The sequence below is a fragment of the Staphylococcus coagulans genome (assembly GCF_002901995.1).
Classification (GTDB): Bacteria; Bacillota; Bacilli; order Staphylococcales; family Staphylococcaceae; genus Staphylococcus; species Staphylococcus coagulans.
This window is the reverse complement of the sequence record NZ_PPQN01000004.1, coordinates 1-95013: the sequence shown is the minus strand read 5'-3', so window position 1 is coordinate 95013 and position 95013 is coordinate 1. Positions and strand designations below refer to the sequence as shown.

Sequence of the window (95013 nt, the reverse complement as noted above, 5' to 3'; positions counted from 1 at the left end):
GTTTATAATAACCCTACATTAGAGATTAATAATACCTTAATAGTTACAGAATTTTCGAAAATAAACACACATTTAATAAAATATGTTGATAATTTTAAGGGGCAAAATACCTTAACAAAATAAAATGTTAAGGTTTTGTAAATTTAATTGTAGCGCTTTAAAATATATGCTATTTTCAAATAGGAATTGTGAAAAAGGTTGAAAGCATGTAACAACAATGAAATAAGAAAATCAAAAGGTGATATGACCCTATCAAGCATCTTATGAGTTAACAAAGGTTTAACATTATCTTATAATTAAAGTAATAAAACTTTTACAAAAGTGATTGGGTAATCGCTGAATGGAGGATTTTAAGATGATTAGGAAGAAAAAGGATAAGTTCATGGAACGCCTAGAGGATATGATTTTCAATTTAGACCGTGCAGCAATTGAGTTCGGTAAAATGGATTTCAATACACACCTAGACTTACGAGCTTATGCTGATAATATCAAGACGTATGAATCACATGGTGACGACTTAATGCACCAAGTCATAACAGATTTAAACCAAACATTCATTACGCCAATCGAACGTGAAGATATTATGTCATTGTGTAATGCGATTGATGATGTCTTGGATGCAATGGAAGAAACATCGGGTATGTTTGAAATGTATTCGATTGAATATACAGATGAGTATATGCTTGAGTTTGTGGATAATATTCAAAAAGCAATTGGCGAGATGAAATTGGCCATTGGTTTAATGACAGAGAAAAAACTTTCACATATGCGTGTACACTCTATCAATATTAAAGAATATGAGACAAATTGTGATGGCATTTTACGTCAGTCTATTAAACATATTTTTAATAGTGAAACAGACCCTGTTACTTTAATTAAAATTAAAGACATCTATGAAAGTTTAGAAAATATTGCCGACCGCTGTCAGGCTGTTGCAAATAATTTTGAAACAATCATAATGAAAAATAGCTAAGGGAGTCCTTATTTATGGAGTTTTTGTTGCTTATTACGGTAGCTATCATTATCTTTTCGTTATTATTTGATTTTATCAACGGGTTTCATGATACAGCCAATGCAGTTGCGACGGCAGTATCAACGCGTGCGTTATCACCGAGACAAGCCATTTTGTTGGCAGCATTTATGAACTTTATCGGGGCACTGACTTTTACGGGTGTAGCCTCAACAATTACAAAAGAAATAGTCGATCCATTTACATTAGAAAATGGGCTTGTTGTTGTGTTAGCAGCGATTTTGGCGGCTATTGTATGGAATTTAGTGACTTGGTATTACGGGATACCGAGCTCATCTTCACACGCGTTAATCGGTGCAATTGCAGGTGCGGCAATTGCTTCTGCGGGTTCTTTTAATGTGTTACACTATCAAGGCTTTACGAAAATTGTGTTAGTGTTACTGTTATCACCCGTGATTGCATTTATCGTTGGTTTTATTATTTATACGATTGTCAAAACGATTTTTAGAAATGCGAATTTAACAAAAACCAATCGTAATTTTCGTATCTTTCAAATATTCACAGCGTCTTTACAATCTTTTTCTCACGGTACAAACGATGCCCAGAAATCAATGGGGATTATTACATTAGCGTTAATTGTTGCGAATTTACAAACAAGTGTTGAGCCTGCATTATGGGTTAAGGTCTCTTGTGCAACGGCAATGGGATTAGGAACAGCCATTGGGGGCTGGAAGATTATTAAAACAGTGGGCGGTAACATTATGAAAATTCGTCCAGCAAATGGTGCGTCAGCTGATTTAGCTTCAGCATTGACAATATTTGTCGCATCATCACTTCATTTTCCATTATCAACAACACATGTCGTATCTTCATCTATCTTAGGGGTAGGTTCTTCAAATCGAATTAAAGGTGTGCATTGGAATACAGCGAAACGTATGATCGTCACTTGGGTCATTACATTACCAATTTCAGCTGTTATTGCTGCAGTTTTTTATTTGATTTTAAACTTATTCTTATAATAGAGAAGCATCTATAGCTTAAGTGCCTCTGTCTATTGCAAGATGAATGTGCAATAGCAATATGTAAAAGGATAAGCATGACTTTATTACTACAGCGCGCTATAAAATTGATAATTTTAAACAACAAAAAAGCCATTAGAAGTTTTTTTCGCTTCTAATGGCTTTTTTATGACATATGCTTCAAAATGAATTAGTGAATATAATTATATTGAGACGCAACTGAAGCAGGAATTGTACGATAATCAACAACACCTGGAGGCGTATTGTAGTTCATTTCTGAAATAAGAATGCTACCATCTGGATTTGTACGTTCAACATAGGCTACGTGACCGACTGGACCTTCAAAGTTTTGTAAAATAGAACCAACAGTAGGATTGTGATCTACTCTGTAACCATCAGTTGCTGCATTGCTAGCCCAATGATCGGCATTCCACCAATATGTACTGATGGGTTGGCCTGTTTCAGCACGACGGTTGAAAACATGCCATGTACATTGACCCCAGTCGTATAAATTTTGATGATTAAATGTAGGAGATGTATAGCCTCCGTTACCTGTTGATGAACCATTTGAGCCCCCGATTTGAGGCGCTTGTGCACCACCAGCACCACCAGGGATTTTTAAAGTTTGTTGTGGATGGATCAAATAACTATTTAAGCCATTTGCACGCATCAAATCTTGGACACTGACACCATATTGTGCGGCAATAACATTTAAAGATTCGCCTGCTTGTACAACGTGTGAACCATTATTGGATGATTGTGCTGTTGCAGCACCGCCAGCACCGCTACCTCCACCGATTGAGAGGACTTGACCAGGGAATACCATGTTATTGTCTAACTGATTCGCTTGTTTAATTTGATCAACAGATGTGCCGTATTGTTGTGCGATTGACCATAATGACTCTCCAGATTGAACTGTATGTTGCGTTGAAGCTTCAGCATCTTGATGCGTTAATAATGCAGCTGCGCCAGATGCCATCGTAAATGCAAATGCGAATTTTTTCAATGTATTTCCTCCTTAGTGACACTTAGATTTTTAATCTCTATCATTTATGAGTGTTCTAATTTGTTATGAATACACTACCCATGATAACAAAGAATAAATCATATAGGGCACATGTTACGAATTTGTAATGTTGCGGAAAATTTTATTTAATTTGACGGATGGCTTTAAACATTGTAGTGCTCGAATTGGTGCATTCATTTTAACGGACAGAAAATTTTGTTTTGTAAGATGATTTTAATATAACGACACCTCATTTACCTGTTAATAAAGATGAACAGCTTATGAAGAAATGTGGGTGGTAATTAATGAGTAAGGAGGTGGGCAATTAGATGGATGATAAGGGCATAATGATAAAATGCAGTGGCTAGCTGGATTGCACAGGGGCTGTTGTAAGCTTTGTGCAATCCGAGTAGTCATCTCCATGCCTTAAACGGAAGACAGATACGAATTGACGGTAAAAAAGGTGAGGGAACCGTCATAAAACGGAAGGCTATTAATTAACGATCTCGATTGAGTAATTTGTAAATGAAATACCAGTTTTTCTTAATAGGCTTAACGAAATCACCGATATATTCTTCAACGTGTGCATTAAATCCTTTTTTAAATTGTTGAACACCGTAGTCTTCAGCATCTTTTGAAAAATCGCCTGTTACGCCATAAAAATTGTAACGATCAATATGATGGTCTAGGCTAAATTTAATCATTTCCCATTGTAATTTATAAGCACCCATAAATTCATTATATTTCGGATTGGATCCGCTAGATAAATAGTACATTTCATGATTGTTATAGATGTATAAAGCAGCGGCTAAATCAAGCACTTCACCATCACTTTCGATGAGCGATTGAATTCTTTCAATTTTTTTATTTGAGCTTTGAAGTCGTTGACGTAAATCTTGGACTTTTGATTTCTGTTTTTTAGAATTAGGATTTTCTTCTAATTTTTCTTCTGCTAAAGTCAACGTTTCTGTGATGGACTGTTGTTGCGTTGTTAATGTGCTCAAATAATCTTTCAAATTAATGGTCGCAATTTTTAAAGCAGAATTTTTATAGATTTTTTGCATTTCTTTAAAATAGTCTAAATCTCTAAATGAAAATCCATGTTTTTCTTCAGCCATTTTAAAAAGTTTGAAGAAGCGTTCTGTTTCATCAATACTTAATTCTTCAACTTGTACATGCATTTCTTCGGTCTTTTTAATATTTCTACGTGTTTGGTATTGCATTGCTTTTAATAAGTCTGCTTCTGTTTTATCTTTTAAATCAAGGACTGACAGCCATCTAATTTGGCTCAAAGGATGATAGCCAATCGAATAGCCTTGATGTTTATAGCCAAGCCCTTCAAGTGTTGTTTTAAATGTTTCATAATGATGCGACGCAATGATTTCACCATCTGCATTATATTCATTGATGACCATATAAGGATCAACTAATGTAAATAAGCAGTTTTGTTTTTTTAAATATTGTGTGAGATTTTCAAAGAAAAATGTTACTAACTCAGTGTTATGAAAATCCATCACTGGCCCTCTATGTGAGTAAAAGTATTTAAAGAATTTCATAACACGAGCTTCTGTAAATAAACAACCTGCAATTACTTTACCCTTATCGTTTTTAACCCCGACAATATGAACGTCTTGGCTTTTATTATCTCTATATTCGAAGAGATCTTTACTTTGCGTGTAATGCGAAAAATTCTCTTGAGTAAATGAATCAAATTCTTGTTCGGTTAAATTTAAAAATTGCATAATTTCGTCCTTTCAGTAAGCAAGATATATTCGTGATATTAAAATTTGGGGCTAATAAGCGAGTTTCAATAAATAAGCGCTGCGCTCTCATCCTATTTCATTAAATCCACATCAACCTACATATCATGTAAGCGATAACAAAAAATGGTATCATATTAATATGTAAGGGGCGCGCCGTCTCACATAAAGTTGATGCGTAGCAACTATTTTGATACACTTAATGATTTTAAAATCATCATTGCGTTCACAATGCATTTCCCCACCACAATGCTGATGTTGCATTTGTTACATAAAAGTGTAACTGCATCAATGACGATGATATGGAAAGTTTCAGTACTAATAAGCTTAATTAGAGCGTGCAAATATGAATTGTTTAAAGGTTTAGAAACGAACAGATACGGGCTATTTAAAATAAAAAGTAATTTAATCGTAGGTGTTATAGCTATGTTTTTTATTGGATATGCTGATTACTTTAATTGCACTTACTTGTTAAGAATATAACAATATTTTGCGGTTTTCAAGCGAGGTTGACAACAAGAATATAGACCACAATATATAATGAAACAGCGTATCTAGTGGGAAAAAGAATGTTTAAGTTCAACTTATTTATTAATTGATGTTAAGTTACACATATTAATGAAAGAATGAGGCTTATATTTGTTTGAGTTCCTTTTCGAGAATGTTAATTTGTTTCGTTAGCGATGCTTTCTTTGTATTAAGGACCTCTAAATGTAACGTTAAAATTGTTTTAACGTCTGTTTTCTTTTCATAGAGCATATTGGTGTTTTTCTTAATTTCTTTTAAAGTCATATTTAACGTACTTAAGCATTTGATAAACTTAATCATTTCAATATCATCTTTTGAATATAATCGTTTGTTATTCGAATCTCTTTCTATAAATTTTAAAATCTCTTTTTTTTCATAAAATCTTAATCTACTTTTGGATATATTGCATATTTCTGCAACATAATCGATATAATATTTTTCCAATGTGAGCATATCCCTTCTCTTAAAGTAAGGTTTAACTGTTATCTTATTATATATAATCATTTCGGAGGAGGAATTACAATGAAAAAAGCTTTAATTGTAATGACAAATGTATCTAAATATGAAAATTTAAAAAGAGCAACAGGTGCTTGGTTTTCTGAAGTAACGCATTTTGCGAAAGACTTTTACGATGCGGGTTACGAAGTAGATTACATGAGTCCAAAAGGTGGCTATGTACCACTTGATCCTGTAAGTCTTACACCAGATATGATGTCTGATGATGATTGGGCATACTATACGGATGATAACTATATGAAGAACTTTGGCCATACATTATCTCCAGATGAAGTAAACCCGGAAGATTACAGTATTATTTATTTTGCGGGTGGTCACGGTGTAATTTGGGATTTAAGAAATAATGAAGCAATCAATAACATTGCGGTTAAAATCTATGAAAATAACGGAATCGTTTCTTCTGTATGTCACGGGGCAGTTGGCCTGTTAGACATTCCATTTGAAAATGGCTTCTTAGTGAATGGTAAAGAAGTGACAGGTTTTACAAATAGTGAAGAAGAAGCAAATGGGACAACTCAAAGTATCCCTTACTTATTAGAAGATGAGTTTGTAAGCAAAGGGGCAAAATTTAAAAAAGATGCAGATTGGCACCCATTTGCGGTCGTAGATGGTCGTATTATTACAGGTCAAAACCCACAATCAGGCCATGCTGTAGCTGAAAAAGCATTAGCGTTATTAAAAAAATAAAGGAGTGAATGACATTGTCTCAATTAATTATTGGTGCAAATGGTGGCGTAGGTAAACATCTCGTCAATAAACTGAAAGCGCAAAACGTTGAATTTACTGCAGGTGTAAGAAAAGAATCGCAAGTTGATGCATTAAAAAATGATAATGTCTCAGCGATTTATGTAGATGTTGAAAATCAATCTATAGATGAATTGAGTGAAACATTTAAAAATTTTGATCAAGTTCTTTTTTCAGTCGGCTCAGGGCCTAATACTGGCGATGATAAAACAATCATTGTTGATTTAGACGGGGCAGTTAAAGCGATTAAAGCGAGTGAGCAAGCTGGCGTTAAGCATTTCATTATGGTATCTACGTTTGATTCACGTAGAGAAGCATTTGATGAATCAGGAGACTTAAAACCATATACGATTGCAAAACATTATGCTGACGACTATTTACGTCGTACGAACCTTAAATATACAATTGTACATCCAGGTGGTTTAACAAATGACAAAGGGACATCAAAATTTACCATTGCTTCTAATGTAAGAGGTAAAGGTCCTATTAAAATCACAAGAGAAGACGTTGCTGAAGTATTAGCAGAAGTGGTTGTTAATGATACGCTTCATGGTAAAGAGTTCCAAATCATTAATGGTGATGCACCACTTTCAGATGCAGTTGCAAAATTTCTAGAAGAAAAATAAAGCGAATGTGAGCCTATAATAATGGTTCACGTCACGCGATTGATAGGGCATCATATCGTTTTTAAAAGCGAGCATCTCAAGTTGTTGAATTCAATACGACGAGATGTGTCTCAATCTATTAAGAACGGAGGCTAATTATGCAAAATGAACAAATTGTTTTAGCAAAAAGACCTAAAGGTGTACCAAAAGATGATACTTTTAGATATGAAGAGATAGAAACTGTTGAGCCAAAGCAAGGTGAAGTTCAACTAGAAGCAGTTTATATTTCAGTTGATCCGTACATGCGTGGCAGAATGAATGATTCGAAAAGTTATGTTAAACCTTATGAAATTGATGCGCCTATTCACGGCCATATCGTGGCGAAGGTTATTAAATCTGAAGCGGATAATTTTAATGTAGGTGATTATGTTACAGGTGTCTTACCTTGGCAAAAAATCATTACCGTAGATGCACAAAAAGTAGATCCGATTCCTTCAAAAGAAGTTCCACTGTATTTGTATTTAAGTGTTCTCGGCATGCCTGGTATGACGGCTTATACAGGTTTATTAGAAATTGGAAAACCAAAACAAGGTGAAACCGTCGTTGTATCAGCAGCTTCTGGTGCTGTAGGTTCTGTTGTAGGACAAATCGCTAAAATTAAAGGCGCTAGAGTTGTTGGTATTGCGGGTGGCGACGAGAAAACATCATATTTAACAGATACACTTGGCTTCGATGTTGCAGTTGACTATAAACGTGATGACTTTGCAGAGAAACTTGAACAAGCTGTTCCAGACGGTATTGATGTTTATTATGAAAATGTGGGCGGCGCACTATCAGATGAAGTATTCAAACATCTCAATCAGTTTGCGCGTGTCCCGGTGTGTGGCGCCATCTCAACATATAATAATACAGAGGCTGAACTGGGACCAAGAATTCAAGAAACTTTAGTGAAGAGCCAAGCATTAATGCAAGGCTTTGTGGTAGCTCAATTTTCTGATCATTTTAAAGAAGCAAGCGAACAACTTGCAAAATGGGTCTCTGAGAGTAAAATAAAATCAGAAGTAACAATTGATAACGGTTTTAATCAATTGCCTACAGCTTTTAGAAAATTATTCTCAGGTGATAACTTTGGTAAGCAAGTCGTGCAAGTATCTGAAGAATAATTGAAACTAAACACAAACTTTAAAGTCAGCAAAGGAGAAAATATGAAACAACTTATCGCAAAATTATTATTTAGCACTATGTTTTTCCGAAGTGGACAAGCCCATTTTAAAAACAAAGAAATGTTTTTAAGAATTGTCCCATCTTATTTGCCTTTTAAAGAAGCAATTGTGAAATACTCAGGTATCGCAGAATTTGTACTTTCTGCCTACATTTTATTAGGCAAAAACAGAAATCGTGTAAGAAAAATTGTAAGTGGCTTTTTATGGCTCGTCTTTCCAGCAAACATTTACGCTGCAAGAAAGAAAATTTCATATGCAGACAGTGAACGTAAGACAGTGAAAGAGCATGTGATTCGCTTACCATTGCAATTTGTGTTTGCATTCCTAACTAAATTTTTATAAAATCGTCGCAAAAAATTGAATGAAGCCGGCGCCAAAACTAAGTTGTTATTTCTTAGTTTTGGCGCCGGCTTTTTGATGATTTAAGTTGAAATCAATGCCAATATTGCATTTGATAACCAATACGAGGGCGGGTAATAATGAGTTGTTTAGATGAAGGATGCGCTTGGTTAAGCTTGTTGCGCAATGATGTCATATGGACTCGTAGGCTCGGCATCTCTGATTTATTCACATAACCATAAATAGATTTGAGTATCGTATCGTACGTGAGTACTTTTCCTACGTGACGGCATAATAATTCTAATAAAGCAAACTCATTAGGGGTTAAACTTAACGTCTCGTTATTAATACATGCTGTTTTAGACTGATAAGACACGACTAAAGGCCCATTTTCGAAGACGATATCTTTATGATCTTGCATATTTTTCAACCGTTGTACGACTCTAATGCGTGCGCGTAATTCATCAACATTAAAAGGCTTTGTCATGTAATCGTTCGCGCCGTTATCCAATGCCTCAACAATCGTTTGTTCATCTAATCGTGCACTAATCACAATAATAGGGATATCAAAAGTTTGACGTATCATTTTAATGAGGTCCAAACCATCCATATCGGGCAATCCTAAATCCAACAAAATAATATCGGGTGCTTTTGAACGAATTTGAAAATTAGCGTCTTTGCCATTAGTCGCAGTGAGCACTTCATAATAATCAAGGGTTAACGAGACGTCGAGTAAGTGTGTAATCGCATCATCATCTTCTACAACGAGTATTTTAACATTCACTGCACTTCCTCCTTAATTTTTTTAATATTCATAAGGTAGGTTGAAATAAAATATACTACCATGTGGCTCGTTTTGTCGATATTTTAACTGACTGTCATGTTTCTCTAAAATAGACTGAACAAGATAAAGACCGAGCCCCATACTGTCTTTTTTATTATCTTTGAAAAGTTGATGTTTATGAAAAGGTTGGAAAATTGTATGTTGCTCTTCATCAGTCAAGCCAGGACCATGATCAATGACCTCAAACAAAATCTGCTGTTCATTTTTACTGATGACTAGCGTGATTTTAGTTTCAGGAGGCGTATGTTTTAAAGCATTTTCTATCAAATTGAAAATGGCTTGTAAAATGAGTTTGCTATCAATATTAACAAAACAAATATCATGAAATGCCATGACCTTAACTTGATGATTTAATCTTCTACGCTCTAATACTGATTCTATTTCTTCAACTAATTCTTCAATGAGGTAAAGTTGACGATTTAATTTCACATTTGAATGTTCGAGTTTCGTAAGTGATAAAATATTTGAAACTAACATGTGTAAATATTGAGCTTCATCGAAAGAGCGTGAAACCAACTGATGTTGTTCTTGTTGAGACATCTCTTTGCCGTAAAGTAATAATACATCTAAATTACCGATAATTGATGTTAAAGGTGTTCGGATATCATGAGAGATCGAACGTAGAAAGTTTGAACGTGTCATTTCTCGCTCAGCACGCAACATCGATTCACGGGTTTGACGTAATAAGCTCAAGTTTTCTACCGCAAGTGAAATTTCATTAAGCATAGACTCTAAAATAGAATTATCATAGGAATCAATGACTTGTGTTTCTGAAAAATGTATAGACACAATCGCTTTGACAGGATTTGTGCCTATTGGAATTAATAAATATTGAATCCCTGGAAAAGTATCCGTCGTGGCACCAGCACGTTTTTGGTTTTTGATAATCCAACTCAATGCTTGCTGATGTCGTGAATAGTTGGCATGCGGACCCTCGATAGGAATCGTTTTTGAAATCTTTTCATCTTCAACTAAGTAAATCGTAACTTCTTGATTTAAAAGATGTTGGATTTGATGTCTTGCATTAACTAATAAATCAGGAATGGTATACGTTTGTTTGATTGAATCATTAAATTGTAACAGGATATCTGTACGATAGAGTTGATGTTTCGTTACGATGTACTGATGCTTAATTTGTTTTAATAGTCCACTTGTCACGATGCTGACGATAATACTAATGGTGAATGTAATAGGATAATCAAAACGATAAACTTCGAAAGTAAATCTTGGCACGGTAAAAAAGAAATTAAAGACAAATACGTTTAAAATTGCTGCGAAAAAACCGATGAGGTACGACTGCGTCCACATACTTAAAACAATAATCCCTAATAAAAATAATAGAAGAATGATGGTGTCTTGCTCAGCATGGTCTGCACTATAAACCCACAGACCCAAAAGTACACATATGGCTTGAATGGTGATCATTTTAAAAATATCCACGGTCCAACGTTTCTGCTCTACCTTTTGACTGTGTCGTTCATGCTTCGCTTTCATTTGAATATGCTTGATTGGCACGATTTCAATTTTATAATGATGCTTTAAATCCAGTAATTGGTCAATCAGCGGGCGTTTGAAAATATCGTTCCATCTGTCACTAATATGTTGTCCAATAACAAGTTTAGTGACTTTTTGGGATTTACACCAATCGTCGAGACCCGATGCAATTTGATTATCATAAATCACTTTTACGGATGCCCCTAATGATTGTGCAAGCATTAAATTTTGATGGACTTGACTTTCATTAGCGTAGTGTCTGCCTTCATGATCAAAAACGTCAATATAAACAGCTGTAAATTGAGCGTGTTCACGATTGGCGATACGCCGCGCTTCTCGAATAACCGTCTCATTGCTGATGCTCCCACTAATTGCGACGGCAATATGAGGTGTAATATCAATATTTTTCTTATAGAGGTGCTCTTTTTGGCTCATAATATCTGCGGCTGTTCTGAGTGTTAATTCCCTTAGTTCTGAAAGGTTCTCGTAAGTGAAAAAATGAGTAAATGCCGTATCGAGTCGTTCTTTTTTATATACTTTTCCTGCTTTAAGACGATTGATGAGCTGTTTAGGTGAAATATCAATCACTTCTATGGCATCACTCGACATAATAAATTGATCTGGCACCCGTTCTTTAACTTTGACACCTGTCATTAATGATACTTGCTCGCTCAAACTTTCGATATGTTGAATATTTAACGTGGTATGTACATCAATTCCGTGGGAAAGAATTTCTTCAATGTCCATATATCTTTTTTCATGACGCTCTTTTGAAATATTCGTGTGCGCTAATTCATCTATAAGAATGATATCAGGCGCATCATCAATGATTTGATCAACATCTAAATACTGGAATGTATGACTCCCATGATTTTTAGATTTAGGTTGTATGACGGGTAGTTTTTCAGCTAGCGCTTGGGTTTCTTTACGTTGATGTGGCTCTATGTAACCAATTTTAATATCAGCGCCTTCTTGATATGCATCTATAGCATTAGATAACATTTCATAAGTTTTACCCACACCCGGAGAATAACCAAGGTATATTGTCAGGGACCCTCTTTTTATCTTTGGATTACGCTCCATATTTTTCACCTCTTTTAATTCATCATAAACTTCAAATCTTATATTTTCTATAAAAAAATACGTTTTTCTTTATCTTAATAACTTCTTAATAAAACGATGCAAATATTAATAATCTCCTTATAGAAATTTTTATATAATGATTCCTGCAATAAGGAGGAGGTCAAGGGATGATCATCGTATTAGGTCTCATTGTCATCGTATTAATTGGCTATTTAGTATACGCCTTAATTTACAGTGAAAAGTTTTAAATTCAATTATTGATGGAGGGAAAACATGGAAGTCGTTATCTTTTTAATTATCTTTCTTTTATGCGCATTTTTATTAAGTCGATACTTATATAGTGTTGCATTATTAATCCCTACACCGGCAGATAAGGTGTTTTTAGGTGTGGAAGAAGGGATTTACAAAGTGTTAGGGACAAAGTTAGAGCACATGTCGGGTAAGACATATCTGAAACATTTTCTACTATTTAATGGACTAATGGGAATCGTGTCATTCCTATTGTTACTGATTCAACAATGGCTCTTTTTAAACCCGAATCATAGTTTAAATCAATCGTTTTCATTGGCGTTTAATACGGTCGCTTCATTCTTAACGAATACGAACTTGCAGCATTACGCTGGAGAATCTGGACTCACTTATTTAACACAGATGATTGTCATCACTTATTTGATGTTTACGTCTAGTGCTTCAGGTTATGCGGTTTGTATTGCAATGTTGCGTCGACTAACGGGGATGACAGATGTCATTGGCAACTTTTATCAAGATGTTGTACGGTTTATCGTTCGCGTTTTAATACCGCTATCATTTCTTGTGAGTATTCTTTTGACGAGTCAAGGCACACCACAAAATTTAAAAGGTAACCTAACGTTGCATACGATCACGGGAAAAACTCAACAAATCGCATATGGTCCTATCGCATCATTAGAGTCCATTAAACATATCGGTACAAACGGGGGCGGCTTTTTAGGCGCCAATTCATCAACACCATTTGAAAATCCGACTGTATGGTCGAACTATATTGAAATGTTGAGTATGATGTTGATTCCTGGTGCGCTTGTCTTCCTATTTGGAAGAATGTTAACAAAAAGTGGTAAACAAATTCATGCGCATGCTTATGTCATATTTGGAACAATGTTGTTATTTTTCTTAGTTTTCTTTGCGATTGCCATTATTTCAGAGTACAAAGGTAACGTTGTGTTATCGCATTTAGGTGTAGTTGGACCGAATATGGAAGGAAAAGAAGTAAGATTTGGCCCAGGCCTTTCAGCGCTCTTCACGACGATTACAACAGCATTTACGACAGGTACAGTTAATAATATGCATGATACGCTTACACCGTTTGGTGGTTTTGTACCTTTAGTATTAATGATGCTTAACGCCATTTTCGGTGGTGAAGGTGTTGGATTAATGAATATGTTGATTTTCGTCTTATTAACAGTATTTATTTGTAGTTTGATGGTAGGGAAAACACCAAACTATTTAGGAATGAAAATAGAAGGACGAGAAATGAAGCTCATCGCATTGACATTTTTAATTCATCCGATATTGATTTTAGTTGCGACTGCATTCGCTTTTATTATTCCTGGTGCGAGTGACGCATTAACGAATCCTTCATTTCATGGTATCTCACAAGCGCTTTACGAAATGACATCATCATCAGCCAATAATGGTTCTGGGTTTGAAGGACTCGCAGATGATACGACGTTCTGGAATGTCTCAACCGGTATCGTCATGTTGATTGCGCGTTATATACCTATCATTTTACAAATTATGATTGCTTCAAGCTTAGTTAATAAAAAAGCATATCAAAAAGATGATCAGACCGTGGCTATCGACAAACCTTTCTTTGGTGTATCACTCACAATTTTTATTATTTTATTGAGTGGTTTGACATTTTTACCAGTGTTATTACTTGGACCTATTGGAGAATTTTTATCATTAAAATAAAGGAGGATATGTTGAATGAATCAATCATCTCATGTCTTGAATGGCGCGATAGTCAAACAAGCCGTCAAAGAGAGTTTTATAAAATTAAACCCTGCATATCTCATTAAAAATCCAATTATGTTTGTTGTAGAGGTAGGGATGGTTTTAACTTTAATTATGACGATTGTCCCACAAATTTTTACAGATGATGCGATGTCACGGCTTTATTTATTTACAATTTTTGTGATTTTATTATTGACGATTCTATTCTCTAATTTTTCAGAAGCCATTGCTGAAGGACGTGGTAAAGCACAGGCGAATAGTCTTCGTGAAACAAAATCAAATATGGTTGCACGTCGAATTATAGGCGATGAAAAATACGAAACGATTGATGGTTCTGCATTAAAACGTGGGGATCGCATCCTTGTTAAAGCCGGGGAAACCATCCCATCAGACGGAACGATTATTGAAGGGATTGCAACGGTTGATGAATCTGCAATTACAGGGGAATCAGCACCAGTGATTAAAGAATCAGGTGGTGATTTTTCAGGTGTTATTGGTGGCACAACGGTAACATCGGATTGGCTCGTTATTGAAGTTGATAGTGAGGAAGGGGCTACGTTTTTAGATAAAATGATTGCCTTAGTCGAAGGTGCACAACGTAAAAAAACGCCGAATGAAATTGCACTTTTCACCTTACTTATTACTTTAACGATTATCTTTTTAGTTGTTATCTTAACGTTTTATCCTATTGCACAGTACTTAAAACTGAATGTGCCCATTGCAACGTTGATCGCATTAACAGTATGTTTAATACCGACAACGATTGGGGGATTACTTTCAGCTATTGGTATTGCTGGGATGGACCGCGTTACACAATTTAATATTTTAGCTAAAAGTGGACGCTCTGTAGAAACATGCGGAGACGTAGACGTATTAATTTTGGATAAAACCGGCACAATTACTTATGGTAACCGTTTAGCGGAATCATTGATGCCCGTGCATGAAGAATGGTATGACAGATTGCTCGTCGCAGCTTATGAAACTTCTGTTTATGATGATACACCTGAAGGTAAAAGTATTGTTGCTTTGGCGCAAGCTTCATCGGTTCAATTACCGGACGAAGTCAAAGGTGACTACCAACCATTTAAAGCAGAAACGCGTATGAGCGGTATTATCATAGGAGATCGCACAGTCTTTAAAGGGGCGCCTAATAGTATGATTAAATATGTTAAACAAAAAGGTGGCATGGTACCTTCTAATATTGAATCGCTGGTTACTGAAGTCTCTAGTAAAGGCGGAACACCTTTAATCGTCGTTGAAGATCAAACAATTTTAGGCGTCATTTACTTAAAAGATGTCATTAAAGAAGGATTGGTCGAACGTTTTCAAGAGTTACGTCAAATGGGCATTGAGACAGTCATGTGCACAGGTGATAACGAATTAACTGCCGCGACTATTGCGAAAGAAGCAGGTGTGGATCGTTTTATCGCAGAATGTAAACCAGAAGATAAAATAAAAGTCATTAAAGAAGAACAAGAAAAAGGGCATATCGTCGCGATGACAGGAGACGGAACAAACGACGCGCCTGCATTAGCACAAGCCAACGTTGGCCTAGCTATGAACTCGGGTACATTGAGTGCAAAAGAAGCAGCAAATTTAATTGATTTGGATTCAAATCCAACTAAACTGATGGAAGTTGTTAAAATCGGTAAACAATTATTGATGACAAGAGGTGCGTTGACAACATTTAGTATTGCGAATGATATCGCCAAATATTTTGCGATTTTACCTGCAATGATGATGGTCACTGTACCGGAAATGAGTATTTTAAATATTATGCGTTTGCATTCTCCTGAATCTGCAATTGTTTCAGCGTTAATATTTAATGCACTGATTATTGCATTATTAATTCCAATTGCGATGAAAGGTGTGCGCATTAAAGGTGCTTCAACCGAGACCATCCTCATGAAAAATATGTTGGTCTATGGATTGGGTGGTATGATTGTTCCGTTTATTGGAATTAAACTCATCGATCTCATTGTTCAATGGTGGATATAGGAGGGTGTATATGAAAGCGATAAGAAGTAGCATAGGACTCGTTGTAATGACAATGGTTTTGTGTGGTGTCCTCTTTCCATTGGCTGTAACGGCAGTTGGACAGACGTTGTTTCACCACCAAGCTAACGGAAGTCTTGTGACACAGAATGGTAAGGTAGTAGGTTCGAATCTCATTGGACAGCAGTGGAATGAACCGCAATATTTTCACGGAAGAACGAGTGCTGTCAAATATAATATGGATAAAGCGACATTGAAAGAAAAAGGGGTGGCTTCTGGTAGTGATAACTATTCAAATGGCAATCCTGAACTTAAAAAGAGAGTGGAAGATTTAAAACAAGACGATGGACACCATACACCGATTGATGCAGTGACAGAATCTGGATCAGGTTTAGATCCCGATATTACGGTGGATAATGCAAAACAACAGGTGGCACGTATTGCAAAACAACGAAATCTCTCACCACAACAAATTGATCAATTAATTACTAAGCAAGCACATAAAGGAACGATGTATGATGACTATGTGAATGTGTTGGCGTTAAATATGGCTTTAGATCATCTGTCAGCACATTGATTATTGATTGTACAATGGCTGTTGTAGGGTCTATGATGATATGATAGAAGAGATGAGGCTGGGGTTATTTCCTCAATTCAAACGCTCTAAGATTGTTTTTAATGAAACTGTCTTAGAGCGTTTTTGATGTTGGATTACTTGTATGGATGGCTTCGCTTTCCGAGGGGACAGCCTCAGCCTGTAGTCTTCGGCTTGTCCTGTTCCCTCAGGAGTCTTGCCATCCATCTGTCGTTAAAAATAGAAGACGATTCATTGTTTTAATTAAAAAGAGCTTGATTGTCCTGTATTGAGTCACAACAAGCTGAAGCTTTTTTGATGTTGGATTACTTGTATGGATGGCTTCGCTTTCCGAGGGGACAGCCTCAGCCTGTAGTCTTCGGCTTGTCCTGTTCCCTCAGGAGTCTTGCCATCCATCTGTCGTTAAAAATAGAAGACGATTCATTGTTTTAATTAAAAAGAGCTTGATTGTCCTGTATTGAGTCACAACAAGCTGAAGCTTTTTTGATGTTGGGTTACTTGTATGGATGGCTTTGCTTTCCAAGGGGACAGCCTCAGCCTGTAGTCTTCGGCTTGTCCTGTTCCCTCAGTAGTCTTGCCATCCATCTGTCGTTAAAAATAAAAGAAGATGCATTGTAACAATGAGTTATTGAACAAGGTCCAACGGCTAATGGCTTCATAAGTCAGTGGAAAGTATTCTATAGATTGATGGCTAATTTGTGCAACTGAATATAACATAAAGAAACGCCACAATGATAGTGAACATAAGATGTGGATTACACGGCGTGAAAACTAAGATGAATGAGGTCTAAAAAGTGCATTTTCGGGTACAAGCCAAGAGACTTTATTTTATTCGTGACACAATCTATCGTAAAATATAACAACCAAAAAGAAAGGAGAGAAAAGATGTCATCATCAACACATCAAGCCGCTAGTAAGGCTTATGGAAAAGTTTGGCTCTTTTTTGTTTATTATTGGCTTATTTTTGGCATTTCAACTTATTTAGGTCAATTTTTACCAGAAGCATGGCGCCAACCGTTATCGATAGGATTACTTATCCTTATCCTTACTTCGATGGTTGTACAACGTGTACGTTTTAGTGGTCCTATCATTTCACATATTTATACCATTGTTGCAGGCTTATTATCCTATGCCACATTTATGTATACGTTAGAAGATTTGGGGCCGAGTGTATTTTTTAACACTGTTTTATTAGCGATTGCAGCGTTTCTTATTTTTGGATTTTTAGGTTACTTTTTGATAAAAGATGCTTCAAGTATCGGAAAATATTTATTCGTAACACTTATCGCTTTAATTTTAGCAAGTCTACTCGGGTGGTTTATCCATAATCCGATTTACCATACGCTTATTGCTGTGGTAGGTTTGTTATTATTCTTATTGTATACCCTTTATGACTTTAATCGAATGAAACGAGGACAATTTTCACCTAGAGAGATGGGTTTCAATTTGTTCTTAAACCTTTTCCGTATTATTCGTTATGTGTTAGAATTAACACGTATGGTAAAACGTTAACGCAATTGAATAGATAAAACGATTCCACTGGAAGTGCCATTGCGAATGGCTGAGATTGAAATGCGATTTCAAAATTCCTGAACCTGATCCAGTTCGTACTGGCGTAGGAAAGTGGCTGAATTCGTGGAAAAAACACGCTACTTTTCTTAATTTGATTTATGAAAAGTAGCTTTTTTGGTGCGTTAAGGAGGATGAATACGATGATTGTTGTGGTTACACCTTATCAAAAGCTTGATCATACGCATATTCAGCGCTTGTGTGCAATTGAACCTGAGATTGATGGTGTCATTTTCAGGACACCTATGAGAAAGCCTGAACTAGAAAAATGGATTTTAAAGTTGCGTGATGAAGGTTTTCCAAAATCTAAAATGATTGTACATACAGATGTGCAACTTGCCGATCGCTTGGGCATTTATCGACTTCATTTCAGAGAAGGTGATGTTGAAGCTGAACATATCAAACAGAAATCGCCTGATTATCGCATTAGTATGTCTACACATTCTGAAAACAGTATTCGCTATGCGCAAGCTCAACGTTTTGATTTTGTGTTGTTTGGTCATCTCTTTCCCACACCCTCTAAGCCCAATCAGCCACCGCGATCCTCTAGTGAAATTGCATCAGTGTTGTCTATTGACTTTCCTATTATTGCAATTGGAGGCATTCGTCTTGAGACAATCCAAAACGTTCCTACAGGTTTTTCGGGGATCGCATGTATCGGAAGTGCGTTTTCAAACGAAATCCATCAGTTTAAACAAATGGTCACTTATTGGCGTGCAAAGGAGTGAAGGTAATGCAAGTATATGTGAATGGTGAAAGGCAACTTTTCGATGAAGGTACTACGATTCGTGATATATTGAATCACTTTGGTATTGAGTCAAAACGCATGGCAGTCGAACGTAACGAAGGAGTTGTAAAACGCTCAGAGTGGGATACAACTGAAGTGCGTGAAGATGATCAGTTAGAACTTTTAGAATTTGTTGGAGGCGGTTAATAATGTTTAAAATTGGTAATTTAAGTTTCAATTCAAGATTATTTTTAGGAACAGGTAAATTCGAAAATGAAGAGATTCAATCTCGTGCAATTGACGCATCTGAAACAGAAGTACTTACATTTGCGGTACGCCGAATGAGTTTGTATGATGAAAAGTTGCCTAATCCTTTAGCCAATGTGGACTTATCTAAATTTACGACATTTCCAAATACCGCAGGTGCGAAAACGGCTGAAGAAGCAGTACGTATTGCTGAATTGGCAAATGAGGCGGGTGTATGTGACATGATTAAAGTAGAGGTGATTGGTGACGATGAAACTTTATTACCTGATCCCCTCGAAACTTATAAAGCATGTGAAATTTTATTAGAAAAAGGCTACATTGTCTGTCCATATATTTCAGATGATGTTGTGTTAGCGAAACGTTTGGAAGCGCTTGGTGTACATGCCGTGATGCCACTTGCTTCGCCAATTGGTACAGGAAGAGGTATTAGCAATCCTTTAAACTTGCGATACATTATAGAAAAAAGTCAAGTTCCTGTTATTATCGATGCGGGCATAGGTTCGGCAAAAGACTGTGCGGAAGCGATGGAGCTTGGGGCAGATGCGATATTATTAAATTCTGCGGTATCACGTGCTAAAGATCCTGTGAAAATGGCAGAAGCAATGAAAAAAGGAATTGAAGCGGGTCGCTTGAGCTATGAAGCCGGGCGTATTCCTATTCGCTATAATGCTGTTCAATCAAGTCCATCAGAGGGGTTAGGGTTCTTATAATGACCCGCTATAACAGACAAGAGAAATTTAAACCTTTTGGTCAACAAGGACAACTCCAACTGCAGCAATTACATGTGATGGTTATCGGTGTTGGTGCGCTAGGAAGTGGTATCGCAGAACAATTGACGCGAAGTGGTGTCGGCCGTTTAACAATTGTTGATAAAGATGTGGTGTCCTTATCTAATTTACATCGTCAAAGTGGCTATACTGAAGCGGATGCACAAGCCATGACACCGAAAGTATTTGCATTACAACAACATCTATCAGCAATGAACCATGAGGTGACGATAGAACCATTGAATGAGGAAATCACCGCAAGAAACATATTGGGTATCCTCAATGAAACGCAACCCGACATGATTTTAGATGGACTTGATCGATTTGAAACACGTTATTTAGTTAATGAAGCCTCTAGAAAGTTAAATATTCCTTATATTTATGGGGCTGTAGTGGGCAGCCAAGTGAGTGTTTTTCCAATTCATCAAGATGGTCCATGCTTACATTGTGTAATGCCAGATGTACCAGATACAATGGAAAGTTGTGATATTAATGGTGTTCTTCCACCCGCTGTTCATATGGCGAGTAGTCTGGTTGTAGCAGAAGTCTTTCATTATTTGATGCATGGTGATTTTTCTTATCGTATGACGACAATGGATATTTATCGTGGCAAAATGAAAACATTGTCTATCACAGCATTGAAAGAAGAAGATTGTAAAGTTTGTGCTCAACATCAATATGATCGATTAAATCATAAGCAACTCGAACAAACACAATTACTGTGTGGTGGCGTTTATCAATATAGACTCTCTCCAGAGCAGTTTTCAGCAAAAATCCATCCAAGTGTGACATGCCTAATCGAAAATCATTTTATTAAACGATTACAATATAAAGACTATGAAATGACATTATATCAAGATGGCCGATTGTTGATTTATCATGCGTCAGATCAGCAAACGGCGCATGAATTAGTACAACGATTATTCGTACGACCTGTTCATATTGAGTAGAATTTGCCATACTGTAAAATTTCCATGTATAATAAAGAGTATTCAAAAAAGCATGTGAAAGCGAGATGGAAGTAATGGGACGTAAATGGAATAACATTAAAGAAAAGAAAGCACAAAAAGATAAGAATACAAGTCGTATTTATGCAAAATTTGGTAAAGAAATCTATGTGGCTGCAAAATCAGGAGAGCCAGATCCAGAGTCAAACCAAGCGTTAAAACTTGTACTTGAACGTGCTAAAACTTATTCTGTACCCAACCATATTATTGAAAGAGCAATCGACAAAGCTAAAGGTGGCGGCGAAGAAAATTTCGATGCGTTACGTTATGAAGGTTTTGGTCCAAGTGGCTCCATGGTCATCGTTGACGCTTTAACAAACAATGTTAATCGTACGGCATCTGATGTAAGAGCCGCATTTGGTAAAAATGGAGGAAATATGGGCGTTTCTGGTTCAGTTGCTTATATGTTCGATCACACAGCGACATTTGCCTTTGAAGGTTTTGATGCAGATACTGTACTTGAAGCATTAATGGAAAACGATGTAGATGTTCGTGACGTGGTTGAAGAAAGTGATTTGACAATCGTCTATGCTGAACCTGACCAGTTTGCTACAGTTCAACAAGCTTTACGTGACATGGGCGTTGCTGACTTTGAAGTTGCAGAATTTGAAATGTTACCGCAAACAGAAGTGCAACTTTCTGGTGAAGACCAAGCGACTTTTGAAAAACTGATTGACGTATTAGAAGACCTTGAAGATGTACAACGTGTCTTCCATAATGTTGAACTATAATAAATCATTGGGAGGCATTTATTATGAATGTTCAAGAATGGATACAGCATCTTAATTTAACCCCTCATCCTGAAGGGGGATATTATCGTGAAACGATATTAAGTCCAGATCAGACAGAAAGCCGTCCAAATTATTCAAGTATTTATTTTTTATTAGAAGACGCAAACATTTCTCATTTTCATCGCATTGATGCTGATGAAATATGGTACTTTCATGCTGGGCATACACTCACGATTCATATGATACACCCTGATCACACATATGAAACTGTGCAACTCGGTCCGGATGTAGCAAATGGTGATGTATTACAATTTGTTGTGCCTAAAAATACCATTTTTGCATCTTCTATTGAACAAGAAAATAGTTTTGCGGTAGTGGGTTGTATGGTACAACCGGCATTTCAATTTGAACATTTTGAATTATTCACACAAGATGAGCTTATAAAAACTTATCCTGAGCATAAAACAATCATTCAAAAATATGCGAAAAAGAATGTGTAAATGAAAGGGAATGAGGAATGACCTCATTACGTCAATCCCATAACATATAGGGCGATGATGGGAGACAGTGGTTGTGATTTTAAACATACTAAGGTGGATGTTAAGGTGATGAGAACCTAACGATTGTATACACTTTAGTATGTTTTTTGTTTCATATTAAGATGTATGAAATCGTACGATGTTCTCACCTTTCAGAAAATCAACGTCTACGCTTAATTTGACGTATAAAAAATATTGCACATCACATAGCTTTAGACAGACTGACATCTATCATCGAGGCGTAGATGAGCAAAGTTCAAATGGGTTAGAAACTGAGAGAAGTGACATATAACGCTGATTTATATATAATGTACGAAAGGGGGTTGGTGGCTGTGAAAGTGAAATATATTGATAAACGTCACTGGCGTCGCCTCTTAGACCATGATTATATCGAAGTTAAAGTGAACAATAACAAATTTAAAGGCATCATAGGTTTAATTACAATTAAAAAGGTGAGAGAGCCTTTAGAGGTGACCGTTGTAGGTAAAAAGATAGTCGTGGCTGATGATAACTATCAGTGGTTGCAAATATTACCAGAAAAAAAGCGTTACAGTATGACTGTCATGTTTAATGATAAAGGACAACCATTGCAATATTATTTTGATATTAATTTAAAAAATATAACGCAAAAAGGTAAGGCACGTACGTTAGATTTGTGCTTAGATGTGCTCGCACTACCCAATGGTCGATATGAACTTGTTGATCAAGATGACTTGGAATATGCACTGAAAACGAAGCAAATTACAAGAAAGCAATACCATGAAGCTTATGTGATCGCACACCAACTCATGATCCAGATTGATGAGGATTTTGAAGGTATTGAAAGACGGGCAATGTACTGTTATCAGAAAATCAAGCATAAGTATCAGAAAAAAGAAAAGCATAAACAGTATTAGTGATTAAAAGAAATGTTTTTCACACACCGTTACAACCAACCCAGCGTGTGCTGTGAAAGTATACATGCACACTGGACAATGTTCTGTTTGTCTAGTGTTCTTTTATTTTGAGGAGGCGCTACGATGAAAATTGATGATTATCGGTTGTTAATTACTTTAGATGAGACACGTACGTTGAGAAAAGCAGCTGAAAGACTATACATTTCTCAACCTGCAGTCACGCAACGTCTTAAATCTATAGAAAGACATTTTGGTGTTGAGATTTTCATCCGAACAAAAAAGCAGTTAATTACGACAACTGAAGGTGCGATGGTTATAGCGCATGCAAAATCAATGTTAAAGCAAGAGCGCTTGTTTCAAGATAAAATTAAGGCACATGTGGGTGCGATTAACGGGACACTATCGATTGGTTGTTCATCACTTGTGGGTCAAACAGTGTTACCTGAAGTGTTAAATCGTTATACAACTGAATTTCCAAATGTTGAAATTGAATTACAAGTGGGTTCAAGTGAACATATTAAAGCGAATCATAATGATTATCATATAATGATTGTTCGCGGAAATCCTTTATTAAATATGCATAATGATCATTTAATGGACGATAAACACTATTTTATTTATCCTAAAAATAAAAAAGATGAGTTGCATAAATTACCTTTCATCGAATTTCAGGCTGATCCAGTTTACATTAATCAAATTAAAACGTGGTATCAACAACATATGTCTCAAGATTATCATGCAAGAATCAAGGTGGATCAAGTTGCTACATGTAAAGCGTTACTTTTGAGTGGTGTTGGCGTGACCATATTACCAGAAATTATGGTTAAAGACTTAGATATTACACAATTCGAGATGTTAAAAGTTGACATAGAAGCACATTCGCTCGTGCGTTCTACATATTTAAGTTATGACATGAGTATGATGCAATTACCGCAAGTGAGCTCATTTATTAATGTTTTCAAAGAATATCTACATCTTGATCAGATGTGACGTATACCATTGCGCGTTTACGTCCGATGGTTTAAGGGTGTGCTTTTTTAGGTAAACAGAAGAAAAAGTAAAGGATGATGTAAAGTCATTTAAGAAAGAAGATAATTACGTATTAAGGAGAAAACAAATGTTTCGGGAATTATTAACTATTAAAAATTATAAGCTCTTTTTAGTCAACATGATGCTGATTGGCATGGGGATTGCCATTACAGTACCTTTTTTTGTGCTATTTGCAACAAACCAACTCGGGATGACTACCAATCAGTTTGGATTATTATTAGCACTTGCGGCAATTAGTCAATTCACAATGAACAGTATTGTCGCGCGTTTTTCAGACACACATGCTGTGAATCGCAAGTTATTAATTATTATTGGGTTATTTATGGGCGCTATTAGCTTTGCACTCCCCTTTTTTATTCATTCTATAACGCTATTTATTATTTTATATGCCATTTTTCAAGGGCTGTTCGCACCTGCAATGCCACAACTTTATGCATCTGCGAGAGAGTCTATTGATCAGTCAACTTCAAGCAGTCGCGCCGTTTTTGCGAATTCTGTGCTGCGGTCTATGTTTTCATTTGGTTTCTTATTTGGACCTTTAGTGGGTAACATTCTTAATCAGTCATGGGGCTATAGTGGACTTTTCGGAGGCACTGTCGCGATTATTTTGACAACACTACTCTTACAAGTCTTCTTTTTCAAAGATATCAAGACGAAACAACCCACGCGTACAGCGACACATACTGAACAAAATGCACCTTCTATGTTGAGACATCGTTATCTTATCGTGCCTTTTGTTGCTTTTGTGTTATTACATATTGGTCAATGGATGTACACACTCAATATGCCACTTTTTGTCACGAAATATCTTGGTGAAGAAGAGAAATATGTAGGTCATTTAGCAAGTTTATGTGCAGGTTTAGAAGTGCCTTTTATGATTATTTTAGGCATTGTTGCGAGTAAGGTTCAAACTCGAACGCTGTTGGCTATTGCAGCTGTTTGTGGAAGCCTCTTTTTTGGAAGTATAGGCGTGTTTGAAAGTGTGAGAATGATGTTAATTGGTCAAGTCTTACTTGCAGCATTTTTAGCTGTTTTATTAGGTATAGGGATTAGCTACTTTCAAGATATTTTGCCACAATTTCCAGGTTATGCTTCAACATTATTTGCAAATGCAATGGTTGTCGGCCAGTTGTTAGGAAACCTCCTAGGCGGTGCTATGAGTGACTGGATTGGTTTAGGTAATGTCTTCTATGTCTCTGCATTATCATTATCATTAGGTTTTGTATTAATTTTATTTACTAAAAAAAGTCCAAAAACAGTTGAAGTAAGCTAAATTCGATACAGGAAATAGACTGGACAACTGAGGAGATAAATAGGGCTTCATTTATGTAATGATTTAAATAGTAACTAAAAAACGAGGCTAGGATATGATCCTAGCCCCGTTTTTAATCATTTAAGCGCAAATTAAGGGCGCGAAGAAGTTTTATTTTTTACATGTACCTTCAAGCACCTCATTACTTTTGAAGATTCATTTATTATATAGGAAATCGTCTTCGTTTTGCTTTGGACGATGGCCGTGCTTTAACTTTAACGCCATGAAGGTCCGGTCTGTTTCTGTTTATGATTCTGTAAATAAGCACCTACAGGTACAATAATGAATGATGCGACAATAAAAGCCCAATTGCTGATATGAATATAAGGGCCAAATTGTAAAAAGTTTTGTGGGAAGAAGAAAACAATAAAAATGATCACCACTAAAGCGATTAAAACGATGTAACCTAAAAGCCAAGCAATTCGGGAATAGCTAAAAGCTTGTAACTGTACCATTTTAAAGCAAGCCCATACAAACAAAAATGTAATAAAAATACCTAAAATAAAAGTGAACGGGAAAGTATAAAGATAAATTCGGGTATCATTGATAAAGAAGCCTAAAAAACCTTTTAAAAAGCAAAAGAGGCCTAATAAAAAAATAATATGTTGGAAAATATAACGAAATATATTGATAAATGTATGGTTGGGTAACTCTTTAATCGTTTGTATCGCATGTTTTTTTGGATCATGATTAAAAAAATCCATCGCATGCATCCCTTTATTTTCAGCATTAAGCAAATGCGTCAAAATACGTTGTAGAACAATTTCTGAATCATGTGCATTGACCCGCATATCTGCGCGTACATATGTCATATAGCTTTCAAATATTTGACGGTCTGTATTATTTAAGCGCAATGACTTAACATTATTTTCTTTCATGAGTTCGTTAGTTGTCTTCATTGGTCATGCACCTCCCTTTATTCGGTTCAACATTAAACTGTCACTATTATGACGATTTTATAGAAATAAATCAATACTTAAGAGAGAGGTATCACGTATGCTTTTACTGAAACCAAAAAATCACCACTATATACATCAAGTGGCATCAATACATGTACAAATGTTGTATGAACAGCGTCATAGCAATAAAAAGGCTGTGAGTCAGATGGAAATTGCACTGTACGAAGAAATGATTGATCGCCGGTTACGCTATACACAAGACTGGCTAGGTGTGATGAGGGGTGACGACGATAGAGTTCAAGCGTATGGATGGGCGCATTTTGATAGTACTTCTCAAACAGTGACGATTGAATCTCTTTATGTAGCACCTGCTTATCGTCAACAAGGCTATGCAGAGCAACTCAAAAAAGAGATTGAGCAGTGGGCAATCAAACAAGAGGCACATCAGTTGATTGGGACAGTGGATAAAAATAATGAAGCCATGATAGCATTGAACCAAAAGTTAGGTTATCAAGTCGAAAAGTATACGATGGTTAAAAACCTTGAACATTAAGGCGATAGAGAAGTACGAATCTAGATGTTTTTCGAAGATTGTCTATATTTTTGTGATATGGAAAAGAAAGCTAAAGAGGGCACGAATGAATTCAGATTTTTTATCATGATGCGCATAGCCTTGTTATGCTAGAAGCGTAAAACCATGATAGAATAAAAGAGAAGTATTTTTTGATATGGGAGAAAGAAAAATGAAAAAATGGCTAATTATACTTGTGACACTCACATTTGTTTTGTCTGGTTGTGGGAAGAGTGAAAAAGATAAACTGCAAAATGAAATTCAATCGCTAGAAAAAGAGCAAAAAACACTCCAACAAGAAAATGAGAAGTTAAAAAAGCAAGGTGATGATTTAGATCATCAAATTAAAGATGTAGAAAAATCTATTGATGAAGGTAAATCAATGGATACAGAAAAGAAAAAAGATAAACCGCAAGAAAAAGAAAAAAACCATGAAAAAGCCAAGCATACAAAAGAACCAACAAACGCTAATGAAAAGGCGTCTACACATAAAAAGACGAATGAAGTGCATAAAGAACAAGCAACTTCAGATTCAAACGACAAGCAACATTAACCATACGCAAATTATAAAAGGCGCGCAACAGAAAGCTTTCATTCATTGACTACATCTCAAGCGTTTGATGTTAAAATGGAGAGGGTATTAAAAACACATATATGAACGTACAGAAAAGAGGGATTGCACATGTATGAAAAGGAATTTGAGTTGTTAGAAGGTCGCGACATGTCATTAATTGAACTCGGACGTGAACTTGAAAATATTACAGGTTATTCAATTATTGATGCAACAGGTGAGTTGAAACGAGTAATTGCATTAAAACCTAATTTTGATCATGATTGGGAAACGTATGTCGCAACATATCGTTTGAACCATAAAAATGATTTTGTCGATGCGACATTTACTACAAGCAAAGGTCAAAATCCAAATCGCATAAAAGAAGTACCCGTTAAAATCCAACTGATTAGCTACATTTCTAAGGCATAATGGATATGGCATCACTTTTGCAGCTCTATGGCTATTGTAGCTATAGAGTCTATTTTTTATGAGCGGTAACAATGGGGGGATCATCAATGACAGTATATATAGAGACAGCACGATTAAAGCTAAGAGATTGGCAAGAGGAAGATTTACTACCTTTGCAACGATTAAATGCAAATCGCCAAGTCAGACAATACTTTCCAAGTCTGTTAAGCTATGAAAAATCAAGACTTGATTTTGAAGCGATGAAAGCTTACCTATCTAAAAATAAAATCGGTTTATTTGCGGTTGAATTGAAAGCGACAAAAGAATGGATTGGTTTTATCGGTGTGAATTACATACCTAAAACGAGCGACTATCCTTTTGATAATTTACCTTTTTACGAAATTGGTTGGCGTTTATCACCAGAAGTGTGGGACAACGGGATTGCTACTGAAGGGGCGGAAGCGGTTTTAAATTATATTAAACAGCGAGGTGTTTCAGAGGTATATGCCATCGCTGCTCACATTAATCGTCCTTCTATTCGTGTAATGGAGAAAATTGGAATGTCTTTTTATGATAAATTTGAAAAAAGAGAGCTAAGCCCGCATCATGTCTTAAAGCAACAAGTCAGATATCATAAAACGCTTTATGATGACGTGGCAGAGACACATAAAAAGTCGTCGTAATTAAATAAAAGAAATGTCCGATAACGATAAATTGAAAAAGGGAGTGGCATCAATCCCTAACATGGGCTTTCTCATACCAGCTCCCTTGTATTATATGGTGTAACACGCTATCTCGAACAATTGTGATTAATCATATGTTCGTGTCGAGATAGGTTTTGCATTTTTAAGACCTTCTAGTAAGCTTTCGGGCGTTTCATAGAGGTGTGCGAGGTGCGTATATTTTTCATCAATAAATCCTTCTTTGATCATATGTTCAATTAAATTTTGAAGTGGATTAAAAAATTGTTTCGTATTATAAATACCAATTGGTTTTTGATGTAACCCAATTTGTGCCCAACTATAAATTTCAAAGAATTCTTCTAAAGATCCTGCACCGCCAGGAGCCATCACAAAAGCATCAGCTAAATCTGACATTTTTTGTTTTCGCTCATGCATCGAATCCACTAAGATTAATTCTGATACTTTTTGGCTTGTGATTTCTCGTTCATCTAGAAACTTTGGCATAACGCCTATCACGCGTCCGCCATAATCTAAGACACCTTCTTGTATGGCACCCATGATACCAACGGAACCTGCACCAAAAACTAACTCAATTTGATGTTCTGCGAGGTATTTTCCTAGAGCGTATGCTTCTTTTACATATGTATCATCGTGACCTTTACTTGCGCCACAAAAGACAGCAATTCTTTTAATCATATTGCCTCCTCCTTAATATTGACGAATCTACTTGATTATATTCTTCCAACGACCTGGTTTAGGTGACGAACGTAAAATTAAAGGCGTCTACGCAATCGGGTCACCTTTTTTAATCATTGATTTAAAAAATGATGAAATCAGGTCATATGTTACTGTTGTGTCTCAATTAATTTTAACAATTGCGATTCAAAAGATAAACGTTGATCTTGATTAAAAGCTTTTGGCCCTTTTGGATAACGCTTTGATTTTCGACGCTCTTGTTGATGATAATAACGTTGTGTGAGTAAGCGTTCTATATTTTCAAGGGTATATAAATGCCCGGTATGATGCAAAACATGCTTGACCTTATTTAAAAGTAAACTCGCTAAACCATAATCTTGTGTGACAACAATATCGTCGGGTTGAGCATATTGAAGTATCATAAAGTCAACGGCATCTCGACCACCATCGACATATTTCACTTCAACGTGTTCAGGAAATGATTGAACAGAAAAATGGTCGTATGTGCGAAAGAGATATACAAAGATGCCTGTCTCAGACGTCAAACGAATAATCGAATCTACGACTGGACAAGCATCGCCATCTATCAATATACGCATTGATTAATCCTGCTTGTGACGTGCATTTAGAGATGTGTCATTTAACTGTTCATCTTTTTGTAAGGATTTCATATTTGCTTTCAATGCTTTTTCACGTGCTTTTGTATTCTTTTCCTCTTCTTTACGCAGCGCTTCTTGATGTTTTTTTAATTTTTTATTCATTTTTTCGATTTCTTTTTTATTTTGTTGCTCGATTTTATCGCCACGTTGCTTTGTTTTCAAATCTATGTTTCCAGGTGTATGACCGACTTTTTCTTCATACTTTTGCATTTTTTCCATATTTTTAATTAAGTTTTTTTGACGTTGGGCTAACGCTTTATCTTCTTCTTTATGGCGTTTTGAAATGTGTTTGTCTAATTTCTTTGAAAGTTTATCGATTTCTTTTCGGTTTTCTTTCGCTAAGTCTTCACCACGCGCGCGTACATTTTCAGGACGCATATAGCGTTGTTTTTCCGCTTCTTTTTTCATCGCTTTATTATAATCATGACGTTGTTTTTTAGTTTGAACACGATTTTTTAAATGGCTTGAACCAGAGACGACAGAGTCTTTAACATACCCAGCAGCATGTCCCGCTTTATGCGCTACTTTTTGAGATGTATGCACGGTCGTTTGTGTCACTTTTTGGACATCTGGATGAGCCTTGAACTTTTTACGTTCAACAATGAGTGGGACGAGAAAGACAGGTAAGATGTTTATAATTGTTTTGATAGTTTTGTTCATGAACGTTGCCTCCATTTGTGAGTATACTTATGTGTTATTACCCTTTCGCGCTTGGAAATAAACGCTTAGAGGTCGAGGTGAGAAAACATATGTAAAAGAGGGCGCCTTTAATCTTTAAGTCAACTGCTAGAGATTAAAGCACGCCCTCAATTTGACCCCTCACTGAGATGCTGATTGTGCGTGAGCTTTTTTATAAGATACCGTAGTATACGACTGCGATAACGACGACGAGCACAATTCGATAAATAGCAAAAGGTAGTAACTTCACGTTTTGAATTAATTTTAAGAAAAGTTTAATTGAAATAAAACCAAAGATAAATGCAGCTAAAAAGCCTAAAATGTAAAACGGGATATGCGCAAATTGAATATAATTATAATGCTTTACGATGGATAGACCACTTGCCGCAAGCATAATAGGCACAGCCATCATAAAAGTGAAATCTGAGGCTGATTTATGGTCTAACTTCATCAAGACCCCTGTAGAAATTGTTGATCCTGAACGAGAGAAACCTGGCCACATTGCAATAGCTTGAGAAAGCCCGATAACAAATGCTTGGAAATAGTTTATCTCATCAACAGTTTTTGGATTTCGAACGTTGCGACTATATTTATCAGCTAAAATCATATAAATTGCGCCAAGGAAAAGTCCAATGAGAACAGTTGGTACACTGAATAAATACTTTTCAATTAAATCATCAAATAAAAATCCTAGTATACCAGCAGGAATCATACCGACAATAATATGTGATAATTTCAAACGTCGTGGCTTAGAACGTCGACCTTCTTGACGTTCAGGTGCATACTTACCAATATGTAACATTTCGAAATATTTATGACGGAATACCCATGCTGCAGCAAAAATGGAACCTAGCTGTATGACAACCTTAAATGTAAAAGCAGATTGTGAGCCTAAAAATTCAGTCGACTTGAGCCACATATCATCGACGAGAATCATATGCCCAGTGGAAGAAACAGGAGCAAACTCTGTAAGACCTTCCACAATACCGAGAATGATTGCTTTGATCAATTCAAAAAATAACATACAAGTACCCTCTATTCATTTTTGTTTATTTGTAAATATAATATAGCATATGATAGCACAAGAACCCCTCACATGTCTTTAGTTAACCTATATTCTAGGACCAAAGTATGAAAACAAACTGGATAAGACGATGAGGTATCTAAAAGGCTAGGTTATCCTATTCTAGTAAAAAGCATTAAGTGCAGATATCAAAAGGTTAAGGATATTCGAAAATCTGTCACATCTTCGAAAAGAGCCCAGGCGCATTGATTCAGCGTATGAATGTCATGAAAATCGTTTGAAAATGTCAATTTAATTTTTAGCTTTCTGCCTCATAAACAATGTAAAATAGAAAAAATAACGCATCCAAAATGGAGGCACGAAAAAAATGAAACAATTGCATTCATGGGCAAAGAAATTTTACTTATATCCATTATTAATGGCGGTTGTTTGCTTAGCTTTGGCAATCACAGTCGTGACACAAAATATTACGATTGGTGTGATATTAGACCGTCTACTTACAAATAAATCCACCCACTGGTTACCTTTAGTGACGCTTTTAGCAGTGGCACTTTTAATGAGGGCAAGCTTAGATTATTTGAATTCGTGGTTAGGTGAAAAACTTTCGCATCGTGTTCGGACGACGATTCGACACCGTTTATTGAAGCAAGTGAATCAACAAGCAGTTGGTGAAAGATTAACAATGGCTACTGAGACACTAGCCGATATGCTGCCGTTCTATCGAAATTATTTACCTCAAGTTTTTAAATCTACGTTTATTCCATTTGTGATTATTGTTGTCATGTTTAAAATCCATATTCCTGCAGCACTGATCATGTTAGTGACTGCACCTTTTATTCCAGTCTTTTACATCGTGTTTGGATTGAAAACACGAGATGATGCCAAAGACCAAATGACTTTTTTAAACCATTTCAGTCAACGTTTTCTCAACTTGACTAAAGGATTAGTCACTTTAAAATTATTTAATCGTTCAGAGCAAGCGGTGGAGACTGTTTCACGAGAGAGTACACAATTTCGTGACAAGACGATGGTCATTTTAAGAAGTGCTTTTCTTTCAGGATTGATGCTTGAATTTATCAGTATGCTAGGCATTGGACTGGTCGCTTTAGAAGTGGGGTTGAGTTTGATTGTCTTTAAATCTATTCATTTCTACACAGCAGCTATTGCGTTAATTATGGCACCTGAATTTTATAATGCGATTAAAGATTTGGGGCAAGCATTTCATACTGGAAAAGAGAGTGAAGGCGCAAGTGATATTATTCATGAAGCGCTCGATAATAAATTGCCGAATCATCCGTTACCTGTGATAGATACAACACAGACTTCTCTTATCCAAGTTCGAGATCTGTCATTTTGTTATGAAGGTATGGCGAAAGCGGTTCTGAGTGATATCCAATTTGATATTAATAAAGGGGACAAAATTGCGCTGGTAGGCCCTAGTGGTGCTGGTAAATCTACATTGATTCAAATCTTACTTGGAGAATTGGTGCCACAAAAAGGATATGTTTCTTATCAAAACGCACACCTAAAGATGGGTTATTTATCACAAAATCCATATATTTTCAATGCAACGATAGCGGAAAACGTGAGTGTGTTCAATACAGTTCCGCGTGAAAAAATGATGACTGTCCTGCAAGCGGTCAATTTGTGGGATAAAGTCAATGCTTTACACGATGGTATAGACACGCTTATTGGAGAGGGTGGCGAGATGATGTCAGGTGGAGAAATGCGTCGAATTGAATTGGCACGTCTTTTGTTGATGCAGCCAGACTTTGTCGTTTTAGATGAGCCTGTTGCTGGATTAGACCGAGCAACTGAACAATTGATTCAACAAACGTTGGATACCTATTTTACTGAGACGACGCGATTGACGATTGCACACAGACAACAAACGATAGCACATGCGAGCCGTCGAATTTATTTACAAGACGGGAAGATACGCTCTGATGATACCCAGATTCAAATTGATTTCAAGGCGGATCCACAGGATGGTGATGTTTAAATGAATAAATACAATCAAAAATTAAATCAAACCATTAATATTAAATGGAACAAAGATATTTTAATGGCCATCTTCATAGGTGTCGTAGGGAGTGCGGTTGCTTTAGGCATGTTTTTCTTAAGTGGTTATATGATCACACAAAGTGCGCTAGGTGCGCCTCTCTTTGCATTAATGGGGCTTATTGTTACAGTGAAATTATTCGGTTTTACTCGTGCAATTACACGTTATTATGAAAGATTACGTTCTCATCGGGCCACATTTACGATGTTACGAGATGTACGTGTACAACTCTACCGCACTTTAATTCCAATCGTACCGGATGTATTTCGTAAATTTCGTTCAAGTGATTTATTAGGCCGTATGGTGACGCAAGTGGAATCTTTGCAAAATGTGTATTTACGTGTCTATTATCCGCCTATTGTGATAGGAATAACGACTTTATTAACAGCGGGCGTCCTATTTTATTTTTCATGGACACATGCGCTATTAATCCTATTCACGATGGTGTTAACGTTGTTGGTTTTGCCTTGGCTTCAAGCACAACAAGCTAAGCAGGTTCAGACGACTGTTAATCAATCTCAACAACAATTTATGCATGTGTATCACGACAGAATTTTAGGTCACAATGAACTGCGACGCTTCAATAGTTCTGAAAAATATGATGCCAAACTTTCCGAAAGTGAAACACACTTTAATTTAGCAGAACATCATTCACAACGGGGACATTTGAAGTATGCATATGTGAGAAATATCATAAGTATGGTTGCACTATTGGTCAGTGTCATCCTAATCATTGTGATGGTCGAAAAACAATATGTTGATGTCGTTTATGCGACAAGTATTATTTTAATGATTCTGACATTACTTGAGCAAGCTGTGCCAATGAGCCAAGTGGCTTATTATAAGAGCGAGACAGAACTTGCACAAGAAAGCTTATCAGAAGTGATGCGTGAACAAGGTAGTGAAGAGGGGCACCGAAAAGTAAATATTTCAGACATTGAGCACGGCGAACCGATGTTCAATTTGAAAGAAGTGTCATTACGTTATGAACATCAACAAAGACCCATTTTATCTCATTTGAATTTAACGATTTATCAAGGCGAACATGTGGCGATTGTTGGAGAATCAGGTGCAGGAAAATCAACCCTATTGTATCTTTTAATGGGCTTGTACGATACCACAGAAGGTCAAATAATGATAAATCAGATGCCTATTGGTCAACTCGATACGTCGCATTTTCATGCGCAAATCGATACATTATTACAACAACCGCATTTTTTCGACGGTACAGTGTATGATAATTTATTGACCCACGCGTCAGAGGCGAAATGTCGTAAGGTGTTAGATCAATTGCAGTTAGCGCATATTCCATTAGAACGACCGATTACGATGATGAGAACAGCGCTTTCTGGTGGGGAATTTCAACGATTAGCCATTGCACGTATGCTACTTCGTCAACAACCAGTTTGGATCGTTGACGAACCAACCACTGCGTTAGATATAGAAAATTCAAAACTGGTCATGCAACAGCTTCACCAGCAAGCGCAAACATTGATTGTCGCGACACATGATATGGAATATTTAAAAGATTTTGATCGTGTGATTGTTATGCAAGAAGGAAAAGTGGTGGGAGATATGTCCCCAGAATCATTTTTGGCGGAATATGTTCATCGCCCCATTGAACTATAAGCCATACATGTTGATGCTATAGCCTAATGATAGATGAGATGTGCAATGCAGAGTAGGAAAAGATAAAATAAAAAAAGTGCGTGAATGCAAAGTCTTTTATGCATTCAACGCGCTTTCAGTCGTTGATAAAGTATGTATAGATAAACCAAGGTGGTCAATATCAAACACCTCATTTTTTGATATGATTTCAACCTGTTATGATTTTATGAAAAGTAACAGGTTGAAAAGTCAATACTACGATTCCCCAGTATGATTTCGTAAATATTGATTCGGTCCCCAAAAATCAAAGTCTATCTATAGCAATACACTGTCATATTTGAAACTAGAATAACTGATTTTATCACCCATTAAATAGAACACACTTCAAGAACTGTTAATTATTATTTCTTTTCTTCAAATGCAGTAATTACTTTTTCAAGTAATCGATTGAGCTCCTTAACCTCATCAGTTGTTAATGATGAAGCTTCAGTAACAAGTTGTGATGCATTTGCGAGCTCTGGTTGCATATCTTTGCTTTTTTCAGTTAAATGTACAAACACTTCACGTTGGTCAATTTCAGAACGCTCTCTTTTAATGAGATTAATTTGTTCCATACGCTTTAATAACGGTGATACTGTACCCGTATCAAGCGCTAAGTCTGTTACAACTTTCTTTACATTAACAGGAGAATGGTCCCATAAAATTTCTAATACTAAAAATTGTGGATACGTGAGATTGTATTTTTTGAAAATTTTGTTTGAATAATAACGATTAACTTGTCTTTGTGCGTTATACAAACTAAAACATACTTGCTCTTTCAAGTTTAAATGGTCAGACATAATTAGTTCTCCTCCAGACATTCTATTCGTTTTCTCTCTCTATCACGAATGGGAACCCGTCCATAATCGAGTGGATTTAAGCCGTTCTCACTTAAATCTATGCTATCCTTAAAATATAGCATGCGGTAATTTTAGAAGATAAAGCGTACTTTATCAAGTTAAAAGTCAGACATACACATATATTATAACAGATTTGTAGATTTATTAAGAGAAAGGATTAAATTTATGCTTAAAAATAAAACGCGTCTTACAATCGTTAATGGGTTTTTAGGAAGTGGCAAAACCACATTCTTAAATCATTATATGACGCAAATATTAAAAAAAGATGAGAAAGTCGCACTCATTGTAAACGAATTTGGGGATTTTGATGTGGATAGTCGAATTTTAAAGGATTACAACGTCAAACAATCCATATTACAAGGCTGCATTTGTTGTGATTTACAACATGATTTAATTGCAGTTTTATATCAACTAAGTCAACAAAAAAACAGTGTTGATCAGATTATTATCGAAGCGACAGGGATTGCAAATCCGATTGATGTTTTGATTGCTTGTCAAGACCCGCTTATTGCGCAAACCTTCGAAAATCCAGAAGCGATTTGTATTGTAGATAGTTCAAGATTTTTATCTCGGCAAAACTATTCGAAACAAACGCTTGATTTATTAGAAGACCAAGTTCGCGCGAGTCAAACGATTGTTATTAATAAAGTCGATTTATTATCAAATGACAGTGACTTAAAGGAAATTGTAGAAGCGATTGAAACCATTGCTCCCAAAAGTCGTGTGTTAATTTCAGACCATGGACAAGTTCAACAAACTGTCATTGAAAATGCAGGCGCTGAGCATACGTTACCCGAGTATGCACATCGTCACGGACATCATGCGCACCATGAACATGAACATCATCATCATGGTAATCATCATCACGACCATCATCATGCGCATTATACAAGTCTAAAATATACTTTTAGTTCAGCAATTTCACAAGCGCAGTTGGTGCAGTTTATCCTAAAATTACCAGAAAATGTGTTACGCTTAAAAGGTTACGTTAGACTTCGAGAAAGTCCGGATGAAATGTATTTAATTCAATATGCTCAAGGTTTGCCTACGATTGAAAGTGTCGGAGATGTAGATTTTCCATCATCAGTCGTTTTGATTGGGGAGCAATTAGATGAAGCTAGACTCAGTAATAATTTGGATGTGCTACAATTTAGTTAATATGGATCAATCAAGAGGTGTTATTTATGGAGAAGATTGCAATTAATCAACATGTACACTATTCAAGAATTATTCAAGGATTTTATCGCGCAGATCAGTGGGGAATGTCATCACAAGAAATGAATCGCTTTATTCATGAATTGGTTGAGCGAGGTGTCACAACCGTGGACCATGCAGATATTTATGGTCACTATACTGTAGAAGGGATGTTTGGCAAGGCGCTTGCGTTATCCCCTTCACTTAGAGATCAACTGCAGATTGTTACAAAGTGTGGGATTGTTCAGCCAAACGCAATTCATCCTCATCAAACCGCACATCGATATGATCTTAGTAAAATACATATTAAGCGTGCAGTAGAGCGATCATTAAAAGAACTTCAAGTTGATTACTTAGATAGTTTACTCATTCACCGACCTTCGCCACTAATGAAACCATGTGAAATTACAGATGCTGTGAAAGATTTGGTAGATGAAGGTAAAATTCGTTCGTTTGGTGTATCTAATTTTAAACGCGCGCAATATGAATTGCTTAATCGATGTTTGAAAGACGATAAATTTCATATTGCAGTGAACCAAATTGAAATTTCTCCATATCAATTGACCGCTTTTCAAGATGGCACGATTGATGATATGCAACGGGAAAACGTCAAATTAATGGCTTGGAGTCCTTTTGCTGGTGGTGCACTATTTCAAAGCGACGATCAAAAAGGACAACGTGTCATGACAGTACTTAAACGTATTGCACAAGCACATCACACAACTGTTGAAGCCATTGTTTCGGCTTGGTTTAAAAAGCATCCCGCTCAGATTATGCCGATTGTAGGGACGCAACAGTTAGAGCGGCTTGATCGTGTTATCCAAGGGCTTGATATTGAATTATATGACCAAGAATGGTTTGATATATTTACTGCAGCACAAGGCTATGATATTCCATAATTTGTCACAACTTGTCGGTGCATCATCGTTAAAAACATTGTAAAATCGGATTATTACGAATTGAAGTTAGGGGCAGTCTTATGACAGAAGAAGAAAAAATTAAACGTAGTCGTTTTGAACGCAACGTCATCGCCATACCTTATATTATTTTTGGACTCATCGTTGCATTTTTATTTATTTTTTCACCTGATACGGTTTGGTTAGTTACAGTTTTTGGTATTTTTATGGTTTATAACGTTATCGCGATGTTCATCGCATTCTTATTTAAATATGGTCGTACAACATTGTATTTATTAATGATGACCGTGTTAATGATTGGCGCATTTTCGTTATACTTATATATGCTTTTCAAATATCACTAATGTATAGAATGGCACTTTTATGATCAGCTTATTGAAAAAGCGTGATGTAAAAGTGCCGTTTTTATTTGATAAGGACGCATTGTTTATTCCCTAAAGTAACGAGAATTTGATAAGTATTTGAATTGCCTTTGTGCCAAACGAAGTATCGCATACGTACTTTGTGATAGGGACGTGCTTTTTGTGTCTATAGATTTGCAATGGAAGATAAAAAAAGATGCAAATGATTTTACTCTAAAAATGAAAAAAGCAACTTGAGGGTGTTATAATAAAGACGAGGATATACAAGGGGGTAGTGAACATGAAACGTAAAAAAGTTTCTATCATTGGATCAGGTCATACAGGTGCAACATTAGCATTTATTATTGCGATGCATGGTCATGCAGATGTCTTACTTGTAGACCGAGAAAAAAATGAATCGGTGATGAAAGGGAAAGCCTTGGATATGCAACAAAGTGGTGCAATTTTAGGGTTTAATGTACATGTGCATGCAACTGTGGACTATGCAGAAACTAAAGATTCTGATGTTGTGGTAATTACAGCTGGCCTGCCAAGACAACCGGGGATGAGTCGAGACGATTTAGTTCAAACGAATGAAGAAATTATGGTCGAGGTCACTCAAAAAGTAGTTAAATACTCGCCAAACTGTACAATCATTGTATTAACTAATCCTGTCGATGCGATGACTTATACCGTTTATCGCACGTCCGGCTTTCCTAGTGAAAGAGTTATGGGTCAATCAGGTGTTTTAGATACAGCGAGATTTAATACTTTTGTAGCTGAAGCGCTCGGCGTCGCAGTGAAAGATGTGACAGGGCTTGTTTTAGGTGGACATGGAGATACTATGGTCCCTTTAATTCGTCACAGCCAAGTGAACGGCGTTTTATTAACTGAGCTTATGCCACAAGAACAAATAGACGCTATTGTTGAAAGAACAAGAAAAGGTGGCGCAGAAATTGTAAAACTATTAGGCAACGGTTCTGCATATTATGCACCTGCTGCAGCAGTATATGAAATGGTTCTTGCTATTTTAGAAGATCAGAAGCGGGTACTTCCAACGATTGCATTCTGCCAAGGGGAATATCAATTAAATGATATTTATATTGGTGTACCTGCCATCTTAGGTGCGAATGGTGTAGAACGCATTATCGAATTAGAACTGAATGAAGATGAACAGCAACAATTAGCGCATTCGGTTGAAGCGGTTGAATCCGTAAAAGCCTCATTAAAAGCAACGTCATCACAATCACATTAAATCGACGTATAAAAATAGATTAAGTTTGGTCTAGCGACATTTTAGAAGATGACTCGATTTTTAAATCTGTATAGACATTTTTAAAAATTGAGTCATCTTTTATGTGAAGAATAAACGATTGAATAACACTGTGATGTTATAAAAAAAGAGGGGTGTTACTTTCGATTTGAAATCAAAGTAACACCCCTGTATCAATTACACTACGCGTGAAGTTGAATTACCATAATGATAAACGCCATAAAGTTGTTAAACATGTGCATCATAATTGAAATTGCAATATTGCATCCACTTTTAATATAAGTATAGGTAAACATGAGTCCTAAAAATAGATATGGGAAAATTTCGAATGGAGATTGTGCCGCTTGCATATGTAAAAGCGCAAAAACGACGGTGGAAATAATCCCTGTTATTACATATCCAACTTTTTTGCCGAGTTCCCCAATTAACACATGTCGAAATAGTAACTCTTCCGTAATAGGAGATAAAATAACAATGCTTAAAAACGCAAGCGGTAACCATTTTGGATCATTGAAAAAAAGCATTAAGCTTTCTTGATTCCCTGTTTCCTTAAATTGCCATTGCTCTGGTAAAAATTTAAAAAGATATGTCATGAGCCCATTGGCAAAAATATAAAGGAAATAAGCACCAATCATCGTACCAATATACTTTCGAGACGCTTTAATAGCATGGATTATTTTTTCTTTCCAATGATGTCGATGGGACCAAATTAAATATCCAATCACCGTTAATGCAGTGATAATCCCAATAATGAGAAACAATAAACTTACTGGAAAATTATGCAACGGAACTAACAATAAGCTAAAAAGTTTTGCTAAGATGACTTGAACTAAAAAATAAATCACAAATGCCCATAGGTCTCTCCAGGCAACAGGATGATTTGAAGATGCGCGCATAAGATGACCTCCATATATGAACTATGATGATACTATTAAACCACAAAAATGATTAAATACAATGCAACAAATTCTAAAAACGTCAAAATATAACTATACTTTAGTAATAATTTTGTTTTAAACGTGACATCCCAATCTTTATGAAAACGTTCGTAATAGAGTAATTGTATTAAAAACAATGCGACACCAAACGGAAATGAAAAGACAATAAGACATACATACCATGGCCAATTCATTTGAGAATAGAGTATAGCAATGATTGCTTGTATCAATACGATGGCAATGACAATAATAAAGAACATATTCATGTGTGACTGCGTACCCCTTTCACAAATATTAATAAGAGTGCTTGTAAGCCAACGATTAACGAAATGAAAATCATTGCGGGGGTATCAATGGCTTTTAACGTTGACCATATGACAGAAAATGGATGATTAATGACGTGTACACTGTGGAAGCGTAAAAAACGACCTACATAAATACCGACGCCGTTTAAAATCATCATGCCAAGCAGGACTAAAACCCTAAACCACTTCGATGTTATCATATGATAAAGTTCTAATATGATTAATACATAACAATATGCCGCAAACATGACAGAAGCTGTCAATAGAGCAAAATTGGTCCACTCTATGAGATTAAGACCTAATAGGAAATCAAAGCCGAAATGATTAAGATGTATCAAATCTGTCATCATATAAAAGGTATTAGGTAACATTAAAATAAACACTGTCAAAAACACTAAAAATAATGGCCATTCAAACCAGCGTTTTGGAAGAAAGAGTTTAAGCAAAAGTGCAAGCTCTAAAGGAATGTAGGCAAGTGTAATATTAAGTGCTATAAATTTATATTGCGTAGGTGAAAAAAGTGAGATGATGAAAAAGACAATATAAAATAAACGTGCAATATAACGTGCTTTCATTATCAAGCCTCCTTCTATGTTATGCGCAAATAAGGATAACTTGTTATGAAAAAGGATTCAAATATTTTATAAGAGCAGAACAAAAAAATATACATATGATTAAATTTGTTTCTCATTGAAACAGGGTAAATGAAGGATATGAAAGAGACTATGGATAGTCTAAATCCTGATATTATAAGGGCATAGTGTGTATATTGATTAAATATGAGCACCGTCAGTTCTAAGCCGATGAGATGGGAATTTTTGCATAGCGGGCTATCTATTTTGAAAAAGACAAAAATAAACGCTAAAATTTTATTTTAAATAGATATTTTAAATGGTTTGATTTGAGTTTTTGTTCTTTATTTTGTTAAGTCGTTGTTATATAATGTTTTAATATTTTGAATGCATTGAGGGAGGGAAGTGTATGAATAAACAGTTTATTATTTTATACTTAAATATTTTTCTAGTATTTCTAGGAATTGGACTCGTAATTCCAGTACTTCCTATCTATTTAAAGGATTTAGGGTTAACTGGATCTGATCTTGGAATACTCGTCGCTGTTTTTGCGCTTGCACAAATGATTATTTCACCTTTCGGAGGCGCATTAGCCGACCGTTTAGGTAAAAAATTAATTATTTGTATTGGGCTTGTGCTGTTTAGTGTTTCTGAATTTTTATTTGCAGCAAGCCACACATTTTCATATTTAATCCTTTCTCGCGTATTAGGTGGTTTGAGTGCAGGAATGGTAATGCCAGGTGTGACCGGTTTGATTGCAGATTTATCACCTTCAAAAGATAAAGCGCGTAACTTCGGGTATATGTCAGCGATTATATCAGCAGGCTACATTCTAGGTCCAGGCGCGGGTGGTTTCTTTGCTGAAATCTCACATCGTATGCCGTTCGTTGTGGCTGGGGCACTTGGTGCATTAGCTTTTGTCGGAACGGTCATCTACGTCCATTCTCCAAAGAAACAAACGACGCAAGGTTTTCATCAGTTTGATAACGCCGAACTTGGAAAAATTAACTATAAAGTATTTATTACGCCTGCCATACTGACGTTAATCCTTGCATTTGGTTTATCTGCATTTGAAACGTTATTCCCGCTATATACAGCAGATAAAATTAACTTCAAACCGGTAGATATTTCGATTGCCATTACAGGTGGAGGCGTCTTGGGAGCCATCTTCCAAGTGTTCTTGTTTGATAAAATGATGCGTTATTTTAGTGAATTGAAATTTATCGCCTATGCTTTGATTTATTCAATGATTATTTTAGTATTATTAATCTATGCGCATACGTATTGGCATGTCATGTTGTTATGTTTTGTTGTCTTTATTGGCTTTGATTTAATTCGTCCAGCCCTTACCAATTATTTTTCAAATATAGCAGGGCATCGTCAAGGTTTTGCTGGGGGATTGAATTCGACATTTACAAGTATGGGGAACTTTATTGGCCCATTAATTGCAGGAACGCTTTACGATATCGATATTGAATATCCGTTACTAATGTCTATCGCTTTTATGATATTAGGTTGCGTGGTCATTGTCATTGAAAGCCAGTTTAGAGGGAAATATCAAAAAAGCAAGTAATGATTTTTCACTAAAATCAAAACATACATCCATGTGGGTAAATGATGAAATGACACCTCGTTGATAGAAATATGGATTGAATGGTTTTAAAATAAGCCACCTATCTTGATTCTATGAACGAGGTTTTATTTTTGAATACATAAAATGATAGAAAAAAGTGAGAAAGTGCGGGCTAATGTTATCAGCCGAAAAGGCAAAGCTTTCGTGATATAATAGGAGAAATTGAAAAGTAAAATTAGGAGCGAATTCGATATGCATATTAAAATATTGGGTTATCATATTTTTCAAAAAGGAGGCACAACTAGAAGTAATTTAAATTTGATTCAATCGTTGTGCCAAGCAGGTCATCAAGTGACTTACGTCAACTATATGGGTGTGAGAAAACAACGATTAAAGTCATTGATAGCAGAAGAAGGTGGACAACTAAAAAATGTAAAATTCCAATCGTTTCTTGGTGCAAATTCTATTGCGTACGCAGATTTATTGATCATCACACGAGAAGACTTTTTTATATTTGCACGCGAAGTGAAACAGCTTTCACCTGAAACAGTGATACTCGGTGAAATTCACAGTCCGTTAGCTTATATTTCACCGCATATGGACTTGGCGTTAGAAGCGGTCGATGCAGTACGTGTAAGTACAGAAGCCATTGCACGAGCATTCGAACAACGCTATGATTATTCGTACGTGTTTCCGATGTATGTCAATACAAATCATCTAAAAATAGCGCAAGCACCTACAGCTACGACTCATAATTTATTAATTAAAGCACGTTTTGAAGACGAAATTAAAGATATTTCTTATGCATTAAAAATGATGCGTTATTTCATACACGAACGTCACCAATCACAAATTCATTTATATCTTCAAGGCTATGGGCCTTCACTTGAACTTTATGAGAATTTAGTGCGTTATTATCGTTTAGAAAGCAATGTTCATATCAATGAAGCAGAACCAGAATCTTATATTTATTTTTCATCTTCGCCTTATGAAACATTGGGCTATTCCATACTAGAAGCCATTGCACAAGGGCATCGTGTATGCCTTTATCCTGGAGACGATCAGGTATTAAAAGCCATCTACACACCTTTTCATGCTGTACACTGGCTTCAAAAAGATTTAAAATCAGACGCCGATACGTTGTTGCAAGCTTTTAGTGCGCAGTACACGAATCAAGAGAGACAAGAAGATATTGAGGTTTTAAAACAACAATTTGTCCGTATTAATGATACAAATGCGCTCATTGCTAAAACGTTGGAAATCGCACAACAGCATCAAGTGAAACAAGCTGATATTCAGCCTCCAAAAATAAAGGCAAGATACCAATTTGCTCAGGAAATGGCGAAAAGATTTGCAATCAAGACAAAACAAAATTTAGAGTCTTCATCTAAAGGACCCTTGCGTAAAGGTTCTCGATTTTATAATAAAGTTCGTCAAGTTATTTTTAAAGTTGAAGGACATGTGAAGCAACGCCAAATTCGTCAACGTCAAGTCGCTAAAAAACACGTCTTTATTGAATCTTTTCATGGCAAAAACTTTTCAGGGGATCCTAAGTACATTGCTTGTGCACTTAAAAGATTAAATCCAGAATTAGAAATTTACGTAAGTTCAGCAGACCCGTTAGTTGATTTGGAGATTAGAGCTTTTGGTATGACGCCGATACGATTTGGTACACGTTCATATATGCGTACTTTTGAAAAAAGTGCCTACGTTGTAATTAACGGGAATTTATGGGATCGATTGGTGAAACATCCCCAGCAATGTGTTGTTCAAACATGGCATGGTTTTCCGTTAAAACGGATGGTAAATGACTTAATGGATGAGCAAGAACGTCAAAAGCAAGCGCTGCAATTTGCACCGCGTATGAAAAAATGGAATGTTTTACTTTCATCTTCATCACGATATGAACAATATATTCAATCTGCCTTCCAATTGAAGACGCATCCAAATTTAAAAATATTGCGTGAAGGCGCACCGAGAAATAGTGATTTGATGCGCTATCAAGAAGATGTGGAGAGAAGATCAGCAATCCAAGAAAAGTATATGTTTACTAAGAATAAAGAGACGCGATATATTTTATTTTGTCCTACATGGCGAAAAGATACACGTCAATCCGTCTCGACGCTTGATATTGTGTCATTGATAGAAGGGCTGCCTGATCAGTATGAAATGATTGTTAAACTGCATCCGAACGAGGGGCATTTACGTGAAGTCTATGATCGATTGCACCCAAGAATTCATTGTTTCTTCAATGAATTGGTTGATATTCAAGAATTGTATTTAATTTCAGATGTCTTAATAACAGATTATTCGTCCGCAATTTTTGATTTTGCACACTTAAATCGACCTATACTTATCCTTGATGAAGATACGACGCGTTATCAACAAGATATCGGTTTCTACTTTGATATTGAACAATTTACAAACATTCAAAAAGTAGGTCAAAGCATCGAACAAATTCAGAACATGATTTTGCAAAATAAACATGTGGACCATCAAAAAATGACAAAGGAGCTTATGACCTATGATCAAATTGAGAGTGATAACAAAGTAGCACAGTTTATCTTAGAACAATAGTAAGACTTGAAAGAAGGGATATCATGGCAAAGCAAAAGAAAACAAATGCGATGCGCATGTTAGATCAAGCGAAAGTAGAATATGAGATACGTACTTTTCCTGTGAGTGATGCACATATTGAAGGGCATGAAGTGGCTGATTTAATTCAAGCAGAGACAGATACGGTATATAAAACACTCGTACTTGAAAATGATGACCATGACCATTTTGTGTTCGTCATTCCAGTTAATGCGCACTTAGATATGAAAGCAGCAGCGGCTGCCGTCAATGAGAAAAAGTTACATCTTATGCCTTTAGATGATTTGAAGAAAGTAACAGGTTATATACGCGGTGGCTGTTCACCTATAGGGATGAAGACACATTTTCCAACGACGATTCATACGGCTGTTTTAGCTTGTGAAACTGTATTTGTGAGTGCAGGTCAAAGAGGTGTACAAATGGGAGTTGCACCAGAAGACCTAATTCGAATGAGTCAAGCACAGACAGTTGATGTAATCCAGTAAGTGAAGTGGCACATTTTGGTTGTTTTTGATTGAAAAATGACTAAAATGTGTCTTTTTTATGCATTGTGTGATTGTTATTGGTTATTTTTGGTTGAAAACGATTGATTTTTGAAAACGGATACACTATAATGAAAGCGAATTGAGGTGGGAAGATGTTAACTGAGAAGAGACATGAAATGATACTCGACGCATTAGCACAACATAACTTTTTGTCATTACAACATCTCGTCGAATACACAGAGTCAAGTGCCTCGACGATTCGAAGGGATTTATCTCGGCTACAAGAAGAGGGCAAGTTAACACGTGTGCATGGTGGTGCCAAATTAATTAATAATCCTAAAGAGCCAGAACTTTATGAAAAAAGAACACAGCATATTGAAGAAAAAGTGGCCATTGCTAAAAAGGCGGCCCAACTCGTTAATGAGGGAGATTGCATTTATCTCGACGCAGGTTCGACGACGTTAGAGATGATTCCTTATCTGAGTGCGAAAGAGATTACCGTTGTGACAAATGGTTTATCTCATGTTGAAGGCTTACTCAAACAAGGCATCCCAACTAAATTGATTGGCGGAGATGTGAAAGGAAATACGTTGGCTGTTGTAGGCGGTCGAGCTGTTGATTTTCTAAAACATTATCGCTTTAACAAGGTGTTTCTTGGTGTGAATGGGATTGATATTGAGGCAGGCTTTACAACACCTGATGAACGAGAAGCGATTGTTAAAGAAACTGCCGTTTCACAGGCGCAACAAGCTTATGTACTCGCAGATACTTCCAAATTCAATGAACAATTTTTAGCGACGATTCATACACAAGAGCGACCCATTATCATCACTTCTGAAAAAGTGAAAAGTATCAATGGTTATACACAATATGATTCACATTTTGAAATTTTAGGAGGGCAATTATGATTTACACAGTGACGTTTAATCCATCCATTGATTATGTCATGTTTGTAGATGATTTTGAAACGGGCGGACTGAACCGTACGACAGACACTGCTAAATTTGCAGGAGGTAAAGGGATTAACGTTTCCCGTGTCTTACAAACATTAGATACGCCGTCCACGGCTCTCGGGTTTGTGGGTGGATTTCCTGGGCAATTTATCGAAAATACATTAAAAACAGCGGGCATTCAAACCGCATTTACCCACGTCAATGAAGATACACGTATAAATATCAAGTTAAAAAGTGGTGACGAGACGGAAATTAATGCTGCAGGTCCTCATATTACTGATACACAAGTCGAAGCGTTATTTGAACAGCTTCGTAAAACAACTGCAGACGATGTAATTATTGTTGCTGGAAGTGTACCGACCTGCTTGCCAGGAAGTATTTATTCCGATATCGCAAAAATCACCCAACAAACAGGAGCACAGTTGGTTGTAGATGCTGAAAAATCATTAATTGAAGGGATATTACCTTATCGCCCACATTTTATTAAGCCGAATCAACATGAACTAGAGCAGATGTTTAATGTCACAATTAAGACTGATCAAGAAGTACTTAAGTATGCACGTCAATTAGTTACAAAAGGCGCACAGGCCGTTATCGTGTCTCTAGGTGGTGCAGGTGCGATTTATGTTGATGAGAAGGAAGCTTATCGGATTCAAGCACCACAAGGTCAAGTGATTAATACAGTCGGTTCAGGTGATAGTACAGTGGCAGGCATGGTTGCAGGCTTAACTCAAAAATTAACGGTTCCAGAGGCATTGAAACTTGCGATTGCTTCGGGCTCTGCAACGGCGTTTAATCATGATCTAGCAGAATATGACAAAATTCAAGAACTGAGAGCACAAGTGACAATCCAACCATTATACGAGGAGGGGTAACATGAGAATTACAGAGTTACTCACTAAAGAAACGATTGCTATGGATCTTTCTGCGACAACAAAAGATACAGCAATTGATGAACTTGCACAGCAATTAAATCAAGCAGGAAAATTAAGCCATCTAGAAGATTTCAAAAAAGCCATCCACGCACGTGAACAACAAAGCTCAACAGGAATTGGTGAAGGGATTGCGATTCCACACGCAAAAGTAGCAGCTGTAAAACAACCTGCGATTGCATTTGGTAAATCAAAAGCAGGGATTGACTATGACAGTTTAGATATGCAACCCGCACATCTCTTCTTTATGATTGCGGCACCTGCTTCAGGGGCACAAACACACTTAGATGCATTAGCGAAACTCTCAGGTATTTTGATGGACGAAAAAGTGAGAGAAGCACTTTTACATGCAGAGACACAGGAAGATGTATTAGCAATTATTAATCGTGCAGACGATGAAGCAACAGATGAAGACAGCGTTGAAGACGCACAACCTATTGTCGATCAAGATCAACCTTATGTATTGGCAGTTACTGCTTGCCCCACAGGTATTGCACACACTTTTATGGCAAGGGATGCATTGAAAAAACAAGCTGAAGAAATGGGCGTTAATATTAAAGTAGAAACAAATGGCGCGGGTGGAATCAAAAACAAACTGACTTCAGAGGATATTGAACGCGCTAACGGAATTATTGTGGCAGCGGATGTGCATGTTGAAACAAACCGTTTTGATGGAAAAAATGTTGTTCAAGTACCCGTTGCTGATGGTATCAAGCGCCCAGAAGCTTTAATCAACAGTGCTTTAGATACATCAAGAAAACCTTTTGTAGCTGCATCTGGACAGCATACTGAAGAAAGTAATGAAAAATTAGGTGTTGGCAAAACAATCTACAAACACTTGATGAACGGGGTTTCTAACATGTTACCACTCGTTATAGCAGGTGGTATTTTAATGGCGATTGTGTTTATGATTCATCCAGACGCATTTGACCCGAATAGTAGTCATTACAATGCTTTTGCAGCAACGTTATGGCAGATTGGGAACAAAAGTGCATTTGCGTTAATTATTCCTATTTTAGCAGGTTATATTGCACGAAGTATTGCTGATAAACCTGGTTTTGCCGCAGGTCTTGTTGGTGGGATGCTCGCTATTTCAGGTGGTTCAGGATTTTTAGGTGGTATTATAGCTGGTTTCTTAGCTGGTTACATCACTGAAGGTATTAAAAAATTAACAAGAAATTTTCCTCAAATGTTAGAAGGTTTAAAACCGACATTGATTTATCCAATATTTTCTGTATTCTTGACAGGGATATTGATGATTTATGTTTTCAATACGCCGGCCGCATGGTTGAATAATGGCTTAGTCAATGGATTAGATCATTTATCAGGCAGTAATATCGTATTACTTGGTGTTGTTATCGGTGCGATGATGGCTATCGATATGGGTGGACCTTTTAATAAAGCTGCATACGTATTTAGTACTGCTGCATTAACAGCGGGTAATACAGCACCAATTTCTGCAGCAATGATCGGCGGTATGGTGCCGCCTATCGCAATCGCGCTTGCAATGCTAATTTTCCGCTCAAAATTTACAAAAGAGCAACGTGGTTCTATTATCCCGAATTTTGTAATGGGTGCAAGCTTTATCACTGAAGGTGCAATTCCGTTTGCTGCAGCTGACCCATTGCGTGTCATTCCTTCAATGATGATTGGTTCAGGCGTAGCGGGTGGACTTGCTCTATTGTTTGGTGCATCTATTAACGCGCCACATGGTGGATTGGTCGTTATTATCGGAACTGATCCAAGTCATGCATTTTTAACAATTGTTGCCATTTTGATTGGTGCCATTGTAAGTGCAGTCATTTACGGATTGTTGAAAAAGGCACCAACAAAACCTACTATTTAAAAAATAAGATGATCCTTAATAGTAAGGTGATGAGATAATTTACAAAAGCCGATAAGAATGGAAAGTAAAGTGATAGATTTAAAGCGTTTTAGATATAAATTTTTTGATAATCATGCCTCCAAGAACGCGCTTGCTTAGGGGGATGAAATCTCAACTTAATTTGGTGTAATTGTAGTAAAAACGTGATAAAGCCAAATTGGATTTTGGGTGCAACACAGAAATTTCATGTGCAACAAAGATTGCGTTGTATTGCCTCCGCAAAGCTGACTAGACTAAGCAAAAGCGACTTGTTCTTAACTATAATAGTGAATGATTATATGCATAAACGAAGGATTTATAACGAGACTCCTGAGGAAACAGGACGAGCCGAAGACTACAGGCTGAGGCTGTCCCCTCGGAAAGCGAAGTCATATAATACGAAGTTTTATCATAAAAATGAAGCGTTCAGACGGTTTTCTATTAAAAATCATCTGAGCGCTATTTATTTTGAAATCTATGTCCCGAACGCTTTGTTGTATGCAGAAATAGATTGTTTTTAAATATTGTGATGAACGAAGAATGGCTGAGTGAAAAAGATGTGCGTGGTTTATAGGAATTCCTACTAAAGTACGATAGTTTCATAGTATTATTTCACTAAAACTTATGGTATGATAAAATTAATATTTTTATGTCTGGAGGTAGCTCAATGGGAAGGATTTAGGCATGAATACGATGTTGTGTCACTTAGGTCATATACACTTATCGCCATCGCTTTCTATTGAGCGATGCAATTAACGGAGGTGAATCCCTATCTATTAGGGAACTAATTGGATAGTACGACCATATTATATTTATTTATATTTTTTGCATTAATTGCCTTAACTACTGTATTTGTCGGTTCAGAATTTGCATTAGTTAAAGTAAGAGCATCACGCATTGAACAGCTAATTGCTGAAGGGAATGGCAATGCGCGTGTTGTAAAAAAAATGATTTCAAATCTTGATTATTATTTATCAGCCTGTCAGCTAGGGATTACAGTGACATCTCTAGGTTTAGGGTGGTTAGGTGAGCCTTTATTTAAGCACTTATTAGAGCCACTGATTGGACTCATTCATATTCCTGATGCGATTGTCACAACCGTATCAATTGTGACTGCATTTATTATCGTGACTTACATTCACGTTGTCATCGGTGAGCTTGCACCTAAAAGTTTAGCAATCCAACATACAGATCGCATTGCATTATTATATGCGAGACCTTTATATTACTTCGGTTTTGTGATGAAACCGTTAATATGGTTAATGAATGGTTCTGCGCGTTTAATTATTAGAATGTTTGGCGCTGATCCAAATGCTGGTAATGAGGCGATGTCTGAAGAAGAATTGAAAATCATTATGAACAACAGTTATCATGGTGGTGAAATCAACCAAACTGAACTTGCGTATATGCAAAATATTTTTTCATTCGATGAGCGTCATGCCAAAGATATTATGGTACCACGTACGCAAATGATCACATTGAACGAACCTTTCAATGTAGATGAGTTATTAGAAACAATTAAAGAATATCAGTTCACACGTTATCCGATTACTGAAGATGGTGATAAAGACCATATTAAAGGATTTATCAACGTAAAAGAATTTCTGACAGAATATGCATCGGGTGTACCAATTAAAATTGCCAACTATATTCATGAATTACCAATGATTTCAGAATCAACACGGATTAGCGATGCGCTTGTTCGAATGCAACGTGAACATGTGCATATCAGCTTAATTATTGATGAATATGGCGGTACAGCTGGGATATTGACGATGGAAGATATTCTTGAAGAGATCGTTGGTGAAATTCGTGATGAATTTGACGATGATGAAATCAATGATATTGTCGAGCTTGATCAACAAACGTATCAAATCAACGGTCGTGTACTACTAAGCGATTTAGAAGAAAAGTTTGGTATTTACTTTGAAGACTCAGAAGATATTGATACGATTGGGGGCTGGCTTCAAGCTCAAAATACAGACTTAGAACAAGATGATTACGTCGATACAACTTATGATCGTTGGGTGATTTCAGAAATCGAAAATCACCAGATAATTCATGTATTGTTGCGCTATGAATACAACTCAGAACGTTCTCGACAGCGTGATGAAGATGATTATGAACTTCAAGAAGAAGCATAAAAAAAGTATCCTAATACGGAAAAGTGAATGATTTTAATGAGGAGTGTCCATAACAGAGAGATGTGTGGACAACTCCTCTCTTTTTTGGATTTTATATTCGATGCTATCATTTGCAGTTAATAGTTAATATTGGGTTGTCATGTAAAAATGGATTAACAGGACTGAGCCATATAATAGCAATCACAGATTGGGAAGAGGTTTTGAGATTAAAATCGAATAATCATATGCTATCCTTTAGAGGTAGGAATAGCGCCTTGCGTGAGCGCGCGCTTTTCTAATGAACGTTACTTTTATGTAGGAAATGGGTAGAAACAAAAGGACGAGATATAGAAAAAGTAGATAGAGTAGGTGCACAAATAATGAAATTACGTGTGATTGTCCCATGTTATAACGAGAAAGATGTACTACATCAAACCATACAACAATTGGTAGAAATATTAGAAAAAGACAGTGTTGCACAAGTGTATGAGTATGATTTATTGTTTATTGATGACGGGAGTCACGATAATACGATTACAATACTTCAAGAGGCAGCCAATGAAACGCAACATCTCAAATATATCTCATTTAGTCGAAATTTTGGTAAAGAAGCAGCAATGTTTGCAGGATTTGAACATAGTGTAGATTGTGATGCGGTTGTGATGATTGATGCAGACTTACAACATCCTCCAGAACTTATACCTGATATGGTAAAAGCATACCGGGAAGGCTATGACCAAATTATCGCAAAGCGTAATCGCGAAGGTGAACACGCTTCTCGGAAATGGATGACGCGCTGTTACTACAAAATAATCAACTATTTCATTGAAGATATTGAATTAGAAGATGGCATTGGTGACTTTAGACTTTTAAGCCAACGCGCGGTGCGTTCGTTAGTAAGTTTAGAAGAGTATAATCGTTTTTCTAAAGGCTTATTTTCATGGATTGGTTACCGTAGTAAAGTGATTCAATATGAAAATGTTGAGCGGGAAGCAGGACAATCAAAATGGTCTATAAAAAGTTTATTCAATTATGCTATAGATGGATTGATTTCATTTAATTATAAGCCACTACGTACAATGATTTACTTGGGATTGTTCATTTTTTTAATGAGTATGGTTTATATTATTTACTTATTTGTTGATACACTTATCCATGGTGTTGATGTACCCGGCTATTTTACGTTAATTGCGGCGATATTATTTATTGGTGGCATTCAACTCGTCTCTATTGGCGTGATGGGTGAGTATATCGGGCGGATATATTATGAGGTAAAGCGACGACCGCAATACATTGTGCAAGCCTCTAATGTAGAAACACCAAAGTTTGATAAAAAGTAACAAGTATAAATTTTATTTTTAATCTTCATAGGGGCGACTGTTTTTTTGTGGAGCGTAGGATGACGAAATCAAAACGATTTCTCTCCTACGCTTTTTTATTTCAAAATAATAATGAACTTGCTTTAAAGAGGAGCAAAGTGCAAGTTGTATAGCTTAGAATAGATTTAAAACGATGCATGAGCCACGTCGTACACAACTAATACGAAAATACGCGCAAATGATATTGAAAATGACCGGTTTTGTCGTAAGACCATTGTGTGTCTCAACCACATCATTTTAATTTTAAGATTTTTGAATAAATTTTAGCGCACAATAAACTCAACACAAAGTAAAGTAAGAAAAAAACGATTAGGTGAGGTATAGAAAGTGAATGTTCTTTTAAATTCATAATAGAGCCATTTGTCTCATAGGAATAATGACAGGCAAAGATTTGAAAGTGAGAATTATTTAATATGGTATTTGCAGAAATAACATAATATGCAACATTAAAAACACTCATTGTTAATAATGTCAATAAATTATAAGATTGTTTACTTATAAATAAAGAGAGAATATTAATCAAAACAGGAACTAAAATAATCGTAAATGCTATAATCATTAAACCAATATTAAACTTTAATATGAACATTAAAATTGAAAATAATATATTTAAAAAGAGTGCAAATAGTGCGGCTTTGTAATTCATTTTCATTAATCATCTCCCATATAATCATTATCTATTTGATAGAGACAAATCATCAAACACTGTATAAAATGTAAAGTTTAGATTGTATAAGTTGAGTTAAAAGATTCAAAATGATAGTTATAAAAAGGCCAAAACCTCACTATGAAGAGAGGCATGCCTTTAAAAGTATTATATGTAAACTAATTTTAAAAAGCAATATTATAGATAAATGAATATTAGCGAGTAAAATACATTTGTTTTATATTTAAAGTTTAAAAATTATACAATGAAAAAGAAGTTTTTTGTGGATATAATCGTGGGGGATGAAAAATGTTGTGTAGCGGTTAGCAAAGCGCATTAACGATGCGTTATGAAAGCGCGATACTTTGTTGGTCGTTTTTATACATAAAAAAATACATGAGCCAAAGCCCATGTATTTCAATATCATTTTAAATTTATTTTTTACCACGCATTTTACCTAAAACAAGTGATACAATTGCGATAACAAGAATTGCACCGATTAATGCTGGTAAAATATAAACGCCGCCTAATGATGGGCCCCAATGACCGAATAGCCAGCTACCAATCGCAGAACCGACTAAACCAGCGATAATGTTACCAATAATACCACCTGGGATATCTTTACCTAAAATTGCTCCAGCAGCCCAACCGATAAGACCACCGACGATTAACATAATTATAAAACCCATAGTGTATGCCTCCTTTTTTTCTATACCATAAGGTTCTATAAGTAAATACCACGTTTGTTGATGGTTTAATCATTTTTGGGTAAAATAAATATTTTTTCAATCGTTAATGTTGCCCAAAAGCCGACGTATACAATTACAAAAAGGTACCAAAAAGGCGTAAGGCTGACCATTGTAATCATTGATAAGAGAATCAAAGTGCCACCCATCCAAATCGGATGTTTTATTTTCAAAACTTGATAAAATTTTGAAAAACACGGTGAGTTTAACGTGGTTGAAAATTGTAATATCCCACCAAATAGGAAGATGGCAGGGGCTAAATACGGTACAGACATATAAATTGATACTTCAGATGTCCGTGCCAAAATGACAAATAAAATACTAATCATAATGGTTAAAACACCAATAAAGAATTTTTGATGTCTAATTTTAAATGTATGATGCGTGTAATCTAAATGATATTGTAAGATCAACCATGTTAAATACATTAACATCGTGGCGAGTGTGATAAAATTAAGCTTATTCAATAAGATTGGGTTCACGAAACTACTTAACGTGAGTGATAGAATTACCGAACTGAGTCGAATATATCGATAGTGATGTCGATGTAAATCAACTAATAATGTCCCAATCACGATAATAATGTTTAAGATGACAAATAAGGCCATTATGTTCTCCTAACTATTCGCAATTCATTTTTCCATTATATCAATCTCATCTCTTATTGGCATTTAATAACACTTTAAATCTTTATAAAATTTAATAGATGAAGGAAAATCGTCATACAGACAGTTCTCCTTCATCTATTTATTCCCATCATTGTGGAAGTGTAAAATGGGCGATTGGATGGCTTGAGTTAAACGCCTTTTTTATTACTCCAAACTAATGTATGCAATTGTGGCAACACGTATACTTCATTCATTTCTGCATCTTCAGTGACACGATCAATCAGTTGTTCATAACGTTCAAGTAATTTTTGGGTATGGTGTTTGACATAATCTTCAAGATAAGGATTTCCAACTTGTAAATAAAAAGGCAGATGAGGATAGCGATGATGAATCATTTTAGCGAATTGGTAATCCACATCATCAAACACAACAACCTTTAAATTAATCTGTGACACGTCACATTGCGCAATCACATGATCTAGTCGTTCCAAATCTTGTTTCATACCCGAACTTGGTGGTTTCGGTGAAATCGTTAAATCATCAATTTGACGCATCCAAGGTTGGAAATGGCTTCCTTGTGTTTCAAGTGCGGTATGGACGCCGTGAGATTGACAAACATCGACTAATGCTTGTATTCCTTTGATGAGTGCAGGATTTCCACCTGAAATCGTGACATGATTAAAGCGATCGCCACCAATCGCTTTAAGTTGGTCGAAAATGACTTCAGCGGACATCATTTGGATTTCATCTTTCATGCTGCCATCCCAAGTGAATTTGGAATCACACCAACTACAACGAAAATCACATCCAGCTGTGCGCACAAACATTGTCTTTCTACCGATAACACGACCTTCACCTTGGATTGTAGGACCAAAAATTTCGAGTACAGGTATTTTAGCCATGATTTGGCTCCTGTTTTTTCGGTCGATAGACGACATAGCTTGTAGGTGTTTCGCGTAAAAAGATTTGAAGACATTTTGGCGCATGTGGTAAATCTTTTAAATGTTCAGCCACAATTTCGTAAATCGTTTGCGCTACGATTTCAGTAGAGGGGCTTTTGCCTTGGAAATGTGTTAAATCATTCAATAAATAATGATCAAATTTATCATGGATAAGACTTTTAAGCTCACTAAAGTTAATGAGGAAACCAAGTTCATCTAAGGCATCGCCTGCTATCGTAATATTTACAAAATACGTATGCCCATGAACGCGCATGCATTTACCTGCACGTTCATCAGGGATAAAATGTGCAGCTGAAAAGTTAAAGTCTTTATTGAGTTCGTACGTATAATCATGATTTACAGATGGATAAATTTGTTGCATCATGATTTTTCACTTCCTTTCTCAGCAAGATATTGTTCGAGACCGCGTTGACGTAAGCGACAAGCTGGGCATTCGCCACAACCTTCTGCGATGATGCCGTTGTAGCAAGTAAGTGTACGATAACGCACATAATCAAGTACACCTAATTCATCACTCAATGCCCATGTTTCTTTTTTATCTAACCACATTAATGGTGTATGAATAACAAAGTCGCGTTCCATCGATAAGTTGAGTGTGACATTCATTGATTTAATAAAGACATCACGGCAATCTGGGTAACCTGAGAAATCTGTTTCACAGACACCTGTAATAATGTGTTTCGCACCAATTTGATAGGCGAGTGCACCGGCAAAAGAGAGGAAAAGTAAGTTTCGCGCAGGGACAAAAGTGTTAGGTATTTGTTCATTGGTCTTTATTTGCATGTCATGCGATGTCAGCGCATTGGGTGTAAGTTGAGATAATAAACTCATATCAAGAATATGATGTTTAAGCCCTTGATCCTCTGCGATTGCTTTTGCAACTTCTATTTCTTTCGCATGACGTTGACCGTATTCAAAAGTAACCAACTCCACCTCTTTGAAATGTTTTTTCGCATAAAAGAGACAGGTTGTACTATCTTGGCCACCGCTAAATACAACGACTGCTTTTTCATCATTGAGCACCTTAGACATAATTGTTTCGCTCCTTATTTTATGTAGAGATCCTAAAATAAGACATAAAAAAAGCCGTCTCTATAAAAAGGTAGACGGAAGGTGTCTAGTTTTTTATAGAGGGTTAGAAGCTAGGAACCTCTTTAATTCAATTACGTTCCATACTGTAATACATTTAGGCACAGAAATCAAGTCATCCTAATATTTTGAAATGATATTAGCTAGAACTTTGTCAATTATGCGCACATTTGTGATAATAGAATTATTAAATAAAAATGAGGCAAAAAAATGATAGTCATGATAGATAATAAAGATTCATTTACGTATAATATTGTTGATTATTTAGAGGTGGAGAGTCAGCAAACAGTAAAAGTCATTGATGTCGATGAGGTATCTCTTCCTATGTTGGAGCAGTTAAAACCGAGTGCCATTGTGATTTCTCCAGGGCCTGGTGCACCAGTAGATTATCCAATATTGTTTGACGTGATACGCACATTTGAGAAAGAAGTTCCAATTTTAGGCATCTGTTTAGGATTTCAACTTATCGTGACGTATTATGGCGGAAAGATTATTCACGCCCCACGTCCAGTCCACGGTCATACGACACGTTTGCATCATGACGGGTCAACGTTGTTTCATGCGTTGCCTAAATCTTTCAACGTGATGCGTTACCATTCATTAATGGCTAATCCTAACACAATCCATACGCCTTTAGTCGTTTCAGCGTTGAATGAAGATGCCATTGTGATGGCTGTGCGCCATATACAGTGGCCCATTTACGGTTTACAGTATCATCCGGAGTCCATTTTGTCAGAGTACGGACATGAACAAATGAGAAATTTTTTAAGAAAAGCAGGGATCATCGATGGTTGTGAAGTTTAATTATAAATATTATAGCGACGCAGATACAACGACATCTTATCGATATCGTTTTGAGCATCCCATTGAGAAAAGGATTGCTTATGAAATTGAAGAAGTTGGCTCCTTAGTTGATGAAGCTGAAGCCTACCAACGAGAAGGCTATTATGTCGCACTTTATTTGCCTTATGAGGCAGCGCCTTATTTCCAACGTGACTTCATCACACATACACCAGAGCACCATATTTATGCAGCCTATTATGTGTTTGATGCACCAGTGAACGCTGTTGAAGAGGGAGAAGGGCCTGAGAAGGCGGGCGGACGTTTTCATTTCGTGACACAGCCCGAAACCATCAAGCAGCACATTCGTAAAATTCAAGATGAAATCACTGCTGGGTGGACATACCAAGTCAACTATACGACGCGCCTTAAAAGCTTTGATGCGTTGTCGATTTCAGCTTTGTACCAACGCTTTACTCAGAGCGCGAATGGGGACTATACCGTATTAATAGATACTGAAGAAATTAAAGTAGCATCTATTTCACCAGAATTATTTTTTCAGTTAGGAGATTTCGAAACAAATTCTCGTACAGTGGTGAGTAAACCGATGAAAGGGACGATGCCTCGAGGGCTTACGGTTGAAGATGATCAAGCTAATGAACAAGCGTTAAGATTTTCGTCAAAAGATAGAGCCGAAAATGTAATGATCGTTGATTTATTAAGAAATGATATTGCTCGTGTAGCGAAAAAAGGGACTGTTCAAGTGAAACATCCATTTGCGATTGAACGTTATCAGACTGTTTTTCAAATGACAACGATGGTCACAGGGGAAATTTCAGATGACACAACTTATCAAGATTTACTACGCGCTTTATTTCCTTGTGGTTCGATTACCGGGGCACCTAAAATCAATACGATGCGTATCATTCATGAACTTGAAGCGACACCCCGTCATATTTATTGTGGTTCGGTAGGATTACTTCATCCGAATGGACGCGCGATTTTCAACGTACCCATTCGGACGATCGAACGGATCAATGAAGTTTTTTATTACGGTGTAGGTGCAGGCATTACAATTGATTCTGATCCCGACAAAGAATATGAAGAATTTTGTACGAAAACTAAAATATTAGAGGGGTAGTTATGAAATTATTTGAAACGATGCGGCTTGAAGCGGGGCAGATTTCTCGCCTTCAATATCATTATAAAAGAATAAAAAGTGCAAGCCAGTCATTAAACATCCCCTTTGATTTTGAACGATGGCAACACAATTTGAAGCATGTTCAAAATCAATATCCCAGTGGACTGTATCGGGTCAAGTTGATTGTGCATCAATCTGGGGAGATGCAAGTTGAAGTCGGTGCGCTTGGTGAAATTAAAAAGATGACCTCGCAGTTGATGCCATCAAAAAATCAAGTGCCTACGTGGCAAAGAATCTACAAAACGTCTGAACGTGATTATTTGGCACATGATCATACGACACAGTTAGCACTTTTTTATGATGCGGATGGAAAAATTTTAGAATTCGATATAGGGAATGTTGTCGTCGTGATTAACGGGCAATCTATCACGCCCAATTACGCCCACGATTTTTTACAAGGGTGCATGCGTCAAATGCTACTAGAGCAACATAAAATCATAGAGCAGTACTTTACCGTGGATGACTTGTTAGAAATGTTACAACAAGGTGGCCAGTTGTGGATGATTAATAGTTTACGTGAATGGGTCCCTATTTCACTTGAACTAAAGAATTAGGTGATTTTATGATGGTGGTGCATTTATTAGGATTTATGATTGTACTCTGGCTTGGCCAATGGATAGGGAATCAACTTGTTTTTCGTCAAAAGCGTATTTGGGCCTATGTATGGATGATATGTGTGCTCATAATTCAAGGGGGAATCATATACGGGTTGATAAGTGAATTGGCCCCCCGTGCCATTGAGGTTTTAAGCTTATTTTATGATAATTAATAGAGGTGGAAAAATGAAAGTATATAGTCAAGGGGATCAAGCGATAGTGGTCTCTTTAAAAGGGGCTGTCACGCCAACAGCGACACAAAGGTTACTGATGATTCGTAATTATTTAGTCGCTCAAAATTATCCATATATTACTGAAATTGTCCCAACGGAGACGGATATGCTCATTTCTTATGATGCATATATGATGATGAGACATTTAAAAATAGCGTCTCCTTTTTTACATATGAAATCGCTTATTGAACATATTGATATCAGTGATGCTGTTTTTGAAAAACAACAGCGCTGTATTAAAGTGCCAGTGGAATATGGAGGCATACACGGTTTGCATTTTGACAAAATCTTAGCGGAGTTGAATATGGATGCACAAACTTTTATTCAACTACACACGGAATCAGACTATTTCGTATCAATGATGGGTTATTCGCCAGCCTTTCCTTATTTAACGGGCGTTGATCCTCGCATTATAGTCAACCATATGGCGAATGAGCCACGCGTGATTCCTGCGGGTTCTATTATTATGGAAAATAATAAATGTGGTATTACAACTACCGAAACGTATGGCGATTGGTTAGTGATTGGGCGTACGCCATTACAATTGTTTCAACCCAATAAAAAAGATTTTGCAAGAATTTCGTTAGGAGACCAAGTGAAGTTTACAGTTGTATCGCAAGGAGGGGATGTATAATGGCCATTATCATAGAAGATAGTGGGTTGTTTTCGAGTTTTCAAGATTTTGGAAGACAAGGCTATGAACATATGGGTGTCATTCGAAGTGGGGCACTCGATGTGCTTGCTCATGAAATTGCGAATCGACTCGTTGGTAACGATCGGAATGAAGCAACGTTAGAAATGACACATAAAATGGCTAAAATTCGATTCACGGAGCCGACATTAATTGCTTTCTCAGGTGCACAAGTTTTAGCACATACAGACGAAATGCAAGTTCAAGTTAATAAACTGTATTTATTGAACAAAGGCGATGTGCTTTCTTTTGATCATTTACATCGAGGTGCACGTGTATATCTTGCGATTGCAGGTGGCTTTGAACTGGATGAATGGCTGAATTCGACTTCAACTGACATGATTTCAGGAATAGGTGGGTTTCAAGGTCGTCGTTTAAGAGATGGCGATACCGTCAACATGAAGCGTGATTATAACGAAAGGCATCATCAATTGTTTAAAAAATTGGAGGATCGAAAGACTGTGTCATGGGGTGTTGATGGTTATGCGCTCTCTTTTAATTATTTATCTGATGTTGTGCATGTCATCCCGAACAAAGGTACAGAAGACTTTGAAGAACCTATTCTCAAACGCTTTATCCAAAGTGAATACCAAATTTCGAGCAAGGCCAATCGTATGGGAATGATATTAGAAGGACCATCCATTAAAGCCTTTTACAAAGATATGCCCCCACATCGGTCAGTCAAACGAGGTACCATTCAAGTTAAGAAAGAAGGCGCACCAATTGTATTGCTTAATGATCATTATACGTTAGGCAGTTACCCACAAATCGGGACAATCGCTTCTTATCATCTATCTAAAATTGCACAAAAAAGTCAAAGTTCAAAAATTAAATTTCAGTTTATTGATGTGTTACAAGCTGAACAAAATTTAGTGAAGTATCATCAGTGGCGGAAGCAATTATTCCAAGGAATAGAGTTTAGAATGCAAAGCGAGTTGTTAAAATAAGCGTTTAAATGAGTTAAATATGGAAGATGTAGAAATACAACTATGGGCCGAGTCATTTAAAGCGTGATTTCTGTATAATCATATACGTTCTGATTGTGAACCTAGTATATTACAATTTTACATTGCATATCGTTGCATCAATTTAAAACAGTGTTTTTTAATATTGAGCTAATATAAAGTCAATATAAACCCGAAATGAAAGCCATTTTAATCTCACTCAAACAAACGGCTTTCGCTTGAATTTTTGTCTTAATGGGTATATATTGTTATATTGAACTTAATCATGTATATTACAAGAATATTACATATTAATAAAGCTTTTAGTGGAGAATTTTACAAATTTAGAGAAATTGTTAAACGATTGAATTTTAATCAACAGATAAAACGACGGGGGAACAAATATGATAAAAGGAAAAAAAAGAATAGGTATATTTACGTTTTTCCTACTGACGGTTTTAACCATCGCATTAAAAACGTATTTTGCTTATTATGTTGACTTGTCACTTGGTGTTAAAGGGTTAACACAAAACTTAATTTTGCTCATGAACCCATATAGCTTAGTTGCATTGCTATTGAGTGTGTTCTTATTTTTTAAAGGTAGAAAAGCCTATTGGTTTATATTTACAGGAGGTTTCTTATTAACTTTCTTACTTTATGCCAATGTCGTCTATTTCCGATTTTTCTCAGACTTCATTACTTTTAGTACATTGAACCAAGTTAGCAATGTGGACTCAATGGGCGGTGCTGTTGGGGCATCATTCCAATGGTATGACTTTGTTTATTTTATTGATACATTTGTGTACTTATTCATTCTTATTTTTAAACAAAAATGGTTAAGTAAAAATGTATTCCATAAAAAATTCGTGCCAGTTGTGATGGCAACAGCGATTGCTTTATTTTTCTTGAATTTAGCATTTGCAGAAACAGATCGACCAGAGTTGTTAACACGTACATTCGACCATAAATATTTAGTCAAATATTTAGGACCTTATAACTTTACGGTTTACGATGGCGTGAAAACAGTTCAAAACAATCAACAAAAAGCATTAGCTTCTGAAGATGATTTAACAAAAGTGTTGAATTACTCTAAGCAAAAAAATGTTGAACCCAACATGCAGTATTATGGTAAAGCTAAAGGTAAAAACGTCATTAAAATCCACTTAGAAAGTTTCCAAACCTTTTTAATTAATAAAAAGATTCATGGACAAGAAGTTACACCATTTTTGAACAAACTTTCTTCTGGTAATAATGACTTTAGATACTATCCGCATTTTTATCACCAAACAGGTCAAGGTAAAACATCGGATGCTGAGTTTACTATGGACAACAGTCTTTATGGTTTACCACAAGGTTCAGCTTTCTCTTTAAAAGGAGATAACACATTCCAATCATTACCAGCTATCTTACATCAAAAAGAGGGCTATACAACGAATGTTATGCATGGTGACTACAAAACGTTTTGGAATAGAGATCAAGTATATCGTCATTTTGGTATTGATAAGTTTTATGATGCGACATATTTTGATATGTCACCAGAAAATCTTGAAAACTTAGGTTTAAAAGATAAAGTCTTCTTCAAAGAGGCAGCATCATACTTAGATAAAGAAAAACAACCTTTCTATTCTCATTTAATTACGTTAACGAACCATTATCCATTTACGTTAAGCGATAAAGATGCATCGATTCCGAAAGGGGATACAGGTAACCCAACCGTCGACGGTTATATTCAAACTGCACGTTACCTAGATGAATCTTTAGAAGCATTTATTAACGATTTGAAAAAACGTGGTTTATATGATAACTCTGTGATTATGATTTATGGTGACCATTATGGTATTTCTGAAAATCATAATAAAGCGATGTCTCAATTGTTAGGTGAACCGATTACACCAGCGAAGTTTAATGATTTAAATGCGACTGGTTTTTGGTTAAAAGCACCTGGTGTTGAACCAAAAGTGGATGAAACATATGCAGGCCAAATTGATGTGATGCCTACATTACTTCACTTAATGGGCATTGATACGAAAAACTATTTAATGCTTGGTACGGATATGTTGTCTAAAGACCATAAACAAGTGGTACCATTCCGTAACGGTGATTTTGTAACAAAAGACTATAAGTATGTAAATGGTAAGGTATACAGCAATAAAGACAATCATCCAGTAGAAAAACAACCTGCTGATTTAGAGAAAAATAAAAAGCAAGTTGAAAATGACTTAGAAGTCAGCGATAAAATTTTAAATGGCGATTTATTCCGTTTCTATAAAAATCCAGACTTCAACAGAGTGGATCCATCTAAATATAAATATCCACAAGGTCCAAAAGCAGACATTAAGTAATAATTTCAGTTTGTATAAGGCTATTGTTATCAAATAATGACATTGTGTTTAAGCGTCAATGTCATTGTGGAATATAATTTTCTCATTTGAGATATTAAGGGGTTGAGACATATAAATGTCTTGACCCCTTTATTTATGGTTAGTCATCCAATGCCGTATAAAAAAACAAAAATCCGATTGTTCCAACAAAGTGAACAATCGGATTTTAATGTGCCCTATTAGCCTAGCGCAACATCGAGTATCATCATTATGGTAAAACCGAGCATCAAACTCAAAGTTGCGAGGTCTGTATTATCCCCTGATTGTGAATCAGGGATCAATTCTTCAACAACGACAAAAATCATTGCGCCTGCTGCAAAAGCTAATGCATATGGTAATATTGGCGTCACGACCAAAACTGCTGCGGCACCTATTGCTGCAAAAATTGGTTCGACGAGTGCTGAAGCTTGTCCGTAATTAAAAGCACGCCACTTTGTTTGCCCTGATGCATGTATAGGAAGTGACAATGCAGCACCCTCAGGAATGTTTTGTATGCCTATCCCTATTGCCAACCCTAAAGCGCCAAGCCATGTTGCATGCGCATTTCCAGTTGCGATACCGCCGAATGCAACCCCAATTGCAAGTCCCTCTGGTATGTTGTGCAAAGTTATCGCGAGCAATAGCAATGTGTTTTTATCTAAGTGCGTCTTGACACCCTCTTGTCTTTGTGACGCTTCTCTCGCATTGCGATGGATATGCGGGATGACCCCATCTAAAGAGCGGATAAATACGCCCCCGAGAAGAAAGCCAATCGTAGCAGGTAACCACGGCGTCGCACTGTCAGCACTGCTTTCAATAGCAGGCTGCAAAAGTGACCAAAAACTCGCAGCAATCATAATGCCGGCTGCAAAACCTTGCATTGAACTCAGTACACGTGCATTGACCTTTTTAAAAATAAATACTACTGCAGCCCCTACTGCAGTTAAAAGCCAAGTCACGATACCTGCAATGAGCGCTTGAAGAAAGGGCGGTGCATTTGAAATATATTCCACCAAGCACACCTCTCTTTATATCATTTGTTCCAAAAAAAGTGTATAATATATAGAACTGATTTAAGGTTAACAAATAAATACGAGTAAATCTATAGGAAAAAGGGTGCATGTGTTGTGGAAGCGTATAAAATTGAACACCTCAATAAATCGTATGCGGATAAAGTGATATTTGATGATCTTCATCTATCCATTTCTCATCAAGAGCGAATTGGATTAGTAGGGATTAATGGAACAGGTAAGAGTTCGTTATTAAAAGTGATTGCAGGTAAAGACGATGACTTTGATGCCGAACAGTCGCATCCTAAAAATTATCGCATTCGTTATGCTGCACAAAATCATGAATTAAATCCCGAGATGACAGTGTACGAAACAGTATATGGTGCAAACTCTAAAGAGTTGCAAGTCATTAAGCGTTATGAAGAAGCCACTGCAACTTATGCTGAAGTACAGAGTGAACAGGCTTTTGATGCAATGATGGCAGCACAAACAGAAATGGACAATTTAGGCGCATGGGATTACAGTGCCGAAATTAAAACGATACTTTCTAGATTAGGTATTCATGATACAACGCGGCAACTCGGATCTTTGTCAGGGGGCCAACAAAAACGCGTTATTTTAGCACGCACATTAATTGAAAAACCAGATTTACTGCTTTTAGATGAGCCGACAAACCATTTAGATTTTGAATCTATCCATTGGCTTATACAGTTTGTAAAATCTTACCCGAAAACAGTTGTATTTGTAACGCATGACCGCTACTTTTTAAACGAAGTGGCGACGCGCATTGTAGAACTGAAGAATGGTCAGCTAGAAACTTATCCGGGTAATTATGAGGCCTATATCGCGATGCGTGCAGAACGTGAAGAAATTGAAGTACGACAACAAACCAAGCAACGTGCCCTATACAAACAAGAACTTGCGTGGATGCGTGCGGGTGTTAAGGCGAGAACGACGAAACAACAAGCGAGACAAGATCGATTCCATGATTTAGAAAAGCAAGTCAATGCACAAAAATCCCAAGAAAAAGGGTCACTAGGTCTTGCTTATTCCCGTTTAGGTAAACAAGTTTTTGAACTTGAAAATGTAACGAAAGTGATCAATCAACGCACGTTATTTGAAAATATTACAACATTGATTCAAAAAGGGGCACAAATTGGTATTGTTGGACCGAATGGCGCCGGTAAAACAACATTGTTGAATATTTTAGCAGGAGAAGACACAGCATATGAGGGTGTCGTTAAAGTGGGCCAAACGGTTAAAATTGCTTACTTTAAACAAACAGATGAGCGTTTAAATCGAGATATTCGTATGATTGATTTTCTGCGAGAAGAGAGTGAGTTAGCCCGTCAAAAGGATGGCACAACCATTTCGATTACACAGTTGTTGGAGCGTTTTCTCTTTCCGAGTGCAACTCATGGTAAAAAAGTATATAAACTGTCTGGTGGAGAACAGAAGCGCTTATATTTACTTAAACTATTAGTTCATCAACCGAATGTTCTATTATTAGATGAACCGACGAATGACTTAGATACTGAAACATTGACGATTCTTGAAGACTATATTCAAACTTTTGGTGGAACAGTCATTACCGTAAGTCATGATCGTTACTTTTTAAATAAAGTCGTCGATTGTTATTGGTATATTCATGATGGGCAATTTGATGTGATATTAGGACAATTTGAGGACTATCTTGCTTATCAGAAACAATACGTTGAAGCATCAACCCAAGTGAAAGATTCGAAAGATACCCCAAAAGAACAACCGAAGAAAAAGAAAAAAGGATTATCATATAAAGAAAAAAGAGAATACGACATGTTAATCGTTAGAATTGATGAAACAGAAACACGTCTCAAAGCTATTGACGAAGAGATGATTGAAGCCAACGCAGATTATTCCAAAATCAAAGCATTGAGTGAAGAAAAAGAAGCGCTTGAGACGCAATATGATTTAGACATCACGAGATGGAGTGAACTAGAAGAAATTTTAGAACAGTAAGAGGGATAATATGGAGCAAACACTGTCGCATTATTTTGGATACCAAAGTTTTCGTCCTGGTCAAAAAGAAATCATTGAATTGATTTTAAATCATCATCACACATTAGGTGTTTTACCTACTGGGGGTGGTAAATCGATTTGTTATCAAGTGCCAGGACTGATGTTAGAAGGTACAACGATTGTAATCAGCCCGTTAATTTCATTAATGAAAGATCAGGTCGATCAATTGAAAGCGATGGGCATTGCAGCGGCTTATTTAAATAGTAGTTTAACTGCACAAGCCCAAAAAGAAATCGAACAACAATTAGTCGATGGTGAATTAAAATTTTTGTATGTCGCACCAGAACGATTCGAGAGTACGTATTTTGAAATGCTGTTGCGCCGTGTCAATATTGCACTTGTCGCATTTGATGAAGCACACTGTATATCGAAATGGGGCCATGATTTTCGTCCGAGTTATCAAGCGGTCATTCAACGTGTCCTAGCTATGCCTCAACATTTTGCGATTATAGCACTCACTGCGACTGCTACAACGGAAGTACAACAAGATATTATGTCGCGCTTGATGATTCATCCTAATCATGTCGTAAAAACGAGTATTAGACGTCGTAATTTAAAATTTCAAGTCAATGCAACTTATCAAAGACAAAAGTTTATTGTTGATTATGTTAAAAGTCATGCGAAGGTTTCGGGCATTATTTATTGCTCTACCCGTAAACAAGTAGAGGCGCTTTATGAAGCACTTGAGGATGTAGGTGTCGCTTCAACTTATTATCATGCAGGATTAACATCTAAGCAAAGAAATGAAGCACAAAATGATTTTTTGTACGATCGTATTCGCGTCGTTATCGCCACAAACGCCTTTGGTATGGGTATTGATAAATCGAATGTACGTTACGTTATTCATTACAATATGCCGGGTGATTTGGAATCATATTATCAAGAAGCGGGACGTGCAGGCCGAGATGGTTTAGAAAGTGATTGTATATTATTGTATAGTGATCGTGATATTAGTTTACATCAGTATTTTATTAGTAGTTCAAAAGCGGATGATGATTATAAGGAACGCATGGGTGAAAAGCTTACGAAGATGATTCAATATACTAAAACAAGTAAGTGCTTAGAAGCTACACTCGTTCATTATTTCGAGCCCAATGAAAAATTAGAAGAGTGTCAACAATGTAGTAACTGTGTTGATAAAAATAAAACGTATGACATGACAAATGAAGCTAAAATGATTGTCAGTTGTGTTGCACGTTTAAGACAAAATGAAAGTTATCAAACAGTTATTCAAGTCTTGCGTGGTGAAAAGACAGACTACATACGTCATCACGCGTATGAGGCACTTTCCACATATGGCATCATGAAACATTATACGACAGGTGAATTACATCATTTAATTGACGAATTGCGCTTTAAAGGTTTTTTAAATGAACACGATGAAATTTTGTTGTGTGATCAATCTGTCGAGACGTTATTGTATGACGAAACGAAAATTTATACGACACCTTTCAAACGAAAATCAAAAGAAACCGTTAATATTAATACTGTCGAAGGTGTAGACCGCATTTTATTTGAAAAATTAGTTGAAGTACGTCAACATATGAGCGAAAAAATGAATATTCCACCGACGAATATTTTTACGGATTATACATTAGAAGCATTTGCGAAACGAAAGCCACTTTCAAAGCAAGATATGATTCAAATTGAAGGTGTAGGTAGTTATAAATTAAAACACTACTGTCCTGAATTTTTAACAGCGATTCAAGATTATAAAATGCATAGTTCATAAATAATAGTCGGAATGCTTTTATTAAAGACGATTAAAAGAGCTAATTTAAGATAGGTCGTTATAGCAGTAGATAAATATTAAAACAGCACAGAAAATCCAGTCTGTGTTGTTTTTTTATTGCTTTTTTGAGACGATGTTTTTGTAAAGGCAATTAAAAAAATTTGATAAATGCATGCGATAAAATAGGTTAGGTGATTGATATCCATAATGGTGTTAGAAGAAACAGTTTATATAAAATTGAATGCTACTTGTAACGTATTATTTTATTGATTAAGCTCGATTAAAAATTAGAGGCAAATTGAGTTATTTTTTCAATGAATTATGATTTAATAAGTATAAGTTTCAAAGTTTGGGGTAATGAGCTATATAAATGAAAATCAATAAAATAGAGAACGAGGGATTCAATGATTAAGTTTAATAATGTAACGAAACGTTACGGTGATAAAGTCGTTGTTGATCAAGTCGATATGGAGATTCAAGAAGGCGAATTTTTCGTTTTAATTGGACCATCAGGATCGGGCAAAACGACAACGATGAAAATGATTAACCGTCTTATCCCCTTATCAGACGGCTATATTTACTTTAAAGAAAGACCTATTAGTGACTATTCTGTGTATGAGATGCGCTGGGATATGGGTTATGTGTTACAACAAATTGCTTTATTTCCACATATGACAATCCGTGACAATATTGCACAAGTGCCTTTAATGAAAGATTGGTCTAAATCAAAAATTGATACGCGTGTTGATGAATTGTTGGAAATGGTAGGTTTAGAACCTGAGCAATTTAGAAATCGCAAACCTGACGAATTGTCTGGTGGTCAACGTCAACGTGTCGGTGTCGTTCGTGCACTGGCAGCGGATCCACCTGTCATTTTAATGGATGAACCTTTTAGTGCTTTAGACCCGATTACACGTGAAAAGTTACAAGATGATCTGTTAAGCTTACAAAGTAAAATCAAGAAAACAATTGTTTTTGTGACACATGATATTGAAGAAGCTTTCAAGTTAGGCGACCGCATATGTTTACTTAATCATGGACGCGTTGAACAAATTGGGACACCTAATGACTTTATTAAAACGCCTAAAAATGATTTTGTACGCCAGTTTTTAGGAAACTTGACCGGTGTGGTATTAAATCATTTTACACTTGGAAAAGTAGCCGAACTTGCAGGAAGAAAGCTTGATACGAACGAAGCATTAGATTATCCAGTCGTCGATCATAATCAAGCGGTCAGTGACGTCTACCGCGAACTCGTATCACATGATGCAGTTATTGTTTCGGTTGATGCACAATCTTGGTTATTGTCGCGACAAGATATTTTTAGCTTCTTATCAAAAAACCAGGCAGGTGAATCTGTATGAATACCATCCTCAATACTTTAAGTGATCGCAAAGGGGAATTATTAGCCCGATTACTTGAACATATTCAACTGTCTTTTGTTGCATTACTGATTGCAGTGCTTATTGGTGTGCCACTTGGAATCCTTTTGACAAAAACAAAGAAACTGTCAGAAATTGTGATTAATATCGCTGCTGTATTACAAACGATTCCATCGCTAGCGCTACTGGGCTTGATGATTCCATTGTTTGGTATTGGAACAGTGCCGGCTGTCATCGCTTTAGTTGTGTATGCCTTATTGCCTATTTTACGTAATACATATACGGGGATAACAGGTGTTGACGATTCATTAGTTGAAGCAGCTAAAGGGATTGGTATGAAGCCTATGAGACGACTCACTAAAGTAGAGTTGCCTTTAGCGATGCCTGTCATTATGGCCGGCATTCGAACAGCAATGGTATTAATTATTGGTACTGCGACACTTGCTGCTTTGATTGGTGCTGGCGGACTTGGGGACTTAATTTTATTAGGGATCGATCGTAACAATACGTCTTTAATTTTAATTGGTGCGATACCAGCTGCGATTTTAGCTATTTTATTTGATGTCGGTTTAAGAATACTGAGCCACATTTCTTATCGCAAAATGTTAATCACATTGGGTGTGATTTTACTTGCGATGTTCCTTGTTACTGTGGCGCCGTTGTTGTCTCACAAAGGTGAAAAGATTACCATCGCCGGTAAACTCGGAACAGAACCTTCTATTATCACAAATATGTATAAAATATTGATTGAAGATCAAACAGATTACACGGTCGATGTTAAAGATGGTATGGGTAAAACGAGCTTTTTATTCAATGCTCTTAAATCTGATAAAATAGATGGCTATCTTGAATTCACAGGTACGGTGTTAGGTGAATTAACGAAAGAGTCACCGCACTCAAAAGATGAAAAAGAAGTGTATCAACAGGCGAATCAAAGTCTCGAGAAAAAATTTGATATGACTTTATTAAAACCGATGAAATATAACAATACGTATGCACTTGCGGTTAAACGTGATTTTGCAGAGCAACACGGTATTAAGACGGTCAGTGACTTACGAAAAGTACAAAGTGAAATTAAACCAGGTTTTACTTTAGAATTTAATGATCGTGAAGATGGTTATCCAGCTATTAAGAAATTGTATCACTTGAATTTTAAAAACGTGAAAACGATGGAGCCTAAGTTACGTTATCAAGCTGTCGAAAAAGGTGACATTAATCTCATTGATGCATATTCGACGGATGCGGAATTAAAACAGTTTGATATGGTTGTATTAAAAGATGATCGAAAAGCTTTTCCTCCTTATCAAGGGGCACCATTATTTAAAAAATCATTTATTGATGACCATCCAGGTGTTGAGAAAGCATTAAACAAGTTAGAAGGTAAAATTTCTGATGAAGAAATGCAAGAAATGAATTACCGCGTTGCAGAAAAAGATGAAGATCCATATCAAGTTGCAAGAGACTACTTGAAAAAAGAAGGACTCATTCACTAAAAAGCATATGGAATGATATATTGCGTAAAATAACGTAAGCAATTCAAATATAACTTAAGCCATTAGATGGTTTGAGACGGGATAGAACAGTGAATCTCCTGTAGATAGAGATGACGCCGCTATTCCGTCTTTTTAGATTTTAATCAAAAAGCGTGCAATATGACTAGAAATGTAACTATAATTAACATGTAGCGTATATGAAATGTTTTAAAACAAGTAGGACTAGCGATAATGGTGGTCACACACTCTAGCATTTTAAAGTAAAACTCGTTATAATAGTTAACATATTTAAAAAATTCTGACATATAGGAGGGCTAGAAATGAAATCTCAAATTTCTAAATTACGCGCTTATCAACCAGGCTTATCACCAGAAGGACTTAAGAAAAAATATGGCATTGCAGGTGAGCTATATAAACATGCTTCAAATGAAAATGTATATGGCCCTTCTCCATTAGCAAAACAAGCGATTAAGGATCATGTAGATGATCTCTTCTTATACCCAGAACCCAATGCACCTCTTTTACAACAAGCCATTGCTTCTCATTATGGTGTAGATTCATCACAAGTTATTTTCGGAGCCGGCCTTGATGAGATGATTGTAATTATTTCTAGAACTATGGTTCGAGCAGGGGATAACATTGTTACAAGCGAAGGTACTTTTGGACAATATTTCCATAACGCTACTGTAGAAGATGCCGAAACAATCCAAGTGCCACTGATTGAAGGCGCATTTGATTTAGATGGTATTGCAGAAGCGGTAAATGAGCAAACAGCGTTAGTTTGGATTTGTAACCCTAACAATCCGACAGGTACTTATCATACACACGCTGAAATAGAAGCATTTTTAGAAAAAATACCAAAAGATGTAACCGTACTTTTTGATGAAGCATACGGTGAATATGTCACTGCAAAAGACTTTCCAAATACGATTGAATTAATGAAAAAATATGATAACATTGCGATGATGCGCACGTTTTCTAAAGCATATGCACTTGCTGGTTTACGTATCGGTTACTTGGTTGCGACAGCTGAATTGGCTGCACAATTAAATGTATTACGACCACCATTCAATACAACACGTTTATCAGAGCAGGCTGCTTTAAAAGCGTTTGAAGATCAAGATTACTTACTAGAAGTTGTGGAACGTAATCGAATTGAGAGAGAGAAATTTGATGGTTTAGAAACTTCTGTAAAGCTTTATCCATCGGAAACGAATTTTATTTTTGCACAAACAGACCGCGCAAAAGAACTAGATGAACAGTTGCTTCAAAATGGTATCATTGCACGAGGGTTTCCAAATGGCGTGCGCATCACTTTAGGTTTTCCAGAGCAAAATAAAGTGATTCGCAAAGTTTTACAATCCTTTTAATACATTGTGATACCCTAGAAATAAGGGCGTGTTATAGAGGCATCAAAACATGACTGTTTTGATAGCCTTCTAAATGAAATGAATAATAGGGAGCGATTAGATGAGAGCGTCAATTGGGATAGACATGGATGAGGTTTTAGCTGATACGACAGGAGCACTAATCGATGAATTTAATCGTCGTACCGAACTCGGTATAACCGTAGAACAAATTGTTGGAAGTAAAATTTACGATATTATGCCAGAGCATACCGCAGAAATTCGTGATATTTTAGCGTCTGATGGGTTCTTTCGACGTTTAAATGTCATGAAAGATGCACAAGAAGTCGTTAAAAAGCTTGCTGCCCATTACGATATTTACATTGTAACTGCAGCGATGGATGTTCCAACATCTTTCCATGATAAATATGATTGGTTATTAACACATTTTCCATTTTTAGATCCACAGCAATTTGTTTTCTGTGGACGTAAAGGTATCGTCGCGACAGATTATTTAATTGACGATAGCCCTAAACAATTAGCAATTCATACGGGCAAACCTTTAATGTTTACAGCGCCACATAACGAAGGGAATACGGACTTCGAACGCTTGAACAATTGGAAAGAAGTTGAAGCCTACTTTTTAAGTGATATTACTGAAGAAGAATCTTTATCATAGAAAGTCAGATTAAACAAAACAGCATAAAAACACGTGTGTCAGTAAAAAATCACTGACACATGTGTTTTTTTTATTGACTGTTTTCAGAGGGTGGAGCTGTTAACAATTGAATTGCATTTGGAATAACTTCAATCATAGTTGGTGTTGTCATATCGATTTCACCGTCGATATCGACGCGCATTTCAGGCTCAGTCGTAATTTTGATTGTATGACTAGAAATATGCTGGATATTGTCGCTAATTTCATTCCAAGTCATACTATCTCTTAAACTGAAAATATCTTTAAGGATGCTCATACTGTAGTTATTAAAGATAAAAGTGTTGAGCAGACCATCTGAAGGGGACATGTCTGTTAAAGGGATTTTTCCTCCTCCAATAAATCGACCATTTGCAAATAAAAGCATCGAAGTTTCTCCCGAATACTTTTGACCATCAATTTCTAAAGTGTATTTAAAATGTTTGGGATTCGTAATCGTTTTAAACGTAGATGAGATGTAACTTAATTTTCCGAAGAGGTCTTTTGATTTCCCTTTAACATTCTCCGCATTTTGCACCATCAAACCGATTCCAGCAAAGTTAAGAGCATAGCGATTGTTGACTTTCATAACATCATAGGGTTGCGGTGTTGCTAATAAAAGGTCATGACTCGCTTCACCAGCTTTATTGGTTAAATTGAGTGTCTTTGCAAAATCGTTAAATGTTCCACCTGGGATGATACCAATTGGAATATGGAGTTCGTGTTTGAGGACACCATTGACAAGTTCATTAACAGTCCCATCGCCACCTAGAATAAAGAGGACCTCTATTTGTTCAATATTGTTATTGTCTTTTATCATTTTACAGTAGCGTTCAATGTCGCCTTCATTTTCACTTAGTTGGATGGAAAGCCTTTTACAAAGTTGTGAAAGTGCAACGGTCACTTCCCCTAAGCCTTCATGGATATTTTGAAGGCCTGAATGTTCATGATAAAAAAGTAAACCGTGTTCATATTTCGGGGTCATTGTGTTGACTCCTTTCGTTAATCTTAGTTCTCATTGTATATCTAAACGTAGTGTATGTTAATCATTTTAAACAGAATAGTGAATCTAAAAAGAGTAGGAGAAGTCTAAAGTTGAACTTAGATTTCTCCTACTCCTGCTTTACTTTATTGTATTTGAAAGTCAATCATGCGAGCCGTTTAAAGTAATCTGTTAACGAATACCTTTCATCGCTTTAAGAATAAGTGGTGTACCAAGTGCAACAAGTAATGCAACGACAACAGCTATACCGCCAATTAAACCGAAGTAGTTTTGATCTCCGATAATCGGTTGTAACTTTACAAGCTGTGCGTTAATGGCTTGTGCAGTTGCGTTTGTCAGTAACCATAAACTCATCATTTGTGAATTGAATTTTTCAGGCGCCAGTTTTACCGCAGAACTGTTACCTGTTGGAGAAATACACAATTCACCTATAACACAAATGAAATAAGATAGAACAATCCACATAAACCAAATTTCTGAGCCATTATATGCGTATATGACAACCATCATTAATATAAATGAAACGCCTGCTAATACGAGACCAATCGCAAATTTGATAGGTAGACTCGGCTCGAAACGACCTAATTTACGCCATAATAATGAGATTGCAGGTGCTAAAACGACGATAAAGAATGGGTTAATCGATTGGAACCATGTCACTGGAAAAGCACTATGCCAACCGAGCAAATTAAATGTAAGGTCTGCCTTTTCATCCGCATAAACATTAAGGACATTGGCACCTTGTTCTTGGATAGACCAAAAAATAACGCCGACAATAAATAAAGGAATAAATGCAATCACACGTGAACGTTCAACATCTGATGTGTCTTTACTAACAATCATAATGAAGAAGTATCCAATCGGTAAGGCAACGCCTAATATTAAAACGATAAAACTAATTAAATCAAATGTAAGCGTTCCTGTTGCGTATGTAACGCCAAGTAATATGAGTAAGAGTAAGCCTAGGCTTCCAAATGTGATGCCATATTTTTTCTTTTCTGATGGACTTAATGGGTGAGGTGCAGTTGTTCCAATTTCGCCTAAATTTTTCTTATGGAATAGCAAATAGAATAAAAGTGATAATGCCATACCAATTGCGGCAATAAGGAATCCACCGTGGAAGTTGCCCGTATTTCTAAAATGATCCAATACTAGTGGAGAAAGAAATGCCCCCATATTTACCGACATGTAAAAAATAACAAAACCTGAATCGACACGATCGTCACCTTTAGGATATAAGCGGCCAACAATATTAGAAATGTTTGGTTTCATTAAACCAGAACCTACAATGATAAATACCATTGAAGCAAGTAATCCTGATAATCCAAACGGCAAACTTAAACAGATGTGACCGATAATAATCAATAATGCACCGTAAACCATCGAGCGACGTGTACCCAGTATACGGTCAGCAATCCATCCCCCTAGAATGGAAGTCATAAAAATTAATGAACCGTAGACAGCCATCAACGACTGGGCAAAAGTTTTTTCAAGGCCTAAACCACCTTGACCTACATTGTAGTAAATATAGTATATCAGAAGGGCTCTCATACCGTAATAACTGAATCTCTCCCAAAATTCAACAGTATAGAGTACTCCTAAACCACGAGGGTGCCCGAAAAATCCTTTTTGAGGAATGGTCTGGACAGCTTTTTCGTGTGATAATTCTGACATTTTAATCAATCCTTCCTGTCTGAACAAAGCATATAGAAGCCATTTTACGCCTGATATATTTAAATTTCAATAAGTTTCTGAAAATATAATTTTGAAAATGTGGATTTTGTATGACGACAAAATATTTTGAATAATTTTAATTTTAACACTTTACCTATCAAGCGTGATTGAATGAATCTGAAACGAAGTAGGGTGCTATCTAATTGTGTGAATACTTTAAGATGCCTAAGTCGGTTCATGCTAGTGTTCTATTTGATCTAAAACACTAAAAAAGGCACTTACTAAGACAGCAGAGGTTATAGTGTTAGGGATTATTAAACTAACAACGCCTCTTTCATTCGTTTTAAATGGATTTATAGAATAAAAGACTAAACTTTCCAGACTCTCATATGGTACCAAATAATAAAATAAGAAGAAAGTAATTGATTTTGAGTTTTGTATTATTAAAAACAAACAAAAATGATATGCCAAGTTATCAAGCGTGAAATAATTTCGCAGAGTTAAACTTAATTAACACTTGATATGATAAGAGAGCCATAGTAGATTTAGGTCTACGAGTGGCGTTTTAGTAAAAGAGAAATAACAGTTTATCAGATAAATAAAAAGGAAGTAGAACTGAAATCGAATCGATTTCGTTGTTCCACTTCCGCACCTTAATTGTGTCATCGTTGAAGTTAAATGTTATTTAACACCCTGCATTAAGTTTTTAATGAATGGTGCGATACAAATTAAAACGATACCGATGAGAAGTGCGACTGCACCAGAAATTAAGAAATATTGGTTGGTACTAATATGTGTATACATCGTTACCATTTGTGCGTTAATCCCTTGTGCCATCGCGTTAGATAAGAACCACACGCTCATCATTTGTGCGGTAAAAGCTTCAGGCGCTAATTTGGTAGTTGTCGATAAGCCAATAGGGGATAAGCAAAGTTCACCCATCGTTACAATTAAGAAACTCGCAACCAACCAAAATGGATTAATTAAATCAGCATCGCCAGGGATAACCATGATTAAGTAAGAAACTCCTGCTAAAATAACACCAATTGCAAATTTGATAACAGTAGGTGGATTAAAACGGCCTAATTTCACCCACAATATAGAAAATAATGGTGCAAGCGTAATGATAAAGAGTGGATTTAGCGATTGGAACCAAGCAGGTGGAATATGAAAATCGATGAGTCCACCAGTCACTTTTGCTAAATCAAGTTGTGTTTTAGTATCTGCGAATTGTGCAAGTACAGTTGAACCTTGCTCTTGAATCATCCAAAATGCAACCGATGCAATGAATAAAGGAATATAAGCATAAACTCTTTTGCGTTCATGATTGGCTGTTTTTTTACTTAAAATAATTTTAACAAAATAAAAGAGCGGTAAAAATACACCCAAAAGCGTAATAAAATTTGCAAATGTGGCTATCGTTAACAGTTGTAATTGATTTAAAATAAAGCAAACTACTGCAATGACAACAGCCACAATAATAACGATTTTGATTAATTTTGAACGCTCTGCTTTTGTTAACGGATCGGGTACTTCTAATCCAGCAAGACCCAAATATTTTCTATTCGTGATGTAGTATGTAACTAATCCAATAAACATCCCTACTGCAGCAATAGCAAAGCCGAAGTGGAAACCGAGGTTCACTTGTGCCCAACCTACAATAAGTGGGGAAAGCAATGCACCTAAATTAATACTCATATAGAAAATTGTAAAAGCTGCATCTAAGCGTGGATCATTTTTTTCATACAATAAGCCTACTGTTGAGGAAATGTTAGGTTTCAACATCCCTGTCCCAATAATTAACACGAGTAATGCAATTAAAAGGATGACAAAGTTATTGGGTAGAGATAAAAGAATATGCCCGAGCATAATGAGTGTTCCACCGTAAAACAGTGCGTGACGTGTACCAGTAATACGGTCAGCAATCCATCCACCGATCACACCACTCATATAAACTAACGCACCATAAATAGAAACAATTTGTAGTGCGACACCTTGATCGAGGCCAAATCCGCCTTTAGCGATAGAATAATAAATATAGTAAGCTAAAATGGCTTTCATACCATAATAGCTAAAGCGCTCCCAAAATTCAGTGAAAAATAATGTACTTAAACCTTTAGGATGCCCGAAAAAACCTGTACGTGGCGTACTGTTCAATATTTCTTCCTTTGTGTAATGTGCGCCCATTAAAAAGTCCCCCTCTTCGCATGAAGTTAAAACCATTCTATAACTAAATTGTAGATTAAACAAGACAATGATTAATATGATATACAACTTAGCTTTAAATATTTCAAAGAAGCTAATTCATTTATGTGCATATTTTCAGGTGGGATGATATAGATTTAAAGTGATTTGTTATAAAAGAGGAGGACGCTCTGAGATATGAAACGCAGTTTTATCATAAAAAGGAAGCGCTCAGACGATTTTCTATTAAAATCATCGGAGCGCTATTTACTTTGGGATGGATGTGCTAGCCTCTTGTGCTTTAAATGTATTTAAATAAAATTATCTGTTATCAACTGTTTCAGGGTATAAATCATGATTCATCATGCGATAGTCGGCCATTTTTTCATATTTTGTTTCTGGACGACCATAGTTCGTATAAGGATCAATTGAAATACCACCACGAGGCGTGAATTTACCCCATACTTCAATGTAGTGAGGGTCCATTAATTCTATAAGGTCATTCATGATAATATTCATACAGTCTTCATGAAAATCACCATGATTACGAAAACTAAACAAATAAAGTTTGAGTGATTTTGATTCAACCATTTTTACATTTGGAATATATGAAATATAGATGGTAGCAAAATCAGGTTGACCTGTAATTGGACATAAAGATGTGAATTCAGGGCAGTTGAATTTAACAAAGTAATCTCGTCCCTGATGTTTATTATCAAACGTTTCTAATACGTCTGGACGGTAATCAAAATCATATGTGTTGTTTTGATTGCCGAGTAATGTAATATCCTTTAATTCTTCTTTTGAACGACCTTTAGGCATTGGTATGCCTCCTTCTTTAATTTGATTGTTGCTTTTTATGACGATGTTCAGAGTATGTGGAGCGTCTTGCTTTTTCAAACATATAATAACTTGCACCTAGAATAATAATATAACCAATTACAGCGTAGAAATCAGGTGCTTCTTTGAATAAAACAAAACCTATGAGTGCTGTAAAGATGATAGAAGCGTATGTGAAAATAGAAATATCTTTTGCAGGTGCATAACTGTATGCGACAGTAATTCCGATTTGACCAACAGCTGCTGAAAGTCCTGCTAAAACAAGGTAGATGATTTGTATACGGCTCATCGGTTCATACGTAAATATAACAAATGGTAACAGCGCAATAACTGAGAAGAATGAAAAATAAAAAACAATCGTGTAAGGTGCTTCGCGTGTACTTAATGCACGTACAGCTGTATAAGCCGAAGCTGCAAAAATACCAGACAACAATCCTGTCAACGCAGGTAATATTTCTGAAGAAAATTCAGGCTTGACTACAAAAAGCATCCCAACGATTGCGACAAGCATTGCTGTAATTTGATACTTTTGAATATATTCTTTTAAAAATATTAAGCTTAATAGAATCGTCCAAAATGGGTTGAGTTTCATAAGTATGTCTGCATCGCTTAAAACCATATGATCAATGGCATATATATTTAACAACACACCCGTTAAGCCTAAAATCGAGCGTGTAATGAGTAAGGGTTGACTGCTGAGTTTACCGAAAAAAGGTTGCTTGAATTTAATAATAAAGAAAAGGGGAATAAACATCGCTACAAAATTTCGAGCTAATGATTTTTGAAATACGGGCAAATCTCCGGCGAGACGAAAGAAAACAGCCATAAAGCTAAAACCAATCGCAGAAATTAAGATAGCAACGATGCCTTTCATTTTTGAATTCATTAAATCGCCTCTTAATTATAAAAATTTGACTTATACATCGTAGCATAAAAAGCGTTACCGTGCATTATATCTTGAAATTTTGTGAAGGAAGTGTACAATAAAATAGAACATATGTTCTGTTTTGGGTGGTTTAATAATCCTTTTATCATCAAAAGTCAAGCGTTAAAAATGTTTTCTTACAGAAAAAATTTTTCTGTTTCCTAAACCTATTGATACTATCGCTTTTGATGACAATCGGTGACAAAAATTCATATTTATCTCTTTAAAAACAGAAAGGACTTATGTATAATGAAACACATAATATAGTACCGATGAACGAAAAGAAACACTATATATTGTGTTTGAAAGATGAGAAATAGGATGAAAACGGTTGGAATTGATAGAGGATTACACGTTTTTGCACATTCTATTTCTTTTCTTCTCTACATGTAGTGTTATTAATTTTTTAATGAACGATTGCATGATGAATATAGCAATTTGCGAAATGAGCGCATCATCTTAAAGTGCATATGACAACAAATATATGTTCGCATTTAATTAAATGAGAATTATATTGTGATTGAGAGAAAACAAAAGCAATTATATAAAAATCGTTCATTTAATATGAAAGGTGGTTATTCAATATGAAAGTCGTTTTTTATTCTTTTACCGGCAATGTAAGACGCTTTGTTAAGCGTGCAGAACTTGATAACACACTTGAGATTAATGAAACGAATGCATCTGAAGAGATGACAGAACCCTTTATTATTGTGACAAGTACAATTGGTTTTGGAGAGGTGCCTCAACCAGTACAACAATTTTTAGGGAAAAACCATGAATATTTAAAGGGCGTTGCAGCAAGTGGAAATCGCAACTGGGGACAAAACTTCGCAAAGGCTGGCGTAACAATTTCTGACGAGTACAATGTCCCTTTATTATTGAAGTTTGAATTACATGGGAATGCCCAAGACACAACAGAATTTAAAGAGAAGGTGGTCAATTTTTATGAAAACTATGGAACAAAAGCAGTACAATCACATTGAATTAAACAATCAAGTCACAAAGAGAAATGAAAACGGCTTTTTTCAAATAGAAAAAGACCAAGAAGCGTTAGCGGTGTATCTTGAAGAAATTAAAGATAAAACCGTTCATTTTGATAGTGAATTGGAGCGCCTTCACTTTTTAGTTGATAATAATTTTTACTACAACGTATTTAACGACTACAGTGAAGCGCAACTTGCTGAAGTCATTGCATTTGCATCTTCAATTCCATTTGCATTTGCGAGCTATATGTCAGCAAGTAAGTTTTTTAAAGACTATGCACTTAAAACCAATGATAAATCAAAGTACCTTGAAGATTATCATCAGCATGTCGTGATTGTGTCACTATACCTTGCAAAAGGTAATGTCGCTTTAGCTAAACAATTTATTCAAGCGATGATTGATCAACGTTACCAACCAGCGACACCTACATTTTTAAATGCAGGACGTGCGCGTCGTGGGGAACTTGTATCATGTTTCTTATTAGAAGTGGACGACAGCTTAAATTCCATTAACTACATAGATTCAACTGCAAAACAACTCAGTAAGATTGGTGGCGGTGTTGCTATTAATCTATCCAAACTACGTGCCAGAGGCGAAGCAATCAAAGGCATCAAAGGTGTAGCAAAAGGCGTGCTCCCTGTTGCTAAAGCTTTAGAAGGTGGCTTTAGTTATGCTGATCAGTTAGGTCAACGTCCAGGAGCAGGTGCAGTATACCTTAATATTTTTCATTATGATGTGGAAGAGTTTTTAGACACTAAAAAAGTAAATGCTGATGAAGATTTACGTTTGTCTACGATTTCTACAGGTCTAATTGTGCCATCTAAGTTTTTTGAACTAGCAAAAGAAGGTAAAGACTTCTTTATGTTTGCGCCACATACGGTTGAAAAAGAATACGGTGTCACACTCGATGACATTAATATTGATGAATATTACGACCAACTTGTTGAAAACCCAAATATTATGAAGAAAAGCAAAGATGCACGTGAAATGTTAAATATGATCGCGCAAACACAATTGCAATCAGGCTATCCTTATTTAATGTTTAAAGACAATGCCAACCGTGTGCATGCGAACTCTAATATCGGCCAAATCAAAATGAGTAACTTATGTACGGAGATTTTCCAATTACAAGAAACATCTGTCATTAATGATTATGGTATTGAAGATGAAATTAAGCGAGATATTTCATGTAACTTAGGTTCATTAAACATTGTAAATGTAATGGAGTCTGACAAGTTCAGAGATTCAGTGCATACAGGTATGGATGCACTGACTGTTGTAAGTGATGAAGCTAATATTCAAAACGCACCTGGTGTAAGAAAAGCAAACAGTGAACTTCATTCTGTTGGTTTAGGTGTGATGAACTTACACGGTTATCTTGCGAAAAATAAAATAAGCTATGAATCAGAAGAAGCTAGAGACTTTGCTAATGTTTTCTTCATGATGATGAACTATTATTCAATCGAACGTTCTATGGAAATCGCAAAAGAACGTGGCGAAACTTTTGTTGGCTTTGAACAAACAGATTATGCAAATGGTCGCTATTTTGAGCGTTATACGTCTGAAGACTTTTTGCCACAATATGATAAAGTAAAAGCATTATTCGAAAATCACGATATACCAACACGTGAAGACTGGAAAGCATTACAAGCTGAAGTTGAAAAATACGGTCTTTATCATGCATACCGTTTAGCGATTGCACCAACTCAAAGTATCTCATACGTACAAAATGCGACAAGTTCTGTTATGCCAATCGTGGATCAAATTGAACGACGCACATACGGAAATTCTGAAACATTTTATCCAATGCCATTTTTATCACCGCAAACGATGTGGTATTACAAATCAGCATTTAACACAGATCAAATGAAATTAATCGACTTAATTGCAACGATTCAAACACACATTGATCAAGGTATTTCTACAATTCTCTATGTAAACTCAGAAATTTCAACACGTGAATTATCTCGACTTTATGTTTATGCACATTACAAAGGGCTTAAATCTTTATATTACACAAGAAATAAATTACTTAGCGTCGAAGAATGTACAAGTTGCTCAATTTAGCCATAAATTGATGCCGAACTAATATTAACTATCATGCTTGGGGCAACGAAGTCATTGATTTCAGCCCCATACATGCGTGATGCATAGATCGTGATACTAATAAAAAGATAAGGAGAAATGGAAATTAATGATAGCTGTAAATTGGAATACTCAGGAAGATATGACGAATATGTTTTGGCGTCAAAACATTGCTCAAATGTGGGTTGAAACAGAATTTAAAGTTTCAAAAGATATTGCGAGTTGGAAAACTTTAACTGAACAAGAACAAGATGCCTTTAAAAAAGCATTAGCTGGGTTAACAGGATTAGACACACATCAAGCTGATGATGGTATGCCTTTAATCATGATGCATACAAGTGACTTACGTAAAAAAGCTGTCTATGCTTTTATGGGGATGATGGAACAGATTCATGCGAAAAGTTATTCACATATTTTCACAACATTGCTTCCTTCAAGTGAAACGGATGAGTTATTGGACAAATGGGTAATTGAAGAGCCACATTTGAAATACAAATCTGAGAAAATTGTTGGGACGTATCATAAATTATGGGCGAAAGAAACAACAATATATGATCAATATATGGCGCGTGTTGCAAGTGTATTTTTAGAAACATTTTTATTCTTCTCTGGTTTCTATTATCCACTTTATTTAGCAGGGCAAGGCCGTATGACGACATCTGGAGAAATTATTCGTAAAATTTTATTAGATGAATCCATTCACGGTCTATTTACTGGACTGGATGCACAAAGTTTGCGTAGCGAGTTATCCGAAAGTGAAAAACAAAAAGCGGATCGTGAAATGTATAAATTATTAGAAGATTTATATGCAAACGAAGAATCTTACACACGTAAATTGTATGAGCCTCTTGGTTTAGCTGATGACGTGCTCAATTATGTACAATATAACGGTAACAAAGCACTTTCTAACTTAGGTTTTGAACCGTACTTCGAAGAAAAAGAGTTCAGCCCAATTATTGAAAATGCTTTAGACCGTACAACTAAAAACCATGACTTCTTCTCAGTAAAAGGAGACGGTTACGTTTTAGCACTTAACGTTGAAGGCTTACAAGACGAAGACTTTATTTTTGATGACAACGATAAAGCATAAAAAGATATAAACTCCTCTTTTTCTAGGCGTGACAGCATGTTAGATGTCGGGATGTCTTGAGGAAGTCTATACAATTTGATTGAGCAACCTCACCTCCAACTGGTGAGGTTGTTTTTGTGGCGCTCTGTCAAAACGAACTGATGCGCAAAATGTAGAGGTGAACTTAAGTCAAGAATACTGAAATAGAAAAAAGAGTATTCTTTAGGGGGCATATTATCTAACGTTGAAAGCACTTTTTTAGAATTGTAAAAAATAAGGATATATTCCACAATGCCCAACATCACTTCATTCTTGGTTTGATAGCCTTAATGATATATCAATTCTTTTTGATGAACTACAAAAAGATTCGTGCACACAATGATAGGCGCTATACTTAATATTTAAGACGTGGTTGGAATGTGATGTCCAATCTTGTTTTGATAAGACAACAAAAAGAGCGGGGCAAAAATCTACACGATTTTTACCCCGTTTTAGCTATTCATACTAGGGGAAGCATGGTTCACCCCAGCCATTCCTTTTCAGTCATTTCACTGATGTGATGTTATATTAAACAAAATAAAAAGAATTCCTGATTTTAGCTCAAATGAAAACCATATTAAATCTCGAAATAGTGATGATAATGAAATTTACATCGATTATTAAAATGGGCATCACATTCTGGACAAGCTTCCGACATCATATAAGTTTCAATTGACATTTCATGGCCACAAACGCCACACATAATGGCCTTTACTTGGAATTCATCTGAATGCCATCGTTTTGGGCGATGCTTCTCAGATTCATTATGGCACTTAAAGCAAGGGTAATATTTTTCACAGCATTTAAACTTTATTGCAATAATATCATAAGGCGTATGATAATGAATACATCGTGTTTCTTTATCTACAGTGGCACCATACACTTTAGGCATACTATTCGCTCCTCACATCAGTTACTATTGATCTTCTAACTTTTCTCCAATAATGCGAACTTCACGTTCTAATGCAACATCAAATTTCTCTTTTACAACAGATTGAACATGGTGGATGAGACTTTCATAATCTGTTGCTGTCCCGTTATCAACATTTACCATAAATCCTGCGTGCTTTTTCGATACTTCTACGCCACCAATACGATGACCTTGCAAGTTTGAGTCTTGTATGAGTTTCCCAGCAAAATAGCCAGGTGGGCGACGGAAGACACTCCCACATGATGGATATTCAAGCGGTTGTTTTGACTCTCGACGCTCTGTTAAATCATCCATCTTTTCTTGAATACTTTCGAGCTGACCAGGTGTTAGGGTAAAGGCAGCTTCAAGGACAACGTAATGTTGCTGTTGGATAATACTATTTCGATAATCGAGTTCTAATCCATTATGTGTGAGTTGGAGCAATTCGCCTCGTTCGTTAATCACACGTGCATAATCAATGACATCTTTAATCTCGCCACCATATGCGCCAGCGTTCATGTATACAGCGCCCCCAACTGAACCTGGAATACCGCAAGCAAATTCAAGGCCTGTCAGTGACAAATCACGTGCTTTTCTTGAAACGTCAATAATTGCTGCACCACTGCCAGCAATAATCGTTGCATCAGAAGCCTCGATATGATTTAAATCTAATAAACTTAAAACAATGCCTCTAATCCCACCATCACGAATAATAATGTTAGAGCCATTACCTAAATAAGTTACTGGAATTTGGTTATCGTAAGCATATTTTACGACTTTTTGTACATCTTCATATGAATCAGGCGAGATGTAAAAATCTGCATTACCTCCAGTTTTTGTATAAGTATAACGTTTAAGGGGCTCGTCTACTTTAATGATGCGTTCTGGGACGAGCGCTTTTAACTCTTGTAAGATGCTAGAATGATTCAAAATTAACATCCTTTCTTTGTCTGTATTCGTTGATAATTTAATTGTTTCTGCAACAAAGTTCTGCTTAATATTTTGTTTTAGAAATGTCGGCAGAAATTTATTTAATTCTATTTTAACTGTTTTATGATAAAGCGTCATGTTTTAATCGAAATTCTAAGACGAATATTGACGCAGATTTTTAAACCATTGTGCTTTTTGTGCTTCATAATCTCGAATAGCTAACGTTGTATCTGTCAATTGCTGTTTTTGTGTTGAAAAATAGTCAATGGCTTTTGGATGGGATGTTAACAAATCATGATATTGCGCATACTGTTCGAAAATAGGGGTGTGACGTTGGAGAATATGCAGTCGGACTTCCTGTTTTAAATCAATTAAGTTATTAAACTTCGCCATCATAACCTTTTTTTCGTAAGGATGATGCAAACGATAAAATCCAGCGTAATTTAATCTTTTTTCATCTAATGAAGTAATATCATGAAGGTTGTCCACACCGACTAAAATGTCTAGGATGGGTTCTGTAGGATAGTTAAAATGAAAGGTCCCTCCGATATGCTGTGTACTTTTCACTGGAGACTTCAATAAGTTAAAGAGAATATCTTGATATTTTTGATATTGTTGCGCATAAAAATCTTGGTGTTGCTCGGTAATAAAAGGTTGAACATGACGATACATGTGAAAGCCTCCTTATGGCTAAAATAAGGCATTTTGCTTAATTCTGCATAACTATAACATATATTATTTTCAAGTTAAATATGTTTCTGTATAATACGAATTAATAAGGGGTGCAATGATGAAAAAATGGATTAAAATTATAATTTTAAGCTTTTTAGCGCTCATGTTACTTCCGGCATGTATGCATTCGTCTGAAGACCAATTAAAAGCGTTTGATCAACATATGAAAATAGTCAATGAAAAAGAACGCATATTAAGTAAAACACTCAATCAAATGGACTTAAATCAAATTCATTATTTAAGTCAAACCGATACGACAGATAAAAATAAACAAGCATTTAATGACATAAAAAAAGCAATCGATCAAAAGTTAAAGCCGAAATTTAAAGATTATAAAGAGGAAGCCAATCAACTTCCGGCACGAGATGATACATTGAAAGCATTAAAATCAACTTATTTAAAAGGAATTGATCAAAAAGAACATGAAATCAAACAATTGGATTCATTTATAGCACTTTGTCAAAAATCTATTCAATCCAATGAAAAAATTCTAGATTCTACACAAGCATTTGAAAAACATCGTAGTCGTGTCGAGTCGCAAATGAACTTGGCGAAACAAACAGAACAAGGTTCAAGAGAAAATGAAATGCTTGAAAATAAACTCATCAGTAACAACCAAGCGATTAAAGAGATAGCAGAAAAATCAATGAATGCTAAAAGTGAGAAGGCACAATTAGATGCCATTCATAAAGAAATGCTACCGCTCATTCAAGGACAAATAAAAGAACTAAATAAAACGCAATTAAAAGACAGTGCAACAAATAACGCGCGTCAAAATGCGATTGAAATGTATTATAAATTAGAACGTTATTATCAAGAAAGAGCGAAAACGATTCAATATAGTGAAAAATTATCAAAATTTGATGTAAATCAATTAGTAACAAAAGGGGACGATTTAGAACGTTTCGATCAACCTTTTGAAAAAGAAAAAAGAAAGTTAGAGTCTAAATAAGATCGCTCGTAAGACTAAGGATTAAAGGGGAATCATATGCGTCATAAGGAAGAAAAGAATGGATTTCATACGTGTAGATTTCCAGTTTCAATCAAAATTAAAGGTTAACAAGGATAGATTATGTGTGTATAATGGTACACATTGAGAAAAGTTGAATTAAATGACAGATAAAAGACAAACAGAAAATATACTTAGAGGTGAAGAGAATGGCGATAAAGCTAACTTCGATTGACCAATTTGAGCAAGTGCTTGAACAAAACAACTATATTTTTATATTAAAGCATAGTAATACATGTCCAATTTCCGAAAATGCATTTGACCAGTTTAATAAATTTTTATATGAACGTGATATGGACGGTTATTATCTCGTTGTTCAAGAAGAAAGAGAATTATCGGATTATATTGCTGAAAAAACAGGTATTCAGCACGAATCACCACAGGCATTTTATTTTGTAAATGGTGAGGTCAAATGGCATGATAGCCACAATAATATTAATGTATCTTCACTTGCGCAAGCTGAAGAGTAATCAATTTGTAAAATGGAACGCTTATAGGGTATTGTAGAATCACTACAAAATGTCTATAAGCGTTCTATTCGTTTGTATTCAATTATAAGTCAACGCTATAATATGGAGTGGTTGAACAATCCATGATTATTAAAATGGACAAATAGAGAGAAAATGGAAGCTTAATCTTTCCAAAAGCATACCTTGTTATAGCGTTTATGCAAGCAAGATACCCATTGTATTATAAGTGTAGCGCTCATAGTACGCTAGCAGTTTGAGCAGTGAAAAAACAGTATAATCAATAACGAATCGTTTCAATTTGATATTTAAGAGATATGAGAGATAAGAGGGTGACAAAATGAAAGTTTTAGTTGCGATGGATGAATATAACGGCATTATTTCGAGTTATGATGCTAATCGCTATGTGGAAGAAGCTGTAGCGAGCCAATTAGAATCTGCAGATATCGTTCAAGTTCCATTATTTAATGGTAGAAGAGAATTGCTGAACGCTGTATTTCTATGGAAGTCTGGAACACAGTATCGAATCTCTGCGCATAATGCTGAAATGCAAGCTGTTGATGTCACATACGGCCATACAGATGATGGTTTAACAGTGATTGAAGCAAGTCAATTTTTAACAGGTCAAGCGCCACACGTCAATTTGACAAGCTATGGTCTTGGTGAAGTCATTCGACATGCGTTAGATAAAGCGGCACAACATATCGTTATTTCAGTTGGTGGCATTGCTTCATATGATGGCGGTGCGGGTATGTTAGAAGCGTTAGGTGCACGTTTTTATGATGACGAAGGTCAACGTGTTGACATGACAAAAGGTGCACGCCAAATTAAGCATGTTCGTCATATTGATACAAGTGATTTGGATCAACGGTTGCAACAATGTCGTATCCAAGTTTTGGTCGATTTTGAAAGTAAGTTATATGGTAAACAAAGTGCGATTATGAAAACTTATATAGAACAGCAAATAGATAGAACTCAAGCTGTAGAAATTGATAACCTATTATGGTATTTGAGTGAGTTATTTAAAAATGAACACCAATTGTTGTTAGGTCCTATTGAAAGAGGTGGTGCAGGCGGTGGGACTGCTGCAACTATGGCGGCACTGTTTAATGCTGAAATCAATACAAGTCATGAACTTGTTGATCAAATTACAGGTCTTGATCAATTAGTTGGACAAGCGGATTTAATCATCTTTGGTGAAGGTATAGATGAACAAGATGAAATTATAGATACATCATCATTGCGCATCGCTGAATTATGTCAAAAACATGATAAAGTTTCTGTGGCATTGTGTGGCACTGCAGATAAATTTGAACGTTTCGAAGCTTTAGGTGTAACGGCTATGTTTAATAGCTTTATCGAAATGCCAAAACAATTGACAGACTTCAAAATGGGGATTCAATTACGCCATAATACAATACAAGCCATCAAGTTATTGCGCACGCATTTACCACAATAAAAGAAGTTTAGGATAACAATAATTTGAGTAGTTTTAAGATGACATCTAGATTGAGGGGGTTAAATTGCCTCCCTCAATGAAGAATGCTTTCAAAGCGAAATACAATTGATAAAAAAGAGTCAGAGAATACAGTTTCTCTGACTCTTTTTGACTTCTTTTGACAGCAATAAAGTTATGCTTTTTGATTTTCAGCCACTTTTTGTACGATACCAATGATGACTTGAACTGCTTTTTCCATAACATCAATCGATGCATATTCATATGGCCCATGAAAATTGTCACAGCCTGTGAAAAGATTTGGTGTCGGTAACCCCATAAATGATAATTGTGAACCATCTGTACCACCACGTATAGGTGCAGTATTTGGCGTAATGCCTAAATCTTTATACACGGCTTTAGGAATATCTATAATATGTTGAAGTGGTATGATTTTTTCTGCCATATTATGGTATTGATCATGAATGACAAGGTTTACAGGATTGTAATAATACTGTTTGTTTATCTTCTCTTGAATTTCAATTAAAGTTTGTTTTCGATTTTCAAATGAAGTACGATCATGATCTCGAATAATATATTGTGATGTAACTTTTTCAACATTACCGTTCATTTGCATCAGGTGGAAGAATCCTTCGTAACCATCTGTATGCTCTGGAACTTCTTGAGCAGGTAGCGATTGATGAAAAATATTCGCCAGATTTAAAGCGTTGACCATTTTATCTTTTGCAGAACCCGGATGAACATTGACGCCTTCAAAAGAAATCGTTGCTTCTGCAGCATTAAAACTTTCATATTGAAGTTCGCCTAATTGACTACCATCCATTGTATAAGCAAAATCTGCATCAAAACGTTCAACATCAAATTGATGTGGCCCACGACCAATTTCTTCATCAGGAGTGAAGCCTACTCGAATACGACCATGTTTAATCTCTGGATGATTTAATAGGTAACGTAATGCTTCCATGATTTCTACGACGCCTGCTTTGTCATCTGCACCTAATAATGAAGTGCCATCAGTCGTCATTAAAGTATGCCCTTTAACTTTAACGATGTCTGGAAAGACTTCAGGATTGATTTCACGTCCAGATGTACCTAATTTAATAATACCGCCATCATAATTGTCGACGATTTGAGGATTGACATTTGCAGCATTGAAGTCAGGAGAAGTGTCTACATGAGCTAAAAAGCCAATAGTTGGCACCGGTACTTCAATATTGGCTTCTAATGTCGCAAATAAATAGCCTTGATCATCTAAATCTGTTTGCAATCCCATCGCTGACAATTCTTTCTCTAGGAGATGTAATAAATCCCATTGTCTTGTAGTGGAAGGTGTTGACTCACTATTGGGATCAGATTGTGTATTAATTTTAGTGTAGCGTGTGAGTCTTTCGATAATTTGTTCTTTCAAGTTGACCACTCCTTCTCTTTACGTTAAATACGGTTATTCATATGATAACCTTTACGATAAGTCTTACCTTTAAGTTTACCATAGTAATGCTTGATGCGTGTATAGATATAATAGAAGATCTCAGCGCAGAGTATTCCAAAAGCTATCGCGCCAGACGTTAGTGTTACTTCTAAAAACTGGTTTACAGCGGGTGTATAGGAATTTGATACTAATAGTCGTGTTGCTTCATAAGCTGCGCCTCCAGGTACAAGAGGAATAATACCAGGTAATATAAAAATAATGACAGGACGTTTATAACGGCGGCTCATCGTATGACTCATAATGGCTAATATAAAACTTCCAAGAAAAGCGGCCATAACGATGCCGTAGTTCATATCTACAGTGAATTTATAAATGGACCAACCCATTGCACCAACAAAGCCTGACGCAACTAGCAATCGCTTAGGTGCATTGAATATAACTGAAAATAGCATTGTAGAAATAAAACTAATCATAAACTGCGCAATGTAATACAAAATGACGGTCAATGCTTCCCACACCTTTCTTAAAATATGAGTAATACAATCGCGACGCCTGCTCCGATAGCAAAAGAGGTCAATGCGGCTTCGACACCTCGAGACATTCCGGCAAGTAGTTCTCCCGCCATTAAGTCACGAATGGCATTCGTAATTAAAATACCTGGGACAAGGGGCATAACACCAGCGATTGTGATAATATCCTGATTGATTGCCCAACCCATTTTAGTAAAAAAGGCAGCAATCGTAATCACGACCATTGCACTTATAAATTCAGAGAAAAATTTAATCTGTATAAAGCGTTGTACTAAATCAAATGTTAAAAATGCCGCGCCACCTGCAATAACTGCATAAATAAAATCATGTGCGACACCGCCAAACATGAATAAGAAAAAGCCACATGCAATGGAAGCGGATATAAATTTAATAATAAACGAATACTGTAACGAAGCATGGTCTAAATGAATTAACTCCGATTTTGCTTCGTCTAATGTTAAAGCATTTCGTGAGATTTTTCGTGAGATATTATTAGCCATTGCAATTTTTTCTAAGTCCGTCGTACGTTCACGCACCCGAACAAGGCGTGTATTCGTACGATCATTTAAGGAAAAGATGATGGCTGTAGATGTGACGAAAGCATATGTATCTTCAAGTCCATAACTTGCAGCAATTCGGCCCATTGTATCCTCAACTCGGTACGTTTCAGCACCACTTTCTAGTAGGACTTTACCTGCAAGTAAGACAACGTCAATGACTTTATCTTCATCTATAATCGTTAATGCCTCTGCCATGACTATGCCTCCTTTTTAATAACAATCAATTGTCAGTCTACATTGGAATAAAGGGTCTTGCAATATATAATACCTATGTTTTCAAAAAATCATAAGCAAAAGCTTTACATATGGGGAATAAATAATATTTTTCATAATAGGCTCACACTCAAAATCATCTCAAAATTATCTCAAAATAATTTCACAATTTCACATTAGAAAAAAGGAGATTCATTCAATGCGCTATAGCGTTACTTTAGTTTCTGAACTAGGTGTTGCTGTTACAGAATTATTTTCTTTTCTACTTTGAAAAAACGACTAAAAATATAGAACTCAAAAAAGACACTTCGCGTGGATGAACGTGTCATACGCGAAGTGTTTAAAGCATCTTGCTTATTGTAATTTAATAATTGGATTAAACATGACTTTATTACGGCCTTCATTTTTTGCAACGTGGAGCATGTCATCTGCATCTTTAAAAACTTTTCGATGAGATTTATGTGCTTCACTATCTAAATAGCCGACACCAATCGATACAGAAAGTTTAATCACCGTTTTATCAGGAAGGTGAAAATTAGACTTTTCAACTGCTTTTCGAATATTTTCGGCGAGTTTCACACATTCATCTAAAGAATAATGACGAAGGACAATCGAAAATTCTTCACCGCCATTACGAAAAATTTTAGTCTTTTTAGGTACGTAATTTTGAAATAAGTGAGACATTTGTTTTAAAACAGCATCTCCAGCACGATGTGTATGTGCATCATTGACATCTTTGAAACCATCAATGTCTATCAGTAATAAAGCTAAACTTTGGTTATTATCATCTGCAATACGTGAGACTTCGTTGAGATGACGGTCAAATTCTTTAACATTTCCTAATCCCGTCAAATAATCCACCGTTTCTTCATTTTCGTAACGCTCGATTAAAGAGAAAAATCTTAATAAATCAACATAGAAAATCGCTGTTACTAAAGTAGCGATAACAGAAAGTGGTATTAAGTAGATGACTTCTTTGATATCATACGATGGCATAAATAATGCAATAACGGTCAAAATAATGATACTTAATACATTCAAAATTTGAATTGCAACGACATGGTTCTGTTTTAAAAATGGGCCGATAGTACTCACAACGCCTGCAATGATAATCAGTGCGATAGCATAAGTTAAAGATGTAGATAATACAAAATAGCCGACAAGTGCAATAATAATGGCTGAAATAAATGTGTAAAAGGAATTTGTATAGCGTCCTAAAAATAGTAAAGGAACAAAAGAAAGTTGAACCATATAATGTTCTATAGGTACGGGATATAATGCTAGTAATAGTCCAACAATTGTCATCAATACGGTGATATAGCTTTTTGAAAATCTAAAATCGTGTGATTCTGCGTATTGAAGACGATGAAATAAATATATACCAGCAATGGTTACTGAAATATTATAAATAATAGCTTCAATCATAATTTATGACTCCTTTTCTTGACCATTAGTTATTGTAAGTGAAATGTTACATTTTGTCATTCATTTTTATAAGAGAAAATCAGAATTTTAAATGATAAAATGTCGTGTTAGTATTTTTATAATAAGTTAAAAAAATTAAAATATCACAATTGTGTCAAAATGGATAGCGATCATAACGCATAGAGTGATCATGAGAATAACGTAAAAGAATATACA

General features: G+C 36.0%; 89 protein-coding genes and 1 riboswitch. Of the genes, 56 read left to right on the top strand and 33 right to left on the bottom strand.

Annotation, left to right across the window (positions count from 1 at the left end; translation table 11 throughout):
* The first annotated feature begins 355 nt into the window (after positions 1-355).
* On the top strand, positions 356-973 hold the full coding sequence (locus CD118_RS01200; protein ID WP_016424409.1) for a DUF47 domain-containing protein: 618 nt from the start codon (positions 356-358) through the stop codon (positions 971-973).
* Positions 974-987: 14 nt separating this feature from the next.
* Positions 988-1989, top strand: a complete 1002-nt coding sequence (locus CD118_RS01195) for an inorganic phosphate transporter (protein WP_050331674.1) — start codon at positions 988-990, stop codon at positions 1987-1989.
* Positions 1990-2179: 190 nt separating this feature from the next.
* Here the strand turns inward: CD118_RS01195 and CD118_RS01190 are convergent, their stop codons facing one another.
* The 3 genes from CD118_RS01190 to CD118_RS01175 form a co-directional block, all read right to left on the bottom strand.
* A complete protein-coding gene (locus CD118_RS01190; RefSeq protein ID WP_050331673.1) occupies positions 2180-2995 on the bottom strand; it encodes a LysM peptidoglycan-binding domain-containing protein in 816 nt (271 codons plus the stop codon).
* A 497-nt stretch (positions 2996-3492) separates the two neighbouring features.
* Positions 3493-4737 carry an aminoacyltransferase gene (locus CD118_RS01185; RefSeq protein ID WP_060830315.1) on the bottom strand — a complete coding sequence of 415 codons (1245 nt, stop codon included), beginning with the start codon at positions 4735-4737 and terminating at the stop codon, positions 3493-3495.
* 651 nt (positions 4738-5388) lie between these two features.
* Complete coding sequence (locus CD118_RS01175) at positions 5389-5727, bottom strand: helix-turn-helix domain-containing protein (protein WP_037559186.1); 339 nt, start codon at positions 5725-5727, stop codon at positions 5389-5391.
* A gap of 78 nt (positions 5728-5805) precedes the next feature.
* On the opposite strand from CD118_RS01175, the gene CD118_RS01170 reads away from it, so the two are divergent.
* The 4 genes from CD118_RS01170 (at position 5806) to CD118_RS01155 (ending at position 8713) form a co-directional block, all read left to right on the top strand.
* Entirely contained in the window at positions 5806-6486 is a 681-nt protein-coding gene (locus CD118_RS01170) for a type 1 glutamine amidotransferase domain-containing protein (RefSeq protein WP_050346013.1), read from the top strand.
* Between the two features lie 14 nt (positions 6487-6500).
* Positions 6501-7169: an SDR family oxidoreductase gene (locus CD118_RS01165; RefSeq protein ID WP_103356108.1), complete on the top strand. Its 669-nt coding sequence runs from the start codon at positions 6501-6503 to the stop codon at positions 7167-7169.
* Positions 7170-7306: 137 nt separating this feature from the next.
* Complete coding sequence (locus tag CD118_RS01160) at positions 7307-8311, top strand: NADP-dependent oxidoreductase (protein WP_050346011.1); 1005 nt, start codon at positions 7307-7309, stop codon at positions 8309-8311.
* A gap of 42 nt (positions 8312-8353) precedes the next feature.
* Positions 8354-8713, top strand: a complete 360-nt coding sequence (locus CD118_RS01155) for a DoxX family protein (protein ID WP_050331668.1) — start codon at positions 8354-8356, stop codon at positions 8711-8713.
* A 91-nt stretch (positions 8714-8804) separates the two neighbouring features.
* On the opposite strand, the gene CD118_RS01150 is transcribed toward CD118_RS01155, so the two are convergent.
* On the bottom strand, positions 8805-9494 hold the full coding sequence (locus CD118_RS01150; RefSeq protein ID WP_050346010.1) for a response regulator transcription factor: 690 nt from the start codon (positions 9492-9494) through the stop codon (positions 8805-8807).
* Between the two features lie 21 nt (positions 9495-9515).
* Positions 9516-12140, bottom strand: coding sequence for an ATP-binding protein (locus tag CD118_RS01145; RefSeq protein ID WP_425353196.1), 2625 nt, complete (start codon positions 12138-12140; stop codon positions 9516-9518).
* 158 nt (positions 12141-12298) lie between these two features.
* On the opposite strand from CD118_RS01145, the gene kdpF reads away from it, so the two are divergent.
* The 14 genes from kdpF to CD118_RS01075 all read left to right on the top strand — a co-directional run bounded on the left by kdpF (position 12299) and on the right by CD118_RS01075 (position 25539).
* Positions 12299-12379, top strand: coding sequence for a K(+)-transporting ATPase subunit F (gene kdpF, locus CD118_RS12350; protein ID WP_081635118.1), 81 nt, complete (start codon positions 12299-12301; stop codon positions 12377-12379).
* Positions 12380-12404: 25 nt separating this feature from the next.
* Positions 12405-14081 carry a potassium-transporting ATPase subunit KdpA gene (gene kdpA, locus CD118_RS01135; RefSeq protein WP_103356106.1) on the top strand — a complete coding sequence of 559 codons (1677 nt, stop codon included), beginning with the start codon at positions 12405-12407 and terminating at the stop codon, positions 14079-14081.
* A 15-nt stretch (positions 14082-14096) separates the two neighbouring features.
* Positions 14097-16121 (top strand): potassium-transporting ATPase subunit KdpB, encoded by a 2025-nt coding sequence (kdpB, locus tag CD118_RS01130; protein WP_060830310.1) that lies wholly within the window; start codon positions 14097-14099, stop codon positions 16119-16121.
* Positions 16122-16131: 10 nt separating this feature from the next.
* Complete coding sequence (gene kdpC, locus CD118_RS01125; RefSeq protein ID WP_050346006.1) at positions 16132-16695, top strand: potassium-transporting ATPase subunit KdpC; 564 nt, start codon at positions 16132-16134, stop codon at positions 16693-16695.
* Positions 16696-17598: 903 nt separating this feature from the next.
* Entirely contained in the window at positions 17599-18225 is a 627-nt protein-coding gene (locus tag CD118_RS01120) for a Bax inhibitor-1 family protein (RefSeq protein ID WP_050331662.1), read from the top strand.
* A 19-nt stretch (positions 18226-18244) separates the two neighbouring features.
* A riboswitch (TPP riboswitch) is annotated at positions 18245-18352 on the top strand.
* A 73-nt stretch (positions 18353-18425) separates the two neighbouring features.
* The gene (locus CD118_RS01115; protein ID WP_050331661.1) at positions 18426-19010 is read left to right on the top strand and encodes a thiamine phosphate synthase; all 585 of its coding nucleotides are present in this window, start codon (positions 18426-18428) and stop codon (positions 19008-19010) included.
* A 5-nt stretch (positions 19011-19015) separates the two neighbouring features.
* Entirely contained in the window at positions 19016-19216 is a 201-nt protein-coding gene (thiS, locus tag CD118_RS01110) for a sulfur carrier protein ThiS (RefSeq protein ID WP_060830309.1), read from the top strand.
* A gap of 2 nt (positions 19217-19218) precedes the next feature.
* The gene (locus CD118_RS01105; protein ID WP_103356105.1) at positions 19219-19986 is read left to right on the top strand and encodes a thiazole synthase; all 768 of its coding nucleotides are present in this window, start codon (positions 19219-19221) and stop codon (positions 19984-19986) included.
* Positions 19986-20993, top strand: a complete 1008-nt coding sequence (locus CD118_RS01100) for a ThiF family adenylyltransferase (RefSeq protein ID WP_082165746.1) — start codon at positions 19986-19988, stop codon at positions 20991-20993. The genes CD118_RS01105 and CD118_RS01100 overlap by 1 nt, the downstream gene beginning before the upstream one ends.
* A 74-nt stretch (positions 20994-21067) precedes the next feature.
* Positions 21068-21781, top strand: a complete 714-nt coding sequence (locus tag CD118_RS01095) for a YebC/PmpR family DNA-binding transcriptional regulator (protein WP_050331999.1) — start codon at positions 21068-21070, stop codon at positions 21779-21781.
* 23 nt (positions 21782-21804) lie between these two features.
* Positions 21805-22281: a cupin domain-containing protein gene (locus CD118_RS01090; RefSeq protein ID WP_050346003.1), complete on the top strand. Its 477-nt coding sequence runs from the start codon at positions 21805-21807 to the stop codon at positions 22279-22281.
* Between the two features lie 371 nt (positions 22282-22652).
* Positions 22653-23216, top strand: a complete 564-nt coding sequence (locus CD118_RS01085; RefSeq protein ID WP_060830307.1) for a ribonuclease FAU-1 family protein — start codon at positions 22653-22655, stop codon at positions 23214-23216.
* Between the two features lie 123 nt (positions 23217-23339).
* Positions 23340-24206 (top strand): LysR family transcriptional regulator, encoded by an 867-nt coding sequence (locus CD118_RS01080; RefSeq protein WP_016424431.1) that lies wholly within the window; start codon positions 23340-23342, stop codon positions 24204-24206.
* 127 nt (positions 24207-24333) lie between these two features.
* Positions 24334-25539 carry a sugar efflux transporter gene (locus CD118_RS01075; protein ID WP_060830306.1) on the top strand — a complete coding sequence of 402 codons (1206 nt, stop codon included), beginning with the start codon at positions 24334-24336 and terminating at the stop codon, positions 25537-25539.
* A gap of 254 nt (positions 25540-25793) precedes the next feature.
* Here the strand turns inward: CD118_RS01075 and CD118_RS01070 are convergent, their stop codons facing one another.
* Positions 25794-26477: a DUF1129 family protein gene (locus CD118_RS01070; RefSeq protein WP_050346001.1), complete on the bottom strand. Its 684-nt coding sequence runs from the start codon at positions 26475-26477 to the stop codon at positions 25794-25796.
* A 97-nt stretch (positions 26478-26574) separates the two neighbouring features.
* On the opposite strand from CD118_RS01070, the gene CD118_RS01065 reads away from it, so the two are divergent.
* From CD118_RS01065 to CD118_RS01050, 4 genes are all read left to right on the top strand, one after another.
* Positions 26575-27030, top strand: coding sequence for a GNAT family N-acetyltransferase (locus CD118_RS01065; protein WP_103356104.1), 456 nt, complete (start codon positions 26575-26577; stop codon positions 27028-27030).
* Between the two features lie 190 nt (positions 27031-27220).
* The gene (locus tag CD118_RS01060; protein ID WP_060830304.1) at positions 27221-27601 is read left to right on the top strand and encodes an SA0632 family lipoprotein; all 381 of its coding nucleotides are present in this window, start codon (positions 27221-27223) and stop codon (positions 27599-27601) included.
* A gap of 129 nt (positions 27602-27730) precedes the next feature.
* Positions 27731-28030, top strand: coding sequence for a hypothetical protein (locus tag CD118_RS01055; protein WP_016424436.1), 300 nt, complete (start codon positions 27731-27733; stop codon positions 28028-28030).
* A gap of 86 nt (positions 28031-28116) precedes the next feature.
* Positions 28117-28692, top strand: coding sequence for a GNAT family N-acetyltransferase (locus tag CD118_RS01050; protein WP_050331655.1), 576 nt, complete (start codon positions 28117-28119; stop codon positions 28690-28692).
* 126 nt (positions 28693-28818) lie between these two features.
* Here CD118_RS01050 and CD118_RS01045 read toward each other — a convergent pair whose 3' ends face one another.
* The 4 genes from CD118_RS01045 to CD118_RS01030 form a co-directional block, all read right to left on the bottom strand.
* Entirely contained in the window at positions 28819-29385 is a 567-nt protein-coding gene (locus tag CD118_RS01045; protein WP_050346235.1) for an LOG family protein, read from the bottom strand.
* 152 nt (positions 29386-29537) lie between these two features.
* A complete protein-coding gene (locus CD118_RS01040; protein ID WP_060830303.1) occupies positions 29538-29987 on the bottom strand; it encodes a YaiI/YqxD family protein in 450 nt (149 codons plus the stop codon).
* Between the two features lie 3 nt (positions 29988-29990).
* Positions 29991-30707, bottom strand: a complete 717-nt coding sequence (locus CD118_RS01035; RefSeq protein WP_060830302.1) for a hypothetical protein — start codon at positions 30705-30707, stop codon at positions 29991-29993.
* A gap of 190 nt (positions 30708-30897) precedes the next feature.
* Positions 30898-31749 (bottom strand): undecaprenyl-diphosphate phosphatase, encoded by an 852-nt coding sequence (locus tag CD118_RS01030; protein WP_016424441.1) that lies wholly within the window; start codon positions 31747-31749, stop codon positions 30898-30900.
* A 367-nt stretch (positions 31750-32116) separates the two neighbouring features.
* Here CD118_RS01030 and CD118_RS01025 point away from each other — a divergent pair, with 367 nt between their 5' ends.
* Both CD118_RS01025 and cydC read left to right on the top strand, forming a co-directional pair.
* Entirely contained in the window at positions 32117-33751 is a 1635-nt protein-coding gene (locus CD118_RS01025) for an ABC transporter ATP-binding protein/permease (protein ID WP_060830301.1), read from the top strand.
* Positions 33752-35440: a thiol reductant ABC exporter subunit CydC gene (gene cydC, locus CD118_RS01020; protein WP_103356103.1), complete on the top strand. Its 1689-nt coding sequence runs from the start codon at positions 33752-33754 to the stop codon at positions 35438-35440.
* Positions 35441-35820: 380 nt separating this feature from the next.
* Here the strand turns inward: cydC and mgrA are convergent, their stop codons facing one another.
* Positions 35821-36258 carry a global transcriptional regulator MgrA gene (gene mgrA, locus CD118_RS01015; protein ID WP_016424444.1) on the bottom strand — a complete coding sequence of 146 codons (438 nt, stop codon included), beginning with the start codon at positions 36256-36258 and terminating at the stop codon, positions 35821-35823.
* A gap of 225 nt (positions 36259-36483) precedes the next feature.
* On the opposite strand from mgrA, the gene CD118_RS01010 reads away from it, so the two are divergent.
* The 4 genes from CD118_RS01010 to mdh all read left to right on the top strand — a co-directional run bounded on the left by CD118_RS01010 (position 36484) and on the right by mdh (position 40025).
* Positions 36484-37476: a CobW family GTP-binding protein gene (locus CD118_RS01010; RefSeq protein ID WP_103356102.1), complete on the top strand. Its 993-nt coding sequence runs from the start codon at positions 36484-36486 to the stop codon at positions 37474-37476.
* A 26-nt stretch (positions 37477-37502) separates the two neighbouring features.
* A complete protein-coding gene (locus CD118_RS01005; RefSeq protein WP_060830298.1) occupies positions 37503-38411 on the top strand; it encodes an aldo/keto reductase in 909 nt (302 codons plus the stop codon).
* Positions 38412-38491: 80 nt separating this feature from the next.
* Positions 38492-38773, top strand: coding sequence for a hypothetical protein (locus CD118_RS01000; protein ID WP_050331648.1), 282 nt, complete (start codon positions 38492-38494; stop codon positions 38771-38773).
* A 298-nt stretch (positions 38774-39071) separates the two neighbouring features.
* Positions 39072-40025 (top strand): malate dehydrogenase, encoded by a 954-nt coding sequence (gene mdh, locus CD118_RS00995; RefSeq protein ID WP_050331647.1) that lies wholly within the window; start codon positions 39072-39074, stop codon positions 40023-40025.
* A gap of 200 nt (positions 40026-40225) precedes the next feature.
* Here mdh and CD118_RS00990 read toward each other — a convergent pair whose 3' ends face one another.
* Genes CD118_RS00990 through CD118_RS00980 form a run of 3 tightly spaced genes read right to left on the bottom strand, consistent with a single transcriptional unit; the run spans position 40226 to position 41861 of the window.
* Positions 40226-40939 (bottom strand): CPBP family intramembrane glutamic endopeptidase, encoded by a 714-nt coding sequence (locus tag CD118_RS00990; RefSeq protein ID WP_103356101.1) that lies wholly within the window; start codon positions 40937-40939, stop codon positions 40226-40228.
* A 35-nt stretch (positions 40940-40974) separates the two neighbouring features.
* Positions 40975-41247, bottom strand: a complete 273-nt coding sequence (locus CD118_RS00985) for a hypothetical protein (RefSeq protein WP_103356100.1) — start codon at positions 41245-41247, stop codon at positions 40975-40977.
* Positions 41244-41861: a DUF1361 domain-containing protein gene (locus CD118_RS00980; protein WP_050331644.1), complete on the bottom strand. Its 618-nt coding sequence runs from the start codon at positions 41859-41861 to the stop codon at positions 41244-41246. The genes CD118_RS00985 and CD118_RS00980 overlap by 4 nt, the downstream gene beginning before the upstream one ends.
* A gap of 406 nt (positions 41862-42267) precedes the next feature.
* Here CD118_RS00980 and norA point away from each other — a divergent pair, with 406 nt between their 5' ends.
* The 8 genes from norA to CD118_RS00940 all read left to right on the top strand — a co-directional run bounded on the left by norA (position 42268) and on the right by CD118_RS00940 (position 53723).
* Positions 42268-43431 (top strand): multidrug efflux MFS transporter NorA, encoded by a 1164-nt coding sequence (gene norA, locus CD118_RS00975; RefSeq protein ID WP_050331643.1) that lies wholly within the window; start codon positions 42268-42270, stop codon positions 43429-43431.
* Positions 43432-43683: 252 nt separating this feature from the next.
* On the top strand, positions 43684-46008 hold the full coding sequence (locus CD118_RS00970) for a CDP-glycerol glycerophosphotransferase family protein (RefSeq protein ID WP_103356099.1): 2325 nt from the start codon (positions 43684-43686) through the stop codon (positions 46006-46008).
* Positions 46009-46031: 23 nt separating this feature from the next.
* Entirely contained in the window at positions 46032-46511 is a 480-nt protein-coding gene (gene ybaK / locus CD118_RS00965) for a Cys-tRNA(Pro) deacylase (RefSeq protein ID WP_060830296.1), read from the top strand.
* Positions 46512-46663: 152 nt separating this feature from the next.
* Positions 46664-47419 carry a DeoR/GlpR family DNA-binding transcription regulator gene (locus tag CD118_RS00960; RefSeq protein WP_050331640.1) on the top strand — a complete coding sequence of 252 codons (756 nt, stop codon included), beginning with the start codon at positions 46664-46666 and terminating at the stop codon, positions 47417-47419.
* Complete coding sequence (gene pfkB, locus CD118_RS00955; protein WP_060830295.1) at positions 47416-48339, top strand: 1-phosphofructokinase; 924 nt, start codon at positions 47416-47418, stop codon at positions 48337-48339. Before CD118_RS00960 ends, pfkB begins: the two co-directional genes overlap by 4 nt.
* Position 48340: 1 nt before the next feature.
* Positions 48341-50242: a PTS fructose transporter subunit IIABC gene (locus CD118_RS00950; protein ID WP_060830294.1), complete on the top strand. Its 1902-nt coding sequence runs from the start codon at positions 48341-48343 to the stop codon at positions 50240-50242.
* 806 nt (positions 50243-51048) lie between these two features.
* Entirely contained in the window at positions 51049-52404 is a 1356-nt protein-coding gene (locus tag CD118_RS00945) for a hemolysin family protein (RefSeq protein WP_060830292.1), read from the top strand.
* A 359-nt stretch (positions 52405-52763) separates the two neighbouring features.
* On the top strand, positions 52764-53723 hold the full coding sequence (locus CD118_RS00940) for a glycosyltransferase family 2 protein (RefSeq protein ID WP_060830291.1): 960 nt from the start codon (positions 52764-52766) through the stop codon (positions 53721-53723).
* Between the two features lie 271 nt (positions 53724-53994).
* Here CD118_RS00940 and CD118_RS00935 read toward each other — a convergent pair whose 3' ends face one another.
* The 6 genes from CD118_RS00935 to queC form a co-directional block, all read right to left on the bottom strand.
* Entirely contained in the window at positions 53995-54414 is a 420-nt protein-coding gene (locus CD118_RS00935) for an Msa family membrane protein (protein ID WP_060830290.1), read from the bottom strand.
* A gap of 428 nt (positions 54415-54842) precedes the next feature.
* Positions 54843-55097 carry a GlsB/YeaQ/YmgE family stress response membrane protein gene (locus CD118_RS00930; protein WP_016424461.1) on the bottom strand — a complete coding sequence of 85 codons (255 nt, stop codon included), beginning with the start codon at positions 55095-55097 and terminating at the stop codon, positions 54843-54845.
* Between the two features lie 65 nt (positions 55098-55162).
* Entirely contained in the window at positions 55163-55762 is a 600-nt protein-coding gene (locus tag CD118_RS00925) for a hypothetical protein (RefSeq protein WP_060830289.1), read from the bottom strand.
* A gap of 188 nt (positions 55763-55950) precedes the next feature.
* Positions 55951-56664, bottom strand: coding sequence for a 7-carboxy-7-deazaguanine synthase QueE (gene queE / locus CD118_RS00920; protein WP_103356098.1), 714 nt, complete (start codon positions 56662-56664; stop codon positions 55951-55953).
* Positions 56657-57088: a 6-carboxytetrahydropterin synthase QueD gene (gene queD / locus CD118_RS00915; protein ID WP_050331632.1), complete on the bottom strand. Its 432-nt coding sequence runs from the start codon at positions 57086-57088 to the stop codon at positions 56657-56659. The genes queE and queD overlap by 8 nt, the downstream gene beginning before the upstream one ends.
* On the bottom strand, positions 57085-57756 hold the full coding sequence (gene queC, locus CD118_RS00910; protein WP_103356097.1) for a 7-cyano-7-deazaguanine synthase QueC: 672 nt from the start codon (positions 57754-57756) through the stop codon (positions 57085-57087). The genes queD and queC overlap by 4 nt, the downstream gene beginning before the upstream one ends.
* Positions 57757-58023: 267 nt before the next feature.
* Between queC and CD118_RS00905 the strand changes: the two genes are divergently transcribed.
* The 6 genes from CD118_RS00905 (at position 58024) to ltaS (ending at position 64600) form a co-directional block, all read left to right on the top strand.
* Positions 58024-58617 carry an anthranilate synthase component II gene (locus tag CD118_RS00905; protein ID WP_103356096.1) on the top strand — a complete coding sequence of 198 codons (594 nt, stop codon included), beginning with the start codon at positions 58024-58026 and terminating at the stop codon, positions 58615-58617.
* A complete protein-coding gene (locus CD118_RS00900; protein ID WP_060830286.1) occupies positions 58601-59734 on the top strand; it encodes a chorismate-binding protein in 1134 nt (377 codons plus the stop codon). The genes CD118_RS00905 and CD118_RS00900 overlap by 17 nt, the downstream gene beginning before the upstream one ends.
* 2 nt (positions 59735-59736) lie before the next feature.
* Complete coding sequence (locus tag CD118_RS00895) at positions 59737-60348, top strand: aminotransferase class IV (RefSeq protein WP_050331628.1); 612 nt, start codon at positions 59737-59739, stop codon at positions 60346-60348.
* Between the two features lie 228 nt (positions 60349-60576).
* Positions 60577-61257 carry a carboxyltransferase domain-containing protein gene (locus CD118_RS00885; RefSeq protein ID WP_050345977.1) on the top strand — a complete coding sequence of 227 codons (681 nt, stop codon included), beginning with the start codon at positions 60577-60579 and terminating at the stop codon, positions 61255-61257.
* Positions 61257-62261 (top strand): 5-oxoprolinase subunit C family protein, encoded by a 1005-nt coding sequence (locus CD118_RS00880; RefSeq protein WP_050345975.1) that lies wholly within the window; start codon positions 61257-61259, stop codon positions 62259-62261. The genes CD118_RS00885 and CD118_RS00880 overlap by 1 nt, the downstream gene beginning before the upstream one ends.
* Positions 62262-62662: 401 nt before the next feature.
* Entirely contained in the window at positions 62663-64600 is a 1938-nt protein-coding gene (gene ltaS, locus CD118_RS00875; RefSeq protein ID WP_050331624.1) for a polyglycerol-phosphate lipoteichoic acid synthase LtaS, read from the top strand.
* Positions 64601-64818: 218 nt separating this feature from the next.
* On the opposite strand, the gene CD118_RS00870 is transcribed toward ltaS, so the two are convergent.
* Positions 64819-65634, bottom strand: coding sequence for a ZIP family metal transporter (locus CD118_RS00870; RefSeq protein WP_060830283.1), 816 nt, complete (start codon positions 65632-65634; stop codon positions 64819-64821).
* A 111-nt stretch (positions 65635-65745) separates the two neighbouring features.
* On the opposite strand from CD118_RS00870, the gene CD118_RS00865 reads away from it, so the two are divergent.
* From CD118_RS00865 to CD118_RS00840, 6 genes are all read left to right on the top strand, one after another.
* Positions 65746-67626, top strand: a complete 1881-nt coding sequence (locus CD118_RS00865; RefSeq protein ID WP_060830282.1) for an ABC-F family ATP-binding cassette domain-containing protein — start codon at positions 65746-65748, stop codon at positions 67624-67626.
* Between the two features lie 10 nt (positions 67627-67636).
* Entirely contained in the window at positions 67637-69418 is a 1782-nt protein-coding gene (recQ, locus tag CD118_RS00860) for a DNA helicase RecQ (protein WP_050331621.1), read from the top strand.
* A gap of 404 nt (positions 69419-69822) precedes the next feature.
* Positions 69823-70782 carry an ABC transporter ATP-binding protein gene (locus tag CD118_RS00855; protein ID WP_050331620.1) on the top strand — a complete coding sequence of 320 codons (960 nt, stop codon included), beginning with the start codon at positions 69823-69825 and terminating at the stop codon, positions 70780-70782.
* Positions 70779-72293 (top strand): ABC transporter permease/substrate-binding protein, encoded by a 1515-nt coding sequence (locus CD118_RS00850; protein ID WP_060830280.1) that lies wholly within the window; start codon positions 70779-70781, stop codon positions 72291-72293. Before CD118_RS00855 ends, CD118_RS00850 begins: the two co-directional genes overlap by 4 nt.
* Positions 72294-72613: 320 nt before the next feature.
* Complete coding sequence (gene hisC, locus CD118_RS00845) at positions 72614-73663, top strand: histidinol-phosphate transaminase (RefSeq protein WP_103356095.1); 1050 nt, start codon at positions 72614-72616, stop codon at positions 73661-73663.
* Positions 73664-73763: 100 nt separating this feature from the next.
* On the top strand, positions 73764-74318 hold the full coding sequence (locus CD118_RS00840; protein WP_103356094.1) for a 5' nucleotidase, NT5C type: 555 nt from the start codon (positions 73764-73766) through the stop codon (positions 74316-74318).
* Between the two features lie 70 nt (positions 74319-74388).
* On the opposite strand, the gene CD118_RS00835 is transcribed toward CD118_RS00840, so the two are convergent.
* From CD118_RS00835 to CD118_RS00815, 5 genes are all read right to left on the bottom strand, one after another.
* A complete protein-coding gene (locus CD118_RS00835) occupies positions 74389-75318 on the bottom strand; it encodes a diacylglycerol/lipid kinase family protein (RefSeq protein WP_103356093.1) in 930 nt (309 codons plus the stop codon).
* 189 nt (positions 75319-75507) lie between these two features.
* Complete coding sequence (locus CD118_RS00830; protein ID WP_050331615.1) at positions 75508-77010, bottom strand: peptide MFS transporter; 1503 nt, start codon at positions 77008-77010, stop codon at positions 75508-75510.
* Positions 77011-77691: 681 nt separating this feature from the next.
* Entirely contained in the window at positions 77692-79197 is a 1506-nt protein-coding gene (locus CD118_RS00825) for a peptide MFS transporter (protein WP_103356092.1), read from the bottom strand.
* A gap of 318 nt (positions 79198-79515) precedes the next feature.
* The gene (queF, locus tag CD118_RS00820) at positions 79516-80016 is read right to left on the bottom strand and encodes a preQ(1) synthase (protein ID WP_050331613.1); all 501 of its coding nucleotides are present in this window, start codon (positions 80014-80016) and stop codon (positions 79516-79518) included.
* A 16-nt stretch (positions 80017-80032) separates the two neighbouring features.
* Positions 80033-80920 carry a DMT family transporter gene (locus tag CD118_RS00815; RefSeq protein WP_050331612.1) on the bottom strand — a complete coding sequence of 296 codons (888 nt, stop codon included), beginning with the start codon at positions 80918-80920 and terminating at the stop codon, positions 80033-80035.
* A gap of 623 nt (positions 80921-81543) precedes the next feature.
* Here CD118_RS00815 and nrdI point away from each other — a divergent pair.
* From nrdI to nrdF, 3 genes are all read left to right on the top strand, one after another.
* Positions 81544-81942, top strand: a complete 399-nt coding sequence (gene nrdI / locus CD118_RS00810; protein WP_050345966.1) for a class Ib ribonucleoside-diphosphate reductase assembly flavoprotein NrdI — start codon at positions 81544-81546, stop codon at positions 81940-81942.
* Positions 81905-84010 carry a class 1b ribonucleoside-diphosphate reductase subunit alpha gene (nrdE, locus tag CD118_RS00805; protein WP_050331610.1) on the top strand — a complete coding sequence of 702 codons (2106 nt, stop codon included), beginning with the start codon at positions 81905-81907 and terminating at the stop codon, positions 84008-84010. The genes nrdI and nrdE overlap by 38 nt, the downstream gene beginning before the upstream one ends.
* Positions 84011-84137: 127 nt before the next feature.
* Positions 84138-85118 carry a class 1b ribonucleoside-diphosphate reductase subunit beta gene (gene nrdF / locus CD118_RS00800; protein WP_016424501.1) on the top strand — a complete coding sequence of 327 codons (981 nt, stop codon included), beginning with the start codon at positions 84138-84140 and terminating at the stop codon, positions 85116-85118.
* A 595-nt stretch (positions 85119-85713) separates the two neighbouring features.
* Here the strand turns inward: nrdF and CD118_RS00795 are convergent.
* The 3 genes from CD118_RS00795 to CD118_RS00785 all read right to left on the bottom strand — a co-directional run bounded on the left by CD118_RS00795 (position 85714) and on the right by CD118_RS00785 (position 87648).
* The gene (locus CD118_RS00795; RefSeq protein WP_050331609.1) at positions 85714-86028 is read right to left on the bottom strand and encodes a CHY zinc finger protein; all 315 of its coding nucleotides are present in this window, start codon (positions 86026-86028) and stop codon (positions 85714-85716) included.
* A 24-nt stretch (positions 86029-86052) separates the two neighbouring features.
* Positions 86053-86985 (bottom strand): UDP-N-acetylmuramate dehydrogenase, encoded by a 933-nt coding sequence (murB, locus tag CD118_RS00790; RefSeq protein WP_050331996.1) that lies wholly within the window; start codon positions 86983-86985, stop codon positions 86053-86055.
* A 144-nt stretch (positions 86986-87129) separates the two neighbouring features.
* Entirely contained in the window at positions 87130-87648 is a 519-nt protein-coding gene (locus CD118_RS00785) for a GrpB family protein (RefSeq protein WP_060830275.1), read from the bottom strand.
* A gap of 118 nt (positions 87649-87766) precedes the next feature.
* On the opposite strand from CD118_RS00785, the gene CD118_RS00780 reads away from it, so the two are divergent.
* The 3 genes from CD118_RS00780 (at position 87767) to CD118_RS00770 (ending at position 90643) form a co-directional block, all read left to right on the top strand.
* Positions 87767-88660 carry an EMYY motif lipoprotein gene (locus tag CD118_RS00780; RefSeq protein ID WP_103356091.1) on the top strand — a complete coding sequence of 298 codons (894 nt, stop codon included), beginning with the start codon at positions 87767-87769 and terminating at the stop codon, positions 88658-88660.
* A 206-nt stretch (positions 88661-88866) separates the two neighbouring features.
* Positions 88867-89187: a bacillithiol system redox-active protein YtxJ gene (gene ytxJ, locus CD118_RS00775; RefSeq protein ID WP_016424506.1), complete on the top strand. Its 321-nt coding sequence runs from the start codon at positions 88867-88869 to the stop codon at positions 89185-89187.
* A gap of 337 nt (positions 89188-89524) precedes the next feature.
* The gene (locus tag CD118_RS00770; protein WP_050331606.1) at positions 89525-90643 is read left to right on the top strand and encodes a glycerate kinase; all 1119 of its coding nucleotides are present in this window, start codon (positions 89525-89527) and stop codon (positions 90641-90643) included.
* A gap of 172 nt (positions 90644-90815) precedes the next feature.
* On the opposite strand, the gene pepT is transcribed toward CD118_RS00770, so the two are convergent.
* From pepT to gdpS, 4 genes are all read right to left on the bottom strand, one after another.
* On the bottom strand, positions 90816-92048 hold the full coding sequence (gene pepT / locus CD118_RS00765) for a peptidase T (RefSeq protein WP_060830273.1): 1233 nt from the start codon (positions 92046-92048) through the stop codon (positions 90816-90818).
* A gap of 23 nt (positions 92049-92071) precedes the next feature.
* Positions 92072-92566 carry a threonine/serine exporter family protein gene (locus tag CD118_RS00760; protein ID WP_050331995.1) on the bottom strand — a complete coding sequence of 165 codons (495 nt, stop codon included), beginning with the start codon at positions 92564-92566 and terminating at the stop codon, positions 92072-92074.
* A gap of 26 nt (positions 92567-92592) precedes the next feature.
* On the bottom strand, positions 92593-93354 hold the full coding sequence (locus CD118_RS00755) for a threonine/serine exporter family protein (RefSeq protein ID WP_050331604.1): 762 nt from the start codon (positions 93352-93354) through the stop codon (positions 92593-92595).
* A 372-nt stretch (positions 93355-93726) separates the two neighbouring features.
* Positions 93727-94797 carry a GGDEF domain-containing protein GdpS gene (gene gdpS / locus CD118_RS00750; protein WP_050331603.1) on the bottom strand — a complete coding sequence of 357 codons (1071 nt, stop codon included), beginning with the start codon at positions 94795-94797 and terminating at the stop codon, positions 93727-93729.
* Positions 94798-95013 lie beyond the last annotated feature (216 nt).

Coding starts and splice junctions, on each gene's coding strand:
- ybaK (WP_060830296.1), top strand. CDS start 46,032: ATGGCAAAGCAAAAGAAAACAAATGCGATGCGCATGTTAGATCAAGCG.
- CD118_RS01160 (WP_050346011.1), top strand. CDS start 7,307: ATGCAAAATGAACAAATTGTTTTAGCAAAAAGACCTAAAGGTGTACCA.
- hisC (WP_103356095.1), top strand. CDS start 72,614: ATGAAATCTCAAATTTCTAAATTACGCGCTTATCAACCAGGCTTATCA.
- nrdF (WP_016424501.1), top strand. CDS start 84,138: ATGATAGCTGTAAATTGGAATACTCAGGAAGATATGACGAATATGTTT.
- CD118_RS00895 (WP_050331628.1), top strand. CDS start 59,737: ATGAAATTATTTGAAACGATGCGGCTTGAAGCGGGGCAGATTTCTCGC.
- CD118_RS00815 (WP_050331612.1), bottom strand. CDS start 80,920: ATGAATTCAAAAATGAAAGGCATCGTTGCTATCTTAATTTCTGCGATT.
- CD118_RS00755 (WP_050331604.1), bottom strand. CDS start 93,354: ATGGCAGAGGCATTAACGATTATAGATGAAGATAAAGTCATTGACGTT.
- queD (WP_050331632.1), bottom strand. CDS start 57,088: ATGATGCAACAAATTTATCCATCTGTAAATCATGATTATACGTACGAA.
- mdh (WP_050331647.1), top strand. CDS start 39,072: ATGAAACGTAAAAAAGTTTCTATCATTGGATCAGGTCATACAGGTGCA.
- CD118_RS01200 (WP_016424409.1), top strand. CDS start 356: ATGATTAGGAAGAAAAAGGATAAGTTCATGGAACGCCTAGAGGATATG.
- CD118_RS00795 (WP_050331609.1), bottom strand. CDS start 86,028: ATGCCTAAAGTGTATGGTGCCACTGTAGATAAAGAAACACGATGTATT.
- CD118_RS01060 (WP_060830304.1), top strand. CDS start 27,221: ATGAAAAAATGGCTAATTATACTTGTGACACTCACATTTGTTTTGTCT.
- nrdI (WP_050345966.1), top strand. CDS start 81,544: ATGAAAGTCGTTTTTTATTCTTTTACCGGCAATGTAAGACGCTTTGTT.
- CD118_RS00785 (WP_060830275.1), bottom strand. CDS start 87,648: ATGTATCGTCATGTTCAACCTTTTATTACCGAGCAACACCAAGATTTT.
- CD118_RS00840 (WP_103356094.1), top strand. CDS start 73,764: ATGAGAGCGTCAATTGGGATAGACATGGATGAGGTTTTAGCTGATACG.
- gdpS (WP_050331603.1), bottom strand. CDS start 94,797: ATGATTGAAGCTATTATTTATAATATTTCAGTAACCATTGCTGGTATA.
- CD118_RS00855 (WP_050331620.1), top strand. CDS start 69,823: ATGATTAAGTTTAATAATGTAACGAAACGTTACGGTGATAAAGTCGTT.
- CD118_RS00900 (WP_060830286.1), top strand. CDS start 58,601: ATGGTTGTGAAGTTTAATTATAAATATTATAGCGACGCAGATACAACG.
- CD118_RS01115 (WP_050331661.1), top strand. CDS start 18,426: ATGATTGTTGTGGTTACACCTTATCAAAAGCTTGATCATACGCATATT.
- CD118_RS01005 (WP_060830298.1), top strand. CDS start 37,503: ATGGAGAAGATTGCAATTAATCAACATGTACACTATTCAAGAATTATT.
- CD118_RS01170 (WP_050346013.1), top strand. CDS start 5,806: ATGAAAAAAGCTTTAATTGTAATGACAAATGTATCTAAATATGAAAAT.
- CD118_RS01100 (WP_082165746.1), top strand. CDS start 19,986: ATGACCCGCTATAACAGACAAGAGAAATTTAAACCTTTTGGTCAACAA.
- CD118_RS01155 (WP_050331668.1), top strand. CDS start 8,354: ATGAAACAACTTATCGCAAAATTATTATTTAGCACTATGTTTTTCCGA.
- norA (WP_050331643.1), top strand. CDS start 42,268: ATGAATAAACAGTTTATTATTTTATACTTAAATATTTTTCTAGTATTT.
- mgrA (WP_016424444.1), bottom strand. CDS start 36,258: ATGTCTGACCATTTAAACTTGAAAGAGCAAGTATGTTTTAGTTTGTAT.
- queF (WP_050331613.1), bottom strand. CDS start 80,016: ATGCCTAAAGGTCGTTCAAAAGAAGAATTAAAGGATATTACATTACTC.
- CD118_RS01070 (WP_050346001.1), bottom strand. CDS start 26,477: ATGAAGACAACTAACGAACTCATGAAAGAAAATAATGTTAAGTCATTG.
- CD118_RS01025 (WP_060830301.1), top strand. CDS start 32,117: ATGAAACAATTGCATTCATGGGCAAAGAAATTTTACTTATATCCATTA.
- CD118_RS01055 (WP_016424436.1), top strand. CDS start 27,731: ATGTATGAAAAGGAATTTGAGTTGTTAGAAGGTCGCGACATGTCATTA.
- cydC (WP_103356103.1), top strand. CDS start 33,752: ATGAATAAATACAATCAAAAATTAAATCAAACCATTAATATTAAATGG.
- nrdE (WP_050331610.1), top strand. CDS start 81,905: ATGAAAACTATGGAACAAAAGCAGTACAATCACATTGAATTAAACAAT.
- CD118_RS01035 (WP_060830302.1), bottom strand. CDS start 30,707: ATGAACAAAACTATCAAAACAATTATAAACATCTTACCTGTCTTTCTC.
- CD118_RS00925 (WP_060830289.1), bottom strand. CDS start 55,762: ATGGCCTTATTTGTCATCTTAAACATTATTATCGTGATTGGGACATTA.
- CD118_RS01185 (WP_060830315.1), bottom strand. CDS start 4,737: ATGCAATTTTTAAATTTAACCGAACAAGAATTTGATTCATTTACTCAA.
- ytxJ (WP_016424506.1), top strand. CDS start 88,867: ATGGCGATAAAGCTAACTTCGATTGACCAATTTGAGCAAGTGCTTGAA.
- CD118_RS01080 (WP_016424431.1), top strand. CDS start 23,340: ATGAAAATTGATGATTATCGGTTGTTAATTACTTTAGATGAGACACGT.
- CD118_RS00940 (WP_060830291.1), top strand. CDS start 52,764: ATGAAATTACGTGTGATTGTCCCATGTTATAACGAGAAAGATGTACTA.
- kdpA (WP_103356106.1), top strand. CDS start 12,405: ATGGAAGTCGTTATCTTTTTAATTATCTTTCTTTTATGCGCATTTTTA.
- CD118_RS01095 (WP_050331999.1), top strand. CDS start 21,068: ATGGGACGTAAATGGAATAACATTAAAGAAAAGAAAGCACAAAAAGAT.
- CD118_RS00825 (WP_103356092.1), bottom strand. CDS start 79,197: ATGGGCGCACATTACACAAAGGAAGAAATATTGAACAGTACGCCACGT.
- CD118_RS01195 (WP_050331674.1), top strand. CDS start 988: ATGGAGTTTTTGTTGCTTATTACGGTAGCTATCATTATCTTTTCGTTA.
- CD118_RS00990 (WP_103356101.1), bottom strand. CDS start 40,939: ATGCGCGCATCTTCAAATCATCCTGTTGCCTGGAGAGACCTATGGGCA.
- CD118_RS00960 (WP_050331640.1), top strand. CDS start 46,664: ATGTTAACTGAGAAGAGACATGAAATGATACTCGACGCATTAGCACAA.
- pfkB (WP_060830295.1), top strand. CDS start 47,416: ATGATTTACACAGTGACGTTTAATCCATCCATTGATTATGTCATGTTT.
- CD118_RS01120 (WP_050331662.1), top strand. CDS start 17,599: ATGTCATCATCAACACATCAAGCCGCTAGTAAGGCTTATGGAAAAGTT.
- kdpF (WP_081635118.1), top strand. CDS start 12,299: ATGATCATCGTATTAGGTCTCATTGTCATCGTATTAATTGGCTATTTA.
- CD118_RS01000 (WP_050331648.1), top strand. CDS start 38,492: ATGACAGAAGAAGAAAAAATTAAACGTAGTCGTTTTGAACGCAACGTC.
- ltaS (WP_050331624.1), top strand. CDS start 62,663: ATGATAAAAGGAAAAAAAAGAATAGGTATATTTACGTTTTTCCTACTG.
- queE (WP_103356098.1), bottom strand. CDS start 56,664: ATGGCTAAAATACCTGTACTCGAAATTTTTGGTCCTACAATCCAAGGT.
- CD118_RS00830 (WP_050331615.1), bottom strand. CDS start 77,010: ATGTCAGAATTATCACACGAAAAAGCTGTCCAGACCATTCCTCAAAAA.
- CD118_RS01105 (WP_103356105.1), top strand. CDS start 19,219: ATGTTTAAAATTGGTAATTTAAGTTTCAATTCAAGATTATTTTTAGGA.
- CD118_RS01075 (WP_060830306.1), top strand. CDS start 24,334: ATGTTTCGGGAATTATTAACTATTAAAAATTATAAGCTCTTTTTAGTC.
- thiS (WP_060830309.1), top strand. CDS start 19,016: ATGCAAGTATATGTGAATGGTGAAAGGCAACTTTTCGATGAAGGTACT.
- CD118_RS01010 (WP_103356102.1), top strand. CDS start 36,484: ATGCTTAAAAATAAAACGCGTCTTACAATCGTTAATGGGTTTTTAGGA.
- CD118_RS00950 (WP_060830294.1), top strand. CDS start 48,341: ATGAGAATTACAGAGTTACTCACTAAAGAAACGATTGCTATGGATCTT.
- CD118_RS00985 (WP_103356100.1), bottom strand. CDS start 41,247: ATGAATATGTTCTTTATTATTGTCATTGCCATCGTATTGATACAAGCA.
- recQ (WP_050331621.1), top strand. CDS start 67,637: ATGGAGCAAACACTGTCGCATTATTTTGGATACCAAAGTTTTCGTCCT.
- CD118_RS00970 (WP_103356099.1), top strand. CDS start 43,684: ATGCATATTAAAATATTGGGTTATCATATTTTTCAAAAAGGAGGCACA.
- CD118_RS00935 (WP_060830290.1), bottom strand. CDS start 54,414: ATGAAAATGAATTACAAAGCCGCACTATTTGCACTCTTTTTAAATATA.
- CD118_RS01040 (WP_060830303.1), bottom strand. CDS start 29,987: ATGCGTATATTGATAGATGGCGATGCTTGTCCAGTCGTAGATTCGATT.
- CD118_RS01030 (WP_016424441.1), bottom strand. CDS start 31,749: ATGTTATTTTTTGAATTGATCAAAGCAATCATTCTCGGTATTGTGGAA.
- murB (WP_050331996.1), bottom strand. CDS start 86,985: ATGTTAATTTTGAATCATTCTAGCATCTTACAAGAGTTAAAAGCGCTC.
- CD118_RS00880 (WP_050345975.1), top strand. CDS start 61,257: ATGGCCATTATCATAGAAGATAGTGGGTTGTTTTCGAGTTTTCAAGAT.
- kdpC (WP_050346006.1), top strand. CDS start 16,132: ATGAAAGCGATAAGAAGTAGCATAGGACTCGTTGTAATGACAATGGTT.
- CD118_RS00905 (WP_103356096.1), top strand. CDS start 58,024: ATGATAGTCATGATAGATAATAAAGATTCATTTACGTATAATATTGTT.
- CD118_RS00930 (WP_016424461.1), bottom strand. CDS start 55,097: ATGGGTTTTATAATTATGTTAATCGTCGGTGGTCTTATCGGTTGGGCT.
- CD118_RS00780 (WP_103356091.1), top strand. CDS start 87,767: ATGAAAAAATGGATTAAAATTATAATTTTAAGCTTTTTAGCGCTCATG.
- CD118_RS00980 (WP_050331644.1), bottom strand. CDS start 41,861: ATGAAAGCACGTTATATTGCACGTTTATTTTATATTGTCTTTTTCATC.
- CD118_RS00835 (WP_103356093.1), bottom strand. CDS start 75,318: ATGACCCCGAAATATGAACACGGTTTACTTTTTTATCATGAACATTCA.
- kdpB (WP_060830310.1), top strand. CDS start 14,097: ATGAATCAATCATCTCATGTCTTGAATGGCGCGATAGTCAAACAAGCC.
- CD118_RS01050 (WP_050331655.1), top strand. CDS start 28,117: ATGACAGTATATATAGAGACAGCACGATTAAAGCTAAGAGATTGGCAA.
- queC (WP_103356097.1), bottom strand. CDS start 57,756: ATGTCTAAGGTGCTCAATGATGAAAAAGCAGTCGTTGTATTTAGCGGT.
- CD118_RS00850 (WP_060830280.1), top strand. CDS start 70,779: ATGAATACCATCCTCAATACTTTAAGTGATCGCAAAGGGGAATTATTA.
- CD118_RS00885 (WP_050345977.1), top strand. CDS start 60,577: ATGAAAGTATATAGTCAAGGGGATCAAGCGATAGTGGTCTCTTTAAAA.
- CD118_RS01065 (WP_103356104.1), top strand. CDS start 26,575: ATGCTTTTACTGAAACCAAAAAATCACCACTATATACATCAAGTGGCA.
- CD118_RS01090 (WP_050346003.1), top strand. CDS start 21,805: ATGAATGTTCAAGAATGGATACAGCATCTTAATTTAACCCCTCATCCT.
- CD118_RS00770 (WP_050331606.1), top strand. CDS start 89,525: ATGAAAGTTTTAGTTGCGATGGATGAATATAACGGCATTATTTCGAGT.